Source organism: Pseudomonas sp. RIT-PI-r, from assembly GCF_001297015.1.
Taxonomy (GTDB): Bacteria; Pseudomonadota; Gammaproteobacteria; order Pseudomonadales; family Pseudomonadaceae; genus Aquipseudomonas.
Genome location: NZ_LIGE01000047.1, coordinates 225042 through 340384 on the forward strand (window position 1 = coordinate 225042; position 115343 = coordinate 340384).

The following is a 115343-nucleotide window of genomic DNA, read 5'->3' on the forward strand; positions in this document are numbered from 1 at the left end:
GCTTCGCAGCCATCGCGAGCAGGCTCACTCCTACAATTGGAATGCGTTCCCCTGTAGGAGTGAGCCTGCTCGCGATAAGGCCATAACCCCCACCACCAAACCTGAGGCTTGCCCCGGTCTGACGGGCGCCGACCCCCCGCCACAATCTTGTCCACAGCCTTGGTCGCCGCGACCATCCCAAACGTCGCAGTCACCATCATCACCGCACCAAACCCACCCGCGCAGTCCAGTTTCACGCCATCGCCGACAAAACTCTTCTGCAAACAAATGCTGCCATCCGGTTTCGGATAGCGCAGTTGCTCCGTGGAAAACACGCACGGCACGCTGTAATGGCGGGTCACGGTGCGCGAAAAACCGTAATCGCGGCGCAATGTAGAGCGCACTTTCGAGGCCAGCGGGTCATTGAACGTGCGGTTGAGATCGCACACCTGAATCAGCGTCGGATCAATCTGCCCACCGGCGCCGCCGGTGGTGATGATCTGGATCTTGCGGCGCTTGCACCAGGCGATCAGCGCAGCCTTGGCGTTGACCGCGTCAATGCAGTCAATCACGCAGTCGATGTTCGCCGTGATGTATTCAGCCATGGTCTCGCGGGTGACGAAATCCGCCACCGCGTGCACGGTGCAATCCGGGTTGATCCCGCGCAGACGCTCGGCCATGACCTCGACCTTGGGTTTGCCGACGGTGCTGTCCAGCGCGTGCAACTGACGGTTGGCGTTGCTGACGCAGACGTCATCGAGGTCGAACAGCGAAATCTCGCCGACGCCACAACGGGCCATGGCTTCCGCCGCCCAGGAACCAACGCCACCGACGCCGACAATCGCCACATGGGCCGCGCGCAGGCGTTCCAAGCCTTCAATGCCATACAAACGGGCGATGCCTGCAAACCGCGGATCTTCTGTACTCATGACCATTACCCCAAAAACCGGCGCGCATTATAGGGCTACGCGGCGACAAGTTCTAAACATCAGCTACAAGTGTAAGAACTTAAGTCAAAGTCGGCTGCCCAATGTCGGGCATTTCCCTGTCTGATGTACGACTTGCGAACTGCCGGTGTAGGATGCGCGCCCCTCGGGCGTCTAGCCGACCGATCCTTCGTTCCACAGCCTTTGGAACCCGAAATAGCTATGTCATCGCGTAAATTTGGACTCAACCTGGTGGTGGTTCTGGCAATCGCTGCCCTGTTCACCGGTTTCTGGGCGCTGATCAATCGCCCGGTTTCCGCGCCGAACTGGCCGGAGCAGATCTCCGGTTTCTCCTATTCGCCGTTCCAGCAAGGACAATATCCGCAGAAGGATCAGTATCCGTCTGACGAAGAAATGCGCCGCGACCTGGAGATCATGAGCAAGCTGACGGACAACATCCGCATCTACTCGGTCGACGGTTCGCTGCAAGACATCCCGAAACTGGCTGAAGAGTTCGGCCTGCGCGTAACGCTGGGGATCTGGATCAGCCCCGATCAGGAACGCAACGAACGGGAAATCACCCGCGCCATCGAACTGGCTAACACTTCGCGCAGCGTGGTTCGCGTGGTGGTCGGTAACGAAGCGATCTTCCGCAAGGAAATCACCGCGCAAGAGCTGAGCGTGCTGCTAGATCGCGTGCGCGCGGCGGTGAAAGTGCCGGTGACCACCTCCGAGCAATGGCACGTCTGGGAAGAACACCCGGAGCTGGCCAAGCACGTTGACCTGATCGCCGCGCACGTTCTGCCGTACTGGGAATTCATTCCGGTCGACAAGGCTGGCCAGTTCGTTTTTGACCGCGCCCGCGACCTGAAAAAGCGGTTCCCGAAAAAACCGCGGCTGCTCTCCGAGGTCGGCTGGCCGAGCAACGGGCGCATGCGCGGTGGCGCCGATGCGTCGCCGGCGGATCAGGCGATCTATCTGCGCACCCTGGTCAACAAGCTCAACCGTCAGGGCTTCAACTACTTCGTGATCGAAGCGTTTGACCAGCCGTGGAAAGCCAGCGACGAAGGTTCGGTCGGCGCGTACTGGGGCGTGTTCAACGCCGCCCGCCAGCAGAAATTCAACTTCGAAGGCCCGGTGGTTGCGATTCCGCAATGGCGCGTGCTGGCCATCGGTTCGGTGGTATTGGCGCTGTTGTCGCTGACCTTGCTGATGATCGACGGCTCGGCCCTGCGCCAGCGTGGGCGGATCTTCCTGACCTTTATCGCGTTCCTTTGCGGCTCGGTGCTGGTGTGGATCGGTTACGACTACAGCCTGCAATACAGCACGTGGTTCAGTCTGACCGTCGGGTTCCTCTTGGCGCTCGGCGCGCTCGGGGTGTTTATCGTGTTGCTGACCGAAGCGCATGAACTGGCCGAAGCGGTGTGGATTCACAAGCGCCGGCGCGAATTCCTGCCGGTCGAGGGCGACTCCAGCTATCGCCCGAAAGTGTCGATTCATGTGCCTTGCTACAACGAGCCGCCGGAGATGGTCAAACAGACCCTCGACGCCCTCGCCGCGCTGGATTATCCGGACTACGAAGTCTTGATCATCGACAACAACACCAAGGACCCGGCGGTGTGGGAACCGGTGCGCGACTACTGCGAAACCCTCGGCCCGCGCTTCAAGTTCTTCCACGTCTCGCCCCTGGCCGGTTTCAAGGGCGGCGCGCTGAACTACCTGATTCCACACACCGCCAAAGACGCCGAAGTGATCGCCGTGATCGACTCCGATTACTGCGTGCACCCGAACTGGCTCAAGCACATGGTGCCGCACTTCGCCGACCCGAAAATCGCGGTGGTGCAGTCGCCGCAGGATTATCGCGACCAGAACGAGAGCACCTTCAAGAAGCTCTGCTACGCCGAATACAAAGGCTTCTTCCACATCGGCATGGTCACTCGTAACGACCGTGACGCGATCATCCAGCACGGCACCATGACCATGACCCGTCGCTCGGTGCTGGAAGAATTGGGCTGGGCTGACTGGTGCATCTGTGAAGACGCCGAACTCGGTTTGCGCGTGTTCGAAAAAGGCCTGTCGGCGGCGTATTACCACGACAGCTACGGCAAGGGTCTGATGCCGGATACCTTTATCGACTTCAAGAAGCAGCGTTTCCGCTGGGCCTACGGCGCGATCCAGATCATCAAACGTCACACCGGCAGCCTGCTGCGCGGCAAGGACACCGAGCTGACGCGCGGCCAGCGTTACCACTTCCTCGCGGGCTGGTTGCCGTGGGTCGCGGACGGCATGAACATCTTCTTCACCGTCGGCGCGCTGTTATGGTCGGCGGCGATGATTATCGTGCCGCAACGGGTCGATCCGCCGCTGCTGATTTTCGCAATCCCACCGCTGGCGCTGTTCGTGTTCAAGGTCGGCAAGATCATCTTCCTCTACCGTCGCGCCGTTGGCGTGAACCTGAAAGATGCCTTCTGCGCGGCACTGGCCGGACTGGCGTTGTCGCACACCATCGCCAAAGCGGTGCTGTACGGCTTCTTCACCACCAGCATTCCGTTCTTCCGCACGCCGAAAAACGCCGACAACCATGGTTTCTGGGTGGCGATTTCCGAAGCGCGGGAAGAGTTGTTCATCATGCTGCTGTTGTGGGGCGCGGCGCTGGGGATCTACCTGGTCAACGGCATGCCGAGCAACGACATGCGTTTCTGGGTAGTGATGTTGCTGGTGCAGTCGCTGCCGTATCTGGCGGCGCTGATCATGGCGTTCCTGTCGTCGTTGCCGAAACCGGCCGCCGCGCCTGAGCCGGCGCCGGTCGTCTAAATCCTCATCGATGCACTAAACGGCGGCCAATGGTCGCCGTTTTGCTTTAAGATAACCGCCATTTTGCGGGGCTTGGCGGCGTTCGGCTCATTGGCCGAACCCAATTCCTGTAGGAGTGAGCCTGCTCGCGATAGCGGTGTAACAATCAATAGTTACGTTGACTGACACACCGCTATCGCGAGCAGGCTCACTCCTACAGTTAGTCCGCGCCCACATTCATGATCTTCGGAGTTTTCCATGACGGCCCACGCCGACCTTTCGCCGACCCTCCAACTCGCCATCGACCTGATCCGCCGTCCGTCCGTGACGCCGGTCGACGCCGATTGCCAGAAGCAGATGATGCAGCGCCTGGGCGATGCCGGTTTCAATCTCGAGCCGATGCGCATCGAAGATGTGGATAACTTCTGGGCGACCCACGGCACCAACGACGGCCCGGTGCTGTGCTTCGCCGGCCACACCGACGTGGTGCCGACCGGCCCGGTCACCGCGTGGCAGATCGACCCGTTCAACGCCGTGATCGATGAACACGGCATGCTCTGCGGCCGTGGCGCGGCAGACATGAAAGGCAGCCTGGCGTCGATGACCGTTGCCGCCGAGCGCTTTGTCGCCGACTATCCGAACCACAAAGGCAAGGTCGCGTTCCTGATTACCAGCGACGAAGAAGGCCCGGCGCACCACGGCACCAAAGCCGTAGTCGAGCGTCTGGCCGCGCGCAACGAGCGTCTGGACTGGTGCATCGTCGGCGAACCGTCGAGCACCACGCTGGTTGGCGACGTGGTCAAAAACGGTCGTCGCGGCTCGCTGGGCGCCAAGCTCACCGTCAAAGGTATTCAGGGTCACGTCGCTTACCCGCATCTGGCGAAGAACCCGATCCACCTCGCCGCTCCGGCGCTGGCCGAACTGGCCGCCGAGCATTGGGATCACGGCAACGATTTCTTTCCGCCGACCAGTTTCCAGATTTCCAACGTCAACTCCGGCACCGGCGCGACCAACGTGATTCCCGGCGATCTGGTGGCGGTGTTCAACTTCCGTTTCTCCACCGAATCGACCGTTGAAGGCCTGCAGAAACGTGTTGCCGATATTCTCGACAAACACGATCTGGACTGGCACATCGACTGGGCCCTGTCCGGCCTGCCGTTCCTCACCGAACCGGGCGCACTGCTCGACGCGGTGTCGGCGAGCATCAAGGACATCACCGGTCGCGAGACCAAAGCCTCCACCAGCGGCGGCACGTCCGATGGTCGTTTCATCGCGACCATGGGCACACAGGTGGTTGAACTGGGCCCGGTCAACGCGACCATCCACCAGGTCAACGAGCGTGTATTGGCAGCGGATCTCGACGTGTTGACCGAGATCTACTACCAGACCCTGATCAAGTTGCTCGCCTGATGCTTGCTTGCCCCATTTGCAGTGAACCGCTTAATGCGGTGGACAACGGCGTGGTCTGCCCCGCCGGCCACCGCTTCGACCGTGCGCGCCAGGGTTACCTGAACCTGCTGCCGGTGCAGCACAAGAACAGCCGCGACCCAGGCGATAATCAGGCCATGGTCGAGGCGCGTCGCGACTTCTTGAACGCCGGGCATTACGCGCCGGTGGCCAAGCGACTGGCCGAACTGGCGGCGAGCTACGCGCCGGATCGCTGGGTCGACATCGGTTGTGGCGAGGGTTATTACACCGCGCAGATCGCCGAGGCCCTGCCGAACGCTGATGGCTACGCGCTGGATATCTCCCGCGAAGCGGTCAAACGCGCCTGCAAACGCAACCCGGCGATTAGCTGGTTGATCGCCAGCATGGCCCGTGTGCCGTTGGCGTCGGGCAGTTGCCAGTTTCTCGCCAGCGTTTTCAGTCCTTTGGATTGGGAAGAGGCCAAGCGCTTGCTCAGTGTCGGCGGCGGTCTGATGAAAGTCGGCCCGACCAGCGGCCATCTGATGGAACTGCGCGAACGCCTGTATGACGAAGTGCGCGAGTACACCGACGACAAGCATCTGGCCCTGGTGCCGCAAGGCATGGCACTGGCGCACAGTGAAACCCTGGAATTCAAACTGACGCTGGACAAGCCCGAGGATCGCGCCAACCTGTTGGCGATGACGCCCCACGGCTGGCGCGCCAGTGCCGAGCGTCGCGCGGCGGTGATCGAACAGGCCGAGCCGTTCGAGACCACCGTGTCGATGCGCTACGATTATTTCGTTCTTCAATAAACTTTTGGTCTCGGGCAAATGCCCGGGGCCGGCTAAATCCGCGAATGGATTTTTCAGACCCGCAGTGAGGACATCCATGCGCCAACCGGATATCGAGATTTACCTGAAAGACGCCGACGTCGACCACAAGGCCATTTCGGCCTGGCTGGGCGCCGCATTAGGCCCGTGCAGCGACTGGGTACAGAAAGGCCAGACTTACAAGTGCAAGGCCGGCAACGTGCCGGTGACCTGGCTGCCGAAAGCTGTGGGCAAGTGGAACAGCCTGTACCTGGAAAGCGACCAGACGCCATGGGACGACGACATCGCCTGCGCCCGCGCCGCATTTGCTGCGCTGAACGTCGAAGTGCGCTGCGCGCCGGGGACGTGGGTCGAGGAAGAAGGTGAAGAGACGGCGGATCGCTGGATGCGCATCAGCGCAGACGGTGAAGAAGAAATCACCTGGAAAACCGCTTAAAAGCAAAAGATCGTCCGAAGGCTGCGATCTTTGATCGTTCCCACGCTCCGCGTGGGAATGCAGTCCGGGACGCTCTGCGTCCCAAAGCGAACGCGGAGCGTCCGTTGAGGCATTCCCACGCAGAGCGTGGGAACGATCATTACAGGCCTACAACATCCTCCGCCTGCAAACCCTTCTCGCCAGTAATCACCGCGTACTCGACCTGCTGACCTTCAGCCAGCGACCGATGCCCTTCGCCGCGAATCGCGCGGTAGTGCACGAACACGTCCACCCCGTCTTCGCGCTGGATAAAGCCGTAGCCTTTGGCGTCGTTGAACCACTTCACGTTGCCGGTTTCACGTGTTGCCATCTGTTCATACTCCTTTTTTATTATTGAACGGGCTTTTCGCAGGAAAGCCTTAGAGGAACGTCAGCCTGCGTCCGACGTCCATAAAAGGGCCCCGGCGACAGACCGCCGAGTATATGACAGGTGCGAAAAGTCTCAACAGGAGATTACTTCGCCGCTTTTTTGCCGATTTTCGAGTAATCCGGCACACTATCGCCCACCCGAGCAACCGCTCGGTTTTATCCACTCATGCAGAAGCCGTATGACCCGTTCCCCGTTCCGCCGTCTTGTGTTTGGCACCCTGCGCCGACTGTTGTACCTCTGGGTTCGCTCGGAGACGATCAACCAGTCGTCGTTCACCCTCAACCTCGACCGCAGTCGTCCGGTGTTCTACGTCCTGCAAAACCCTTCGCTGACCGATCTGGCGGTGCTCGACACCGAGTGCACCAAGGCCGGCCTGCCGCGTCCGGTGCTGCCGGTGTCGGTGGGGCCGCTGATTGAACCGGCGGCGTTTTTCTACCTGACACCGGATCCGGACTGGCTCGGCCGTCAGGACAAACGCGGTGCGCCGCCGACCTTGACCCGACTGGTCAGCGCCCTCACGCAGAACGCTGCTGAAGATGCGCAAATTATCCCGGTCAGCGTGTTCTGGGGTCAGTCACCGGACAGCGAAAACAGTCCGTGGAAACTGCTGTTTGCTGACAGCTGGGCCGTTACCGGGCGCCTGCGTCGGCTGCTGAGCATCATCGTCCTCGGGCGCAAAACCCGCGTGCAGTTCTCCGCGCCGATTCACCTGCGCGAACTGATCGAGCACAACAAGGGCCACGAACGCACCGTGCGCATGGCCCAGCGGATCCTGCGCGTGCATTTCCGCAATCTGAAAGCAGCGGTCATCGGCCCGGACATTTCCCACCGTCGCAACCTGGTCAAAGGCCTGCTCAACCAGCCGCTGGTCAAGCAAGCGATCCTCGACGAAGCCGAGCGCGAAAACATCTCCGCGGAAAAAGCCAAGGCCCAGGCCCTGCGCTACGGCAACGAGATCGCCTCGGACTACACCTACACCGCGATCCGCTTCCTCGAAGTGGTGCTGAGCTGGTTCTGGAACAAGATCTACGACGGTATCAAGGTCAACCACATCGAAGGTGTGCAGAAAGTCGCTCAGGGTCACGAAGTGATCTACGTGCCGTGCCACCGCAGCCACATCGACTACCTGCTGCTCTCGTATTTGCTGTTCCGCAACGGCCTGACCCCGCCGCACATCGCCGCCGGGATCAACCTGAACATGCCGGTGATCGGCAGCCTGCTCCGTCGCGGCGGTGCGTTCTTCATGCGCCGCACATTCAAGGGCAATCCGCTGTACACCTCGGTGTTCAACGAGTACCTGCACACGCTGTTCACCAAAGGTTTCCCGGTCGAGTACTTCGTAGAAGGCGGCCGCTCACGCACCGGACGCATGCTGCAACCGAAAACCGGCATGCTCGCGATTACGATGCGCAGCTTCCTGCGTTCGTCGCGGATGCCGATCGTGTTTGTGCCGGTGTACATCGGCTATGAACGCGTACTGGAAGGTCGCACCTACCTCGGCGAACTGCGCGGGGCGAGCAAGAAGAAAGAGTCGATCTTCGACATTTTCAAAGTCATCGGCGCGCTCAAGCAGCGTTTCGGTCAGGTCGCCGTCAACTTCGGTGAGCCGATCAAACTGGCGGAATTCCTCGACGCCGAACAACCGGACTGGCGCCAGCAGGATCTCGGCCCGCAGTACAAACCGGCGTGGCTCAACGAAACCACCAATCGCCTCGGTGAGAAAGTCGCGCAGCATTTGAACGAAGCGGCGGCGATCAACCCGGTCAACCTGGTGGCGCTGGCACTGCTGTCGACCACGCGTCTGGCGCTGGATGATCGGGCGATGGCCCGGGTGCTCGATCTGTATCTGGCGCTACTGCGCAAGGTTCCGTACTCGCCACACACTACGCTGCCGGAAGGCGACGGCCGCGCGTTGATCGAGCATGTGAAGGACATGGATCTGCTCGCCGAGCAAAACGATGCGCTGGGCAAGATTCTCTATCTGGACGAGCAGAACGCCGTCCTGATGACTTACTACCGCAACAACGTGTTGCACATCTTCGCCCTGCCGGCGCTGTTAGCGAGTTTCTTCCAGAGTGCGTCGCGCATGAGCCGCGAACAGATCCTGCGTTACACCCGCGCGCTGTATCCGTACTTGCAGTCGGAGCTGTTCATTCGCTGGACGCTGGACGAACTGGACGGTGTGGTCGATCAATGGCTGGAAGCGTTCGTCGAGCAAGGCCTGCTGCGTTTCGAGAAGGATGTGTACCTGCGTCCGGCACCCAGTTCGCGGCATTTCGTCCTGCTGACACTGCTGTCGAAGAGCATCGCGCAGACCTTGCAGCGCTTCTACATGACCGTGTCCTTGCTGCTCAACAGCGGCCAGAACAGCATCAGCGCCGAAGAGCTGGAAGACCTCTGCACGGTCATGGCCCAGCGCCTGTCGATCCTCCATGGCCTCAACGCCCCGGAGTTCTTCGACAAGAGCCTGTTCCGCCACTTCATCCAGACCCTGCTCGACCTCGACGTGCTGCGTCGCGACGAGGCCGGCAAACTGAGTTATCACGAGCTGCTCGGCGAACTCGCCGAAGGTGCGGCCAAACGTGTGTTACCGGCGGAGATTCGTTTGTCGATCCGTCAGGTGGCTCTGCATCGCAGTGAAGATGCTGCAGAAACAGCGGTAACTGCCGAAGGCTGAAACGTGCCGATAACTAACGGAGAGCCCGCCGGGTTCTCCCGTTAGTTGATTCGTGAATAAATAGGCTCACTTTAAAAATCGCGATAAGGATATCGAGATGAGCCCGCTGCACGAACAAACTCCCATCGTCACCGTCGACTTCCGTTTGCCCCCAAACTTCCGCGCTCCTGTGGGCGGTGAGAATGAAACGGTGGTCAGCGTCAAAGTGGTTAACTCCACTTCTCCGATCAACATCAAAGACTGGCGGCACTCTTCAGTCTTCGATGTCGACTGGAAATTTTCTTTCCCGCATCACTACAGCGATGTCGGCGTGAAGTATCAGATCAACGTTCAGATGTTCCATGAGCAACAGCCTTTGCTCGTGGCGCTGGACTACTTCGTTGTCGTCAACAAAGCTCCGCACCGGCAGACGCTGCACTTGAGCCCGATCGGCTTTCTGTATGTAGAAGTTCAGGAGCCCAGTGTCGTTGCTGAACATGAAGCCGTGACGATAAGCCTGCACGATGTGGATCGTCCCGACACACAACTTGCGCGGGTCACTCACGATGAACGAGCCGCCACTTCGTTTTATCTGCAATACGATCCGGCGAGTGTTATCCCTGGCAAACGCTATGCACTAAGCGGCACTGAAAATCGCTACCACCAATCCATTCTGGTCACGCCGTGGCATGTCGAACTTGCGCCGGTTTCGCCCTCGTTGAGTTCGCGGCTATCGCAGTGGCTCTCGCAGTGGCTGGAGAAACCATTACGTTTGTTCACTGACGTTGATGGCAAAATCCGCTAGATTTCTCTTCGGCGCCGGGATTCTTCCGGCGCAAAAGTATTAGAGGTTCCGATGAAAAAACTCACCCTTCTCGCCGCCGCCACGCTGTTGAGCGCCTGCCAATCGACCACCCCCGCCGGCAAGGCCAGCCTCGATGGCGAAGTGTTCTACCTGCAACGCATCGCCCTGCCACCGAGCGCGACCCTGAGCGTGAGCCTGCAAGACGTTTCCCTCGCCGACGCCCCGGCGGTCGTGCTCGACGAGCAGAAAGGCCCGATCAAAGGCCAGGTGCCACTGCCGTTCCATTTGAGCTACGATCCGGCGCAGGTCAAACCCGGCCACCGTTATTCGGTCAGCGCGCGTATCGAAGTCAACGGTGAGCTGATGTTCATCACTACCGAAAACCACCCCGTGCAACTCGACGGCAACGACCCGCAGCCGCTGAAAATCCGCGTCGACGCGATTCGTTGATTCATTGTCCGCCACCACTTTCTGCAACAAGGAAGCCGCCATGCTCCGCCCTACCCTTCGCTTCGCCGGCCTGTGCGCCGGCCTGATGATCAGCGCCAACGCTCTGGCCCTGTCACTCAGCGACCTGTCCCAACAAGACGCCACCGGCGGCCTCAAGGATGCCCTGACCCAAGGCGCGCAAATCGCCGTCAAACAACTGGGCACCCCGGGCGGCTTCAGCAACAACCCCGACGTGAAAATCGAACTGCCGGGCAAACTCGGCAAAGCCGCGAGCAAGATGAAAGCCTTCGGCATGGGCGCCCAGGTTGAAGAACTCGAAACCGCGATGAACAAAGCGGCAGAAAGTGCAGTGACCCAAGCCCAGCCAATCCTCGTCGACGCCGTGAAAAAAATGAGCGTCGCCGACGCCAAAGGCATCCTCAGCGGCGGTACGGATTCGGCCACGCAATACCTCGACAAATCCAGCCGCGAACAGATCCGCGCCAAGTTCCTGCCGATCGTCAAACAGGCGACCGACAAAGTCGGCGTGGCGCAGAAGTACAACTCATTTGCTGGTCAGGCCGCTGCGTTTGGCGTTGTTGATGCGAAAAGCGCGAATGTCGAAAACTACGTGACCGAACAAGCGCTGAATGGCTTGTTCGAAATGATCGGCAAACAAGAAGAAACCATCCGCAAGAACCCGGCCGCTGCGGCGACGAGTCTGGCGAAGAAAGTCTTCGGCACGTTGTAACGTCCCGTGTAGGGGCTGCCGCAGGCTGCGATCTTTTGATCTTGTCTTTGCTGTCGAGCGTTGAAGATCAAAAGATCGCAGCCTTCGTCACCTCCTCCACCAAACCCGCGGCGTAGCCGCACCACTCAACAATGAGCGCAAGCTCGAGTAAAGCTTTTGATCTTGCCATGCCGGCCCCATCGGTAGGCTGAGTGGAGGGGTTGATCCGGGGGTGGGAGCGCAGCGACCGTTTGGCGCAGCCAAACACATCGAGAGGAGGTGCAGCGAAGCAAACCGTAGGCGATGCCCCCCCGGATCAATCCCGGAACGAAGGAACCCCGAGCCCCAGCGAGCGGGCCGAACGCCGGGGCCCAGCCTTTTGCTTACTTTTCGGCGCCTGGAAAAGTGAGTCGCCGTAAGGGCGAAACCGCCAGCCGCCCCACCCGCAGAAACGGATATTCACCCAAAACCCCAAGAACATGGTCGGCCCGAAGGCCGCCACGTCAAACGCAGATCAAACCTCCCGGCGAACCCGGAACCAAGCCGCATACAACGCCGGCAAAAACAACAACGTCAGCGCAGTCGCAACAATCAACCCACCCATGATCGCCACCGCCATCGGCCCAAAAAACACACTGCGCGACAACGGAATCATCGCCAGCACCGCCGCCAGCGCCGTCAACACAATCGGCCTGAAGCGTCGAACCGTAGCCTCGATAATCGCCTGCCAAGGCTTAAGCCCGGAAGCAATATCCTGCTCGATCTGATCCACCAGAATCACCGAATTGCGCATGATCATCCCCGACAACGCAATCGTCCCCAACATCGCCACAAAGCCGAACGGCTGACGAAACACCATCAAAAACAGTACCACCCCGATCAACCCCAACGGCGCCGTCAAAAACACCATCGCCGTGCGTGAAAAACTGCGCAACTGCACCATCAGCAACGTCAGCACCACGACAATGAACATCGGCACCCCGGCATTCACCGACTTCTGCCCCCGCTCGGAATCCTCCACCGTGCCACCGACATCCAACAGATAACCATCGGGCAACTCGGCGCGAATCGAATCCAGCGTCGGCATGATCTGCTTCACCAGCGTCGCCGGCTGCTCCTTGCCATAAATATCGGCACGTACGGTCACGTTCGGCAAGCGATTGCGATGCCAGATAATCCCTTCCTCAAAGCCATATTCCAGCGTGGCAATCTGCGACAGCGCCACACTGCGGCCGTTGTCCGTCGGCACCGCCAGACTCGGCAGCAACGACAATTCAGTGCGTTCATGAACCGTGCCGCGCAGCAGAATCTCGATCAATTCGTTGTCTTCGCGATACTGGCTGACACTCGAACCGGTCAACGAACTCTGCAGAAATTTCGCCAGATTCGCCGTGCTCACACCCAACGCCCGGGCACGATCCTGATCGATGTTCAGGTACACCACCTTGCTCGGCTCTTCCCAATCCAGATGCACATTGACCACATGCGGATTCTCGCGAACCTTGGCCGCGACTTTACGCGCCAGCGCACGAACTTCTTCGATGTGCTCCCCCGTCACGCGAAACTGCACCGGATAGCCAACCGGCGGGCCGTTTTCCAGGCGCGTGACCCGCGAACGCAGCGCCGGAAATTGCTCGTTAAGCGTCTCGATCAACCAAGTGCGCAGCGCCTCACGCTCTTCGATGGTCTTCGCCAACACCACAAACTGCGCGAAGCTCGCCGCCGGCAGTTGCTGATCCAGCGGCAGATAGAAACGCGGTGATCCGGTGCCGACGTAAGCCACGTAATTGTCGATGCCAGCGTGATCTTTGAGCATCGCCTCCAGCCGTTTGACTTCACCGGCGGTATTGGCCAGTGAAGCGCCTTCGGCCAGTTTCAGATCGACCATCAACTCCAGTCGATTTGAGGCCGGGAAGAATTGCTGCGGGACGAAGCGGAACAACATCACCGAGGCAATAAACAGCCCGACTGTCAGCACGATCACGGTCTTGCGATGCGCGACGCACCACTCCACCAAGCGCCGAACGCGCTGATAAAACGGCGTGCCATACGGATCCGGCTGACCGTCACCCGTGCCATGTTTGGCCGCATGAATTTTCGCCAGATCCGGCAGGAGTTTTTCCCCCAGATACGGCACAAACACCACCGCCGCGACCCATGACGCGAGCAACGCGATGGTCACCACCTGGAAGATCGAGCGTGTGTACTCGCCAGTACCGGACTGCGCCATGGCAATCGGCAAAAAGCCGGCGGCGGTGATCAATGTGCCGGTGAGCATCGGGAACGCGGTGCTGGTCCAGGCATAACTCGCCGCACGGATGCGGTCGAAGCCCTGCTCCATTTTGATCGCCATCATTTCCACGGCAATGATCGCGTCGTCCACCAGCAAACCCAGCGCCAGCACCAACGCGCCAAGGGAGATTTTGTGCAGGCCGATGCCCAGGTAATACATGCAGGCGAAGGTCATCGCCAGCACCAACGGAATGGTCAGCGCCACCACCATGCCGGTGCGCACGCCGAGGGAGAAGAAGCTCACCAGCAAGACAATCGCCAGCGCTTCGACCAGTACCTGAACAAACTCGCCAACCCCGGTTTTCACCGCTGCCGGTTGATCGGAAACCTTGCGCAATTGCATACCGGCCGGAAGGTTTTTCTGGATGCGCGAGAACTCGCCTTCCAGTGCCTTACCCAGCACCAGAATGTCGCCGCCATCCTTCATCGCCACCGCCAGCCCAATCGCGTCTTCGCCCATGAAGCGCATGCGCGGCGCCGGAGGATCGTTGAAACCGCGACGCACATCGGCGACATCGGAGATCCGAAACGTACGATCACCGACGCGGATCGGGAAGTTTTTTATCTCGTCGACCGTCTGAAAATTCCCCGAGACCCGTAGCTGCAAGCGCTCACTGCCGGTTTCGAAGAACCCGGCGGTCGACACCGCGTTCTGCTCTTGCAGCGCCTGTTGCACCGCCGCCAGCGGCAAGCCGAGGGTCGCCAGTTTGACGTTGGACAGTTCGACCCAGATCTTCTCGTCCTGCAAACCGAGCAAGTCGACCTTGCCGACATCCTTGACCCGTTGCAGCTGGATCTGGATGCGATCGGCGTAATCCTTGAGCACCGCGTAATCGAAACCGTCGCCGGTCAGCGCATAGATATTGCCGAACGTGGTGCCGAATTCATCGTTGAAAAACGGCCCCTGAATGTCCGGCGGCAAGGTCTGGCGAATATCACTGACCTTCTTGCGCACCTGGTACCAGAGGTCGGGGATTTGCTTGGAGTGCATCGAGTCGCGGGCAATGAACGTGACTTGCGATTCACCGGGGCGCGAGAACGACACGATGCGCTCGTCCTCGCCGGTTTCCATCAGTTTCTTTTCGATGCGTTCGGTGACCTGACGCGAGACTTCCTGCGCGGTCGCTCCCGGCCAGCGGGTCTGGATGACCATGGCTTTGAAAGTAAACGGCGGGTCTTCGCTCTGGCCGAGTTTGGTGTAGGACAACGCACCGACGATGGCCAGCAAAAGCATCAGGAACAGTACGATCTGGCGATTACGCAGCGCCCATTCGGAAAGGTTGAAGCGCATCGGGGCTTACTCCTTGTCCGCCAGATTGACCACACGGTTGGAGCGATCCACCGGACGCACCTGCTGCCCTTCGAGCAACACATGCACGCCCGCGGCTACCACCCAGTCACTGGCGTTCAAACCTTCGAGCACCGGCACGCTTTTCTCACCGAACGGGCCGATGCGCACCGGGGTTTTCTTCAGGGTGTTGTTGCCGTTGACGACCCAGACGTAGGTTGCACCGTTTTCCGCGGTGAGTGCCGAGAGCGGCACCGACAGGGAAACGCTGTCAGCCGATTGCACAAACACACGAGCGCTCTGGCCCAGTTCGGCCGGGACTTTGCCGCCGGTGAAGGAAATACGCGCCGCAAAGGTGCGTGAGCGTGGATCGGCAGCGGGCGACAATTCGCGGATCTTCCCGGCGAAGCGCTGGTTTTGCTGGGTCCACAATTCGACTGTCACCGGCTGACCGACCTTGAAGCGGCCGAAGCTCTGCTCCGGCAGGCTGATCAGCACTTCGCGCTCGCCATCGGTGGCGAGGGTAAACACGGTTTGCCCGGCGGCGACGACCTGTCCAACCTCGACCGAGCGCTTGGCCACCACGCCATCCTGCGGCGCACGCAGCACCGCGTAACTGGCCTGATTGGTCGAAACGTTGAATTCAGCTTTGATTTGTTTGAGACGGGCTTCACCGGAGCGGTAAAGGTTTTCGGCATTGTCGTAGGCCGAGCGGCTGACCATCTGCCGATCCATCAGGGTCTTGTAGCGATCACGCTCGGTACGCACCAGATTGAGATTGGCTTCGGCGGCAGCGACCTGGGCGCGGGTGGCTTCCAGTTGCAGGCGCACATCCTGCGGGTCGAGTTCGGCGAGCGGTTGATCGGCCTTTACACGCTGACCTTCATCGACCAGTCGTCGGCTGACTTTGCCGCCAATGCGGAAAGCCAGATCGGGTTCGTAACGGGCACGCACTTCGCCCGGATAACTTTCCATCGCCTGCGCCGAAGGCTCTGGCTGCACCACCATGGCCGGTCGCACGGTGACTTGCGTCGCCTCTTCCTGACCACACGCTGACAAAAGGAACGCCAGACTTACTGGCAACGCGAGGGACAACGCATGGCGGAACATGGTGACGGACCTTTCGCTAATGGTGCTTGGAATAATTATACTGGCGGGTATGTTATTAATAGCAAACTCACCAGTCCAGTATTAAAAGCGAAGAATGTCGAACAATCTTTCAGCTCCAAACGGTCCGGGCCGCCCCAAGGATCTGGCCAAGCGCCAGGCGATCCTCGAGGCGGCGAAAATTCTGTTTCTGAGTCATGGCTATGCCAACACCAGCATGGACGCGGTCGCCAGCGAAGCCGGCGTGTCGAAGCTGACGGTCTACAGCCATTTCAACGACAAGGAGACGCTGTTCTCCGCCGCCGTGGTGGCCAAATGCGAGGAGCAGTTACCGCCGCTGTTCTTCGAATTGCCCGAAGGCATTGCCGTGGAAAATGTGTTGCTGAACATTGCCCGAGGCTTTCATCAACTGATCAACAGCGATGAGTCGGTGAATCTGCACCGTTTGATCATGGCGTTGGGGGTTCAGGATCCGAAACTGTCGCTGATCTTCTTCGAGGCGGGGCCGCAGCGCATGGTGCAGGGCATGGAGCGGTTGCTGACGCAGATCCATGACAGCGGCGTGCTGAGCATCGACCTGCCGCGCAATGCAGCCGAGCATTTCTTTTGCCTGATCAAGGGCGCGGGGAATTTTCGGCTGTTGTATGGGTGTGGGGAGCCGTTGACTGAAGAGGCAGCGGAAAGCCATGTGCAGGAAGTTGTAGCGTTGTTTATGCGCGCCTATCGGCCTTGATTTCTGCGGTGTCGGCACTGACGCCATCGCTGGCAAGCCAGCTCCCACAAGGATTTGGGTGTGATCACAAATCGTGTACACACCACCAAACCCTGTGGGAGCTGGCTTGCCAGCGATGAGCGCGACTCGGTATCAAACCTTGAGCGCTTTCTTCGGGTAGATATCGTATCGACTGGATTTGCCATCCAGCGCATGACTCGGCTTCGGCCCCGCAATACACGGTGCCTTGCGCGGTCGCTTGACCACCACCCGGTGCGTCGCCAGCGCCAACGCGGCTTCGAGCAGCGCCGGCGCATCCGGATCATCACCCACTAACGGCCGGAACAGGCGCATTTCCTTCTTCACCAGCGCAGTCTTCTCCCGGTGCGGAAACATCGGGTCGAGGTAGATCACCTGCGGCGGTTCACCCTCCCAGTTCTGCATGACCTCAATGGAATTGCCCTTGAGCAATTTCATCCGCGCCACGATCGGCGCGACATCGAAATCTTCCGCGCCGCGCGCCAGACCATCTTCCAGCAAGGCGCCAATCAGCGGCTGGCGCTCGATCAGGCTCATCTCGCAACCCAGGCTCGCCAGCACAAACGCACCCTTGCCCGGCCCCGCCGTGGCATCCAGCACGCGTGGGCGCACGCCTTGGGCAATGCCGACAGCCTTGGCGATCATCTGCCCGCTGCCGCCACCGTACAAACGCCGATGCGCCGCGCCGCCTTCAACGAAGTCAACGCGCACCGGCCCAGGTGCATCCGGGCCGAGCTGTTGCAGCTGCAAACCCTGCTCGCCGACCTGCAAGGCAAACTCGCCGTCCGCGACTTGCAGCGGCAAGCCGAGACGCTCGGCCCACTGTTCGGCTTGCGCTTCAAACGTCGGGCCGAGGGCCTGAACATGGATGCGGCAGGCCGCGGGTTGCTCAATCATGGAAAACACGCTCAAAAATTCAAGGAGCGGCAAAAACCGCCGATAACTCATTCAACGCGCATTTTGCCAGAGCTGAGCGTCAACCGAAAAAAATGTCAGGCATTCTTCCCACATCGATTGGCTACATCTCGCCCCATGGCGACTTTAGCCGTCAAAACACTCAAGCACTGAGCGGCGTCAGTCACCTGTGGCAGGATTTCTTCGCCCAGGCGCGGGCTGAACAGTCGAGTGAAGTGGCGCCAGCCTGCGGCCCATTTCCCCCGGTTGACCTGAACAGCCCGGAAGAACCGACCGTCGGCAGCGAGCGGCACGCGCATATCGTCAGCCAGCGCGAATGCGATGTGGTCGAGACCGAAGTACGCCCGCCAGAGCCGCTGTCCCTGCCGATCGCCGAATTCGAAATGGAACTGCTGGACAAGCCGTTCCCGGCGTTTGCGCCTGAAGAACTCAAAGCTCAGCAAGAGCAACAGGATTTCGACAGCAGCTGGGTTCGTCCTGTCGTGATCAACAATGGTCACCCGCCCCCAGAGCCCGGCCCTGCGCCGCAGAAGAACCCCCTGTCCCTGCCGATGGCCGTTTTCGATCTGGATCTGCTGAAAAAGCTTTCCCCGCCGTTCCCTGCGGAAGAAATCGTCGAGCAACAGAAAGCTCTGGACTTCGATAACGGCTGGGCTCGTCCGATCGTTCTGCAGAACCTGCGCCTCGCCGCTTAACCTTCAGCGACACACGCTCCAGCGTCCGACATCGACATGAAAGTGATTGCGATGGGCGGCGTTGTAATCCGGACTCAAGACCACACTGAACGCATCGCAGGCGCCGTCACGCACCTTGCGCAAAAACTGCGCGTCCTGATTTTGCTTCGGCCAGTCCTTGAGTACGCTGATGCTGCGCCCGTCGGCCAGACGAAACCCGGCAATATCCAGCGCATCGGCGCTGGCGTGGCGGCTTAGCGCCCCGCTTTCGCGGTTGTAGACGTTGCGACAAGCGAAGCTGCCAAGATGATCGACACGCGCGACCTTCTGCCCGTAAACAGATTGTGCGGCGGGTTGCAGGGTGTGGTGTTCGAACATCGCGTAGGCCACCGCCAACGGACAACTGGCGAGGAAACTGCTGCTCAGCGCCACCTCACCGCCCTGCACGCGCAAGGCGCCGATCAGCGGGCACTTGGCACCCGGGCTGGCGGATTGTTGCGTAACGCGAAGGTCAGAGCTGCTCAATGCCTGGGCGCAGAGTTCAGGGTCACTGCGCAAGCGCATCAGCTTGTAGCCGGTCAGCCAGTTGGGCGCGGCTTTGACGTCCAGTGGCGCCCAAGGATTCCATTGCGACGGGACCTCGAGCCAACCGCGCCAGACACTGACCGCAGCGCCGCCAATCATCAGCAGCACCAGCCAGAAAATCCATCGCCCCATGCTCAGCCTTTGAAAAACTGATTGGCCTTGGCGTACGGCATCGACTGCGAGGTAAAGCCGAACGTGCCGGAGTGCTGGATTTCTTCAGCGGCGCGGAAGAATTCACCGAACGCCGCCAGCGCCAGTGCCGATCCGGTGCTGATGCGGCGCACGCCCATTTCTGCCAGCTCCTGCACGGTCAGCTTCAAGCCGCCGGACATCAACACATTCACCGGTTTCGGCGCAACCGCACGCACCACCGCCAACACTTCTTCGGCGCTGCGCAAACCCGGCGCGTACAGCACATCGGCGCCAGCCTCGGCGAAAGCCTGCAAGCGGCGGATGGTGTCGTTGATATCGGGATTGCCGTGCAGATAGTTTTCCGCGCGTGCCGTCAGGATGAAGGGGAATGGCAACGTGCGCACGGCGGCGACGGCGGCTTCGATGCGCGCCACGGCATGTTCGAAGCAATAGATCGGCGCATCCGGGCGTCCCGTCGCGTCTTCGATCGAACCACCAACCGCGCCCGCTTCGGCGGCACGCAACAAGCTTTTCGCGGACTCGGTCGGGTCATCAGAAAAGCCGTTTTCCAGATCCACAGCCACCGGCAAATCGGTCGCAGCGACAATCGCGCGGACATTGTCCAGAGTCTCATCCAGACTCAACGCACCATCGGCCTTGCCCTGGGAAAACGCATAACCGGCGCTGGTCGTCGCCAAGGCCTGATAGCCGAGGCTGGCGAGCATCTTCGCCGAGCCCGCATCCCAGGGATTGGGGATGACGAAAATCTCCGGACGCTCATGCAGCGCTTTGAAGGCGTGGGCTCTAACGGTTTGCGCGTCCATCGGCAGGCTCCGGGGCAGGAAAAAAAACCGCCTCAGAGCAGGCCAAGTTGCTCGGCGGCGGGTTCTCTGTATAGCTCAGGCAGCGCAGGCAAGCCAGGCAAACGTTGCATCAATTTTGCGTGAAAACGTTGCGCCAGCTTGGCCGCCAACAGGTTGTCGGCGGTGTGCAGGAAGATGTAAGGCGTGCGCCCCTCCTCGATCCACTCGGCGATTTTCGCCACCCATGGCACGAGGAAAGTGTCGTTGGCTTCAAGCTCGGGATGGCCGATGAAGCGCACTTGCGGCCATTGCGTGAACGCCGCCGGACGCGTCGGCACTCGGGGCTTTTTCGATTGCGCGTGGATCACCGAAGACTCGGTCGACAGGCAGCTGAACAATGCCCGCGGGTCGAGGCAAATTCGCTCGACACCACGATCCAGCAACAGCCGATTGAGCAAGCGTTCGCTCTCCCCTTTGGCGAAGAGCTGTTCATGCCGTACTTCCACCGCCAGTGGGCAATCCAGCGCATCGATGAACGCAGCCAGTTCGGGCAGCCGATGCGGCGTGAAACTTTTCGACAACTGCAGCCACAGCGGCGAAACACGCTGACCGAGTGGCTTGAGTAATTGCAGAAAGGTTTCGGCGGCGGTCAGTTGATCGCGCAGGTCGCCACTGTGGCTGATGTCGCCGGGGAATTTGGCGGTGAAACGAAAGTGTTCGGGCATGACCTCAGCCCAACGCTGCACGGTAGCGGGCGACGGGCTGGCGTAGAAAGTCGTGTTGCCTTCGACAGCGTTGAATACTTGCGCATAAAGACCGAGGAAGTCAGAGGTCTTGGCGTCTACCGGGTACAGATACTCGCGCCAGGCGTTTTCGCTCCAGGACGGACAACCGAGGTAGTAAGGCAGATCCATCAGATGTACAGATCAAGGCCCAGCACGTCCGCATCCCAATCGACAAAACCGGCGGTACTCAGGTAGCTGGCGAGGGCCATGGCTACGCTCTTTTTCATCGCACGGTGGTAGATCATGTCTTGCTGACGGGCAGGCAGATTGGCGAGGCGTTGTGCGGAGGCTTTGGCAGCACGGGCGGCCATTTGCTCTTCAGTCGGGAATTCCAGCTCGCCATCGATATCGTCGACGGATTCATCCAGCGCCGCATTGCCTTTGCGAGGCTTGCGCTTGATGGGGTAAGACTGAGAGGAAAGGCCGTCTATACGCATAATTTCATGCTCGGTATCGATGATGGCAATTTAGCGGCACCTGACCGACTTAGCAAATCGCCGAGTGATAACTAGAACACATAAAGCGCAAAAGGTTTAAAACCGGAGGGTGGAAACTGACGATTGGTGTTTTGAAAATCAAAAGATCGCAGCCTGCGGCAGCTCCGACATGTGTACCTGTGTAGGAGCTGCCGCAGGCTGCGATCTTTTAAAGGCTCAGCGAGCTTTGGGGGTGGCGACTTTGTCGCGCAGGTAAACCGGTTGCGCATCATCCGCCGGGATCGATTCGCCGCGTTCCCAGGCGAAGCGCGCCAGGGTCAACAGGTCTTCGGCGTGCGGCAGCATGCCGGCGTCGGAGCCGGTCAGTTGGACGGCGATGCGCTCGGCATAACCCCAACCGGTGCCGGCACCGAACCACTCGCCACTGGCATCCGCTGGCAACGCCGCCGCTTCCGGCGGCAACACCGCTTCGGCACCCACAAGACGCATCTCCCCTGCGGTCTCGCGATAGCAGCCCCAATACACTTCATCCATCCGTGCATCGATGGCCGCCGCGACCTGGCTCACGCCATGCTCACGCAACGCCCGCTGCGCCAGCACCGCCAGGTTGGACACCGGCAACACCGGGCGCTCCAGCGCAAACGCCAGCCCCTGCACCACACCAATGGCAATCCGCACGCCGGTAAACGCGCCAGGCCCGCGACCGAAGGCAATCGCGTCGACCGCTTGCAACGTCGTGCCAGCGTCGGCCAGCAATTGCTGGATCATCGGCAGCAGCTTCTGCGCGTGCAGGCGCGGGATCACCTCGTAATGGCTCGTGACCTTGCCGTCATGCAGCAAGGCAACGGAGCAAGCTTCAGTCGCGGTGTCCAGGGCCAGCAAGGTGCTCATCGATGTTTCCAAAACAGGGGTGGGAAAAAGTGCGTCAGTATAAACAACTACGGCCCGCAAGCGGGCCGTGGATGATGCAGCCGATCAGACTTTTCAGCTCAGCGCGGCCAGCACCTTGGCGGTGATCGCATCAACCGAACCAACGCCCGGAATGTGGCTGTACTTCGGCTTGCCAGCGTTCTTGGCGGACAGGCTCTGGTAGAACTCCACCAGCGGCTTGGTCTGCGAGTGGTAGACCGACAGGCGATGACGCACGGTTTCTTCTGTGTCGTCCTTGCGCTGTACCAGCTCTTCGCCGGTGATGTCGTCTTTGCCGGCGATTTTCGGCGGGTTGTAGACGATGTGGTAAACGCGGCCGCTGGCTTCGTGAACACGACGGCCGGCGATGCGTTGAACGATTTCTTCGTCTTCAACAGCGATCTCAACCACTGCATCCAGCTCAACGCCGGCAGTGACCAGTGCTTCAGCCTGCGGAATGGTGCGCGGGAAGCCGTCGAACAGGAAGCCGTTGGCGCAGTCTGGCTGAGCGATACGGTCCTGAACCAGTGCGATGATCAGGTCATCCGACACCAGGCCGCCGGCATCCATGATGCTCTTGGCTTGCACGCCCAGCGGAGTACCGGCCTTGACCGCTGCACGCAGCATGTCGCCAGTGGAAATTTGTGGAATGCCGAATTTTTCGGTGATGAACTTTGCCTGAGTACCTTTACCGGCCCCGGGAGCTCCCAGCAGAATGACGCGCATTAGATGTGCTCCTCAATTTTTTTATAAAAAGCTTTTACAAAACAAAGGATTCGCCTCTTGGGACGAATCCTGAAAATACGGGTCGTGGCCGCAGAAACGGCCAAAGGCTGATCAAGATACACAGCAGGCTGCGCCCACACAAGACGCCAAAAGTCGGAGAAACCGACGGCCCCCGCGACCTTGCGACGCGGTAACCCAAGTCGCAACCCCATCATTAACTGTCGCCTGACGGCACTTTCGCCTGTCAGGCCAAGCGGCAACCGATGCATGTTGCCGGTGCCGCGCGCCACGCCAAAAACCTTAGCCGGTATTGCGCAAACCGGCGGCAATCCCCGCCACAGACACCAGCAACGCCTGTTCCACCGGGCTGCCCTGCTCGACATCCTGTTGCCGCGAACGGGCCAGCAACTCGGCCTGCAATAGATGTAGCGGGTCGAGGTAAGTGTTGCGCAGACGGATGAATTCGAGGGTGTCCGGGCTATGCGCCAGCAGCTGCGACTGACCGGTCAGGCCGAGCACTACCGCGCACGCCTGCGACAATAGGTCGCGTAACTGCGCGCCCAACGGCAGCAGATCCGGCTCGACCAGACGCTGATCGTAGGACAACGCAATGTCGGCGTCGGCCTTGGCCAGCACCATTTCGAGCATATCAATACGGGTGCGGAAGACCGGCCACTGCTCGCGCATCTGCCCGAGCAACTCGCCTTCGCCGCGCTCCAGCGCCTTGCTCAACGCAGATTCCCAACCGAGCCACGCTGGCAACATCAAGCGCGTTTGTGTCCAGCCGAAGATCCACGGGATCGCCCGCAGGCTTTCGATGCCACCGGCACGGCGTTTGGCCGGACGACTGCCGAGCGGTAAACGTCCCAGTTCCTGCTCCGGTGTGGACTGGCGGAAATACTCGACGAACTGCGGATTTTCCCGCACCACCTGACGGTAAGCACTGACACCGTCAGCCGCCAATTCGTCCATCAAATGGCGCCATTCAGGGGTCGGTGGCGGTGGTGGCAGCAGCGTTGCTTCAAGCACCGCCGCCAGATACAGATTGAGGTTTTGCTCGGCGATGTCCGGCAGGCCGAATTTGAATCGAATCATTTCCCCCTGCTCGGTGGTGCGGAAACGCCCCGCCACCGATCCCGGCGGCTGCGACAGAATCGCCGCATGCGCCGGGCCACCGCCCCGTCCGACGGTGCCGCCGCGACCGTGGAACAACAGCAATTCAACTTGCTGTTCGCGACAGATCTCCACCAGGCGTTCCTGCGCACGGTATTGCGCCCAGGCCGCCGCCGTGGTGCCGGCGTCCTTGGCCGAGTCGGAGTAGCCGATCATCACTTCCTGCGGGCCTTGCAGCCGTGCGCGGTAGCCCGGCAGCAGCAACAGCCGCTCCATCACCGGCCCGGCATTGTCGAGGTCGGCGAGGGTTTCGAACAGCGGCACCACACGCATCGGCCGCAACACGCCGGACTCTTTGAGCAGCAGTTGCACGGCGAGCACATCGGAAGCGGCGCCAGCCATGGAGATCACGTAGGAACCGAGCGATGCACCCGGTGCGGCGGCGATTTCCTTGCAGGTGTCGAGCACTTCTGCAGTGTCGGCTGATGGCTTGAAATGCGCTGGCAGCAAAGGCCGACGATTGCTCAGTTCGCGGGTCAGGAAAGTGATGCGCTGTTCTTCATCCCAATCTTCATAGCGACCGAGACCGAGGTAATCGGTGATTTCGGTCATCGCCGAGCTGTGTCGCGACGAATCCTGGCGTACATCGAGACGCACGAGGAACAAGCCGAAGGTCACCGCCCGACGCAGGCAATCGAGCAGCGGGCCGTCGGCGATCACGCCCATGCCGCATTCGTGCAGCGAGTTGAAGCACAGCTCCAGCGGATCGAGCAGATCGCGGTTGTTGTGCAGCACATCAGCCGGCGCAGGCGTTGGAGCGGTCAGCGCAGCATGTGCCCAGTTGCGCGTCGCACGCAGGCGTTCACGCAGTTGTTTGAGCACCGCGCGATACGGTTCGGCGCTGTCGCCAGCCTTGGCTTTCAACGCATCGCTGGCTTGCTGCATCGACAACTCGGCAGCCAAATGATCGACATCACGCAGGTACAAATCGGCGGCCATCCAGCGCGCCAGCAGCAACACTTCGCGGGTTACCGCAGCGGTGACGTTGGGGTTGCCGTCACGGTCGCCGCCCATCCACGACGCGAAGCGAATCGGCGCCGCCTCCAACGGCAAGCGCAGGCCGGTCGCTTCATGCAAAGCCTTGTCGGCCTTGCGCATATGGTTGGGGATCGCTTGCCACAGCGAATGTTCGATCACCGCGAAACCCCACTTGGCTTCATCGACCGGCGTCGGGCGCGTGCGGCGGATTTCTTCGGTGTGCCAGGCTTCGGCGATCAGCCGCTGCAGGGTGTTCTGGATCTGTTCGCGTTCGGCTGTGGTCAGGTCGCGATGATCTTGCGCGGCGAGTTGCCCGGCGATGGCGTCGTACTTCTGGATCAGCGTGCGCCGCGCTACTTCGGTGGGGTGCGCGGTCAGCACCAGCTCGATTTCCAGCCGTGACAGTTGACGTGCCAGCGACTCGGCGCTGTGACCTTCGTTGCGCAAACGCGCAAGCAATTCCGGCAACACGCGGGATTCGAACGGCGCCGGCTGCGACTCTTCGCGCCGATGGATCAACTGATACTGCTCGGCGATATTCGCCAGGTTGAGAAACTGGTTGAACGCCCGCGCCACGGGGAGCAATTCGTCCTCGCTCAATTGATTGAGGCTGGCGCTCAGTTCAGCGTCCATCGAGCCACGCCGGTCGGCCTTGGCGCCCTTGCGAATCTGCTCGATCTTGTCGAGAAACGCCTCGCCGTACTGATCTCGAATGGTGTTGCCCAACAGCTCTCCGAGCAGGTGAACGTCTTCGCGCAAGCGTGCATCAATATCGGTCATCAGCAATTCCCCAGCAGTAATCCGGACGGCTTAGAAACGAGTGCATGACCTAGAGAGTGCCGCTCTACGACGCTTCTTACAAGCATCCGACCAAGGGACTTTAAACCTTGTGGGTGAAAGCTAGTATCAACAGTAAGCCGTACAACGGCTTGCCGCCGGCGCTGCCGGACACTCACCCAGGCCTGCCAAGAGCAGGCGCGAAATGAGGTCATCATGAAAATTCGTGAACTCGCCCAGCATTGGGAAGAAAACGCCAAGGGTCGCCTGACCGACACTGGCTACACGATTCATCTGGACGTTGAAGCCGCTGCGCGTCTGGCAGCGATTGCCGAGATGTACCCCAAACGGCATGCCGAAGAGCTGCTCGGCGAATTGATCGGCGCAGCCCTTGAAGAGTTTGAAGCGAGCCTGCCGTATGTGAAGGGTTCGACGGTGGTGGCGACCGATGAGGAAGGTGATCCGTTGTATGAGGATGTCGGGCCTACGCCTCGTTTTCTGGCGTTGTCGCGCCGGCACTTGCATGACCTCTCGGCTGTTGAAGGCAAGCCAAAACACTGACACAACACACATCAAACTGTAGGAGTGAGCCTGCTCGCGATGGTGGTTTTTCATTCAACATTTTTGTTGTCTGATACGACGCCATCGCGAGCAGGCTCACTCCTACAGGGATTGTATTTCTGCCTTAAAATCGCCGTATTTTCGGTATTAGAAATCCCCGCGCGTACCGCTCCATCCCGCCAAAGTTCCCGCTTTAGAGCCCTGTCCATTCGGTCAAAAAATATTTTGGCGATAGGCCATCTTTTCTGAACTTTTGAAAAACGCCTCCGGTCGGAAGCTGTAACCACGCCTGGAACGAGCGTTTCAAATAACGCACTTGGATACGACATTTTCGGCTCCTCGACCAGGATGGATTCAGATGTTTTCAGGAGATGCCCAATGGAGTTGAAGACCATGAAAAACCAAACCTCGTTTACCCACCTGCGCGGTCTGAAACTGGCGGCTCTGGCCATCGGCACCAGCTTCGTACTGGCCGGTTGCGCCGGTAACCCACCGACCGAGCAATACGCCGTGACTCAATCGGCAGTGAACAGCGCGGTCAGCGCCGGCGGTACCGAATTCGCTGCCGTTGAGATGAAGCAGGCGCAGGACAAACTGAAACAAGCCGAAATCGCCATGCATGACAAGAAGTATGACGAAGCGCGCACTCTGTCCGAGCAAGCCGAGTGGGACGCTCGCGTAGCCGAACGCAAGGCTCAGGCCGCAAAAGCCGAACAGGCTGTGAAGGATTCCCAGAAAGGTGTTCAGGAACTGCGTCAGGAAAGTCAGCGCACCGTGCAGTAAGCGCGCATCCCGATGGCAACGCTGAAACTTTATCGATAGAAAGGACGAAAAATTATGCGTAAGCAACTGATGATTCCAGCTCTTCTGGCCGCAAGTGTCGCTCTGGCTGCCTGCTCGACTCCACCTAACCCGAATCTGGAACAGGCACGCACCAACTACGCCGGCCTGCAAGCCAACCCGCAAGCGAGCAAAGTCGCGGCGCTGGAAACCAAAGACGCCAGTGATTACCTCGACAAGGCCGACAAGGCTTATCTGGACAAGCAAGACGCAGCCAAGGTCGACCAACTGGCCTACCTGACCAACCAGCGCGTGGAAGTGGCCAAGCAGACCATCGCCCTGCGCACCGCTGAAAACAATCTGAAGAACGCTGCAGCCCAACGTGCCCAGGCGCGTCTGGATGCGCGTGATCAGCAGATCAAACAGCTGCAGGACAGCCTGAACGCCAAGCAGACCGATCGCGGTACGCTGGTGACCTTCGGCGACGTGCTGTTCGCCACCGACCGTGCCGACCTGAAATCCAGCGGTCTGGTCAACATCAACAAACTGGCGCAGTTCCTTCAGGAAAACCCGGATCGCAAAGTGATCGTCGAGGGTTACACCGACAGCACCGGTACTGCGAGCCACAACCAGACTCTGTCTGAACGTCGCGCCAATTCCGTACGTACCGCTCTGGTGAAAATGGGCGTTGATCCCGCGCGCATCGTCGCTCAGGGTTATGGCAAGGAATACCCGGTTGCCGAGAACGGCAGCGTCTCCGGCCGTGCGATGAACCGTCGTGTGGAAGTGACCATTTCCAACGACAACCAGCCGGTTGTGCCACGTTCGGCGGTCAGCTCGAACTAAGCGCCCTGCTGTAACGCAAAAGCCCCGCCTGACTGAGTCACGCGGGGCTTTTTTAGATCAAAAGATCGCAGCCTTCGGCAGCTCCTACATTGGAATGAGTTTCCTGTAGGAGCTGCCGAAGGCTGCGATCTTTTGCTTTTAAGGCTGGAGTTTTTGCGGGGTCTCTTCACCCATGCAGCGCACGGCTTTCTTCTGCGCGTTGATCAGTACACCGGTCAAGCCTTTCTGCTCGGTATCGAACAACACCAGCACGCCATCGATGCACTGCGCCACTTGCGGCGCCGGGTCGAGCGAGACTTTGTAGTCTTCGCCCGGCACGGTCTTGAGCATGGTGAAGTCGTTGAGCAGCAACGCATCCTCGGGTTTGGCGAAATGCAGGTAACCGTAGTACCACAACGCCCCGACGGTGCCGAGGATGCTGCAGATACCGGTGATGATCAGCGGGATGGCGTTACGTTCTTCACTCATTGCGGACTCTCATCTTCAGAATTCGGGGGTGTCGGGTAATTGGGGATTTCGCCGAGGCGGCGCAGGCCGTTGAAATGCTCGGGATCGTCCAGATAGCGCAGCATCACCTGGCGCCACACCGGATCACCGAAGGTCTGCACATGGCCGCCACGGGTCAGTTGCAGCACCCGCGGGGGCGGCGCAGCTTGATACAGGCGGATGCCGTTGGAAAGCGGCACCAGCGGATCGTCAATGCTGTGAAAGATCAGCTTCGGCACGCCGTTGAGCTGCGGCATCGAATGGATTGCGCTGTCACTGTCCGGCACCAGCCACGACAGTGGCACCTGGAACGGCCAGGTCAGCCACGAGGTGCTGAGCGCGTATTGGCCGACGCTGCGATAGCTGGCGGGTACACCATCGAGCACCAAGGCCTTGAGCTGTTTCTGCCGCTCTGGATGCTGCACCAGCCAATGCACGGCCATCGAACCGCCGAGGCTCTGACCGAGCAGAATCAGCGGCTTGCCTTTGACATCCGGCGCCTTGTCGAGCCAAGCGAACGCGGCGTCGATGTCCTGATAGATCGCCGGCAAACTCGGCTTGCCCTCGGACAGGCCATAACCGCGATAGTCCACCAACAGCACCTGATAGCCGTTTTTTGGCAACCACCAACTGCCGCCGAGATGCATCGGCAGATTGCCGCCGTTACCGTGCAGGTGCAGCACGGTGCCTTTGACCTCGACGCCGGGTTTGGCCGGCAGCCACCAGGCGTTGAGCTTGAGGCCATCCGCCGTGACCAGCGTAACGGTGCGGTATTCGAGCCTGGCTTTTTCCGGGGTGAACATCTGCCCCGGTTCGGGGTAGAACAACAAAGAGCTGCAACCGCTGAGGGTCAGAAGCAGGCAGATGATGCCGAGGATTCTCATCCGGTGAAACCTCGCAAAAATTCAGGTTCAGATCGTTCCCACGCTCTGCGTGGGAATGCATCCCGTGACGCTCTGCGTCACAGTGGACGCGGAGCGTCCATGGCGGCATTCCCACGCGGAGCGTGGGAACGATCGGTCTGTAGTGGGCTAGAGGATGTTGGAGTAATCCGCTTCGATCCGGTCCAGGCTCAAATGATTGAGGAAATTGGAGAAACACATCCACGCCGACAACGCATTCATGTCGCGGAACTGCTCCGGCAGATACTTAGGCGGCACCACCAACCCTTCATCCACCAATTGACGCAACGTACGCATGTCTTCCAGCGTGGTCTTGCCGCAGAACAACAGCGGGATCTGCTCAAGCTTGCCCTTACGCACGGCCAACTGAATGTAGTTGTAAACCATGATAAAGCCCTTGAGGTAGGACAAGTCTTTGGTGAATGGCAGACCGTTCGGTGTCGATCCACGGAAAACACGACTGGCGTTGCCGTAGCTTTCCGCCATTTCGAAGCCCTGCTCGCGGAAGAATTCGAATATCTGCAGGAAGTCGGCGCCCTCCTCGACCATATGAATGGCGCGGGTGCGGTTGGTCAGTTTGCGCAGACGGCTTGGGTAGGAAGCAAAGGTGATGATCTCCATCAGGATCGCCAGGCCTTCCTGGGTCACCGTCGAAGATGGCGGGCCTTTGGACAGGAAGGTGCAGATTGGCTGGTTCAGACCATTGAGCGTGGTGCCGACGTGCACCAGGCCTTCGTGAACTTCCAGCGCGCGCACGTCGCGATCGTTGAACATCGCGTCGGTGCGGATCTTGATGTAATCCGCGCCCGCCGCCGCGTCAGCGACGATGCCGTCGGACTCGAACACGCGAATGGTTTCTTCAGCTTCACCGAACACCTTGTTCAGACGGGTCTGCAGCAGATGCACCGCGTCTTTGGCGGTGAGGACTTTTGGCTCATCCTTCAGATCGCCACGGCCATCGATGTTGTTCAAATAGTCGGACATCATCAGGCCGAGGTCAGCCAGGGTCGGGTCGCCGGCGTGGAAGGCATCGGAGGCGGCGCCGTACAGCTCCTGCGAGATCAGGCCGAAATCCTCGGTGCCGCGCGCTTCGAGCATGCGCACCACCATGCGGTATTCCTTGCACATGCGCCGCATGATCTGCCCGACCGGGTTGAACTGGCCGAGCTGGCGGGTGATGTCACGCTCGATGTTCTGGAATTCCAGTTTGACCTTGCTTGAATCGAAACTCAGTGGCCGATTGAGGTAGTAGTCGCGATCCACCGCCGGCATTTCCTTGCCTTTGGCCTTGAGGAAGCCCTTGCGGATGTTCTCGTCCCACTTGACCGCGTCGAGCACACGGATCGGTGTCTGCGCCAGCACAATGCGGTCGGACAACATGCGTATCGTCTGCTGGTAATCGTCCACCCGAAACTCCTGTAGAAAACCTGACGTAATGAATTATTGGGCGCGGGTCTGGCGCTGGTAGCGCACGGCTTCAACGAAGACATCGGAATTGGCCGGATCGTCGAGGTAAGCAAAGACCTTGTCGAGACTGCTGTCGACTTGCACACCGTCGCCATCGTCGGTCTGGAAGGCCTGACCGTCGAGGTTTTTTTGTTTGATCGCCTGGTTGATCTGCTCAAGGTCGAGGTTATAGACCACCAGTTCGTGTTTATCGGTGAGTTCGAAACCGGCGATGGTGTAGTGGCCGCCGTACTGCGCCGGGACTTTCGCCGACAGGTACCAGCGGCTGCCGTGGCGCGAGACGGTGAACGGATAGGCTTCGCGTTCACGGGGCTTGGCCTTGAAGTACGTGACGGCCTGATAGCGATCGTTGCCCAGGCGCGTCAGCTCAAGGTTCATCGGCTCGCCCCAGGCATTGGTGCTCGACCATTTGCCGAGCAAGCCCTTGGGCGCCGGGTCAGTAGTGGCCAGCGGTTCCTTGAAGGTCACCAGACAGCCGCTGAGCAGCAGGAACGACAAGGCGATCAGCACGCCACGCCAGGCTTTCATTCAATACTCCCTGTGAACATTCGCCGCCCTCATGGTGATCGATCGTTCCCACGCTCTGCGTGGGAATGCATCCACTGACGCTCTGCGTCATGTCGGCAAGGGACGCGGAGCGTCCCGGGCGGCATTCCCACGCAGAGCGTGAGGAACGATCAGCGCAGTTCAGACCGATGCGAGCACCAGGTGCATGTAGCGCGTCAGAATGCCGAGCATGTCCTCTTCGGCCAAAGGCTCGGTGTCGTTGAGCAGGCCCTGATATTCCATCCGTCCGATAATCGCCGTCAACACCTTGGCATCCTGCTGCGGTTCACGCGAACCCAAGACCTGGAACAACTGGCAGGTGCCCTGCAGCAGAATCTGTTGATGGGAACGCACCAGAATTGCCAGGCGCGGGTTGAGCAGCGCTTCCTGACGGAAGGCCTGCTCGGCCATCAAATGCTCGCGACGGTTAACCAATTGTCGATGCACGTAGTCGGCCATCAACCGCGCAATGTCATCGGCCAGTTGCGAACGCGATTCGGGGCTGCCGTCACCACTGACGACCATGTCACGCAGCAGACCTTCATTGTTGACCCACAACTTGGCCATGTACGCCGCACTGCGTTCAACGTATTGGGCGAAGGTATCGGTGAGCAGGTCATCGATGTCCTTGAAGTAGTAGGTCGTCGCCGACAACGGCACACCAGCCTCGGCGGCCACTGCGCGATGGCGCACGGCACGCACGCCGTCGCGCACGACAATCCTCATCGCCGCGTCGAGAATGTCCTGTCGACGCTGCTCACTGCCCTGTCGGCTGGCCTTGCGACCCTGGTACTGAACACTTTCAGCGACCGCAGTGGCGATACCCGCTGCACCTTCTTGAGCTATTGCACCCATCACGACAGAACTTCCTCTGCTATTGCGAAATTAACCAATTGATACATTTGTACCAGACAGGCAATAAAAAGCCGCCTGTTTTAGGCGGCTTTTTAACTGAAACGTTTACGCTTGCGGTCGCATGTGCGGGAACAGGATCACATCGCGGATCGACGGCGAGTTGGTCAGCAACATCACCAGACGGTCGATGCCGATGCCTTCACCGGCCGTTGGCGGCATGCCGTACTCCAGCGCGCGAACGAAGTCGGCGTCGTAGTGCATGGCTTCGTCGTCGCCGGCGTCCTTGTCGGCCACCTGCGCCATGAAGCGCTCGGCCTGGTCTTCCGCGTCGTTCAACTCGGAGTAGGCGTTGGCGATTTCACGGCCACCGATGAACAGCTCGAAACGATCAGTGACGTTCGGGTTGTCGTCGTTACGACGGGCCAGCGGCGACACTTCGAACGGGTACTGAGTGATGAAGTGCGGCTGCTCCAGCTTGTGCTCGACCAGTTCTTCGAAAATCATCACCTGCAGCTTGCCCAGACCTTCGAAGCCCAGCACCTTGGCACCGGCCTTCTTGGCGATAGCGCGGGCCTTGTCGATGTCGTTCAGATCATCGGCAGTCAGCTCAGGGTTGTACTTGAGGATCGAGTCGAACACCGACAGACGCACGAACGGCTCGCCGAAGTGGAACACCTTGTCGCCGTACGGCACGTCGGTGCTGCCCAGGACCAACTGCGCCAGTTCACGGAACAGTTCTTCGGTCAGGTCCATGTTGTCTTCGTAGTCGGCGTACGCCTGGTAGAACTCCAACATGGTGAATTCTGGGTTGTGACGCGTCGAAACGCCTTCGTTACGGAAGTTGCGGTTGATCTCGAAGACCTTTTCAAAGCCACCGACCACCAGACGCTTGAGGTACAGCTCCGGGGCGATACGCAGGAACATTTCCATGTCCAGCGCGTTGTGGTGGGTTTCGAACGGCTTGGCTGCGGCGCCGCCCGGAATGGTCTGCAGCATCGGCGTTTCGACTTCGAGGAAGTCACGCTTCATCAGGAAGCTGCGGATGTGCGCGATCACTTGCGAACGCACGCGGAAAGTCTGGCGCACTTCGTCGTTGACGATCAGGTCAACGTAACGCTGGCGGTAGCGTTGCTCAGTGTCGGTCAGGCCGTGGTGCTTGTCCGGCAGCGGACGCAGCGACTTGGTCAGCAGGCGCACGCTGGTCATTTCAACGTACAGGTCGCCCTTGCCGGAACGCGCCAGGGTACCTTCGGCAGCAATGATGTCGCCCATGTCCCAGGTTTTCACCGCGGCCAGAGTGTCTTCCGACAGGGTTTTACGGTTGACGTAGACCTGGATGCGACCGGTCATGTCCTGGATCACCATGAACGAGCCACGGTTGAGCATGATGCGACCGGCAACCTTGACCGGGATTGCAGCCTCTGCCAGCTCTTCCTTGGTCTTGTCCGCGTATTTCTTCTGCAGATCTTCGCAGTAGTTTTCGCGGCGGAAGTCGTTCGGGAAGGCGTTGCCCTTGGCGCGCTCGGCAGCCAGCTTTTCCTTGCGCAGGGCGATCAGGGAGTTTTCTTCCTGTTGCAGGGCTTGCGGGTCGAGTTGTTGGTCGCTCATGTCTTTAGATATTCCATCAGGTTCGTTGCCCCCGGACCTTGCGGCCCGGGGATCGCCAGCAGGGCTGGCTCCTACAGGGATCGGCTTGGATCTGCCGATGCTGTATCGCGTCTTTTTACAGCCCGGATTTCAGGCTGGCATACAGGTATTCGTCGATGTCGCCGTCGAGTACCTTGTCGCAGTCGCTGCGTTCGATGTTGGTGCGCAGATCCTTGATCCGCGACGCATCGAGCACGTACGAGCGAATCTGGTGACCCCAGCCGATGTCCGACTTGGTGTCTTCCAGCGCTTGCGACGCGGCGTTGCGTTTCTGCATTTCCTGCTCGTACAACTTGGCCCGCAGCATTTTCATGGCGGTGTCCTTGTTGGCGTGCTGGGAACGTTCGTTCTGGCAGCTGACCACGGTGTTGGTCGGTACGTGGGTGATACGTACGGCCGAGTCGGTGGTGTTTACGTGCTGACCACCGGCACCGGAGGAACGATAGGTGTCGATCCGCAGGTCTGCCGGGTTGATTTCGATTTCGACCTTGTCGTCGATCTCTGGCGAGACGAACACCGCGGAGAACGAGGTGTGGCGACGGTTGCCGGAGTCGAACGGGCTCTTGCGCACCAGACGGTGCACGCCGATTTCGGTACGTAGCCAGCCAAAGGCGTATTCGCCCTTGATGTGCACGGTCGCACCTTTGATACCGGCGACTTCACCGGCGGACAGTTCCATGATGGTCGCGTCGAAACCGCGTTTATCCGCCCAGCGCAGGTACATGCGCAGGAGGATGTTGGCCCAGTCCTGGGCTTCGGTGCCGCCGGAACCGGCCTGGATGTCCAGGTAGGCGTTGTTCGGGTCCATTTCATGGCTGAACATGCGGCGGAATTCCAGCTTGGCCAGATTTTCCTCGAGACGGGCCAGCTCGGCTACGACATCGCCCACTGCGCCTTCGTCGTTTTCTTCGACGGCCATGTCCAGCAGGTCGCGGCAATCGGCCAGACCGGCGTTCAGTTCGTCGAGGGTATCGACGATCTGTGCCAGCGCGGCGCGCTCGCGACCCAGTTCCTGGGCGTATTCAGGTTTGTTCCAGACGCTCGGATCTTCAAGCTCGCGATTGACTTCAGTCAGACGCTCATGCTTTTGATCGTAGTCAAAGATACCCCCGAATAGTTTCGGAGCGCTCGGACAGGTCCTTGATGGTGTTCAGGATCGGGTTGATTTCCATGACGGGCAGCACTCGTTGGCGAACTTTTGAAAGCCGGCGAGTATAACGTAATCAGGCTGTGACGGCAGCCCGTCTGGCGGGTGTTGAGGCGATTCGCTTGACACATTTCACCTGTAGGAGCTGCCGAAGGCTGCGATCTTTTGACTTTGATTTTAGAAACAGATCAAAAGATCGCAGCCTGCGGCAGCTCCTACAGGGAATTGCGGCGGTTATTCGATGCCGACCTGGTTACGACCGTTGTTTTTGGCCAGGTACAGGCCACGATCTGCCGCCGAAATCAGCAGGCGGCAATCGTTGCCCGCCTGCGGCACCATGGTCGCCAGGCCAATGCTGATGGTCAGGCTCGCGCCATCCGCCGGGGTGTTGTGCGGAATCTTCAGCGAGGCCACGGTCTGCCGTAGCTTCTCGGCCACCAGCCGCGCGCCGCCTGGCGAGGTATTCGGCAACACCAGCGCAAACTCTTCGCCGCCATAACGGGCCGGCAAGTCCGACGGTCGCGCACTGGCGTCACGAATCGCCGTGGCGACCTTGCGCAGCGCTTCGTCGCCCTCGACGTGACCGAAGCTGTCGTTGTAGGACTTGAAGTAATCGACGTCGATCATCAGCAGCGACAACTGGCTCTGATCGCGCAGCGAACGGCGCCATTCCAGTTCCAGATACTCGTCAAAGTGACGGCGATTGGACAAACCGGTCAGGCCATCGGAGTTCATCAGCCGTTGCAGCACCAGATTGGTGTCGAGCAACTGCTGCTGACTGACGCGCAGTGCACGGTAGGCGGCATCGCGCTGCAGCAGGGTCATGTAGGAACGCGAGTGATAGCGGATGCGCGCCACCAGTTCGATGGTGTCCGGCAGTTTCACCAGATAATCGTTGGCCCCGGCCGAAAACGCCGCGCTCTTGATCAGCGGATCTTCCTTGGTCGACAACACGATGATCGGAATGTCTTTGGTCGCCGGGTGATTACGGTATTCGCGCACCAGGCTGAGGCCATCGAGACCGGGCATGACCAGATCCTGAAGAATCACCGTCGGCTTGATCCGCACCGCTTGCGCGATGGCCTGATGCGGGTCGGAGCAGAAGTGGAAGTCGATGTTCTCTTCGTTCGACAGCCCACGGCGCACGGCTTCGCCGATCATCGCCTGATCGTCCACCAACAACACCATGGCGGCGTTTTCGTCGGTTTTAATGTCGTCGATCTGTAAGTCATTCATGGGCGGTCACCTGAGTACTGCGCGGGCCAGGATTGCGGATAAATCGGTTCATTTGGGGAAAATCTCCAGCAATCGTGGCGCTATCTTTTCCAGTGGACGAATTTCTACGGCGGCATCAATGGCTGCAGCGGCCTTGGGCATGCCGTACACCGCACTGCTTTGCTGATCCTGCGCGATGGTCAGGTACCCCTGTTGGCGCATGAGCTTAAGCCCTTGCGCCCCGTCGCGTCCCATCCCGGTCAATAAAACCCCGACCGCATCACCGTTCCAGTAACTGGCGACACTTTCGAAAAACACGTCGATGGAGGGCCGGTAGATCTCATTGACCGGCTCGGCGGTGTAAGCCAGCGTGCCGTTCTTGAGTAGACGAATATGATGGTTAGTGCCGGCCAGCAGCACCGCGCCGGCTTGCGGCGGTTCGCCTTCGCGGGCCAGACGTACATCCAGGCCGCTGGCACTGGCCAGCCATTCGGCCATGCCGGCGGCAAAGACCTGATCGACGTGCTGCACCAGCACAATCGCTGCCGAGAAGTCCCGGGGCAGGCCTTTGAGCAACACTTCCAGCGCTGCCGGGCCGCCCGCCGATGAACCGATCGCCACCAGTCGCTGGCGCGATCCCGAGCTGCGCGGAGGTGTCGGTGCCGGGCGCGAGCGCGGCGCCTTGTCGCCGATCAGCCAGCCAATATTGAGGATCTTGCGCAGCAACGGCGCCGCCGCTTCACGTGCATCACCGGCGCCGAGTGCCGGGGTATCGACCACGTCCAGCGCGCCGTGGCCCATGGCCTCGAAGACGCGATGGACATTCTGCTGGCGGTCGACCGTGACGATGACGATGGCGCACGGTGTCTCGGCCATGATCCGCCGGGTGGCTTCAACGCCGTCCATCACCGGCATGATCAAATCCATCAGGATCAGATCCGGGGTTTTTTCGGCGCACAACTGCACCGCCTCGGCGCCGTTGCGGGCGACCCAGACCATCTGATGCGCCGGCTCGAAGGCCAGTGCCCGGCGCAGCGCCTCCACCGCCATTGGCATGTCGTTGACGATTGCGATCTTCATGCCCGCGCTCCTCCGATGAGCTCGACCACTGCGTCGAGCAGGGCGTCGTCATGAAAACTGGCTTTGGCTAAATAATAGTCCGCCCCGGCGTCCAGGCCACGGCGACGATCCTCTTCACGATCCTTGTACGACACGACCATCACCGGCAGCGATTGCAGGCGGTTGTCGCGGCGCAACAGCGTGACCAGCTCGATGCCGTCCATGCGCGGCATATCGATGTCGGTGATGAGCAAATCGAAGTCCTCCGAACGCAGTGCGTTCCAACCGTCCATGCCATCCACCGCCACCGCGACGTCGTAGCCGCGATTGAGCAGCAGCTTGCGTTGCAGTTCGCGTACGGTCAGTGAATCGTCGACCACCAGCACCCGCTTGCGCGCGGCCTCGGCGGCCTGATTGCCGTGGCGGGCGATGCGTTCCAGGCGTCCGGTATTGAGCAGCTTGTCGACCGAGCGCAGCATGTCCTCGACATCGACGATCAGCACCACCGAGCCATCATCGAGCAAGGCGCCGGCGGAGATGTCCTGCACTTTGCCCAGACGCTCGTCGAGTGGCAAGACCACCAGCGTGCGCTCGCCAATGAAGCGCTCGACCGCAACACCGTAAATGGCATCGCGCTCACGAATCACCACGACTTTAAGGGTTTCGCCGCTGTTCTGACTGGCCGGGCGGTTGAGCAACTGGCTGGCCGCAACCAGCCCGACGTGTTGGCCTTCGTGCCAGAAATGCTGCCGGCCTTCGACCTGCACGATGTCTTCAGGGGCCAGATCACACATGCGTTCGATATGTGCCAGCGGGAAGGCATACGCCTCTTCGCCGACTTCCACCACCAGACTGCGCACCACCGACAAGGTCAGCGGTACTTCGAGATGGAAGCGACTGCCCTCGCCCGCTGCCTGTTCCAGCACCACGGCACCGCGCAACTGGCGAACCATGTGTTGAACGGCATCAAGGCCGACTCCCCGACCGGAAACTTCGGTGACCGTGTCGCGCAGGCTGAAACCGGGCAGGAACAGGAAGGTCAGCAGTTCTTCCTCGCTCAACTGCGCCGCGGTTTCGGCTGGGGACAACTGGCGTTCGACGATGCTGCGGCGGACCTTTTCCAGGTCGACACCGTTGCCGTCATCGCTTAACTCCAGCACCAGCAGACCGGCCTGGTGCGAGGCGCGCAGGCGGATCAGGCCCTCTTCGGGTTTACCTTTGAGCAGGCGTTGCTCCGGGGTTTCGATGCCGTGATCGACCGCGTTGCGCAGCAAATGGGTGAGCGGCGCTTCGAGTTTCTCCAGTACATCGCGGTCGACCTGCGTCTTTTCCCCTTCGATTTCCAGACGCACCTGCTTGCCCAGGCTACGGCCCAAATCACGAACCATGCGCACCTGACCGGTGAGCACGTCAGCGAACGGGCGCATGCGGCAAGCCAGCGCAGTGTCGTAGAGTACTTGGGCGCGCTGACTGGCCTGCCAGGCGAATTCGTCCAGCTCGGCGTTTTTCTCGCTGAGCAGTTGCTGGGATTCGGCGAGCAGGCGCCGTGCATCTTCCAGCGCTTCCTGCGCCTCAAGGCTCAGCGCGTGTTCCTTGAGGTGTACGTTGAGGTTTTCCAGCGCGCGCAGACCGTTGTTCTGCATGCGCTTGAGGCGTTGCATGGTGGCCAGATGCGGCTTGAGGCGCTGGGTTTCCACCAGCGATTTGCTCGACAGATCGAGCAGGCTGTTCAGGCGCTCGGCGGTCACGCGCAAGACGCGTTCGCCACCTTCGGTGGTGCGTTTGTTTTTGCGTGGCGCCGATTCGGAGGATTCAACCGGCGCGTCCATGATCGGAGCTGGCGCGGGTTCAAAGAGCGGCGGCGCTTGAAGTTGCAACTCGGCCATCGGCGGTGCAATCCGCGTTGCCGGCGGCGTCGACGGATCGAGCAAACTCGCCATCAACGCCACGTATGCGTCGATATCACTCGGCTGCGGCGCATTCGCCGGGGTGGCGATGCGCATCAGCAAATCCGTGCCCTGCAACAACGCATCAATGTGTTCCGGACGCAGCAACAAGCGCCCTTCCTGCGCACTGACCAGGCAATCTTCCATGACATGGGCGACGCTGACGCCGCTGTCGATGCCGACAATCCGCGCCGCGCCCTTGAGCGAGTGCGCCGCACGCATGCACGATTCGAGTTGATCGGCCTGGGTCGGATTACGCTCCAGCGCCAGCAGCCCGGCGCTGAGCACTTGGGTCTGCGCTTCGGCTTCGAGGCTGAACAACTCCAGCAAGGAGGCGTCGCGCATTTGCTCGGGGGTCATGTCAGGCTCCGGGTCACGGCGGACAGCAACTGTTCTTCATCCAGCCAACGCAGGCTGCGACCGCGAAACTGCAAAACGCCACGGGTGAATTTGGCACTGGCTTGCTCACCGGATTGCGAGGCGGCATCAAGGATGCGCTCGTCGATGGCATGTATGCCGTCGACTTCATCCACCGGCACCACCACCGGCCCGCCATGGGCGGCGATGATCAGCATGCGCGGCATGATTCGCCCACTGCTGGCCGGTGCAGCGCTGCCGTCCAGATCAAGCAATTCAACCAGCGACAGGCACGCCACCAGCGCGCCGCGCACATTGGCCACGCCGAGCAAGGCCCGCGAGCGCTGATGCGGCAAGGAATGAATGGCCTGCAGCGGCGCGACTTCGACCAGGCTGCGCGTGGCCAGCCCCAGCCATTCTTCACCGAGGCGAAACATCAGCAGCGAACGGGTTTTCACATCCGTTTCGACGGCGCTGGCCACCGGGTCGCGCTCGTCCTGCTGCAAGGCATATCGGTCAAGCAGGCGCGTGGCGGCGGCGGAATACACTGAGCAATTGCGGCAATGAATGTGCTCTTCCAGCAGCGGACAGGACTTGTCGCCATGGATGCCGATGCGGTTCCAGCAATCGTCGATCGCCCGGGCGTCTTCGTGGGTGACGTTCAAGGTGTCGGACGGGATCATCGTTTACGCTCACTGTCGGCGGTGCGGCCGCTGCGGGCGGCGCGCTCCTGCAATCGTCTGGCACCGACGCTGTCGCCCTGAGCCTGCAGCAATGCGGCCAGGTGCATCAACGCTTCGGGATGTTGCGGTTCTAGATACAGCGCCTTGCGGTAGAAACCTTGGGCTTCCAGCGTCAGGCCAGCGACATCGCTGAGCAGGCCGAGCCAGTAAAACACTTGGGCCACCGGCTCGTGGCTGCGCAGATACTGTTCACAGGCAGCCCGGGCTTCGGCGCTTTTGCCTTCGTTGGCCAGCGCGGCGATGTTCGCCAGCAATGTTGCCGCGTCCGGGTTGGCACTGTTGCGGGTGATCGGCAGTGGCGTTACGGCGCTGAACGGCCGATTGCGCACCGGAAGCGGCGACGGGCTGCGTGGCGCTGGACTGATCGGCAACGTGACAGGTTTTGGCGTCGGCAGCGGCTCGGGATGCGGATCGCTATGACGACTGAACGCAAAAGACTGCGGGATGCCGATCGAACGCATGCCCAAGCGTCCAAGCAGACTGCCCTCGGCCGGGCCGATAAACAGCACGCCGTCGACATGCGTCAGGCGTTTGAGCACTTCGAACACTTGCTTCTGCGTGGGCTGATCGAAATAGATCAGCAGGTTGCGGCAGAACACGAAATCGAATGCCGGTTCGCTGGCCAGCAACGCCGGATCGAGCACATTGCCGACTTGCAGCCGCCCTGCTCGCGGACATTTTCATTGACCCGATGGCCGTCCCGCCCGGCGCTGAAATGCCGTTCGCGATAGACCAGATCCTGGCCGCGAAACGAATTCTTGCCGTACAGCGCCCGCCGCGCCTTTTCCACCGACAGCGGACTGACGTCCATGCCATCGACCTTGAACTGATGCGGCTTGAGCCCGGCATCGAGCAAAGCCATGGCAATCGAATAGGGTTCTTCGCCGGTGGAACACGGCAGGCTGAGAATGCGCAAGGCGCGCATGTTATTCAGCTCGTTGAGGCGATTGCGCGCCAGTTTGCCCAGGGTGGCGAACGATTCCGGGTAACGGAAAAACCAGGTTTCCGGGACGATCACTGCTTCGATCAGCGCTTGCTGTTCATCCCGCGAGCCTTGCAGCAACTGCCAATACTCATCGGCATGCGCGGCTTGCGAGAGCGTGGTGCGCTGGCGTACGGCGCGCTCGATGATCGCCGGGCCTACCGAGGTCACATCGAGGCCAATGCGTTCCTTGAGGAAGTCGAAAAAGCGCTGATCGTTGCTCATGGCTGCGCCTCAAGCTGCGCCGGGTCCAGCGGTGGATTGGGGAACAACAGAGTACGCACGGACTCATCAAGCAAGTCATTGACCCGCACCCATTGCACCAGCCCCTGCGCATCTTCGCGCACCGGGCCAAGGTACGGCGCCTCACGGTTATCGAGACCGTAAGGCTGAAATTCCTGCGGATGGCAGCGCAAGGTATCGGTGGCCTGTTCGAGGATCAGCCCGAGCCATTGCGCCGCTTGCGTGGCGTCCGGGCGGTAGTTCACCAGCACCAGACGCGTGCTGGTGCGCGCCTCGGCCGATTGGCCGAACGTCAGCGCGCTGAGGTCGATCACTGGCACCACCGCGCCGCGATAAGCGAACACTCCGGCGACCCATTGGGGCGCGCGGGCAATCGCTTTCAACGGCAGGCGCGGCAGCACTTCCGCTACTTCGGTGGCGCGCAAGGCGTAACGCTCGCTGCCGATGCAAAACAGCAAGAACAACGCCGGCTTCGCCACGGGCGCGGCACCGCGTTTGGCGATGATGTCGCTCATCAGACTTTGAATCGCGAAACGCCGCTGCGCAGCCCGACGGCCACCTGGCTCAGTTCGTCGATGGCGAAACTGGCCTGACGCAGCGACTCGACGGTCTGGCTGCTGGCATCGCCCAACTGCACCAGCGCATGGTTGATCTGCTCGGCGCCAGTGGCCTGGGCCTGCATGCCTTCATTGACCATCAACACCCGCGGCGCCAGCGCCTGCACCTGATGGATGATCTGCGACAGCTGCTCGCCGACCTGCTGTACTTCGGACATGCCGCGGCGCACTTCTTCGGAGAATTTGTCCATGCCCATCACGCCGGCCGACACCGCCGACTGAATCTCGCGGACCATTTGTTCGATGTCATAAGTGGCGACAGCGGTCTGATCCGCCAGACGTCGCACTTCGGTGGCGACCACGGCAAAACCGCGACCGTACTCACCGGCCTTCTCCGCTTCGATCGCGGCGTTGAGCGAGAGCAGGTTGGTCTGGTCGGCGACTTTGACGATGGTCACCACCACTTGGTTAATGTTGCCGGCCTTCTCATTGAGAATGGCCAGTTTGGCGTTGACCAGATCGGCGGCGCCCATCACCGAGTGCATGGTGTCTTCCATCCGCGCCAAGCCTTGCTGGCCCGAGCCGGCGAGCACCGAAGCCTGATCGGCGGCGGTCGATACTTCGGTCATGGTGCGCACCAGATCGCGCGAGGTGGCGGCGATCTCGCGGGAGGTCGCGCCGATCTCAGTGGTGGTCGCGGCGGTTTCGGTGGCGGTAGCTTGTTGCTGTTTGGAGGTAGCAGCGATTTCGGTGACCGACGTGGTCACTTGCACCGACGAACGCTGGGCCTGGGACACCAGCGAGGTCAGCTCGGTCATCATGTCGTTGAAGCCGGTTTCGACAGCGCCGAACTCGTCCTTGCGGTCGAGGTTCAGGCGCGAACTGAGGTCGCCGGTACGCATGGTTTCGAGGATCTTCACGATGCGGTTCATCGGCGCCATGATCGCGCGCATCAACAGCAAACCGCAGAGACCGGCAGCCAATACCGCAACCAGCAGGGAAATGAACATACTGACTTTAGCGGCGGCCACGGCATCGTCGATATTGGCCATGGCCTGATCGGCGACTTTCTTGTTTTCGCCGATGATGTCGTTGAGTTTCGTGCGACCGCTGTACCACGCCGGCGTGAGCTTCTCGTGGAACAGTTTCACCGCATCGGCTTCCAGATTGCGCTTGTGCAAATCGAGCACCGCATCTTGAATCTGCATGTAGTTATCGTGGTACTTCACGAAGGCGGCGAATTCGCTACGGTCCTCGTCGGTCGCCATGGTCTTGCGGTAATTCTCCATCTGCTCCTGCAGACGGCTCTCAAAGGACTTGTACTCGGCAGCGTCTTCGCTGCTGATGCCCTGACCTTCCTTGAGGCCGAGCAATTCCTGAGTCTGCAGATAGCTGTCGACCCAGGCACCACGAATCATCGAGCTGTAATAGACACCGGGAATCGCATCGTCGCGGACACTGTTTTCACTGGCTTCGATCTTCAACAGTCGCGAGTACGACAGCACCACCATCAGCAACATGATGGCGATAATCACCGCAAAACTCGCCAAAATTCGTTGGCGCAACGTCCAGTTCTTCACAGTGATTCCTCGTGCCTAGGTCGAAATGCGGGGAGTATAGCCGAGGGCGGTGTTTCATTTATAAGACGCTTTATCAGGGTTCAACCCTATACAAGTACCGGAGTAGACGCTCTGAAACTTTTTGCTACAGGAAAAGCGCAAATGGCTTGAATAGTCACTGGAAAGTTCAGCAACGTTTTGTCAGGTTACAGGCGCTCTCAAGGGGTTAACCAAAGCGACAGGACCGTCGCCTGGTTAACGGAATGGCACGCTTGATGAGCTTCGCCGGCTTCCCGGGATTGGGGCTGGCCAACTCAAGGAAAGAGGTGACCGCATGAGCCCGTTAGTCATTGCAATCTTCGAAAAGCAGCCGGATCCCAAGATAGTTATCGGTAAATTCAAAAACTGCCTGGCAGACTACAAGTCCGCAGTCAAAAAATTGCCAGCATTGGAGGTTGAGCAAAAATTCAAAGTCGGTGACGAACTTCATCTTTCGACGCCACTAGACATCAAAGAACAGCCGAAGCACTTCGCCACCTGCCCCAAGAGCGGCAAACTCACCTTGATCCACAGCTTCGAGTCCGCGCGATTCGTGCCGATTGGCAACACACCTGTGCTACTGGAACCGGTAGACGCGAACAACAACATCATCGGTAAATCGACTCTCACCAACATCGGGCCGAGTGGTATTGAAGAAGTGCCGAATCTTCTGCCCGCCCAACGCTACCGGATTACGTTTTTCCCCTCCACCGGCAAAGATGACATTGAGCGTCTGTTCCAGTCCTACGATGTCGTCATCAATGACGTGAGCCTCTGGCTGGAGAGCGAATGGAAAGAATTCAGATTTCTCTGGCAAGAGCACACCAACGCATCCTTGCCCGGGCGCGCGGCCAAACTGTTGCTGGCTGAGATTGGCGGGGTTTGGGGCGTCGGCATGAGCATCTGGGGAGATCTCGAGGATCTCTTCGATCTGGTAAGCGATCCGCTCAAACACTATGAGAAGCTGAAGAAATTTTTCACCGACGACAGCATCAAGCGCATATATGACGCTGCGACCGAAGCGCGCCGAATAGCAATGCTGATTGCCTGCGACGAGCCGCTGCTGTGGATTTACATTTCTGCTGCCTGGGCCTGGGCGTCCATGCTGCCTCCCCAGACCCGCACGGAAGTGCTGGCCAGATTGAAAACGGAAATACTCTACGTCGTCCTCAGCGTCATATTCACCGCAGGTCTTGGCATCGCATTACGAGCCAGTGCAAAGGCCGTGACCGTTACGTTGAAAGCAGACAAAGCGCTCAAGTTGATTGAAAAACTGACCGCGAACCTGGTGGCCATTAGTCGCAAGCACTTCAAAACCCATGCGCAGGCGTACACGCCGGTAGCTTTGAGTGGGACAACGGTCGCCAGTACGGGCACCAAGGCAACAAGCAACATTACTCCCCACGTGCCGGCACAACTAGCCTCCCCCATGAAACCGCCCGCCCCCGCCGCAGGGGGAGAAGTCATACCCGATTCGCAGATTCACGCACGGCGTAAAACCCGCAGCGACACGCGCGTGGAACAACAGGAAAAGATTGATAACGCACCTGAGCAATCCAGAAACGCGGCGGATCAGCCTACACAGCGCGTTGAAAAAACCTGCGCCAAAGATGACCCTGTCTCGATGGTCACCGGCGAAGAATTGCTCACCCTGACTGACGGCGAACTCGCCGGCTCGCTACCCCTGGAGTGGACCCGCCTCTACCGTACCAGCGCGGTTGAAATCGACAGTCGTCTGGGCCATGGCTGGAGCCATTCGCTTTCACACCGACTGGATATCGAAGATGAAGGCGTCGTCTGGACTGACCATGAAAACCGTCAAACCCGCTTCCCCATGCCGACTGAACAACGGCCGGCGATCAGCAATAGTCTGGCGCAAGCGGCCATTTTTCTGGGGGATGTGCCGGGCGAACTCATTCTGACCCAGGCCGGGCCGAAAACACGCTTCTACCATTTCCGCGCAGGGCGACTGACAGCCCTCAGCGATGCCTACGAAAATCGCCTGCATCTCAGCTATGACTTTGTCGGTCGCATTCAACGCATCGACAATGGCGCGGGCAGCTGCCTGCTGCTGCGTTATGACGATCGTCACATCGTGGCGGTCGACCGACAGCAACTACGTGTCGAGTACAACGATCGCGGTGAGCGTCAGGAACCTTGGCTAACCCTCCAGACGCTGGTCACCTACAGCTACAACGACCACAGTCAGCTAGTCTGCGCGACCAATGCGGCAGGTGAGGCCGAACATTATCGATACAACGAACGACACGTCATTGTGGAACGGCAATTAGCCGGCGGAGCCCGTTTCTTCTGGGAGTGGGAGCGTGAAGGAAAACTGTCTCGCTGCGTTCGCCACTGGGCCAACTATTCGCAGTTGGAAGCGCGGTACGAATGGGATGACAAAGGCTCCGTCACCGCATACAACTCGGACGGCAGCACCCAGGTTTACCTGCATGACAAAAACGCGCGCTTGCTCAGCGAGACGGCTCCGGACGGCGGCGAAACACAGAACGCCTATGACGATCAAGGTCGTCTGGTCGCCATAAAAGATCCAATGGGCGCGATCACCGAGTATCAGTACAACAACGCGGGGCGCTTGATGGCGGTGTTCCCGCCGGAAGGAGAGCCGACCTGTTACAACTACTTCAACGGCCAGCTCACTTACGTGCGCAGAGGCAAGGCTCGCTGGAAATACGAGCGCAACCGTCAGGGTGATATCACCCGGCAAATCGATCCCGACGACAACGAAACCCACTACAGCTACAACCCACAGGGTCGATTGCTGGAAATTCGTCATCCCGATGGCAGCCACCATCAGTTGGGCTGGAACAATCTCGGCCAGTTGCTGGAAGAACGCCTGCCGGACGGAGGTCAACGCAAATATCGCTACGATGCGCTCGGCCGGCAAATAACCCGACAGGACGAATTTGGCGCGATCACCCATTACCAATGGGACGCTGTCGATCGCCTGACCCAGATCACTCTGCCGGGCGGCGCCACCCGGGCTTTCAGTTACAACCCTTACGGTCGCGTCACCGCTGAACGGGATGAACTTGGGCGGATCACCCGTTACGAATACGCTGATAACCTGCATCTCGTCAGCCGCCGGATCAATCCTGACGGCAGCCAGCTGCGTTATCGCTACGACAACGCAGGTCTGCTGCTCACCGAAATCGAAAACGAGCACGGCGAGCACTACCACCTCGATTACTTCGCCAATGGCTTGATTCAGCAGGAAACCGGTTTCGATGGCCGTCGGACCGCGTATGAATACGATCTCAATGGCCAACTGCTGAAGAAAACCGAATTCGGAGACAACGGCAGCGACCTGGTCACCGAGTATCAGCGCGACGCCGCCGGACGACTGTTGGTAAAAATCTTGCCCGACGGCGATGAAATCCACTACGGCTACGATGCCCTCGGGCGCTTGGTAAATGTCGATGACGGAAACTGGCCGCTCGCCTACGAATACGACGAGCAGGATCGTCTGATCACTGAGCACCAAGGCTGGGGCACTACGCGTTATGAATACGACAGCGTCGGCCAACTGAGCCATTGCCGTCTCCCGGACGGCAGCAAGCTTGATTACCGCCATCTGCCCGGCGGGCGCCTGAGCAGCATTGACCTCAACGGTTCACGCCTGACAGCTCACCAATTCAGCGCCGGTCGAGAACAGCGACGCCAACAGGGTTTGCTGCTCAGCCAATACCAATACGATGAACAGGGCCGCCTGCAAGCCCATAGCATCAGCCAGCGGGATAAAAACCTGTTTCACCGTCGTTATAACTACGCGGCGAACGGTAACCTCGTGGGCGTCGACGACAGCCGCAAAGGCAACCGCAGCTATCATTACGATCCGCTCGATCGTCTCCTCAGCGTCCGTGGTGCGATGCCGGAAAGCTTCGCCCATGACCCGGCGGGCAATCTCCTCGGCCAGAACGACCTGCCCGTGGCCAACCTCGCCAATGTCAAAGGCAACCGCCTGCTCATGCAAGGCGACCGCCACTACGATTACGACGCTTACGGTAATTTGAGCCGTGAACGTCGCGGTGCTGGCCAGAGGCTGGTCACCGAATACCGTTACGACTGCCAACAACGGTTGATCAGCCTCAGCCTGCCGGACGGCAGAATCGCTAGCTACAAATACGACGCCTTTGGCCGCCGCATCGAAAAAACCGTCGACGGACAAACCACAGAATTTCTCTGGCAAGGCGAACGCCTCATCGCCGAAAGCGCCGATAATCGATACCGCAGCTACATCTATGAGCCCGGCAGCTTCCGCCCACTGGCGATGCTCGATGGTGAAGGCCCACTTAAGGCCACACCGTTTTACTACCAACTCGACCACCTCGGCACGCCACAGGAACTGACTGATTACAGCGGCGAGATCATGTGGTCAGCGAATTACCGCGCTTACGGCAATCTTGCCGCACTGGACGTCGCCAAAATCGACAACCCGCTGCGATTCCAAGGCCAGTATTTCGATGCCGAAACCGGGCTACATTACAACCGACACCGCTACTACAATCCGGGCACTGGGCGGTTTTTGACGCCGGATCCGATCAAACTTGCGGGTGGGTTGAATAGCTACCAGTACGTGCCTAACCCTACAGGGTGGGTGGATCCGCTGGGGTTGAATAATTGTCCTGGTGGCGGAAAATGCACTCCCGGCCAAGGCGCTGAAACTCCAGAGGAGAAAGCTCGTGTCAATCAGGGAGAAATGTCGCCACCTACAGCGGCTTCAATAAACTGGAGAGGATTTTCGGCCGGAAAATTGCAGCCTCATTATCAGAAGCACGTAGTTGACCAGAAGGAGTTCGGAGATATAAGCCAAGCTGAATATCTTAAACAGGCTAAAGAATTTTCCAAGGAATCGGGAGCTTTCAACGAAACGAATGTCGGAAACACTATAATCAAGCATGATCCAGCTACTGGAAGAATATTTATAGGGAATTTGAAATCGCGAGAGATCAGGACATTCTATCGGGAGGACGGGAGAAGCGCGGACCCATTCCAATCCGCTATTGACTTAGCCAAGGGGCTGTAAAATGAACATTATTGACCGAAGCGAAGCAATAGAAAAAATCGCAACAAACACTCTGAATTCGCTTAGTCACGAAGAGCGAGAATCTCAGCTTCTCAACTGGTGGAGTATCGATGAAAGCAATCCTGACTTCTTCTCCCTTTCAGAGACCCTGCAGCAGACAATTCTCGCTAACGATGACTTGCCCTATGACATTCAAGACAGCAAATACAACGAACTCATCCTGCTAGCTCTAAGATCAGCATATAAAGGAGTAACAAACTCATTCCTATCGAGAGAACTAAACTCACTCAATATAGGGAAATATGAAACGCATGGGAAAGTAGAGCTTTTAGAGGCTTGCCCTTGCTGTGGCTATCGCACACTTCCTTCGCTAGCGAACTATGAAGTCTGCGATTTGTGCAGCTGGGAGGATGACGGCACATCAGAGCTTGAAAACTATAGTCCCCCCAATCACATGACCCTGAGAGAAGCGAAGGAGAAGTTTTCAAAAAAAACCGAAGATTTGCCTTTAGACAAGTGGATCAATAGCAAAACGCAGGCTTTATAAATCGTACCCAACCAACTATCAACTCAACTAAGGAGAATAGAATTGATACATGGAATGAATTAGACGGCGGCACGTTTTTTACCAAAAATTTTCAAGCACCACACCCATTGGTGAAATAGCACAAGATTCTATGAAAACAGAAAATAACAGACCGGCGAATACTGGACCTTGATCCCCCCGACTCACCACCATTCAAGCGACACCAGTCGGGATTTAATACTTACCGCACCGGAATCAACTGCAACAGCAGCGTAATCTTCTCCAGGTTTTATTTAAAATTGAATCTATACTCGCAAAAAAACCGCAGCAAATTGCTACGGTTTTTCTCTGAAGTGCGGCCTTAAACAGTAGCCAACCGCACCTGCTTCTCCAACTCCACCTTCAACCCCGGCTCCAGCTTAAGCTGCTTCGCCAGTTCATCCAGATACGCCTTCTCCATAAAGTTCTCCTCATCCACCAGCATCACGCTGGCGATGTACATCTCCGCCGCCATTTCCGGCGTACCCGCAGCGCGGGCGACATCGGTCGGGTCGAGCGGTTTGTTGAGCTCGGCGTGCAGCCAGTGTTGCAGCTCCTGGTCGTTGTCGAGCTTGATGAACTCGCCTTCGATCAATTGCCGCTCGCGATCATCGATGTGGCCGTCGGCCTTGGCGGCAGCGACCAGCGCTTTGAGAATCGCCTGACTGTGTTGCTCGGCTTGTGCCGGTGGCAGGCGATCGAGTGTCTGCGGTTCGCTTTGCGGTGCAGTGCCTTTCTGCGCGTTGTAGTTGCCGTAGGCTTTGTAAGCCAGCACGCCCAGCGCAGCGAGGCCGCCGTAGATCGCGACTTTGCCGCCGACCTTGCGCACTTTCTTGTTACCGAGCAGCAAACCCATCGCGCCAGCCGCCAACGCACCGCCACCTGCACCTGATAGCAGACTGCCGAGGCCACCGGAACCAGAAGCGCCGCCTAGCAAACCGCCCAAGCCGCCCGCAGCCGGTTTGTTCTGCGTTCCGCCAGCCTTGTTCTGCAACAGATCCTGACCGGATCTGAGCAGTTGATCGAGCAATCCACGGGTGTTCATGTTCCGCCTCCAAAACAGGGTTTATCCGGATCTATAAGGCCTCCAGCCTAGTTCGAAAGTGCCCCTGACCGACTTACGAGTGTGCTTCCAGATGTTGCTCAGCTCACACAGGCCCTTCGCGAAAATAGATATACACTCAGGCCAATCTATAAAAACCGCCCACTGGGTAACCTTGTCATGATGACCCTGCGTCAGATTCGTCACTTCATCGCTGTGGCCGAGACAGGCTCGATCTCCGCCGCCGCGCAAACCGCATTCATTTCCCAATCGACCCTGACCCTGGCGATCCAGCAACTGGAAGAAGAAATCGGCGTCAGCCTGTTCAGTCGTCACGCCAAGGGCATGACCCTTACGCATCAGGGTCACCAATTCCTACGCCAGGCGCACCTGATTCTCGCCACCGTGGATAATGCCAAGCGCAGCCTGCAACAGAGCACCGACCAAGTTGCCGGGCAGTTGATCGTCGGCGTGACCAGTCTGGTTGCGGGTTATTACCTGGCGGATTTGCTTACCCGGTTTCAACGTGCCTACCCCAACGTCGAAATCCGCGTGATGGAAGACGAGCGCCCGTACATCGAGCATTTGCTGGTCAGCGGCGAGATTGACGTCGGTGTGCTGATCCTCTCCAACCTCGAAGACCGCCACGCGTTGCAGACTGAAGTGCTGACCCATTCGCCGCACCGATTGTGGCTTCCAGCCCAGCATCCGCTGCTGGAACACGACAGCATCAACCTCGCCGACGTCGCTCGCGAACCACTAATTCAACTCAACGTTGATGAAATGGATCGCAACGCCCAACGCCTGTGGCGCGGCGCTGGCCTGCAACCAAAAATCACTTTGAGAACCGCATCGACGGAGGCTGTGCGAAGTCTGGTCGCAGCCGGTTTGGGTGTCTCGATCCAGCCGGACATGACTTACCGCCCGTGGTCACTTGAGGGCGACATCATCGAAGCACGGCCAATCGCCGACCTCAATCAGACGCTGGACGTAGGATTGGCCTGGCGCCGAGGCACCGCCCGCCCTGCTCTCGTCGACCCTTTCCTCACCGTCGCGCGCGAGCAACCCCACGGCGGGCGCAAGCCATCTATTTAATCGAACGCTGCCTTCAGTATTTAGAATTTGTCGACCTAGGAGCCGCGCACTAGTCTTGCTGCATCTATAAGACGGTCGGCTCCCGATATCAGGGAGCAACAATGGCCACACAAGAAAAGAGATCGCGGAAAATGGCTGGCGCGCAGACCCCGATGTGTACCGCGTTGTTGATCGACGGCGAACTGGTCGCAGGCCAGGGTTTCGTCGAGCCGATCCTCAATCCGGCCACCGGTGAAATCCTTACGCACATCGCCGAGGCCAGCACCGAGCAAGTCGAAGCCGCCATCCTCGCCGCCCACCGTGCCTTCGCCGAGTGGTCACGCACCACGCCGCAGCAACGCTCGAACCTGCTGCTCGACATCGCCAACGCCGTCGAAAAACACGCCGATCACCTCGCCCGCCTCGAGTCGCTGAACTGCGGCAAGCCGTTGCACCTGGCGCGTCAGGACGATCTGACGGCGACCGTCGATGTGTTCCGTTTCTTCGCCGGCGCCGTGCGTTGCCAGACTGGCCAGCTCAGCGGCGAATACCTGCCGGGCTACACCAGCATGGTCCGGCGCGACCCGATTGGCGTGGTCGCTTCGATTGCGCCGTGGAACTACCCGATCATGATGGCCGCGTGGAAAATCGCCCCGGCCCTCGCCGCTGGCAACACGCTGGTGTTCAAACCGTCCGAGCACACTCCGCTGGCGATCCTCGCCCTGGCCCCAGCGCTGGCCGAAATCCTTCCGCGCGGGGTGATCAACAGCATCTGCGGCGGCGGCGAGGGCGTCGGCGGCCATTTGGTCGGCCACGCCAAGGTGCGCATGGTCTCGCTGACCGGCGATATCGTCACCGGCCAGAAAATCCTTCAGGCCGCCGCGAAAACCCTGAAACGCACGCACCTCGAACTCGGCGGCAAAGCCCCGGTGATCGTCTGCAACGACGCTGACATTCAGGCCGTGGTCGAAGGCGTGCGCACCTACGGTTACTACAACGCTGGCCAAGACTGCACCGCCGCCTGCCGGATCTACGCGCAGGCCGGGATCCACGACAAATTGGTCGCAGAGCTTGGCGCCGCCGTCAGCAGCCTGCGCTTCGCCGGCAAACGTGATGCCGACAACGAGATCGGCCCGCTGATCAGCACCCGCCAGCGCGACCGCGTCGCCAGTTTCGTCGAACGCGCCCTCGGTCAGCCGCACATCGAACGCGTAACCGGTGCGGCGGTGCATTCCGGCGCCGGTTTCTACTATCAACCGACGTTGCTCGCCGGTTGCAAACAGAGCGACGAAATCGTCCAGCGCGAAGTGTTCGGCCCGGTGGTCACCGTGACCCGTTTCGACGAGCTCGCGCAGGCCGTCGACTGGGCCAACGACTCCGAATACGGCCTCGCCTCGTCGGTGTGGACACAGAATCTGGACAAGGCCATGCAGGTCGCCGCGCGTCTGCAGTACGGCTGCACGTGGATCAACAGCCATTTCATGCTGGTCAGCGAAATGCCCCACGGTGGCCTGAAACGTTCGGGTTACGGCAAAGACTTATCCAGTGATTCGCTGCAGGACTACAGCGTGGTGCGGCACATCATGGCCCGCCACGGCCAGCATCTCTGACTACGCTAATAACAAGCCGAAAACGGCATGCTTCACCGCGTTCACAACTGCCCCGACCATAATTTAAAGAAGAGGGTTCAACCATGTTCGTGCACAAGACCGCACTGCTCAGTGCAATCACCACGGCCCTGCTGGCCAGCGCAAGCCTTTCAGCTGCCGAGCCGCTGAAGGCTGTCGGTGCTGGCGAAGGTCAGCTGGATATCGTTGCGTGGCCGGGTTACATCGAACGTGGCGAGAGCGACAAGGCTTACGACTGGGTCACCGGTTTCGAAAAAGAAACCGGCTGCAAGGTCAATGTGAAGACCGCTGCAACCTCGGACGAAATGGTCAGCCTGATGGCCAAGGGCGGTTACGACCTGGTCACCGCGTCGGGCGATGCCTCGCTGCGATTGATCGTCGGCAAGCGTGTGCAACCGATCAACACTGCGTTGATCCCGAACTGGAAAACCCTCGACCCACGCCTCAAAGACGCGCCGTGGTACGTGGTCAACAACCAGACTTACGGCACCCCGTACCAGTGGGGCCCGAACGTGTTGATGTACAACAGCAACGTGTTCAAGACCGCGCCGAACAGTTGGAGCGTGGTGTTCGCCGCGCAGGATCTGCCCGATGGCAAGCCGAACAAGGGTCGCGTGCAGGCCTATGACGGCCCGATCTACATCGCCGATGCGGCGCTGTATTTGAAGTCGACCAAGCCTGAACTGGGCATCAAAGACCCTTATCAACTCACCGAAGATCAGTACAAAGCCGTGCTCGATCTGTTGCGCGCGCAGCAGCCGCTGATCCACCGCTACTGGCACGACACCACGGTGCAGATGAGCGACTTCAAAAACGAAGGTGTGGTGGCGTCGAGTGCCTGGCCGTATCAGGTCAACGGTTTGATGAACGAGAAGCAGCCGATTGCTTCGACGATTCCGAAAGAAGGCGCAACGGGTTGGGCTGACACCACCATGTTGCACGCCGAGGCCAAGCACCCGAACTGCGCGTACAAGTGGATGGACTGGTCGTTGAAACCGAAAGTCCAGGGTGATGTGGCGGCGTGGTTTGGTTCGTTGCCGGCTGTTCCTGCGGCGTGCAAGGAGAGTGAGTTGCTTGGCGCTGAGGGTTGCAAGACCAACGGTTTCGACCAGTTCGACAAGATCGCCTTCTGGAAAACCCCGCAGGCTGAAGGTGGCAAGTTTGTGCCGTATAGCCGCTGGACGCAGGACTACATCGCGATCATGGGCGGCCGCTAATCCAGAGCACAACTCGGTCGAGCTCCCTTTCCCCCTCGCCCCCTTGGGGGCGGTCCGACGTTTCGGGAGGGCTGGGGTGAGGGGGTAGCTTTTGCCTTTGCTCTTGATCTCGGGGCAACGGCCAATAAAGCCACCCTCACCCCCCGCCCTCTCCCGGAGGGAGAGGGAGCTAAAAGCAATCCCTGCACCCTGCACACCTCCTGTAGGAGCTGCCGCAGGCTGCGATCTTTTCGACGCCACACACGACTTTTTTGAAAGCCCGCTTTACCGGAGCACCGCACCATGACGCTTGCAGTCCAGTTCACCAACGTTTCCCGGCAGTTCGGCGACGTAAAAGCCGTTGACCGGGTTTCCATCGATATCGAGGACGGCGAGTTCTTTTCCATGCTCGGCCCTTCCGGCTCGGGCAAAACCACCTGCCTGCGCCTGATCGCCGGGTTCGAACAACCGAGCGCCGGCTCGATCCGCATCCACGGCGCCGAAGCGGCGGGTTTGCCGCCGTATCAACGTGACGTCAACACGGTGTTTCAGGATTACGCGCTATTCCCGCACATGAACGTCCTCGACAACGTCGCCTACGGTTTGAAGGTCAAAGGCGTCGGCAAAACCGAACGGCACAAACGCGCCGAAGAAGCCTTGGACATGGTCGCCCTCGGCGGTTACGGCGCGCGCAAACCGGTGCAGTTGTCCGGCGGTCAGCGCCAGCGTGTCGCCCTCGCCCGCGCCCTGGTCAATCGTCCGCGCGTGTTGTTGCTCGATGAGCCTCTGGGCGCGCTCGATTTGAAATTGCGCGAACAGATGCAAAGTGAATTGAAGAAACTGCAACGCCAGCTCGGCATCACCTTCATCTTCGTCACTCACGATCAAACCGAAGCGCTGTCGATGTCCGATCGTGTCGCCGTGTTCAACAAGGGCCGCATCGAACAGGTCGACACGCCGCGCAATCTGTACATGAAACCGACCACTACATTCGTGGCTGAATTCGTCGGCACCTCGAACGTGATTCGCGGCGATCTGGCGCGTGAAATCAGCGGTCATCCGCAGCCATTTTCGATCCGCCCCGAACACGTGCGTTTCGCCGAAGGCCCACTGGCCAGTCACGAAATCGAAGTCAGCGGTCTGCTCCACGACATCCAGTACCAGGGCAGCGCCACGCGCTATGAATTGAAGCTGGAAAACGGCCAGACCCTGAGCATCAGCCACGCCAACAATCAGTGGATCGACAGCAGCGCGCAACACCAGACCGGTCAGCGCCTGAGTGCGCGTTGGGCGCGGGAAGCGATGATTCCGTTGCACGACACCGTGACGAACGGGGTTTGATATGAGCACGCTCGCGATGACTGCATCGCCGCCGTTGCGCAGGTTTTCCAACCTGCTCTACCGCAAGCCGAACCTGTATTTGTCGATGCTGCTGGTGCCGCCGCTACTGTGGTTCGGCGCGATCTATCTTGGCTCGCTGCTGGTGCTGTTGTGGCAGGGTTTCTACACATTTGACGACTTCACCATGGCGGTCACCCCTGACCTGACCCTGGCCAATTTCGCCGCGCTGTTTCAGCCGTCGAACTTCGACATCATCCTGCGCACGCTGAGCATGGCCATCGTTGTGTCGATCGCCAGCGCCATCGTCGCGTTCCCGATCGCCTACTACATGGCGCGCTACACCACCGGCAAAACCAAGGCGTTTTTCTACATCGCGGTGATGATGCCGATGTGGGCCAGTTACATCGTCAAGGCCTATGCGTGGACGTTGCTGTTGGCCAAGGGCGGCGTGGCGCAGTGGTTCGTGCAGCACCTGGGGCTGGAGCCGGTTTTGCAGTTCATTCTGGGCATTCCCGGGGTGGGCGGCAGCACCTTGTCGACCTCGCATCTGGGGCGGTTCATGGTGTTTGTCTACATCTGGCTGCCGTTCATGATTCTGCCGATTCAGGCGTCGCTGGAACGTCTGCCGCCGTCGCTGTTGCAGGCCTCCGCTGACTTGGGTGCGAAGCCGCGGCAGACCTTTATGCAGGTGATTTTGCCGCTGTCGATTCCGGGCATTGCCGCTGGTTCGATCTTCACGTTTTCGCTGACCCTGGGCGACTTCATCGTGCCGCAACTGGTCGGGCCGCCGGGGTACTTCGTCGGCAGCATGGTCTACGCGCAGCAAGGGGCGATCGGCAACATGCCGATGGCGGCGGCGTTCACGCTGGTGCCGATCGTGTTGATCGCGGTTTACCTGTCCATCGTCAAACGACTGGGGGCTTTCGATGCGCTCTGACTCTTCATCACAAGGGCATGCCTCTCCAGGCCTGAAAATCGCAGCGTGGGGCGGGTTGGTGTTTTTGCACTTCCCGATCCTGATCATCTTCCTGTACGCCTTCAACACCGAGGAAGCCGCGTTCAGCTTTCCGCCAAAGGGCTTCACGCTGCACTGGTTCAGCGTGGCGTTTTCCCGGCCGGATGTACTGGAATCGATCAAGCTTTCATTGCAGATCGCAGCCATCGCCACGTTGATTGCGATGGTGCTCGGCACCTTGGCTTCAGCAGCGTTGTACCGCCGCGATTTCTTCGGCAAACAAGGCATTTCGCTGATGCTGATCTTGCCGATTGCGTTGCCGGGGATCATCACCGGGATCGCACTGTTGGCGACGTTCAAGACGCTGGGCATCGAGCCGGGGATGTTCACCATCATCGTCGGCCACGCTACCTTCTGCGTGGTGATCGTCTACAACAACGTCATCGCTCGCCTGCGCCGTACTTCGCACAGTTTGATCGAGGCCTCGATGGATCTCGGTGCCGATGGCTGGCAGACCTTTCGCTACATCATCCTGCCCAACCTTGGCTCGGCGTTGCTGGCCGGCGGCATGTTGGCGTTTGCGCTGTCGTTCGACGAAATCATCGTCACCACGTTCACCGCCGGGCATGAACGGACGTTGCCGTTGTGGCTGCTCAACCAACTGAGCCGGCCACGGGATGTGCCGGTGACCAACGTCGTCGCAATGCTGGTGATGATGGTGACGATGCTGCCGATCCTTGGCGCGTATTACCTGACGCGCGGTGGCGAGAGCGTCGCTGGCAGCGGCGGTAAATAAATATCTAACAAACACCAAAAATCCCCTGTGGGAGCGAGCCTGCTCGCGAAGAGGCCGTCACATCCAACATCGATATCGACTGATACACCGCTTTCGCGAGCAGGCTCGCTCCCACAGGGTTCTCGATTCGGCCAGAACAATAAAAGTGTTAGTGAGGACAAACCCATGCAAACCAAACTCTTGATCAACGGCCAACTGGTCAACGGCGAAGGCCCGGCGCAACCGGTGCTCAATCCTTCGCTTGGCGAAGTGCTGGTAGAAATCAACGAAGCCAGCGAAGCCCAGGTTGACGCTGCCGTACGCGCCGCCGATAACGCCTTCGCCGACTGGTCGCAAACCGCGCCGAAAGACCGTTCGCTGCTGTTGCTCAAACTTGCCGACGCCATCGAAGCCCACGGCGAAGAGCTGGCCAAACTCGAATCCGATAACTGCGGCAAACCCTACAACGCCGCGCTCAACGACGAGATTCCGGCGATTGCCGACGTGTTCCGTTTCTTCGCCGGCGCCAGCCGTTGCATGAGCGGTTCGGCCGCTGGCGAATACCTGCCCGGCCACACCTCGATGATCCGCCGCGACCCGGTCGGCGTGATCGCCTCCATCGCGCCGTGGAATTACCCGCTGATGATGGTCGCCTGGAAAATTGCCCCGGCGCTGGCCGCCGGTAATACCGTGGTGCTCAAGCCGTCGGAACAAACCCCGCTAACCGCGTTGCGTCTGGCCGAACTGGCGTCGGAAATCTTCCCGGCCGGTGTACTCAATCTGGTGTTTGGTCGTGGGCCTACCGTTGGTAGTCCGTTGGTCACCCACCCGAAAGTGCGCATGGTCTCGCTGACCGGATCCATCGCTACGGGCGCCAATATCATTTCCAGCACCGCCGACAGCGTCAAACGCATGCACATGGAACTGGGCGGTAAAGCGCCGGTAATCATCTTCGATGACGCCGATATCGATGCGGCGGTGGAAGGCATTCGCACGTTTGGTTTCTACAACGCCGGGCAGGATTGCACGGCGGCGTGCCGGATCTATGCCCAGCAAGGCATCTACGACAAGTTCGTCGAGAAGCTCGGCGCGGCGGTCGGCAGTATCAAGTACGGCTTGCAGGATGATCCGTCGACTGAACTGGGGCCGTTGATCACGGCGCAACATCGCGACCGCGTTGCCGGGTTTGTCGAGCGTGCTGTGGCGCAGCCGCACATTCGTTTGATCACTGGCGGCAAGGCTGTTGAAGGCAATGGTTTCTTCTTCGAGCCGACCGTGTTGGCCGATGCGCAGCAGGACGACGAAATCGTTCGCCGGGAAGTGTTTGGGCCGGTGGTTTCCGTGACCAAATTCACCGATGAAGCGCAGGCGCTGGAATGGGCCAACGATTCGGACTACGGCCTCGCGTCCTCGGTGTGGACAGCGGATGTAGGACGCGCGCACCGCATGTCAGCGCGTTTGCAGTACGGCTGCACGTGGGTGAACACGCACTTCATGCTCGTCAGCGAAATGCCCCATGGCGGTCAGAAATTGTCCGGTTACGGGAAGGACATGTCCATGTATGGGCTGGAGGACTACACCACGGTTCGGCATGTGATGTTCAAGCATTAACAGCGAAAAGATCGCAGCCTGCGGCAGCTCCTACATGACGGACGCCGCTCTTCTGTAGGAGCTGCCGCAGGCTGCGATCTTTTCCGCGACACACGGACGATGTCGGCGATTCACCACCAGGCTTCACCGAAACCAAAACAACAACTACCGACCCGGGCGGCGCCACAAAGCCCCGCCACGGCCTCGGCCATCCGAAATCTGCCGATTTCCCGGAGCAAAACACACATGAGTTCCTCACCCGATCTCGCCACAGCCGTTGCCGACAGCGATGCCGAACAACTGCGCAAACTGGGCTACACCTCGAACTTCAACCGCAGCATGAGCCTGTGGGAAAACTTCGCCTTGGGCTTCACTTATCTGTCACCGGTCGTAGGGGTTTATACCCTCTTCGGCCTGTGCCTCGCCGCTGGTGGCCCACCGATGTTCTGGGCTTACTTGCTGGTCGGTTGCGGCCAATTACTGGTGTGCCTGATCTTCGGCGAAGTGGTTTCGCAGTTCCCGATTTCCGGCGGCGTTTACCCTTGGGCACGTCGATTGGTCGGTAAGAAATGGGCATGGATGGTCGGCTGGATCTACTCCATCGCCCTTTGCGTGACCATCGCTGCCGTTGCGGTCGGTGCGGGCCCGTACCTGGCCGCCATGCTCGGCTTTGAGCCAAGCAACAACACCAACATCGTCATCGCGCTGGTGCTGACCCTGTTCGCCACACTGGTCAACCTCAGCGGCACCAAAGTGCTGGCGCGAATCGCCATGTTCGGCTTCCTCTGCGAACTGGTTGGCGCAGTGATCGTCGGCGTTTACTTGCTGGTGTTCGAACGTCACCAACCACTCAGCGTGTTGTTCAACACCTTCGACATCAGCGTCGACGGCTCTTACCTGCCGGCGTTCCTCACCGCATCGCTGGCGGGGATGTTCCTCTACTACGGCTTCGAGGCCTGCGGCGATGTCGCCGAAGAAACCCCGAACCCCAGCGCAAAAATCCCGGTGGCCATGCGCATGACCATTTACATCGGCGGCATCGCGGCGATGTTCGCCTGCCTGGCGCTGATTCTTGCCGTGCCGGATATGCAAGCGGTGATCAACGGCACCGACAAAGACCCGGTCACTACCATCCTCAACAATGCCTTCGGCCCGGTCGGTTCGAAACTGGTGATGGGCGTGGTAATGATTTCCTTCATCTCCTGCGTCATCAGCCTGCAAGCAGCGGCGAGCCGTCTGCTGTACTCCTACGCTCGCGATGAAATGGTCATCGGCAGCCGACTGCTGAAAAAGATTTCTCCTACCACCCAAGTACCGGTTGCCGCGCTGTTCGTGTCCGGCGTCCTGCCGGCCCTGATCATCGCCCTCGGCTTCTTCCTGCAAGACGCCGTGGCCACCATCGTCAGCTTCGCCGCCATCGGCATCTATCTCGCCTTCCAGATGATCGTCCTGGCCGCGCTGTACGCCCGCAGCAAAGGCTGGAAACCGAGCGGCAAATTCACCCTCGGCGCATGGGGCTGGCCGGTGAACATCGGCGCGCTGGTGTACGGCGTTGGCGCAATCATCAACATGGCCTGGCCACGCACGCCCGATGCGGCGTGGTATGTGAACTATGCGATGGTGTTGAGCACGGCGATCGTGATTGGCTTGGGCTTGATTTATATGTGGATTGGCAAGCCGTATGACCATGGCAAGGCGCCGGCTGGGGATGCTTGGAAGGTGAGTCGCTAAAAGCGTTTGATCCCGGCACCGACAAGGTGCCGGGGTTCCGGTAAGCCATGAAACCTCATCAAAAAGAAAGCTCCGCCTGATCGTGCTTCAACAGGGAAATACGGTCGAACAGTTTGATTTTTTCATTGGCTTTTTGCTTGGCGTGATCGGACATGAATGCAATCAATTCTTCGAGCTGACTGACGTCTCCGACCACCTTGAATTCCTTTTCCTTGTTGACGAAAACAAGCGACTTCTTCTTTCTCGACAACAGTTCAATGACGTTACTGAGCGTACCGGTGCTCTTTGCGTCCCAGATCATCATACCGTAGTCAGCCGCTTCGGCCATGACGACGTCTTTTTCGGTGAAGAAGGCTCTCGACCCTTTGGAATGTTTGGAGTCGACTGTTCTGGCGGGCCACTGTCCAAGATTATTCCTCGGAGCAGAACCGCTGCAGAACACCGTGGTGTTGGATCGTTCGAGACTCAGCAGGTACTCCTGAATGGAGGTATCGGCGCCCGCTGCGTCCCCAACCACCACCTCGAACTCAGACGCCACGATGTTATTGATACGCTCTTTAACCTTCGGATCAAGGTTCTTGATGTTGACAGAGCCGGCAATAAATACAGTGGTCATTGAGTTCACATCATCTGCGGCACTTCTCGAGATTCATATGAATAAAGGAAAAAATGCCGGTCAGGGATGAGCTCACCGTCATCAGTGCAAAATCAGGCATTTCCTACAGATATGACCTTCCTGAAAAAGCCCCATTTCCTACGCTGTGCGTCGACAGAGTAGACTTGTCGCCGCAAGCGCCTGACCGATAGGCTTTATCCCGTCGCTGCTAATTCAGCGACCCGGGGTCGAAGCCGGAAACTGTCAACGCGGTGCTTGCATGCCCTCCATTGAACTGTGGCTGTCACAGCTTCAGTTTTGCTTTATGGCGGGCCGTGTGGCGCGGGCCTTCTGGCTTTTCCGTGTTTGACTGGAAGTATCCCGACTTCGAACGCCACACGGTTCGCCACCCAACTTGTCGAAGAGTTGATGGCGACTTTCCTACTCAAATCGGAAGTCACTAAATGTCTGCGCAAATCCAAAATTCATCGTCGACCCACTTCACCCCCACCATCTTCACCCGCCACAACCGCTTCCTCCACGCCTTCATGCAAGACCACGAAGCCTGGTTCTGTGTCCAGGATCTCGGTCGCCTGATGGGCTATCCGCTTAACGAACGCCTCACCCTGAAACTCGATCCCGACCAGCGTCGCCATGTCCTCCTGCGTCGGGACGGCGAAATCATCGATTGCGCGATGGTCAGCGAGTCCGGCCTGTTCGCCCTGCTCGTCCATCACTTCGTCCCGGAAAACCGGCACCTGCGCCAATGGCTGAGCCATGAAGTCATCCCGATGCTGCGCGAAACCCATTCAAGCCCAATGGACAACCATCCGAGCCTGAGTTCGATGCATTGGGCAGGCGTCACCGTGCCGCTGCTGCACTGGCAACAGCAGGCGTGGGTCAAATGGCGGGATGTGCCGGAGTTGATGCATGGACAGCGACCGTATCCGGTATCGGGAACGTGAAGCTGATTCCATAAAAAAGGGGCGGACTTCTCAGTCCGCCCCTTTTGATCTTCTCTTAAAACCGCGAAACACTCCGCATCGCATCCACCAGATACCGCATCGCGATCCGGTCACTTTCCGAAAGCTCGCGATAACGCTCCACCAGCTTCAGCTCCTCCGAGTTCAGCCGACGCCTTCTGCGCCCACTGCCCAAGCAAGGAAAGATGCCCAACATGTCGGTAATGCCTTGGATTTTTGCCATGGACGATGTCCTTCTCTAATACTGCAAAGAACTGCTTAAACACCACATCGCCCTGCCCCTTACAGCAGCGCCTTGTGCCCTGCCGGCTAAATGGGTCGCGCCGGCCATGCCCCTTAGAATAGAAATTAATTCGGCGCTGAAAAGGGGTTTTTAGAGTAATTAGTCAAGAAAAGCAGATATGCCGTGTAAATCAGAAAGTCCTGTCAGATTTTTAACCGACATGTCTTGTTTCATTGACACCCTGTCGCACTGAATCAACGAATTTTGCATTGCGAGCGAACGGTTTAAGCTAGCGGGCATCTGTTTATAGTCCGTTGCGTTTGGCCGAAGGCTTGTCCGAACCGTTATTTCTGATCCAGCACGTGCCAGGAACGGCGCGGGATTGCACACGACAGGTTGTATTTATGCACCGCAGGAATTTGCTCAAAGCGTCCATGGCCATTGCGGCTTACACCGGTCTTTCGGCCACCGGCCTGCTGGCTACCCGTGCGTGGGCCGCCAGTGGCGGCGCTGCGGATGGCGAAGCGCAGGCCTTCGATTTCGAAGCGCTCAAGCGCCAGGCCAAGCAGCTCGCTGGCAGCGCCTATCAGGACACTAAACAGGTGCTCCCACCGACGTTGGCGACGATGACGCCGCAGAACTTCAATGCGATCCGCTACGACGGCGAGCATTCGTTGTGGAAGGAGAACAAGGGCCAGCTCGACGTACAGTTCTTCCACGTCGGCATGGGTTTCCGCCAGCCGGTGCGCATGTACAGCGTCGACCCGAAGACCCGCACCGCGCGCGAGGTGCATTTCCGCCCGACCCTGTTCAATTACGAGAACACCTCGGTCGACACCCAGCAGCTCAAGGGCGATTTGGGTTTCGCCGGTTTCAAGCTGTTCAAGGCGCCGGAACTGGATCGCCATGACGTGGTGTCTTTCCTCGGCGCCAGTTACTTCCGTGCGGTGGATGCGACTGGCCAATATGGCCTCTCCGCGCGCGGTCTGGCGATCGACACTTACGCCAAGAAGCGCGAAGAGTTTCCTGACTTCACCAAATTCTGGTTCGAGACCCCGGATCAGAACGCCACGCGTTTTGTGGTCTACGCCCTGCTCGACTCGCCGAGCGCGACCGGCGCGTACCGCTTCGACATCGATTGCCAGGCCGAGCGCGTGGTGATGGAGATCGACGCACACATCAATGCGCGCACCACCATCGAGCAACTGGGCATCTCGCCGATGACCAGCATGTTCAGCTGCGGCAACCACGAACGCCGCATGTGCGACACCATTCACCCGCAAATCCACGACTCGGACCGTCTGGCCATGTGGCGTGGCAACGGTGAGTGGATCTGCCGTCCGCTGAACAACCCGGCGACCCTGCAGTTCAACGCGTTTGCCGATACCAATCCGAAGGGCTTCGGTCTGGTGCAGACCGACCATGAGTTCGCCAACTATCAGGACACCGTCGACTGGTACAGCAAGCGCCCGAGCCTGTGGGTAGAACCGACCACCGCGTGGGGCGAAGGCTCCATCGATCTGCTGGAAATTCCTACCACCGGCGAGACGCTCGACAACATCGTCGCGTTCTGGACCCCGAAGAAACCGGTGGCTGCCGGTGATTCGCTGAATTATGGCTACAAGCTCTACTGGAGCGCTCTGCCGCCGGTGAGCACGCCGTTGGCGCGGGTGCAGGCGACTCGTTCTGGCATGGGCGGTTTTGTTGAGGGTTGGGCACCGGGTGAGCATTACCCGCCGGTGTGGGCGCGTCGTTTTGCCGTGGACTTCACCGGTGGTGGTCTGGATCGACTGCCGCAGGGCACCGGTATTGAGCCGGTAGTGACGTGTTCGAACGGCAAGGTGCAGGATTTCAGCGTGCTGGTGCTGGATGACATCAAGGGTTACCGGATTCTGTTTGACTGGTACCCGACCAGTGACAGCGTTGAGCCGGTGGAGCTGCGGTTGTTTATTCGCACCAACGATCGCACGTTGAGCGAGACCTGGTTGTACCAGTACTTCCCGCCAGCGCCGGATAAGCGCAAATACCCTTGAGGGTTTGAGGCGCCTGGACGGGCCTCATCGCGAGCAGGCTCGCTCCTACAGTTGATCTCTGTCGAACACGTATTTTGTGAACGACAAATAATCCTGTAGGAGTGAGCCTGCTCGCGATAGCGTCCGCCCAGTCAGCACAAAAAAACCAGAAAAAAGCCCCGGCCATCACTGACCGGGGCTTTTTGCTTTATCGCTATTCATTCAATCCCGTAAATCAGACTCATGAATCGGCTGATCCCGATGCGTCGCACGCTGATACTGCGCCGGCCACACCGCTTTGCGTCCACCCAGATCATCGTCGGCATGCAGCGGCCAGTACGGATCACGCAGCAGCTCGCGGGCGAGGAAGATAATGTCGGCCTGACAGGTGCGCAGAATGTGCTCAGCCTGCGCCGGCTCGGTAATCATTCCCACAGTGCCGGTGGCGATGCCTGACTCTTTGCGTACGCGCTCGGCGAAACGCGTCTGATAACCCGGCCCCACCGGAATCTCAGCGTTGGCTGCGGTTCCGCCCGAAGAGACGTCGATCAGATCGGCGCCAAGGGTGTGCAGGCGTCGCGCCAGCTCGACGGTTTCATCCGGGTTCCAGCCATCCTCAACCCAATCGGTAGCCGATACGCGAACAAATAACGGCAACTCCTCAGGCCAAACCGCCCGCACCGCCTCCGTCACTTGCAGCACCAGACGAATACGATTTTCAAACGAACCTCCGTACTGATCGCGGCGCTGATTGCTCAGCGGCGAGAGAAACTGATGCAGCAGATAACCATGCGCCGCATGCACCTCAACCACACTGAAACCGGCCTTCAACGCGCGTTTCGCGGCATCGACAAAGGCCTGAATGACGTCGGCAATCTGCCCTTCATCGAGTTGTTTCGGTTGCGTGTGTTGTGGGTCAAAGGCAATCGGCGAAGGCCCGACCGGTGTCCAGCCGCCGTCATCGGGTTTGACGCTGCCATGCTTGCCGATCCACGGCCGATGGGTGCTGGCCTTGCGCCCGGCGTGGGCCAGTTGAATCCCGGCGACCGCGCCTTGGGACGTGATGAAGCGGGTGATGCGTTGCAGCGGTTCGATCTGTTCGTCGTTCCACAGGCCAAGGTCTTCGGCGGTGATCCGCCCGTCGGCGGTGACCGCCGTGGCTTCAGTAAATACCAGACCGGCGCCGCCCACCGCGCGGCTGCCGAGGTGCACCAGGTGCCAGTCGTTGGCCAGGCCGTCGACGCTGGAGTACTGGCACATCGGTGATACAGCGATGCGGTTGGGCAAGGTCAGTTGGCGCAGGGTGAAGGGTTCAAGCAGCAGACTCATGGGGCACCTCTCAAATCAGTGGGCAGGCTCCAGGGTTCTGTTTGAATAGTCGACGAGTGACAGGAAAAAGGTGCAGCACCCGCCCCCGCGGGCAAAAAATTCGACAAGACGTCACAAGGCCAATCAAGCAGTGCTTAGAGCCTAGTCGACAACGGGGGATCGGGGGGAATTCAAGAAAAGATCGCAGCCTGCGGCAGCTCCTACATTGGAATGCGGTTTCCTGTAGGAGCTGCCGCAGGCTGCGATCTTTTGATCTTCAACGCGGTTCGATATGAGCAATCATCAACTGAACGGTCTCATTACCCCGAAACTCGTTAACGTCGAGCTTATAGGCGAGCTCAACCCACTTGATCGTCGGATTCGGCCAGATATCCCGGTCAATCCCAAACGCAATGCCATCCAGTTTCACCGAACCACACTCGCTCTTCAGCACCACTTTCAAATGCCGCTCGCCGACGACGCGCTGTTCAACCAACTGAAACACGCCGTGAAACAGCGGCTCCGGGAAGTGCTGTCCCCAAGGCCCAGCGTGGCGCAGGGCGCGGGCCAGTTCGAGGTGAAATTCTTCTACCGCCAGTGTGCCGTCCGACAGCATGCGCCCGGTCAGGTCTTCCTCGCGAAGTTGCCTACGCACTTCAGCGTCGAATGCCTCGGCGAACAGCGGAAAATTCTCCTGCGGCAAGGTCAGACCGGCCGCCATCGCGTGGCCACCGTACTTGGCGATCAGGGTCGGATGCTGCGCCGCGACCACGCTCAAGGCATCGCGAATATGGAAGCCCTGAACAGAGCGGCCCGAGCCTTTGAGCAAACCATCACCGGCATCGGCGAAGGCAATGGTCGGACGGAAGTAACGCTCTTTCATCCGCGACGCGAGAATCCCGATCACGCCTTGGTGCCACTCCGGATCGAACAGGCACAAGCCAAACGGCATCGATTCGACCGGCAAATCCTTGAGCTGCGCCAGCGCTTCACGCTGCATGCCCTGCTCGATGGATTTGCGATCCTGGTTCATGCCGTCCAGTTGCGCGGCCATTTCCCGGGCCTTGTTGGCGTCGGCGGTGAGCAGGCATTCGATGCCCAGGCTCATGTCGTCCAGACGCCCGGCGGCGTTCAGGCGTGGACCGACGATAAACCCCAGATCGGTGGAGGTAATGCGCGCGGCGTCACGCTTGGCCACTTCAAGGATCGCTTTGATCCCCGGCCGTGCGCGACCGGCGCGAATGCGTTCAAGACCTTGATGCACCAGAATGCGGTTGTTGGCGTCCAGCGGCACCACGTCGGCAACGCTGCCCAGCGCCACCAGATCCAGCAGCTCGCCGATGTTCGGCTGCGGCTTGTTTTCGTACCAGCCGAGGCTGCGCAACCGCGCGCGCAATGCCATCAACACGTAGAAAATCACCCCGACGCCGGCCAGCGCCTTGCTCGGAAATTCGCAACCGGGCTGGTTCGGGTTGACCAGCGCATCGGCCTGCGGCAGTTCATCGCCCGGCAAGTGGTGGTCAGTGATCAGCACTTTGAGGCCATGGCGCTTGGCGGCGGCCACACCTTCGACGCTGGAGACACCGTTGTCGACGGTGACCAGCAAATGCGGCTCACGAGTCAAAGCGACTTCAACGATTTCCGGGGTCAGGCCGTAGCCATATTCAAAGCGGTTCGGCACCAGATAATCGACGTGCGCGGCACCGAGCAAACGCAAGCCAAGCATGCCGACCGTGCTGGCCGTCGCACCGTCCGCGTCGAAGTCGCCGACGATAAGAATGCGCTGGCGCTGCTCCAGCGCCGTCACCAGCAAGTCCACCGCCGCATCAATGCCCTTGAGCTGCTGAAACGGGATCAACCGCGCCAGGCTCTTGTCCAGCTCTGCCTCTGACTGCACGCCCCGTGCCGCGTACAAGCGGGTCAGCAGCGGAGGAATATCACCCAGAAAGGGCAGCGTGGCAGGCAGTTGACGAGGTTCGATGCGCATGGGGTGACGGAGACTTCTCTCTAATACGTGGGATTATGCAGTTGAAGGCGCGGGATCAGCCGCGCTCACCTTGTAGCCATTGCAACTGGACTTCGTGCTGACCACGGTCGTCGGTGACGAAGATCGTCCCTTCGCTGATCATCACGTCCCACTTGATGACGCGGGGCATGTCCTTGGCCAGCGTCTCCAGCACTTCCTGCGGGACGGCGGCGATGTTGACGTTTTTCAGGTTCTTGATCGCCGGGATCACCTTGGTTTCCCAGACGCGCAGACTGCCATAGGCCAGCAGGCTGGTGCGCTCGGTGCGACGCGAGCACCAGGTCAGACGGTCGGCGTCTGGCTGGCCGACTTCGATCCAGTGCAGAACACGGTCGTCCAGGCTCTTTTCCCACAGTGCAGGTTCATCCACGTCTGACAGACCGCGACCAAACGACAACTGCTCGTTGTACCAGAGGGCGTAGGCCAGCAGGCGCACGGTCATGCGCTCTTCGGTTTCCGAAGGGTGACGGGCGATGGTCTGCTTGACGCTCTCGTAGACACTGCGGTCGAGATCGGTGAGGTTCAGTTCAAACTTGTAGGTAGTGGACGGCTGGGCCATGAACGGGCTTCTTGATACGAGGAAAGTCGGCAAGTCTAACCGATGCGGTAGGCAATCATCGAATTGATGGCGATCAAGCTGCGGCGTCTGACCGCCGGCTATGTTAAAACGCTGTATCCGCACAGCCTTGTCCTACAGGATTCAGTATGCCGTTCGCCAACAAACCGCTCTCGGGTGTGAAAGTCATTGAATTGGGTACGTTGATTGCCGGGCCGTTTGCCTCGCGTATTTGCGGCGAGTTCGGCGCCGAAGTGGTCAAGATCGAATCGCCGGACGGCGGTGATCCCCTGCGCAAGTGGCGTAAATTGTACGAAGGCACGTCCCTGTGGTGGTTCGTCCAGGCGCGCAACAAGAAGTCGCTGACCCTGAACCTAAAACACCCCGACGGTTTGGCGATCCTGAAAAAACTGCTCAGTGAAGCGGACATCCTCATCGAAAACTTCCGTCCAGGTGTCCTGGAAAAACTTGGCCTGAGCTGGGAAACCCTGCACGCCTTGAACCCGAAACTGGTGATGGTGCGCCTGTCCGGTTTCGGTCAGACCGGACCGATGAAGGATCAACCGGGCTTCGGCGCGGTCGGCGAATCCATGGGCGGCTTGCGTTACATCACCGGTTTCGAAGACCGCCCGCCAGTGCGCACCGGGATTTCCATTGGCGATTCGATTGCCGCGCTGTGGGGCGTAATTGGTGCATTGATGGCGCTGCGTCATCGCGAGGTCAACGGCGGCCTCGGCCAGGTAGTTGATGTGGCGTTGTACGAAGCAATTTTCGCGATGATGGAAAGCATGGTGCCGGAGTTCGATGTGTTCGGCTTTATCCGCGAGCGCACCGGCAACATCATGCCCGGCATCACACCCTCCTCCATCCACACCAGCGCCGACGGCAAGCATGTGCAGATCGGCGCCAATGGCGATGCGATCTTCAAGCGTTTCATGCTGATCATCGGCCGTGATGATCTGGCTAACGATCCGGCATTGGCCAGCAACGACGGTCGCGATAATCGCCGCGATGAGCTGTATGGCGTCATTGATCGCTGGGTCAACTCGCAGCCGTTGCAAACCGTGCTCGACCTGCTCAATCAGGCCGGTGTGCCGGCCAGCCGGATCTTCAGTGCCGAAGACATGTTCAACGATCCGCAGTATCTGGCCAGGGAAATGTTCCTGCATGCCAAGCTGCCGGACGGCAAGGACTTCAAGATGCCCGGCATTGTGCCGAAACTCTCTGAGACACCGGGCTCTTCCGAATGGGTCGGACCGCAGCTGGGTGAACACAATGCGCAGGTACTTCACGATCTTGGTTATGACGAGACACAGATCGCCCGACTGCGTGAAGACGGAGCCATTTAAGCTGAAGCGCCAGCCATCATCACCCAACAACCGCGCCCGTCACTGGTGGACATGGCGGCTGTTCAGTCTGTTATTTCTGCTGGCCCTGTCCGCCGGAGCTCAAGCAAAACCGACGCTGATCTGGTTGCTGCGTGATCTGCCGCCACTGACCATTTTCGAAGGCCCTAAAAAGGGCCAAGGCGTGATCGATCAACTGATGCCGATGCTGATTGCCGGCATGCCGCAGTACGAACACAAAGTGATGCGGGTCAATCGTGCCCGCGGCCTGCAAATGCTTCATGAGAACCCCTTCGCCTGCGACCCCGCGCTGCTGTGGAGCAAAGAGCGCGCGCAGTGGGTGGCGTATTCGATCCCGGCGATTCGCGCGGTGGCCAATGGCTTGGTGGTGCGCCAACAGGATCGCGCGGTGCTTGAACCGTATCTGGCCGATGGTGAAGTGGATCTGTCGGCGTTGCTGGCCGCGACTGACCGCAAAGTCGGCGTCGTTGCCGAGCGCAGCTACGGAGAATTCATCGACACCCGGTTGCATCAGGCACCCAGCGGTGCCCTGACGGCGCACTATGGCAACGATGCGCTGAGCAATCTGCTGTCGATGCAGCGACTGGGCCGGTTGCAGGTGGTGCTGGGTTATTGGCCAGAGATTCGCTATCAGGCCAAACAGGCGCAGATCAATGAAGATGAGCTCGAGTTCTATCCAATTGCGGGCAACGGCAAATATCTTTCAGGCTACGTCGCCTGTTCCGACACCACACAGGGACGTCAGGCCATCACCGAGATCAACCATCTGCTGCGCACCCTGCCCCACGAACGCTTGAATGAGCTCTACGCCGCGTGGCTGGACCCCGACAGACGCGAGGATTACCTGGAGCAGGCCCACCTGTTTTTCGAACATCAGGCCGCGCAATAAGCAAACGCCAGACAAAAGAAACCCCGAGAAGTGGGGAGACGACTCGGGGTTAAACGTGGCCTACATAAAGACCCGTAGCAGCAAGCGACAAGCACCGGAGCACAATGCTTGATCCTGCTGTTATGGGGTCTGACTGACAGGGACGCCGGAAGGTTCCCACAAAAAATATTTCATCTTCACAGCACCGGACGCTTGTCCAGGGCTGCATTGCGCAAAGCCGCAATGACACAGGGTTCCAGCCGCCCTTCGGCGATCAGGATGTCGCGGTGCAAGCCGTCGACCACATCGGTCAACTGACGTTTGTCGCTCAACTGCGCCTGATTGAATTCGCGCTCTACGACGATGGCGCCGCTGCTGTTCTTCAAGCTCACCAGGCATTCGCCACGGGTGCCGCCAGGTGACAGGGAAACCTGATACGGGCTCAGAGCCTCACCGAGCAATAGACTGATACTTTCCATCTCGATCTCCACTCAATCGTCCGAAAACATTGTGTCTGGGGCGTGTCCACAGTAAATGACCACCGGCCCGAGAAGAAAGTTCTGAATAGCCGACTCGTCCCTGAGTTGTCACTGGCCTGTCAGAGCATGCACGGAGAAGATGACAGAAACATAACTGCCTGCTCACGCGCGTGCCGGATGCCTTACCGTCATCAGGTAACTGTCGAGCATTGCTCTCATCAGTACAGCCGAAACCGGCGTGTGAAGCCGCCCCAACAGCTGTAGCTCATGCTCTTGCAGCAGCGCTTCGAGATCGCTGTGCAATCCCGGCGGCGCCCGCCCCAACAGAATGACGGCGCGCGCCTCCTGACGCTCCGCCAGTTGCCGGATGAGCGCGATTCCTTCACCACCACTGAGCAGTGGATCGCAGATCGCAATGTCGATCATGGCACGGTGCGCCAGCGAGCGTCGTGCCGAAGCCAGCGACGAAGAGGTCAGGACATCGTAGATTCCGACTGCATTGAACATCTGGTGCAGCGCCATCAGTTGATAAGGATCGGGTTCGAGAATCAGGACTTTGAGCGAGCGCATGGCGACCTCTGTGACGGCAATCGCGGGCTCTCCCGCAGTAGCCGTTCACTCTAGGCGAGCCTTCTACAGCCTCCCATCGGAAAAGGCGGCGCGTGACATAGGAATTTTCCTTACTTCAATCAAGACATCAGCTTTCCGACGCCGCGTCGCCCGGAGTGATATCTGTCCAGCCGCCAAGCAAACCGCGTAATTGGCCATCGGCACTGTAAAAAGGCACCGTCCATTGGTAAATCTCCCGGTGGCCGCTTCTGAGTTGCAGGTGGCGTTTGCTGAAGCGCGTTCTGCGCGATCTCAGTTGCTCCATGAACTCTTCATGGAGCAAACCAGCGGTGCTTTCCGGGACGGCATCGACATCGATCAATCGTTGCCCCTGAACCTGATCGAAGCGGATCGACAACGCCTCTTCATAGCTTTTGTTGCACAAAATCAGGCGTCCCTCCAGATCGCGGACGAACACCGGATCGGGCATCGCATCGAGTAGTACCCGCTGGAACACCAATTGATCGCCCAGATGTTTTTCCGCATCGTGGCGCTGCTTGATCTCCGCTGTCAGGCGGCGATTCCAGAGCAGCGATAACGCACCGAAAATGCAGCCGGCAGACAGTCCCCAGAAAATCAGTTCAGTCAGGCTCCGGCGTTGCTTGGACGTCCGCTCCGCGCCGATGCCACCCAGCCATTTCTGGCGAATGGCGCGCAACTCGGCGGCCGGAAAAGCTTCCAGCGCCTTGTTCAGGATACTCAGCAGTTCGGGCTGGCCTTTGCGCACTGCCAGGTGATCGGCTTCCCACTTGCCCTCCAGCAACTCACCGACATGCAGCAGTCCCGAAGGAAACAGTTGCGCGCCGATTTCGTTTTCGATGGTGACGTAGGCCTCGCCACTTTCAACCAGTGCCCGGGCTTCAGCGTAGGTTTTTACCGAACGTATTTCGATTGAGGGGTAATCGCGGCGAATTGTACTTTCCAGCGCGTGTCGTGCTGGCAACACCAATACTCGCTTGGCCAATTGTTCGAGCGATTGTACGGCCGGCTCGCCCGCGCGCCCGACGAATACCCAGCCAGCGCCGCCAAACGCATGACTGAAATCCAGTGTCATCCTGCGCTCATCGTTGTCTGCCAGCGTTGTACTCATGTCGGCGGTACCGTTTTCAAGGTGCTCAAGCATCCGGTCGGTGGAGAACGACTCTCGAAAAACGAACTGCAAACCGGTCATGGCGCTGATGCGCTTGAGCAAATCGCTATTCAAACCGTTCCAGTGGCCGTGCTCATCCTGGAACAGGTACAACGGGTATTGCACCGATGCGACGATGACGGTCGGGTTTTCGCGAACCCATTGACGTTCGTGCTCATTAAGCTCCACAGGCCGGACGCTTGGGGCCTGTTCTTCATTCAGCACCAGGTGGGCCGCTACGCCAATGCGCCAGCAGCTCAACAGGCCCATAAGAAGAATCCCGTTCAGGGTATGTATCCATCCTCTCTCAAACAGCATTGCCACTTCCTTCGTGATCGACTCACCCGTCCTTACATGGGCGAAAACCCGAGCAGTGTGGCAGCAGAAACAAAAAAGCCCGTCAGGAGACGGGCTTCAAAATGTGACAGCTTTTCCAGGCTTAAAGCGGCTTGCCGCGGTTGCCATGCTGGCTGACAAAGGCTTGCACGGCTTTCAGCTCGTTTGGCAAAACGGTGCAACGCTCGTTTCGCTCAAACAAATCAGAAAGATGTGCAGGTAGCTCGAGAGCTTTTCCTACACCGGCTTTTTCCACGGCATCGGGGAATTTAACCGGATGAGCGGTGCCCAGGATCACCATCGGGATATCCAGGCTGCGGCGGCACTCGCGCGCCGCCTTGACGCCGATGGCGGTGTGCGGGTCCAGCACTTCGCCAGTCTGCTCGTAGACTTCGGCGATGGTTTCGCAGGTTTGTGCGTCATCCACGGCCAGCGAGTCGAACAGTTTGCGCGCTTCGGTCCAGCGCTCTTGCTCGACGCTGAAACCGCCGCCCTGCTTGAACGAATCCATCAGACCGGCGATCGCTGCACCGTTGCGACCGTGCAGGTCGAACAGCAGGCGTTCGAAGTTCGACGAGACCATGATGTCCATCGACGGCGACAGGGTGGCGTGCAAGGTGTCCTTGACGTACTGATTGCCGCTCATGAAGCGGTGCAGGATGTCGTTGCGGTTGGTGGCGACGATCAACTGGTTGATCGGCAAGCCCATGTTGCGCGCCAGGTAACCGGCGAAGATGTCGCCGAAGTTACCGGTTGGCACCGAGAACGACACCGAACGCGCCGGGCCGCCCAACTGCAGGGCTGCGTGGAAGTAGTAAACGATCTGGGCCATGATCCGCGCCCAATTGATCGAGTTCACCGCGACCAGACGCGTGCCTTTGAGGAAGCTCTGATCGGCGAAGCTCGCCTTGACCATTTCCTGGCAGTCATCGAAGTTGCCTTCGATGGCGATGTTGTGGATGTTCTCGCCGAAGATCGTGGTCATCTGGCGACGCTGCACTTCGGACACACGGTTGTGCGGGTGCAGAATGAAGATGTCGACGTTTTCGCAGTGCTTGCAGCCTTCGATGGCGGCCGAGCCGGTGTCACCGGAGGTGGCGCCGACGATGACCACGCGCTCGCCGCGCTTTTCCAGCACGTAGTCGAGCAGACGACCGAGCAGTTGCAGGGCGAAGTCCTTGAACGCCAGGGTCGGACCGTGGAACAGCTCCAGCACCCATTCGTTGCCGTTCAGCTGACGCAGCGGCGCGACGGCGCTGTGGGCGAACACGCCGTAGGTTTCTTCGAGAATCTTTTTGAAATCGGCATCGGGAATGCTGCCGGTAACGAACGGGCGCATCACGCGGAAGGCCAGTTCGTGATAGGGCAGGCCGGCCCAGGAAGCGATTTCTTCCTGGGTGAAACGTGGCAGGTTTTCCGGGACGTACAGACCGCCGTCGGTCGCCAGACCAGCCAGCAGGACGTCTTCGAAATTCAGGGCCGGTGCCTGGCCGCGGGTACTGATGTAACGCATGACTGACTCCAATGGAGAGTGTTCACGGCACTGGCCCCGTTCACGGGGCCGGTGCAGGACAACGACTTAGTTCAGGTGCTCGACGCGGATCCGTACAACCGGACCATTGACGCCGGCCAGCGCTTCGAGGGCGGCGATGGCATCGTTGATGCGCTGCTCGACCACACGGTGGGTCAGCAGGATCATCGGCACCAGACCGTCGTGTTCCTCGACTTCCTTCTGCATGATCGACTCAATGTTGATGCCGCGCTCCGAGAGGATGCTCGCTACCTGAGCGAGTACGCCCGGATGGTCCTTGGCCTGAATACGCAGGTAGTACGCACTTTCGCAGGCTTCGATCGGCAGGATCGGATGGGCCGACAGCGAGTCCGGCTGGAAAGCCAGGTGCGGCACGCGGTTTTCCGGGTCGGAAGTCATGGCGCGAACCACGTCGACCAGGTCGGCGATCACCGACGAAGCGGTTGGCTCCATGCCGGCGCCAGCGCCGTAGAACAGCGTCGAACCGGCGGCGTCACCGTTGACCATCACCGCGTTCATCACGCCGTTGACGTTGGCGATCAGGCGATCGGCCGGGATCAGCGTCGGGTGGACGCGCAACTCGATGCCGGCGTCTGTGCTGCGCGCCACACCGAGGTGCTTGATGCGATAACCCAGCGCTTCGGCGTAGTTGACGTCAGCGGTGGTCAGCTTGGTGATGCCTTCGGTGTAAGCCTTGTCGAATTGCAGCGGAATGCCGAACGCGATGGAAGCCAGAATCGTCAGCTTGTGCGCCGCATCGATGCCTTCGACGTCGAAGGTTGGATCAGCCTCGGCATAACCCAGCGCTTGCGCTTCGACCAGCACGTCTTCGAACGTACGGCCCTTCTCGCGCATTTCGGTGAGGATGAAGTTGCCGGTGCCGTTGATGATCCCGGCCACCCAGTTGATGCGGTTGGCGGAAAGGCCTTCGCGGATCGCCTTGATCACCGGAATGCCACCGGCCACCGCTGCTTCGAACGCCACGATCACGCCTTTCTCGCGTGCCTTGGCGAAAATTTCATTACCGTGAACGGCAATCAGAGCCTTGTTCGCGGTGACCACATGCTTGCCATTCTCGATGGCCTTGAGTACCAGCTCGCGGGCAACGGTGTAGCCGCCCATCAGCTCTATGACGATGTCGATCTCAGGGTTCGTGGCCACTTCGAAGACATCGTTGGTAATCGCAATACCGGTCGTCTGGAACTGAGGCTTTGGCGTGCGCGTGGCAATTTGTGCCACTTCAATCCCACGCCCGGCACGACGAGCAATTTCCTCGGCGTTGCGCTGAAGTACGTTGAAGGTACCGCCACCGACGGTCCCTAACCCACAGATGCCTACTTTGACCGGATTCACTGTGAACTCCCCATAAAACGGCCGACTCAGGGTCGGCCGGAAAACAACCGCGTGCTCGCGGCTCTCTATTAATGGCCCGGCGATCTCGCTGCCGGACCATGATCGTCACGGTTGACCGTGACGATGCGAATTACTTGGCGCCCAGCGCCAGTTTGGCGACTTGTGGCGCAGGCTGGTAGCCCGGAATGACTTGTCCGTCGGCCAAAACGATGGCCGGTGTACCGTTCACGCCAATCGACTGACCGAGGGCGAACTGTTTGGAAACCGGATTCTCGCACTTGGCGGCCTTGATTTCCTTGCCATCGACCATTTTGTCCATGGCCGCTTTCTTGTCTTTCGAGCACCACACGGCTTGCAGTTGCTCGTCACCCGGTGAGCCCAGGCCCTGGCGCGGGAACGCGACGTAGCGCACTTCGATGCCGCGCTTGTTCAGCTCCGGCACTTCGGCGTGCAGCTTGTGGCAGTACGGGCAGGTGGTGTCGGTGAACACGGTGATGTGCGATTTGGTTTCGCCCACGGCCGGGTAGACCACGGTTTCGGCAACCGGAATGTCGTTGATCAGCTTGGAGATGCCCAGGCGCTCGGTCTTTTCGGTCAGGTTGACCGGTTTACCGTCCTTGAGCTGGAACAGATAGCCCTGCACCACGTATTGGCCGTCGGCGCTGGCGTACAGCACGCGGCTGCCCTTGAGCTTGACTTCGTACATGCCCGGCAACGGGCTGGCGGAAATGCTCTCGACCGGGACTTCGAGCTGGAGGTTTTCCAGGCTTTTACGAATGGCTTTGTCGGCCGCGTCATCGGCGACGGCAAAGGTGCTGACCAACGCAATGGCTGCGGCGGCGAAAATCTGGGTCAGACGCATGAGAACTCCTGAAGGCGGACAAATGAAACGGTCAGAACGCCCGTGCCGGAACACCGGGTCATAACCGTCCATCGTGCAAACCGGCAAAGCCTAACACATAAGGTCACGGTGGCCGAATGCGCCTGTCGCCACACTTTCAGGACTGCACAGATCCTTGTGGGAGCGAGCCTGCTCGCGAAAGCGGTGTGTCAGCTAAATGAACGCTGACTGACACTCCCTCTTCGCGAGCAGGCTCGCTCCCACAGGAATTTTTATTCAGCCGCGCGGGTGGTGTTTGGCGTGCAGATCCTGCAATCGAGCGCGGGCGACGTGGGTGTAGATCTGCGTGGTCGACAGGTCGCTGTGCCCGAGCAACATCTGCACCACGCGCAAATCCGCGCCATGGTTGAGCAAATGCGTGGCAAACGCATGACGCAAGGTGTGCGGTGACAGCGACTTGCCGATCCCGGCAACCTTGGCCTGATGCTTGATGCGGTGCCAGAAGGTCTGGCGGGTCATCTGCTCGCCGCGCTGACTGGGGAACAGCACATCGCTAGGCCGGCCACCGAGCAGTTCGCCGCGCCCGTCGCGCATATAACGCTCGACCCAGACGATTGCCTCCTCGCCCATTGGCACCAAGCGCTCCTTGCTGCCCTTGCCCATCACCCGCAACACACCCTGACGCAGGTTGACCTGTTCCAGTGTCAGGCTGACCAGTTCGGTCACGCGCAGGCCACAGGCATACAGCACTTCAAGCATGGCGCGGTCACGCTGGCCGATCGCCTCGCTCAGATCCGGTGCTTTAAGCAGGGCTTCGACGTCCGCTTCCGACAGGGACTTAGGCAACGGCCTACCGAGTTGCGGCATGTCGACGCGTAACGTCGGGTCAACGCCGATCATCTTTTCCCGCAGCAGATAGCGATAAAAGCCACGCACACCGGAGAGAAATCTCGCCGTGGAACGCGGTTTGTAGTTCTGCTCCAGACGCCACGCCAAGTGATCGAGGATCAGCTCGCGGCCGGCATTGATCAGTTCCAGGTTCTTCTCCTGCAACCAGCCGTTGAACAGCGCCAGATCGCTGCGATAGGCGCCACGGGTGTTATCGGACAAGCCCTTTTCCAGCCATAACGCGTCGAGGAATTGGTCAATGAGGGGATGATCGATGGCAGGCATGGGCGCTCAAGTCACACAGTCTCAAGGACTGTGAGCAAATGTAGAGTGAACTGTAGGAATGGGCGCTAGTCTTTCATAGCCCGCAATTTCAAGGAACAGGGAGCATCAATGAACGAGCAGCAAATTCTATTGGCATTTGGCGGGATTGGCGCTGCGGCGCTGGGTTGCCAATGGCTGGCCTGGCGCCTGAAGCTGCCGGCGATTCTGTTTCTGTTGCTGACGGGGATCCTGGTCGGCCCGGTATTGGGCTGGCTTGATCCGCAGGAAATGTTTGGCCCACTGCTGATGCCGCTGGTGTCGCTGGCGGTGGCGCTGATTCTGTTCGAGGGCAGCCTGACCCTGCACCTCTCCGAATGGCGCGAGATCGGCAGCGTTGTCCATCGTTTAGTGACCATCGGGGCGATCTCGACCTGGGTAGTCATCGCCGTCGCGACGCACTTTTTGCTCGGCTTCGACTGGATGCTGGCCATTCTCTTTGGCAGCCTGACGCTGGTCACCGGCCCGACCGTGATCGTGCCGATGTTGCGGGTGGTGCGGCCGAAAGCCTCGATCGCCAACATTCTGCGCTGGGAAGGCATCGTCATCGACCCGATCGGCGCCCTCCTCGCCGTGGTGGTGTACAGCTTCATCATCGCCAGCGCTGAAGGTCATGGCCTCAAGCAGAGCCTGTTCACCTTTGGTGGCGTGATTCTGTGCGGCGCGGTGTTCGGCATTGTCGGTGGCTGGCTGCTCGGCACAGTGATCCGTCGGCAGTGGTTGCCGGAGTATCTGCATAACCTCGCCTCGCTGGCGGCGGTGTTGGGGATTTTCATTGCCTCCAACGAGGTGATGCACGAGTCCGGTTTGCTGGCGGTAACGTTGATGGGCATGTGGCTGGCGAACATGAAGGGCGTGGATGTGCGGCACATCCTGCACTTCAAGGAAAACCTCAGCGTGCTGCTGATTTCCGGGCTGTTCATCTTGTTGGCGGCGCGCCTGGATTTGTACGCCTTGATCGGCCTTGGGCCGCTGGTGTTGATTCTGTTGCTGGTAATCCAGTTGATTGCCCGGCCGCTGAACGTGTTGCTCAGCACAGCTGGTTCGAGCCTGAGTTGGCGTGAGCGTGCGTTACTGTGCTGGATCGCTCCACGCGGGATCGTCGCGGCGGCGGTGTCGGCGATTTTTGCAATTCGTCTGCATGAGGCCGGACACGAGGGCGCATTGCTGCTGGTGCCGCTGACCTTTGCGGTGATCATCGGCACCGTTGTGCTGCAAAGTGCGACTGCGCGACCGCTGGCACGCCTGTTGAAGGTTGCAGAGCCAGCGCCAAGTGGATTCCTGATCGTCGGCGCAAACGGGCCAGCGCGGGAGCTGGGCAAATCGCTGCAGCAACTGGGCAGCCGCGTGCTGTTGACCGATTCGAGTTGGGAAAATATTCGTGCGGCACGCATGGAAGGCTTGCCGACATATTTCGGCAACCCGGCCTCGCAACATGCCGATGCGCATCTGGATCTGGTCGGGCTGGGGCATTTGCTGGCGCTGTCGCCGTCGGGCGAACTGAACACCTTGGCAGCGATGCGCTTTCGTCATGACTTTGGGCATCAGCGCCTGTTTGGTCTGGCCAGTGGTCATGAGAGTAGGCGTAGCGACAAGCATCGTGCGAGCCTGGAGCATCGTGGCAATCAATTGGGCAGCGAGGCGTTTACCTACGCGAAACTGGCCAGCCAGATGGGTCAGGGTGCCGAGTTGTACAGCACAACGTTGACTGATGGTTTTGGCTGGGAGGATTACCAGGCGCTGCATGGTAATCGTGCGACCTTGCTGTTTATGCGTGATGACAGCGGCTGGGTGCATGTGGTGACGCCGGAGACGGCGTTGAAGCCTGGGGCGGGGTGGACGTTGTTGGCGTTGATTCAGCCTGAGGCCAGCGGCGCCTCTTGAATCGAATCGCGAGCAGGCTCACTCCTACAGGGAACGCATTCCAACTGTAGGAGTGAGCCTGCTCGCGATGGCTTCGACTCGGTTTCAGATCAGGCAGCAAAACCCGGCAGCACCGGCACCGGCCGCTTCTCATCATCAATCGCGACAAAGCTGAACTGCCCATGAATCGCTTTCTCGCGGCCATCGCAGCTCATGCTTTCGACGAACACTTCCACCTCGACCTTGAGGCTGGTGTTGCCGACTTTGATCACCTTTCCGACCAGCTCAACGATGGATCCGGCCGGGATCGCATGGTTGAAGTCGATACGGTCGGTGGACACGGTCACCAGCGGCAATCGGCAGAAACGCGTGGCGGTAATGAACGACACTTCGTCCATCCATGCCAGCGCGGTGCCACCGAACAGGGTGTTGTGGTGGTTGGTGGTCAGCGGGAAGACAGCCTTGGTTACGCGGGTCACCGAGAGTTCGGTGCGGCGTTCGATTTCTTGGTCGCGGGTGGTCATGAATAGACTCGATATCTGGCTTCCGAATACAAGCAAGATCAAAAGATCGCAGCCTTCGGCAGCTCCTACAAGATGGGGGCAGTTTATTACGGGCAACAAAAAAGCAGCCCGTAGGCTGCTTTTTTCTGCATCGGAAGCTGGACTTAAGCCAGTTTTTCCTTGATGCGAGCTGCTTTACCCGACAGGTCGCGCAGGTAGTACAGCTTGGCTTTACGTACGTCACCGCGACGTTTGACAGCCATGCTGTCGATCTGCGGGGAGTAGGTCTGGAAAGTACGTTCTACGCCAACACCGTTGGAGATTTTACGAACGGTGAACGCACTGTTCACGCCGCGGTTACGCTTGGCGATTACAACGCCTTCGAACGCTTGCAGACGGGAACGATCGCCTTCCTTCACTTTCACCTGAACGACAATAGTGTCGCCTGGGGCGAAGGTAGGGATTTCTTTGGTCATCTGCTCTGCTTCGAGTGCAAGGATGATTTTGTTGGTCATGCTGTGCTCCTAAGGTAAATCGTTCGATCTACCATCGATACGTTGTTAACTATCGTCCCGCTCGCGGATGTATTCCTCGAGCAGCTTCTTCTCTTCTCCAGAAAGCGAGCGGCTTTCCAGAAGATCGGCGCGTCGTTCAAAGGTCCTACCAAGGGACTGCTGTAAACGCCAACGCCGGATATGCGCGTGGTTGCCACTCAGCAACACGTCGGGTACACGCTGATCCGCATACACCTCAGGTCGGGTGTAGTGCGGGCAATCCAGCAGACCATCCGTAAAGGAATCTTCCTCGGCGGAGTCCGCATGCCCTAAAGCTCCAGGCAGCAGTCGTGTAACCGCATCGATCAGGACCATGGCCGGCAGCTCGCCGCCAGACAGTACATAGTCGCCAATCGACCACTCTTCATCGACATGAGCTTCAATAAAACGCTCGTCAATGCCTTCATAGCGGCCGGCAATCAGGATCAATGCATCCGATTGTGCCAACTCGCGTACCGCCGACTGATTCAGTTGACGGCCTTGGGGGGACAGGTAAATCACCTTCGCCGCCTCCCCGGCTGCTGCCTTGGCCTGAGCCAGAGCATCTTCCAGGGGCTTGATCTTCATCACCATGCCCGGACCACCGCCAAACGGGCGATCGTCCACAGTGTGATGCCGATCCGTCGTGTAATCTCGCGGATTCCAACAGGTCAGCTGCAAGAGCCCCTGTTTGACCGCACGACTGGTGATGCCGTAGTCGCCGATGGCGGAAAACATCTCGGGAAACAAACTGATCACTTCTACGCGCAAGTTAGCCACGCTTAGAAGTCCGCGTCCCAATCCACCTTCATCTCGCCCGCTGCCAGGTCGATGGCCAACACGCATTGCTCCGTATAGGGCAACAGGCGTTCGCGATCATCCAGGCTGCCAGCGCAAGGCTTGACGACCATTACATCATTGGCGCCGGTTTCCAGAAGATGATCGATTTTCCCGAGCAATTGCCCAAGGGTGTCGATGACCTTCAGACCTTCCAGCTGGTACCAGTAGTACTCACCGTCGGTCAATTCAGCGAACAGATTGCGCGGCACGCAGATCTCATAACCGGCCAGAAGACGAGCTTCTTCACGATCATCAAGACCCTTGAGCTTTGCGACCAGGAACTTGTCGCTCCCGCGTCCACTGACCAGCTCGACCTGTTTGACATTGCCTTCGCGCTTGAGCGTCCAGGTTTTGTACTGCAACAGGTTTTCAGTCGGATCAGTAAAGGAATAAACCTTCACTTCGCCGCGAACGCCATGAACAGAATAAATTTTGCCAATAACGATCAAATCATCGGCAACAGCAGGCGTCGCGTTCATATTGCTCAGGCCGCAGCCTTTGCAGATTCCTTCAGCAACTGAGCAACACGCTCAGAAGGCTGTGCACCAACGCTCAGCCAGTAGGCTACGCGCTCTTGGTTCACGGACAGACGGATTTCCTGACCACGGGCAACAGGGTTGAAGAAACCAACCTGTTCTTTGTGGGAGCCGTCACGCGGGTTACGCGAGTCGGTTACGGTCAGGTGGTAAAACGGGCGCTTTTTGGAGCCGCCAAGGGCAAGACGGATTGTTAGCATGTGAACATCGTTCCTGTAGTCGGTGCTGCAAATCTAAATGCACAGCGGGCATGGGTGCCCGAAAGGCCGCATATTCTAAGGAATATCCGGACTTTTGCAAATGACTTTTTCCGGCGCCTATGGCATGCCGTGCAGATCTGCATATAGAGCCGTCGATGAAAACGGCCAGTCAGCTCCCGCCGAGTGCGGGTTTGCTGTTGATCCTGCGTCCTTGCAGGGTCTGCGCCGGTGCGACGACCGGCGCGGATTCTTTACATTTTCGGCATGCCGCCGCCGGGCAACATACCGCCCATGCCGCGCATCATTTTCGCCATTCCGCCTTTGGCGGTGAATTTCTTCATCATCTTCTGCATCTGCTTGTGCTGCTTGATCAAGCGACCGATGTCCTGCACCTGAGTGCCGGAGCCCATGGCGATCCGGCGTTTGCGCGAACCGCTGATCAGCTCAGGGTCGCGGCGCTCGGCCGGGGTCATGGAATTGATGATGGCTTCCATCTGCTTGAACTGTTTCTCTGCGGCGTTCTGGGCATTGCCCATTTGCGACAGGTTGACGCCACCGATGCTCGGCAGTTTGTCCATGAGGCCACCGAGGCCGCCCATGTTCTTCATCTGTTGCAGCTGATCGCGGAAGTCTTCGAGGTCGAAGCCCTTGCCCTTCTTCAGCTTCTTGGCCAGTTTGTCGGCCTTGTCCTTGTCGAGGGTCGCTTCGGCCTGTTCGATCAGGCTGAGCACGTCGCCCATGCCGAGAATGCGCGAGGCGATACGCTCAGGGTGGAACGGGTCGAGCGCTTCGCTCTTCTCGCCCATACCGATGAACTTGATCGGCTTGCCGGTGATGGCGCGTACCGACAATGCGGCACCGCCACGGGCGTCGCCGTCGACCTTGGTCAGGATCACACCGGTCAGCGGCAGAGCATCACCGAAGGCCTTGGCCGTGTTGGCGGCGTCCTGACCGGTCATGGCGTCGACCACGAACAGGGTTTCGACCGGGTTGATCGCGGCGTGCAGCGCCTTGATCTCGCCCATCATCTCTTCGTCGATGTGCAGACGACCGGCGGTGTCGACGATGACCACGTCGATGAATTTCAGTTTTGCTTCTTTAATAGCCGCGGTGGCGATGTCGACCGGCTTCTGGCTCAGGTCGGACGGGAAGAACGTCACGCCGATGTCATTGGCCAGGGTTTCCAGCTGTTTAATCGCCGCTGGACGGTAAACGTCCGCCGACACGACCATGACCGACTTCTTCTTGCGCTCTTTAAGGAAGCGCGCCAGTTTGCCGGCGGTGGTGGTTTTACCCGCACCTTGCAGACCGGCCATCAGAATGACGGCAGGTGGCACGGCACTCAGGTTCAAGTCTTCGTTGGCCGCGCCCATCAGGCTTTCGAGTTCAGCCTGGACGATCTTCACGAACGCCTGGCCTGGCGTCAGGCTGCGCGACACCTCGGTGCCGACAGCGCGCTCCTTGACCGAATTGACGAAGTCCTTGACCACCGGCAGGGCGACGTCGGCTTCGAGCAACGCCATGCGCACTTCACGCAGGGTGTCTTTGATGTTGTCCTCGGTCAGCTTCGCCTTGCCGGTGACATGGCGCAGCGTCTGCGAGAGACGGTCGGTTAAGTTTTCAAACATTGCGCGATCCTTTCAGGCCCTGTGTAGACCGGGATAATGGCGGCCCAGACCGGAATCAACATGTGCTCGGCGAGCCTGCGGCGTGGGCAGGTCGCGGATTATAGCGAAGACTGCGGCTGGCGGACACCTCGCTGTCAGCTTCCTGAGTCTTTCGTGCGATGGCGGTTCTATGCCAAACTCAGCCCCTTTCGGGCTTGCCTAACAGGATTTATGCTCCCCTTGTCACCCAGTTTATTGACCACCCTCGCCGCCGCCCTTCTATATGCCGCTGCGACCCTTTATCAGAGCACCCGCCTGGCCACCGGCGCCAAGGCGAACAAGCGCCTGCTGGTCAGCCTCGGCGCGCTCGCCGTGGTGGCCCACGCCGCCAGTCTGCTCACTCACTTGTTGACGCCGATCGGTCTGGGCCTGGACTTCTTCAGCGCCTCGAGCCTGATCGCGGCGGCGGTGATTGCCCTGACCCTGATCGCCTGTTCACGAATCCCGGTGGAAAACCTGCTGGTGCTGCTGTTCCCGCTCGGCGCGGTCACGGTGTTGCTGGCGCAGTTCGCGCCCACCGGCACGGTGCAGATCATCGACGAAGAGCCGGGCATCCTCGCGCACATTCTGTTGTCGATCCTCGCCTACGGCATGTTCACCATCGCGGTGTTCCAGGCCTTGCTGCTATTGGTGCAAGACCACCAACTCAAGCACAAGCACCCGTCCGGGCTGATCAAGAATTTCCCGCCGCTGCAAACCATGGAAAGCCTGCTGTTCGGTTTTCTCTGGGCCGGCTGGACGCTGCTGTCGCTGTCGCTGATTTCCGGCTGGCTGTTCGTCGAGAACCTGTTCGCCCAGCACCTGGTGCACAAGACCCTGCTGGCCTGCCTGGCCTGGATCGTATTCAGCGTGCTGCTGTGGGGCCGTAATCGTCTCGGCTGGCGCGGTCACAAGGCGATTCGCTGGACTCTCGCCGGTTTCTGTCTGCTGATGTTGGCGTATTTCGGCAGCAAACTGGTTCGCGAATACATCCTGCACATCTGACGGGCGGCATAAATGGACGGTTTGCCCCTAGGGCCGATGCTCGCGGTATTTGTCCTGCTGATTTTATGGTCAGGGCTGTTTACCGCCGTCGAAATCGCGCAGCAACACCTGCTTGCGCAACGCACGGCCTCACGCGCCAGCGATAAACCGTTGGCGAAGCTGGGCTTCCCGCTCGACAGCCTGATCCTCTGCAACACCCTGTGCCGTGCGCTTGCTGTGGTGATCGCGACGCTGCTGGCGATTTTCCTCTGTGAAGAAAACGGCCCGTGGGCGGCGTGCCTGGTGGGCGGCGCAATCCTGCTGGTGTTCGCCGATTACTTCCCGCGCACCGTCGCCCGGCGCTATCCCGACGCGGTGCTGGCGTTCGGCAACTCTTTGCTGACAGTGCCGCTGAAGATTGTTTATCCGTTCGCCTGGCTGTTCAGCCGTGCCAGCGGTTTGCTGATCCGCCCGTTCGCGCGAAAAACCCAAGTAGTGCAGCACAGCGAGGACGATGCGCCTTCCGATCGTCACGATGATGTCGAACACCCCGTTCACGCGCACCCGGTTTCAGGGATCCACGCGCTGGACAACATCACCGTCAACGACATTCTGGTGCCGCGCAGTGATGTCGACGGCATCAACCTCGACGATTCGATCGAAGAGATCATTGAACAACTGCGCCATAACAAGCGCACGCGCCTGCCGGTGTTTCACAGCGACATCAATCAGGTTGAAGCGGTGCTCAATACCCGGCAGATCCGTCATCTGCTGAACAATGCCGATTTGACTCGTGAAACCCTGCTGGCGGCAAGTTACGAGCCGTACTTCGTACCGGAAAGCACACCGTTGCAACTGCAGCTGCTGAACTTCCACAAGCAACAGCGACGGCTGGGCATGGTAGTCGACGAGTACGGCGAAGTGCTTGGTATCGTCACACTGGAAGATATTCTCGAAGAGATCGTTGGCGAATTTGAAAGTGAGCACAGCCTCGATAACCCGCATATTCATACGCAGCCCGATGGACGAATGGTGATTGATGGCACCGCTTCGATCCGTGAATTGAACAAGTGCCTGGGCTGGCATTTGCCGAGCGACGGGCCGAAAACGCTGAACGGGTTGGTGACTGAAGCACTGGAGACGATTCCCGAGAGTGCGGTTTGCTTGAAGATCGGCCGTTATCGCCTGGAGATTCTCGAGACCGAGGAGAACCGGGTGAGCAAGGTGTTGATCTGGCATACCTCTTCTGTGCCTGCTCTGATGCCTGCCCGATAGACGACTTTTTGCTCTTGTTCAATCGTTAGCCCCCTTCCTATAATCGAGGCGCTTACCCAAGCGCCGCCGAGCCTCGTGCTTACCCCGCACACAACAGGTTTCGGCCATTTCCGCTGCACTCCGGCGACTGTTCCTACCTGAAACAGCGACCGCGCCTCATCCCACATCCCTGGGTGTTCGACCATAATAATTCGCTCCAACGGAGCTCATGACTGTCAGGGATCACCGCATGACGACCAGTACCGCTTACAGCGACACCGCGCCTGCCCAACCGACCAACTCCGCCACCCGCGTGGCGACGGCGAGTTTTATCGGCACCGCGATCGAGTTCTACGATTTCTATGTTTACGCCACGGCGGCCGCGCTGGTGATCGGGCCGGTGTTCTTTCCGCAGACGTCCGGCACCGCGCAGATGCTCTCGGCGTTTCTTACTTTCGGTATCGCCTTCCTTGCCCGACCGCTGGGCTCGGCGCTGTTCGGCCACTTCGGTGACCGTATCGGGCGCAAGTCGACGCTGGTGGCATCCTTGCTGTTGATGGGCGTATGTACAACGCTGATTGGCGTGCTGCCGGGTTACGCCACCATCGGCGCGTGGGCACCGATTCTATTGTGCGTGCTGCGTTTTGGTCAGGGCCTGGGATTGGGCGGCGAATGGGGCGGTGCCGCCCTGCTCGCGACGGAAAACGCGCCAAAGGGCAAACGCGCGTGGTTCGGCATGTTCCCGCAGCTCGGCCCGTCCATTGGTTTTCTCGCGGCCAACGGCTTGTTTCTGACCCTGGCCATGACCCTCGATGACGAGCAATTTCGCAGTTGGGGCTGGCGCATTCCGTTCCTGCTCAGCGCAGCGCTGGTGATGGTCGGTTTGTATGTGCGTTTGAAGCTGCATGAAACCCCGGTATTCGCCAATGCCGTCGCTCGGCAGGAACGGGTGAAGGTGCCGCTGGTCGAGCTGTTCAGCCAGTACTGGGCGCCAACCTTGTTGGGCGCAGCGGCGATGGTGGTGTGTTATGCGCTGTTCTATATCTCGACGGTATTCTCCCTCAGCTATGGAGTTTCCACGCTCGGCTACAGTCGCGAAACATTCCTTGGGCTGCTGTGTTTTGCCGTGCTGTTCATGGCTGCCGCCACACCACTGTCCGCTTGGGCCAGCGACCGTTATGGACGCAAACCGGTGCTGATCATCGGTGGCGTGCTGGCGATACTTTCCGGGTTTCTGATGGAGCCGCTGCTGACTCAGGGTTCGACCTGGGGCGTAGCGCTGTTTCTGTGCATTGAGCTGTTCTTGATGGGCGTGACGTTCGCGCCGATGGGGGCGCTGTTGCCAGAGCTGTTCCCGACCCACGTGCGTTATACCGGCGCTTCGGCGGCGTATAACCTGGGCGGCATTGTCGGGGCCTCGGCGGCGCCGTTCTTTGCGCAGAAACTGGTGGCAATGGGGGGTTTGAGTTATGTCGGCGGGTATGTGTCGGGGGCGGCGGTGCTGAGTTTGATTGCGGTGCTGTGCCTGAAGGAAACGCGTGGCAACGATCTGAATCGGGTTGCCTGATAGGCCGCCATCGCGAGCAGGCTCACTCCTACAGGGGAACGCATTCCAACTGTAGGAGTGAGCCTGCTCGCGATGGGCGCGACTCGGTTTAGAGTTCTATGACAACAGCCTGAGCAGCACGGGTCGCCTTGGCACGCGCAGCCTCGATCGACTCATCCCGCGCCAGCGCCACGCCCATACGGCGCTGGCCATTCACTTCCGGTTTACCAAACAGACGCAACGCCGTATCGGGCTCGCTCAACGCAGCACCCAGATTGGCGAATGCGGTCTGGGTCGACTGCCCTTCCACCAGAATCACCGCAGAAGCCGAAGGCCCGAACTGACGGATCAACGGCACTGGCAGGCCCAGAATCGCGCGAGCGTGCAGAGCGAACTGCGACAGATCCTGCGAAATCAATGTAACCAGACCAGTGTCATGCGGACGCGGCGAGACTTCGCTGAACCACACCTGATCACCCTTGATGAACAGCTCAACGCCGAACAGACCACGGCCTCCCAGCGCTTCGGTTACCGCTTTGGCTACCCGCTCGGATTCGGCCAGTGCAACCGGGCTCATGGCCTGTGGCTGCCAGGATTCCTGATAGTCGCCCTTCTCCTGACGGTGACCGACCGGCGCACAGAACGTGGTGCCGCCGATGTGGCGCACGGTCAGCAGGGTAATTTCGTAATCGAAATCGATGAAACCTTCGATGATCACCCGACCTTTACCGGCGCGACCGCCTTCTTGCGCATAATCCCAGGCTTTCTGCACGTCATCGGCGCTGCGCAGCAAGCTCTGGCCTTTGCCCGACGAACTCATCACCGGTTTGACGACGCATGGGAAGCCCAGGTCTTCAACGGCTTTGCTGTAGTCCTCGAAGGTGTCGGCAAAGTGGTACGGCGAGGTCGGCAGATCCAGCTCTTCAGCGGCCAGACGACGAATGCCTTCACGGTTCATGGTCAATTGCGCCGCGCGCGCGGTCGGGATCACGGTGAAGCCTTCGGCTTCCAGTTCGACCAGCGTGGCGGTGGCGATGGCTTCGATTTCCGGCACGATGAAGTGCGGTTTTTCGGCTTCGATCACTGCGCGCAGGGCAGCGCCGTCGAGCATGTTGATCACGTGGCTGCGATGCGCAACTTGCATGGCCGGCGCGTTGGCGTAGCGGTCAACGGCGATCACTTCAACGCCCAGGCGTTGCAGCTCGATCACCACTTCCTTGCCCAACTCACCACAGCCACACAGCAATACGCGGGTCGCGGTCGGCGACAATGGAGTTCCGATACGGGTCATCTCAGGTCCTCAAAGAAGCGGATCATCGAGGAAAGCAACGCCAGACGCGCTTTCCATGGGGAGAAAGCGCGGCATTTTACATGAACCAGAGGCTTTGGCTTCAGCCGGCGACGGCCTGTTTGCGCTCACGCCAGGCCATGATCAGCCAAACGGCGGTGACACCCGCGAATTTCGACAGCAGCGCAGTGATGATCACCGGCGGCGTCAGCAGGTCGATCATGCCGAAGAAGATAAAGGTATCGAGGGGAATACTCAGCGCCGAACTGATCCACAAGCGGTCGCGCAACGGCCGTTTGGTGACGCTGAACACCAGCCAGTCGATGATTTCCGACACCGCGAATGCCGTGGCACTGGCCAGCGCGATGGACGGATCGGAGGTGACGTAAGACAACACCAACGCCGCCAGCATCGCCACCAGCGCACCGTGACCGAAGCGGGTTTGCACCATGTCGCGCAGTATGAACACCAGGCCACCCCAGGCCGACCAGATGATGTCCAGGTGTGGCGCGGTGGAAAAGGCGAAGTTGATCAGCACGACGCTGCTGATGTAAGCGATGAGGAAAATCATGGAGGCGACCTGGCAGATTGGCGCACAGATTACTGGACCCGCAGATCAAGAGCCACCCCCTCACCCCAGCCCTCTCCCCCATGGGGGGCGAGGGGGAAAGGGAGCAGAACTTCGTTGAATCGACTCCCGAGTTCGACTCGATAACCCAGGTCGGTGCGACCCGAGCAATCAACGCGGTCGCTCCCTCTCCCTTCAGGCGAGGGGGAAAGGGAGCCTATTGGGGGCCTTTCAAATCTTGAGTCCGACTCGACATGTCAGGTCGGCGTATAGCGTAAGACACCTCGGTCAGTCCCCTCTCCCAATGGGCGGTCCGACGTTTCGGGAGGGTTAGGGTGAGGGCAATCTCTAGCCGTTCACGATTTTGAAGGGATCATCCACACCAGCCCACTCGCCTTCGCCCGCTCATGACACAACCCCAGCACCACGCGGCGCTCGTCGTTGCTCATGCGGCCCCAGCGGGTAATCTCTTCCACCGTACGCTGGCAGCCGGTGCAAATATCCTGCTCATCCAGCGCACAAATATTCACGCACGGCGAGGCGACAGGTCTTTCGACAGTCGTCATTGTTCTTGCTCAACCAGATCGCGCGCGTAACGCTGCGAGTTATGCACATAGTGGGCGGCGCTGGCCTCAAGCATCTTCTTCTGCGCCTCGGTCAGCTCGCGCACAACCTTGCCCGGCGAACCCATGACCAGCGAACCATCGGGAATTTCCTTGCCTTCGCCGATCAGCGAGTTGGCGCCGATGATGCAGTTCTTGCCGATCTTCGCGCCGTTGAGAATCACCGCGTTAATGCCGATCAGGCTGTAATCGCCGACGGTACAGCCATGCAGCATCGCATTGTGGCCGATGGTCACGCCGGTGCCGATGGTCAGCGGATAGCCCATGTCGGTGTGCATCACGGTGCCGTCCTGGACGTTGCTGTTCTTGCCGATCAGGATCAGTTCATTGTCGCCACGCAACACGGCGTTGAACCAGACGTTGGCGCCTTCTTCCAGTTTGACCTTGCCCACCAGCACGGCATTGGGGGCGACCCAGCTCTGTGGATGGGTCTCGACACGGGCGTCGCCCAGGCGGTATTTCATCTTGTTTTCCTCAGGGCTCACGGTGAATGGCCGTTCGAACGACGGCTTCAGGTGTTGATAAAACTTTTCGGCGGTTGGTGCAGGCTGATTTTCGCGTCATAGAGCAGGTTGATCAACTCGACGATCATGATCGCCGTCAGGCCCCAGATTTTGTATTCGCCAAAGCGGTAGCTCGGCACGTACCAACTGTGTCCCTGATAGTCGATGCGATGGGTATGCTCGCGAGGGTCTTTACGGAAGAATTCCAGCGGCACGCTGAAGACAGCGGCAATCTCGGCATCATTGGCGCGATATTCGACAAAATCGGGGATCACACCGACATAAGGCGTGACCTTGATGCCGTGCAGAGAGATCAGCGGGCTGAGCGGGCCGATGACTTCGACCAACCCGGGCGGCAAACCGATTTCCTCTTCGGCTTCACGCAGGGCGGTGAAGATCAGATCCGGGTCTTCCGGATCGCGGCGCCCACCAGGGAAAGCGACTTCGCCGCCGTGGGTCGAGAGGCCGCTGGCGCGCAGGGTCAGCACCAGTTCCGGCTCGTCACTGCGGGTGATCGGCACCAGAACGGCGGCCTCGGGGAAACGTGTGTCGGTTTCCAGCGTGCGCGGTGTGTGGTTGCTTACCCGATGCAGTAGCTCGTCCAGCATGAGTGTTCTCGATCTGTGCCTTACCCTGCATCATGCACCAATCATTGCGAGTGCCCAAGCCCCGGAAACCTGTCGTGTCGCGAAACGACAACTTGCCGACCGGCACCGCTGCACGCCAAGATAGGCGCAGCATTCAGGAAGCCCAGCATGAATTTTTGCAGCCACTGCGGTAAACCGGTCACCCAGCGCATTCCCGAAGGCGATTCGCGGCTGCGATTTGTTTGTGACAGCTGTCAGACCATTCACTATCAGAACCCCAATATCGTCGCCGGCTGCGTGCCGACCTGGGGCACGAAGGTGCTGCTCTGCCGTCGCGCCATCGAGCCGCGCCTCGGTTACTGGACGTTGCCTGCCGGTTTCATGGAGAACGGCGAGACCATCGAACAAGCCGCCGTGCGTGAAACGGCTGAAGAAGCCTGCGCCCGGGTGCGTAACCTGAGCATCTATACGCTGATCGACGTGCCGCACATCAGTCAGGTGCATGTGTTCTTCCGCGCCGAACTGGTGGATCTCGACTTTGCTGCGGGCCCCGAGAGCCTAGAAGTGCAACTATTCGACGAAGCCGACATTCCTTGGGACGAGCTGGCTTTCCGCACGGTGGGGCGTACCCTAGAATGCTTCTTCGCTGATCGGCGTGTTGAGGAGTATCCGGTTCGTTCGGAGTCGATTCCGCCGTTGGTGCAGCCGGTCATTGTTGGTTAGAAATCAAAAGATCGCAGCCTGCGGCAGCTCCTACATAAATCCTGTTTGCTTCACTCCCTGGGGAATCGTTTCAATGCGCTGGTTGCTTGTCCTGTTCTGCCTGTCGTTCGTTAGCGTCTCCCAAGCGTCCTTCGTGACCACCGTGACGCCGGCGAATACCCCGCTTATCGAGAAAGTTCTGGTGCTCAAATCGGCGCATCAATTGCAGTTGATCGCCGACGGCAAGCCGCTGAAGACCTATCGCATCTCCCTGGGCAAGGGCGCGAAAAAAGGTCCGAAACTGATTGAAGGCGACAAGCGCACGCCGGAAGGTTTTTATTGGATCGACTGGCGCAAGACCAGCGACAAATTCAACCTGTCGATGCACATTTCCTACCCGAACATCAGCGACTCGGCCCGCGCCCGGCGTGAAGGCGTCGAGCCTGGCGGCATGATCATGATCCACGGCACGCCGGATTCGGAAGAAACCCCGGAAGACCTGTTCCACACCCTCGACTGGACCGATGGCTGCGTCGCCATGCGCAATGTGGATATGCGCGAAGTGTGGAGCCTGGTGCCGGACGGCACGATGGTCGAAATCCGCCCGTAACCAGCGACCGCTGGTCACCCGCAAAAAATAAATCAAAAGATCGCAGCCTGCGGCAGCTCCTACAGAGGTGATACCACTTCCCACTGTAGGAGCTGCCGCAGGCTGCGATCTTTTGCTTTTTACAGCCCACCTTTAATACCACTTCAAACCAGACCCTTCATAACCCGCCATTTCATTGGGCAAACCGCCGATTGCCTGCGTTGACATGGTATTCAAGTGGTATTAATTTTCGTCCCACAAGCGAGCCACAACAATCCTATACTCGCGTCGGAAATGACCTACATGAACGACTTCCAGGCCCTACGCCCAGACGACTCCCAGCCGACGCCGCTGTACTTGCAACTGGCACGCAATCTGGAAGCAGCGATTCATGCAGGACAGTGGAAAGCCGAACAGGCGATGCCCTCGGAACGCAATCTCAGCGAGTTGCTCGGCATCTCCCGGGTCACCGCACGCAAGGCGCTGGAAGTCCTCCTCGATCAAGGCCTGATCCGCCGCCTGCAAGGTTCCGGCACCTTCATCACGCCACGCCTCGAACAACCGCTGTCGCGCCTCTCGGGTTTCAGCGAGATGCTGCGCTTGAAGGGTTTCGTGCCCAGCTCGCAATGGCTGGAGCGCGAAATCACCCTGCCGACCCACGAAGAACTGATCCGTCTCAGCCTGTCGCCGAACGACAAGGTCGCGCGCATGAAGCGTCTGCGCAAAGCCGATGACACGGTCATGGCCATCGAGATGAGCACCCTGCCCGCCTCGATCATGCCCAAGCCGCAATTGGTCGGCGATTCACTCTACGAATACCTCGACGGCATAGGCAAACCGATCGTCCGTGCCTTGCAGCACATCCAGGCGATCAATGCCTCGGACGAGTTCGCCGCGCTGGTCGGCATCGCCCCCGGCACCGCGATGCTGCTGATGACTCGGGTCGGCTACCTGGAAGACAACACGCCGATTGAAGTCACCGACACCTATTGCCGCAACGACTACTACGACTTTGTTGCAGAGCTTCGCCGCTGATCAGCAGCCGAGCCAAACGAGAGAACCAAAATGTCCGAAGACAACATCCTCACCGCCAGCGGCTGGATTCGCGGCCGGCTGATCCACGAACACGGCAAAGTCGTGTCGATCGAAGGAATGCCTTGCGATCCGGCAACCAATGATCTGCCGTATCTGCTGCCGGGCTTCATCGATCTGCACGTGCATGGCGGTGGCGGCAAAGACATCATGGAAGGCGCCAGCGCTTTCGAAACCATTACCAAAACCCACGTGCGTTTTGGCACAACGTCGCTGCTGGCCACCACCATGACCGCACCGAGTGCCGAGATTTCCAGCGTCCTGAAGGAAGTAGGAGAATTCTGCGAACAGCGTCCGAAAGGTGCCGCGCGCGTCCTCGGCGTACACCTCGAAGGCCCGTACATCAATCCGGGAAAACTCGGCGCGCAACCGAACTTCGCCCACACCGCGTTGATGGCCGAAGTCGAAGAGTATCTGGCACTGGCGCCAATCCGCGTGATCACCATCGCCCCGGAAATCGCCGGTCACGACGGATTGATCCGCGAACTCAGCAGCCGTGGCGTGCGCATGCAGATCGGCCACACCCTCGGCAGCTACGAGGAAGGCGTCGCCGCAATGGAGGCTGGCGCGACCAGTTTCACTCACCTCTACAACGCCATGAGCCCGCTGCATCACCGCGAGCCGGGCATCGTTGGCGCGGCATTGGCCCACGCCAAATTCGCCGAACTGATTCCGGATTTGCTCCACGTCCATCCGGGAGCAATCCGCGTGGCCCTGCGCTCGATCCCGTGCCTGTATTGCGTAACCGACTCGACCGCCGCCGCCGGCATGCCCGACGGTGAATACAAGCTCGGCAGCCACACCGTGACCAAATGCCTGGGCGGCGTGCGCCTGCCCGACGGCACCCTGGCCGGCAGCACCCTGACCATGGATCAGGCCCTGCGCAATCTGGTGAAGATCGGTTTGCCGATCGCTGAGGCCTCGCAGCGCCTGTCGCAATTTCCCGCCGACTACCTCGGCATCAACGAACGCGGGCGCCTTGCACCAGGTGCCTGGGCCGACTGCGTGCGGCTCGATCGCTCACTCACACTGACCGCCGTCATGGTCGAAGGAGAAGACATTGACTTCAAAAATGCTTGAGGAGGCGCTGTCCTCGTTCGAGGCCGTGCAAGCCCAACTGCAACAGCTCGACCCGCAAATGATCGAGATCGCCGGACGCCTGCGTCGTCAGCCGCCGCAAGTGGCGATGACTGTCGCACGCGGCAGCTCCGACCACGCGGCTAGCTACTTCGCCTACCTGACCATGCAACAACTGGGTGTGCCGGTGGCGTCGTTGCCGATGTCAGTGGTGACCATGCAGCAAGCGCCGTTAAAGGTCAGCGGTCAGGTCGCGTTCGCGTTTTCGCAATCGGGGCAGAGCCCGGATCTGGTCAACAGCCTGCGTCTGTTGCGCAAGCGTGGCGCGCTGAGCGTATCGATGGTCAACGCTGCCGATTCGCCACTGGAAGCGGCGTGTGAATTCAGCGTGCCGCTGCTCGCCGGGACTGAAAGCAGCGTCGCCGCGACCAAGAGTTTTATCGCCACCCTCAGCGCCAGCGCTCGTTTGATCGCGCACTGGAAAGAGGACAGCGAATTGCTCGAGGCTGGCAACGCTTTGCCGGAAGGTCTGCGCGAAGCGGCAAAACAGGACTGGAGCGTGGCCATCGAAGCGCTGCGTGATTGCGAGCGATTGATGGTGATCGGTCGTGGTGCCGGTTTCGCCATTGCTCAAGAGGCCGCGCTGAAATTCAAGGAAACCTCGGCGATTCAGGCCGAAGCGTTCAGCAGCGCCGAAGTGCGTCACGGCCCGATGGCATTGATCGACGAACACTATCCATTGTTGGTGTTCGCTCCGCGCGGCGCCGAGCAGGCGGGCCTGTTGAGCCTCGCGGCAGAAATGCGTCAACGCGGCGCCCGTGTGTTGCTGGCCGCGCCGGACGATGTGAGCGAACGCGATTTGACCTTGAGCCGTGCCGAACACCCAGCGCTCGATCCGATTCTGGCGATCCAGAGTTTCTACGTGATGGCCGCAGGGCTGGCCGTGGCCCGTGGCATGGACCCGGATCAGCCGCGCCACCTGAGCAAAGTAACCCGCACGCACTGACACCCGCTGATCAATGCATAACCCTATCGGCGGACGCGAAAACCGCCGATTGATGCACAACCCTGTCGGCGGACGCAAAACCGCTGATTGATGCACAACCCTATCGGCGGACGCAAAACCGCTGATTGATGCACAACCCCTGTAGGAGCTGCCGAAGGCTGCGATCTTTTGATTTTGATTCACAGAAAACAAGATCAAAAGATCGCAGCCTTCGGCAGCTCCTACAAGGGCCAGCGAAATTACTGATGAGACCGAGCCATGCACAACAACAATAAAGAGCTGACCCTCAGCGCCCCGCTCAGCGGCCCGGTGCTCACGCTCGCCAAAGTCCCGGACGCGGTGTTCGCCAGCGGCGCTATGGGTGACGGCATCGCCATCGACCCGATCAACGACACGCTGTACTCGCCGTGCGCCGGGGTGATCATCCACGTCGCCCGCACCGGCCACGCACTCACCGTGCGTGCCGACAACGGCGCGGAAATCCTCCTGCATCTGGGCCTCGACACCGTGGAGTTGAACGGCGAAGGTTTCTCGATGCTGGTCATGGAAGGTGGTCGCGTGACTCAGGGCCAGCCGTTGTTGCGCTATGACCTGGACAAAGTCGGCCAGCAATGCAAAAGCCTCGTCAGCCTGTTGATCCTGACCAACAGCCAGGATTTTCAGGTACGCCCGATCACGCTGAAAGCGGTGAAAGTCGGCGATCCGCTGCTGCACATTGTGGCGCGCAACGGTTCGGCAGCGAGCGCCGAAGTCGTCGGTGGGCCAGAGGTTCATGGTCAAGTGTTGGTGGCCCATCGCGGCGGCTTGCATGCGCGCCCTGCGGCGCTGATTCGGCAGACCGCGCAAGGTTTCAAAAGCCAGTCGCAGCTGCACTTCGCCGGCAAATCGGCGCCGTGCAACAGCCTGATCGGTTTGATGGGGCTGGCGGTTGGCGAGCAGGATGAAGTGCAGGTCAGCTGTCAGGGGCCGGATGCTGAAGCGGCGCTGCAAGCGTTGCTCACGGCGTTGGCCACGGCATTGCCGGATGATCATCGCGCGGCGGCACCGGTCAGTGTTGCCCCTCTTAAACGCCCGGCCGAGGCTGGCGTGTTGCACGGGGTTTGCGCTGCGCCGGGATTCGTCGGTGGGCCGCTGTTTCGCTTGAACGCGATCAGTTTGCCGGTGGACGCGGGCAATCACGATCCGCTGCAGCAACAGCAGGTTCTCGACGCGGCGCTGACTCAGGTGCGCAGCGAAATCGACGGCACCCTCGCCCAAGCGAAAAAACACAAGAACGCCGAAGAAGAAGCAATCTTCGCCGCACACTTGGCGTTGCTGGAAGACCCGGCACTGCTCGACGCTGCACAGCAATCCATCGAACAAGGCACTGCGGCGACTCACGCCTGGAGCCAGTCGATCGATGTGCAGTGCGAAGTGCTGCAGCGCACCGGCAGCGCGCTGCTGGCTGAGCGCGCCAACGATCTTCGCGATCTCAAACAACGCGTGCTGCGTGCGTTGCTCGGTGAGGCATGGAATTACGATGTGCCGGCCGGTGCTATCGTCGCTGCGCATGAACTGACGCCATCGGATCTGCTGCAACTTAGCGCCCAAGGTGTCGCCGGTTTGTGTATGGCCGAAGGTGGCGCGACTTCGCACGTGGCGATTCTCGCTCGCGGCAAAGGTCTGCCGTGCATGGTGGCGTTGGGTTCGGCATTGCTTGATCAGCCGCAAGGTCAATCGGTGGTGCTCGATGCCGATGGCGGTCGTCTGGAACTGACGCCAAACGCTGAGCGCTTGGCTGAAGTTCAACAGGCGCAAATTGATCGCCAGCAACGTCGCGATGCTCAACAGGCAAAAGCTCATCTGCCGGCCGAAACCCGTAATGGCGTGCACATCGAAGTCGTCGCCAACGTCGCCTCCAGCGGTGAAGCGGCAGATGCCTTTGCCAACGGCGCCGATGGTGTCGGTCTGCTGCGCACAGAGTTTCTCTTCGTCGATCGCCAGACCGCGCCGGATGTCGAAGAACAGCGCTGCGCCTATCAAGCCGTGATCGATGCGATGGGCGACAAGTCGGTGATCATCCGCACCATCGACGTCGGCGGCGACAAGCAACTCGATTACCTGCCGCTGCCGATCGAAGCCAACCCGGTGCTCGGTCTGCGCGGCATTCGTCTGGCTCAGGCCCGCCCGGAAATCCTCGATCAGCAACTGCGCGCGCTGCTGCAAGTCAGCCCGCTGCGTCGCTGCCGAATCCTGCTGCCGATGGTCACCGAAGTGGATGAGCTGCTGCACATACGCCAACGCGTCGACGCCTTGTGCCTGGAACTCGGCGTGAGCCAACGCCCGGAAATCGGCGTAATGATCGAAGTCCCCGCCGCCGCGCTGCAAGCCGAACAACTCGCTGAACACGCCGACTTCCTCTCCATCGGCACCAACGATTTGTCGCAATACACCCTGGCCATGGATCGCGATCACGCCGGTCTGGCCGCCCGCGTCGACGCCCTGCACCCGGCGCTGCTGCGCCTGATCGCCATGACCTGCGAAGGCGCGGCGGTGCACAAGCGTTGGGTTGGCGTCTGCGGCGCCCTCGCCTCCGATCCGCTGGCCACGCCGGTGCTGATTGGTCTGGGCGTTACCGAATTGTCGGTCAGCCCGGTGCAGATCGGTGAAATCAAGGATCGCGTGCGCCAGGTGCACGAAGCCGAATGCCAGCGCCTCAGTCGCGACCTGCTCAAGTTGAGCAGCGCCGCCGCCGTGCGCCACGCCTGTCATCAACATTGGCCACTGCGCTAACAAAAACAACAAGGACAAACGCCATGTACCAACTCTTCGTCGAAGGCCTGCAACGCCTCGGCCGCGCGCTGATGCTGCCGATCGCGATCCTGCCGATTGCCGGCCTGCTCCTGCGTCTGGGTGACACTGACCTGCTGAACATCGCGATCATTCACGATGCCGGCCAAGTGATCTTCGCCAACCTGGCGATGATCTTCGCCATCGGCATCGCCGTCGGTTTCGCCAAGGACAACAACGGCACCGCCGGCCTCGCCGGGGTGATCGGTTACCTGGTGATGATCTCCACGCTCAAGGTGCTCGATGCGAGCATCAACATGGGCATGCTCGCCGGCATCGTCGCCGGCCTGATGGCTGGCGCGCTGTACAACCGCTTCAAAGACATCAAGCTGCCGGAGTATCTGGCGTTCTTCGGTGGGCGACGGTTTGTGCCGATCGTCACCGGGTTCGCAGCGGTCGGTCTGGGCGTGGTGTTCGGCTACATCTGGCCGCCGATCCAGCACGGCATCAACAGCTTCGGCGCCTTGATGATGGAAAGCGGCAGCATCGGCGCGTTCGTGTTCGGCGTGTTCAACCGCCTGCTGATCGTCACCGGCCTGCACCACATCCTCAACAACATGGCGTGGTTTGTGTTTGGCAACTTCACCGACCCGACTACCGGCGCATTGGTGACGGGCGACCTGTCGCGCTACTTCGCCGGTGATCCGAAGGGCGGCCAGTTCATGACTGGCATGTTCCCGATGATGATCTTCGGCCTGCCGGCGGCGTGCCTGGCGATGTACCGCAATGCGCTGCCGGAACGCCGCAAGGTGATGGGCGGGATCTTTCTTTCAATGGCGCTGACCTCGTTTTTGACCGGGGTGACTGAACCGATTGAATTCGCCTTTATGTTCCTGGCACCGCTGCTGTATCTGCTGCATGCGCTGCTGACCGGGTTGTCGATGGCGATTACCAATGCCTTGAACATCCACTTGGGCTTCACCTTCTCCGGCGGCTTTATCGACATGATTCTCGGCTGGGGCAAGTCCACCAATGGTTGGCTGGTGTTCCCGGTTGGGTTGGCTTACGCGGTGATCTACTACTTCGTCTTTGACTTCTGCATTCGTCGCTTCAATCTGAAAACGCCGGGGCGTGAGGATGTTGCCGTTAGTGAAAAAGCCGTACTGACTGAGAACGAACGGGCCAGTGCTTACATCAAGGCGTTGGGCGGCGCTGAAAATCTGCTGACGGTTGGCGCCTGCACCACGCGGTTGCGGCTGGAGATGGTTGATCGCAACAAGGCTTCGGATGCTGATCTGAAAGCGCTGGGGGCGATGGCGGTTGTGCGACCGGGTAAAGGTGGCAGTTTGCAGGTGGTTGTCGGGCCGATGGCGGACAGCATTGCGGATGAGATTCGTCTGGCGATGCCGGCGTTGGGGCGTGCTGTTTTGGTTGAAACCGCTGTTGTTGATGAGCCGAAAGTTATGGCCGTTGCCGGTTCCGAGGCGCAGCAATGGCTGAATGCATTGGGCGGCAACGACAATGTGCTGCAACTGGATTGCATTGCGATGACACGGATTCGCCTGCAATTGGCGGATGGCAAGGCGTTGTCCGAGGCGCAGTTGAAGGATCTGGGTTGTCAGGGTGTCAGCCAGTTGGATGGCGGGGTCTGGCATTTGCTGGTGGGGGATAAGGCGGCGAGTTTGAGTGGGGCGTTGGAAAGCCTGGTCAACCGAAGCGAGGTTAGTGTGAAGGTTTAATCGACACAAAAAACCCGGCTTAGGCCGGGTTTTTCATCGCCAACAAATTCGGCTCAGGATGAATGCTGTTCCGCTTGGTAATGGCGGGTCTGAAATGGCATCAACGTTTGAACCTTCAATCCAAGACTTTCTGCTAACCCCCAAGAAACGGCCAATTCATCTTTGCGATTGCGTAATGAAACCTTTGTTTGAGGCGCGACATCCTGCTTCGGTGTCGAGTGCGCGAAAAGCTCCAGCGCATGAAGCGTTTCCAATACGCGGGTATCCGAGACACACGAAAAACGCGTAAATCGCTCCAACAGGTAGGCGGCGCGGCGACGTTCAATGTCATCGCTATGATGTTTCAGAAAGGCCTTCACCTCGCTTTCAACATTTGAATCCGAGTACCAGACTTCTTTCGCAGCATTCACCAGTGCAACGTCGTCGGCCTGATTCAGAGGGCTTCTGACGAGAGTGTCTAACGCGGATGAGAGGACGTGAGCGTCATTCAGCTTCGTCATCTGCTTTCTCCAGATAGTCTTGCAATATGTTGCTCAATACCGAGGTCGATTGCGCTTTATTGCCAACATATACATCAATTGCCTGCAATGCCAGACGCCGGAGCTCGCTGGTCAGTATGAACCCGCACCTCAGAAGCGCATTGATGTCTGCGATATCGTGATCTGTAGCCCTGCCCAGCTTTGTAATGGCTATGTCGACGGGCGCAGCAATATGAATGTGTAGAGGAGACTCCAGCGAAAACTCTGACATGGGAATACTTCGCGACCAATAATCCTCATGAATCGGGCCAAAGCTAGTGTTGTATTGCAGGTCGTAGTTCAGCTCCATCTTTCGAGCAGAAAGCTCATCGAAAAAGGGCTCCGGCACCGTCGCCAGCAGCGTACGCAGGTCGAATCCTGCCGGAATGCATGCCTCATAGATTTCCGCATCGACATCCAAAGATATGCGGTGATGGGTGTAGAGGTGAACTGCACACCCTCCAAACACAATGATCTTGACCGCTCCAGTTGCTGCATTCTCTTCAATCAATTCCGCCTCGACGGACTTGAACATCGAAACCAGCGCCCGCCCCAGCGAGGTGCTTGTGTTGATGCGGGGTGTGACGACGGGGAGTAGCTCCATTTTCAACCTCAGAGTCATGTCGATGGCTTCAGCGAAAGGAGCAACATCCCGTTAGCGGTCTATTGCCGAGCTCGCTGTTTGCCGGAGACAACCCAAGTTAGAGAGGCTACTTCCGAGAGACGACCTGAAAAACCGGTAGGAAAAATCCGCTATTTGATGAGGTACAGGAAGTATTCGGACAACTGCGAAAACGCTTTCGCGAGCAAGCCCGCTCCCACAGTGCATGCATTTCAAATGTGGGAGCAAACCTGCTGGCGATGAACGATGACGCGGTCGTCAGGTTTGTGGATCGACTCGATCCAGTGCGCGGTTTACGGCGAGCTCGGCGAGCATGATGATTTGCTGGATGGCCAGTGCCGTGCTGCGTTGCAAGCCGCCTAGCTCGGTTGCGAAGTTGCTGGCCATGGCGTTTGCTGAGGCCAACGATTCACAAGCGTGGGCGAGCAGGCTTTCGGTGTCGACGCTGGGGTGGACGAGGAACATGGTGCTCGGTTGTCGGGGTTTGGCGGGTTCAGGGCTGAGGTAGAAATCGAGGGCGCGTTTGATGGCTTCGCGGTTTTTGGCGAGGTCTTCGGCGTGGATGGCGGCTTCGAGTGGGGTGGTGGTTTCGGGGGGTGGATCTGGTATTAGCTTGTCCAAAATTCAACTCCTGCTATTGCAAGTGAGGATGCCATCGTTCGCCGGATCTCACGCGGCGAAGAGGTGGCAGCTATGTGCAGGGTGAGATCCACCGGAGCAGGCAACCGGCCAGACCGAAGTCTGCCCGCACACAGCCGCCATAACACAGGCAGCAGATTGAGCTGGCGCCAATTATCGTAGTGTTGGCGCTAGTTGCAAGCTTTCCGGGGATCTCACGCCCGGTCGCTGAATTGGCAGCGACAGGCAAAGACTAGAGAGCGGGCGTCCGACGGACAACCTGAAAACCTTGTGGGAAGACTCTGTTATTTCTACACATATCTAAACAGACCAAAGCAAACCCTCACCCTAGCCCTCTCCCAGAGGGAGAGGGGACTGACCGAAGTGTTTGGTGGATCTACGCCGACGTGAAATACCGAGTCGAATTCAGATCCTGAAACAGATCAAAAGCCCCTCACTCCCCCTCTCCCAGAGGGAGAGGGGACTGACCGAAGTGTTTGGTGGATCTACGCTGACGTGAAATACCGAGTCGAATTCAGATCCTGAAAAGCCCACAAATCGGCACCCTCTCCCCCGGGAGAGGGCTGGGCGGGCGGCGTTCCGATGAGGGGCAGCTCCAACACAAATCAAAAGTCGAACCCCGTGCTCCTCACCACTCAATAGGCCGAGTGTCAGCTCGCCTGCTCTTGATCTTGATCCACAGGCCCCGTCGGCAGGCTGAGTGGAGGGATTTATCCGGGGGTGGGAGCGCAGCGACCGTTTGGCGCAGCCAAATGCATCGAGAGGAGGTGCAGCGAAGCAAACCGGAGGCGATGCGCCCGGATGAATTCCGGAGCGAAGGAACCCCGAGCTTTAGCGAGTGGGCCGAACGTTGGGGCAAGCCTTTTTGGTTACTTTTGACTGGGCCGGCATTCCGGGCGTTTGTCAAAAGTGACCCGCCGTAAGGGCGGAACCGTCAGCGGCAGCACTCGAAGAAACGGATATTCACTCAGTCAGCCAGAGCATGGTCGCCTGTCAGGGCGCCATCGCGAGCAGACTCACTCCTACAGAAAAGCAAATCGGGGGCAACAAAAAACCCGCAGACAATCACTCATCTGCGGGTTTCCTGTTTCAGCAGCAAAAAAGATCAGAAATCTTCCAGCCGCCACACCTCATAAGCCGGCGTCTCGTAGGGATGACTAAGCTTCAAAGCCGCCACAACAGCAACAATCAACTCATCCGCCACCACCAGCTCAACCTTCCATTCCTCAACCCGCTCAACCTGCCCCGCCTCACCAATGAACGGCTGACTGCCGTCCAAAGGTCGAAACTGGCCCAGACCGAGCACCTGCCAGGCACAGTGGTCATAGTCACCGATCCGCCCACCACCGGCAGCGAACACAGCCCCTTTGACCACCTCGACATGACTGTCAGGAACAAAAAACGCCAGCTTGTACACAGGCCTTAATTAACCCAGACCCGCGCATTACGGAACATACGCATCCAAGGTGCATCTTCGTTCCAGTCTTCCGAACGCCACGAGTTCTGCACGGCACGGAACACACGCTCCGGGTGCGGCATCATGATCGTCACACGGCCATCACGGCTGGTGAGACCGGTAATCCCGCGCGGCGAACCGTTCGGGTTGGCCGGATACGACTCAGTGACCTTGCCATGGTTGTCGACGAAACGCATCGCCACGCAACCCGACAGATCGGCTTCCAGCAGCGCATCTTCGCTGGAGAACTCGGCGTGACCTTCACCGTGAGCAATGGCGATCGGCATACGCGAACCGGCCATGCCCTGCAGGAAGATCGAGTTTGATTCCTGGATCTGCACCATCGCCACACGCGCTTCGAACTGCTCGGAGCGGTTACGCACGAAGTGCGGCCAGAACTCGCTGCCCGGGATCAGCTCGTGCAGGTTGGACATCATCTGGCAACCGTTGCACACGCCGAGGGTGAAGCTGTCGTTACGTTCGAAGAAACCCTGGAACGCATCGCGGGCGCGGCTGTTGAACAGTGCCGACTTGGCCCAGCCTTCACCGGCGCCGAGCACGTCGCCGTAGGAGAAACCACCGCACGCCACCAGACCTTTGAACTCGTTCAGGTCGACACGGCCAGCGAGAATGTCGCTCATGTGCACGTCGATCGCGTTGAAACCGGCGCGGTCGAACGCGGCAGCCATTTCCACCTGACCGTTGACGCCCTGCTCACGCAGCACGGCAACCTGAGGGCGGATGCCTTTCTTGATGTAAGGCGCGGCGATGTCCTGATTGACGTCGTAGCTGAGCTTGACGCTCAGGCCCGGGTTGTCTTCTTCCAGCAGCACGTCGAATTCTTGCTCGGCGCAGTCGGCGTTGTCACGCAGACGCTGGATCTGGTAGCTGGTTTCAGCCCAGGTGCGTTGCAGCAGACGACGCTGGCCTTCGAACACGGTGTCACCGTTGAAGGTGATGTTGATCTGGCCATTGTTGATCGGCTGACCGATAACCGACACGCAGTCGCCCAGACCGGCCGCGCTGAATTGCGCGAGGATGTCTGGCGTGGCGTCCTGACGAACCTGGATCACCGCACCCAGTTCTTCGTTGAACAGGATCGCAGCGATTTCTGCCGAGGACTCGGCAACGCTGTCGAGGTTCAGGCTCAGACCGCAGTGACCGGCGAAGGCCATTTCCACCACGGAGGTCAGCAGACCACCGTCGGAGCGGTCGTGGTAAGCCAGCAGGTGACCGTCGGCGTTGAGGCCCTGGATCACGGCGAAGAAGGCTTTCAGGTCTTCGGCGTCATCGACGTCCGGCGCGTGTTTGCCGAGCTTGCCGTGTGTCTGAGCAAGGATCGAAGCGCCCATACGGTTCTGACCGCGACCGAGGTCGATCAGGATCAGGTCGGTGGTGCCCTTGTCCATGCGCAGTTCCGGGGTCAGGGTCTGACGGATGTCAGCCACTGGCGCGAAACCGGTCACGATCAGCGACATCGGCGAGGTCACGGTTTTTTCTTCGCCGTTGTCGTTCCAGCGAGTGGCCATGGACATCGAGTCCTTGCCCACCGGAATGGTGATGCCCAGCTCAGGGCACAGCTCCATACCGACCGCTTTCACGGTGTCGTACAGACGCGCATCTTCGCCCGGGTGGCCGGCAGCGGACATCCAGTTCGCCGACAGTTTGATGTCGGAGATTTTGTTGATGCGCGAAGCAGCGATGTTGGTCAGGGTTTCGCCGATGGCCATGCGGCCCGAGGCCGGAGCGTCCAGCAATGCCAGCGGAGTGCGCTCGCCCATCGCCATCGCTTCACCGGTGTAGACGTCGAAGCTGGTCGCGGTGACGGCAACGTCGGCCACCGGAACCTGCCACGGGCCGACCATTTGGTCACGGGCCACGAGGCCGGTGATGGTGCGGTCGCCGATGGTGATCAGGAAGCTCTTGCTCGCCACGGCCGGGTGATGCAGAACGCGTTCGATGGACTCGCTGATGTCGAGGTTCGACGGATCGAAGTCATCGCCCAGCTCAGCTTCGCGAACCACCGAACGGTGCATGCGCGGGGCTTTGCCCAGCAACACTTCCAGTGGCATGTCCACCGGGTTGTTGCCGAAGTGGCTGTCGGTCACGGTCAGTTGCGGCTCGGCAGTCGCCTCGCCCACTACGGCAAACGGGCAGCGCTCACGTTCGCAGATCGCCTGGAAGCGTTCGAAGTCTTCAGGGCCGACCGCGAGAACGTAACGTTCCTGGGATTCGTTGGACCAGATTTCGTGCGGGGCCATGCCCGGCTCGTCGTTGGGAATGTTGCGCAGTTCGAAACGGCCACCGCGGTCGCCGTCGTTGACCAGTTCCGGGAAGGCGTTGGACAGACCGCCCGCGCCGACGTCGTGGATGAAGCTGATCGGGTTCTTGTCACCCAGTTGCCAGCAACGGTCGATGACTTCCTGGCAGCGACGCTCCATCTCAGGGTTTTCACGCTGTACGGAAGCGAAGTCGAGATCCGCCGAGCTGGTGCCGGTGGCCATCGAGGAAGCGGCGCCGCCGCCCAGACCGATCAACATCGCCGGACCGCCGAGGACGATCAGCTTGGAGCCAACGACGATCTCGCCTTTCTTGACGTGTTCTTCGCGGATGTTGCCCATGCCGCCAGCGAGCATGATCGGCTTGTGGTAACCACGAACCTCGTCACCGTGCGGGGTGGTGATCGATTGTTCGAAGGTACGGAAGTAGCCAGTCAGGGCCGGACGGCCGAATTCGTTGTTGAACGCGGCGCCGCCGAGCGGGCCTTCGATCATGATGTCCAGCGCGGTGACGATGCGCTCAGGCTTGCCGTACGGCACTTCCCACGGCTGTTCGAAGCCGGGGATCTGCAGGTTCGACACGGTGAAACCGGTCAGGCCAGCCTTTGGCTTGGCGCCACGACCGGTTGCACCTTCGTCACGGATCTCGCCGCCGGAACCGGTCGATGCGCCCGGGAACGGGGCAATCGCGGTCGGGTGGTTGTGGGTTTCAACCTTCATCAGGATGTGCACCGGCTCCTGCACCGCGCCGTACTGGCGGGTTTCAGGGTTCGGGAAGAAACGGCCGGCAACGTTGCCGACGATCACCGAGGCGTTGTCCTTATAAGCCGACAGAACGCCTTCGCTGTGCATCACGTAGGTGTTCTTGATCATGCCGAACAGGCTTTTTTCCTGGTTCTCACCATCAATATCCCAACTGGCGTTGAAGATCTTGTGGCGGCAGTGCTCGGAGTTGGCCTGGGCGAACATCATCAGTTCGATGTCGTGCGGGTTGCGCTTCAAGCCGTTGAAGGCGTCGACCAGATAGTCGATCTCGTCTTCGGCCAGAGCCAGGCCCAGCTCGGTGTTGGCTTTTTCCAGCGCGGCGCGACCACCACCGAGGATGTCGATTGCGGTCAGCGGCTTCGGCTCGGCGTGGCTGAACAGACCGGCGGCCTGTTCGAGGTTGGCCAGCACGATCTGGGTCATGCGGTCATGCAGCACGTCGGCAATCTGCTGGGCTTGGGCTTCGCTGAACTGACCGGCCACGTAGAAGGCGATACCGCGCTCCAGACGCTGGATCTTGCTCAGGCCGCAGTTGCGGGCGATATCGCTGGCCTTGCTCGACCATGGCGAGATGGTGCCGAAACGCGGCAACACCAGAAACAGACGGCCGGTCGGCTCTTGAACCGGGACACTTGGACCGTACTTCAGAAGGCGCGCTAGCACCTGCTGTTCGTCGCCGGTCAGGACGCCGGTGACTTCGGCGAAGTGAGCGAATTCAGCATACAGGCCACTGACAGCTGGAACCTTCTGGCTCAGTTGCTCAAGGAGTTTGCTGTGGCGAAAGGCAGAAAGGGCAGGAGCGCCGCGCAGGATCAACATCTTCGGGACAGCCTCGGGAAGGGGTGTGCTTTGAGGCCGTGCATTCTAGCCTAAACCGCCCTCAACATCACCCGAAACGCTACGCACGGTTGCACTCGGACCTCAATCTGTGTTTCTGCCTTGAAAGTCAGGTAAATCGACCCTGTAGCAACGGCTTATTTTTACTGTAACAAAATGCCCTGAAGGCCCGTTTTTGCGGGGTTTCGTCAGGTTTTGTGATGTCTAGCAGACAAGCCCCGTGCTGTCGATATATGGCGCCCGTGGCCGTTTGCGTATACTGCGCAGATGTTTTTCCCAACGGCTTTGCGTCCGCGGTACGCCAAATGGCTGATCGCAACCGGACTCTTCCTGATGCTCGGTGGCTGTGTTGATAAACCCAACACTCTCGAGCGCATAAAGGAGGATGGTGTGCTGCGGGTGATTACCCGTAACAGCCCCGCCACCTACTTTCAGGATCGCAGCGGTGAAACCGGCTTCGAATACGAGCTGGTGAAACGCTTCGCCGACGATTTGGGTGTGGAACTGAAAATCGAGACCGCTGACAACCTCGACGACCTGTTCAATCAGATCGGCAAACCGAACGGCCCGGTGCTGGCCGCCGCCGGTCTGGTCAGCAGCGAACAGCGCAAGAAACAGGTGCGCTTCTCGCACTCCTACCTCGAAGTCACCCCGCAGATCATCTACCGCAACGGCCAGTCGCGGCCAACCGATCCCGGCGATCTGGTCGGCAAGAAGATCATGGTGCTCAAAGGGAGCACCCACGCTGAACAACTGGCCGAGCTGAAACAGAAATATCCTGGCATTGAGTACGAAGAGTCCGATGCGGTTGAAGTCGTTGACCTGCTGCGCATGGTCGATGAAGGTCAGATTGACCTGACCCTGGTCGATTCCAACGAAGTGGCGATGAATCAGGTGTACTTCACCAACATCCGCGTGGCTTTCGACCTCGGCGATGCACGCAGCCAGAGCTGGGCGGTGGGCCCGGGCGAAGACAACAGCCTGCTCAACGAGATCAATGCCTACCTCGACAAGGTGCAAAAAAACGGCACCCTGCAACGCCTGAAGGATCGCTATTACGGCCACGTCGACGTCCTCGGCTACATGGGCGCCACCACCTTCGCCCAACATTTGCAGCAGCGCCTGCCGAAATACGAACAGCACTTCAAGAATTACGCGAAGAAAGAGAAAGTCGACTGGCGCCTTCTAGCGGCGATCGGTTATCAGGAATCGCTGTGGCAACCGACCGTCACCTCGAAAACCGGCGTGCGCGGTTTGATGATGCTGACCCAGAACACCGCTCAGGCGATGGGCGTGTCCAACCGTCTCGATCCGAAGCAAAGCATCATGGGCGGCGCCAAGTACCTGGCTTATATGAAGGATCAGCTCGACGATTCGATCAAGGAACCGGATCGCACCTGGTTTGCCCTGGCAGCCTATAACGTCGGCAGTGGTCACCTGGATGACGCGCGCAAACTGACGGCCAAGGAAGGTTTGAACCCGGACAAATGGCTGGACGTGAAGAAGATTCTGCCGCGTCTGTCGCAGAAGCAGTGGTACAGCAAGACGCGTTATGGCTACGCCCGTGGCGGCGAACCGGTGCATTTTGTGGCGAACATTCGTCGTTACTACGACATTCTGACCTGGGTGACGCAGCCGCAGCTTGAGGGCGATCAGGTGGCCGAAGGTAACCTGCATGTGCCTGCGATCGACAAGTCAAAACCCGCTCAAGAACCTGCCCCGCTTTAAAGCAAAAGATCGCAGCCTTCGGCAGCTCCTACAGGGATACACATTCCAATGTAGGAGCTGCCGAAGGCTGCGATCTCTTGATCTTAACCCTTGAGAGCAGCCGCCAGAATCAGCGCCTTCATCTCGGAAACAGCAGACTTGAATCCCACAAACAACGCATGCGCCACCAGCGCATGGCCTATGTTCAGTTCGTTGATGCCTTTGATCGCCGCTACGGCTTCAACGTTGTGATAGTGCAAGCCGTGACCCGCGTTAACGATCAGGCCTTGGGCCAGACCAAACGCCACACCGTCCGCCACACGCTTTAGCTCCTCAGCCACTTCAGTGGGGGTTTCGGCATCAGCATAACGCCCGGTGTGCAGTTCGATCGCCGGTGCGCCAACGCGCTTCGACGCTGCAATCTGCCGCTCATCAGCATCGATGAACAGCGACACTTCGCTGCCAATCTTCGACAGACGCTCAACCGCAGCCTTGATCCGCTCTTCCTGCCCCGCTACATCCAGACCACCCTCGGTCGTCAGTTCCTGACGGGTTTCCGGCACCAGGCAGATGTGCGCCGGACGGATGCGCTCGGCGAACGCCATCATTTCTTCGGTGACACCCATTTCGAAGTTCATGCGGGTCTGCAGCACGTCCTTGAGCAACAGAACATCGCGCTCCTGAATGTGTCGGCGGTCTTCACGCAGGTGCACAGTGATGCCATCGGCACCCGCCTCTTCCGCATCCAGCGCCGCCTTGACCGGGTCCGGATAACGCGTGCCACGGGCCTGACGCAGGGTGGCGACGTGGTCGATGTTCACGCCAAGAAGAATGCGATTGCTGGTGGTCACGGGTGCGCTCCTGAATTGAGAGATTCGGCGCACAGCATATCAGGGCTTGCGAAACAGCTCGCGGCTTACCAGCGGGCGACCGCCCAAATGAACGGCCAGTGCCTGACGCATCAGACGCTTGGCGGCGGACAGCGCGCCGGGGGCGGTCCAGTCGGCTTCGGCCATCGCCAGTAATTCAACGCCGTTAAACAGGCCCGGTTGCAACAGGAAGACCCGCTCCAGCCCCGCGTCCACTTGCAGACGATAGAGACCGTCCGCCGCGACGGGTTCACCGTGAACGTCAGTGTTCAGTGAAAAGCCGTAACCGAGGTCATCCAGCAGCCGCCACTCGAAGGAACGCAGCAGCGGCTCCAGCGGACGGCCTTCAGCCAATGCCAGCAAGGTCGCGGCGTAGTGATCGAAAACACCCGGATGCGGGTCTTCGGCGGGCAACAAGCGGATCAGTAACTCATTGAGGTAGAGACCGCTGAACAGCGCCTCGCCATTGAGCCACGCGGATGTGCCGGAGCTTTCCATGCGTCCGACATTCTTTAGCTCACCCTTGCCGCGAAACTCCACTTCCAGCGACACGAAAGGCCGCGCCAACGTCCCGGCCTTGCCCCGCGCACTGCGCAACACCGCCCGCAAGCGACCTTGCGGCGTGAGGAAGTCCACGAGCGCACTGGTTTCGCGGTAGGCGCGGGAGTGCAGGACGTAGGCGGGTTGGGCGGGAGGTGGGGTTTGCGACATGAACGTTGTTTCCCGATCAGGGATTGCAAAAAAGATCGCAGCCTTCGGCAGCTCCTACAGGTGTACGCCATGTAGGAGCTGCCGAAGGCTGCGATCTTTTGATCTTCGAATCGCTTACAGGTCGCCGTAACCCAGCGAACGCAGCGCACGCTCGTCGTCGGACCAGCCGCCCTTCACCTTCACCCACAGGTTGAGCATGATCTTGGAGTCGAACAGCAGCTCCATGTCCTTGCGCGCTTCGGTGCCGATGCGTTTGATGCGCTCGCCCTTGTCGCCAATGATGATCTTCTTCTGGCCGTCACGCTCAACGAGGATCAAGGCGTGGATGTGCAGGGTCTTGCCCTGCTGCTTGAACTCTTCGATTTCGACGGTGATCTGGTACGGCAGCTCGGCGCCCATCTGGCGCATGATTTTCTCACGCACCAGTTCGGCGGCGAGGAAACGGCTGCTGCGGTCGGTGATCTGGTCTTCCGGGAAGAAGTGATCGTTTTCCGGCAGGTGATCGGCAATGACCTTTTCCAGCGCGTCGAGGTTGTGCCCGTGCTGCGCGGAAATAGGAATGATCTGCGCGTTCGGCAGTTGTTCCTGCAACCAGGACAGATGCGGCATCAGCTCGGCTTTGTCTTCGATACGGTCAGTCTTGTTCAGCGCGACGATCAGCGGGCCGGTCACGTACTGCACGCGCTCGAGAACCATCTGGTCTTCGTCGGTCCACTTGGTGCGGTCAACCACGAAAATCACCACATCGACGTCTTTCAACGCCGCCGAAGCGGTTTTGTTCATGTAACGATTCAGAGCCTTTTCGCCACCCTTGTGCATGCCGGGGGTGTCGACGTAGATCGCTTGCACGTCACCTTCGGTTTTGATCCCGAGCATGTTGTGGCGAGTGGTCTGCGGCTTGCGCGAAGTGATCGCGAGCTTCTGGCCGAGGATGTGGTTCAGCAGCGTCGACTTACCGACGTTGGGACGGCCGACGATGGCAACATAGCCACAGCGAGTTGCATTTGTATCAGTCATTGCCATTCTCCACGCCCAGGGCAATCAGTGCTGCAGCGGCCGCTACCTGTTCGGCAATACGACGGCTCACACCCTGACCTCGGCTTTTTTCATTCAGTAAGACAACTTCGCACTCGACGAAGAAGGTTCGGCAGTGCGGCTCGCCCTGGATATCCACCACTTCGTAGCGTGGCAGATCGCACCCGCGCGATTGCAGGTGTTCCTGCAGACGGGTTTTCGGATCCTTGTTGGTATCGACCAGCGTCAGGCCTTCGAACTCGCCAGCCAGCCAGGCCAGAACGCGCTCGCGAGCCATGTCCATGCCGGCGTCCAGATAGATTGCACCGATCAAGGCTTCGAGGGCATCGGCCAGAATCGATTCGCGACGGAAACCACCGCTCTTCAATTCACCGGAACCCAAGCGCAGGTAATCGCCAAGGTCAAAACCGCGCGCCAGGACTGCCAGCGTCTCACCTTTCACCAGACGTGCGCGCAAACGCGACAACTGGCCTTCGCGGGCCAGCGGGAAGCGATCGAACAACGCCTCGCCGGCAACGAAGTTGAGGATGGCATCACCGAGGAATTCCAGGCGTTCGTTGTTGCGCCCGGCAAAGCTGCGGTGCGTGAGGGCCAGCAGCATCAGCTCCTGATCCTTGAAGGTGTATCCGAGCTGACGCTCGAGACGGCTTAAAGAAACGCTCACGGTTTACCCACGCTGAGTTCGTGGCTGGATTCCACCGCCATCGCCGGAATACGGCGCAGGCCTGGGACAATTAACGCTGTGTTCAAAAATTACATCCTGAATATCGTGGCTTCATGCCCCGGAGCCGATTGTGGTGGCTCCAGAAATGCAGTCGGCGCTGTGGTCAACAGCGCCGTGTGTGATTACTTGATCAGGCCAACCCGCGAGAAATTCGGCAGGTGACTGAGTTTCGGCTCCGGCCAGCTCATCCAGACCGCGAAGGCCTTGCCGACGATATTCTGGTCGGGAACCATGCCAAGCAGATCCTTGGGAATGTTCGGATCATCCCAGTAGCGACTGTCGTTCGAGTTGTCGCGGTTGTCGCCCATCATGAAGTAGTGCCCGGCCGGCACGGTCCATGTGTGATCCGGAGGGGTGCGGTAGCGGCTCATTTCCTTGCGGATCAGATGCTCGGCGGCGCCCAGTTTCTCTTTGTACAGCTCGGCGCTGCCCAGCGTGCCCGGCTCGGAGCCGATCATTTGCTCGGCAATCGACTCGCCATTGACGAACAGACGCTTGTCGGCGGTGTAGCGCACCGTGTCGCCCGGCAGGCCGACTACACGTTTGATGTAGTTGACGTTCGGGTCGCTCGGGTAGCGAAACACCATGACATCGCCGCGTTGCGGATCACCGACCTCGATGATTTTCTTGTCGATCACCGGCAGGCGGATCCCGTAAGAAAACTTGTTCACCAGAATGAAGTCGCCGACATCCAGGGTCGGTTTCATCGAGCCGGACGGAATCTGGAACGGTTCCACAAGGAACGAACGCAGCACCAGCACGATGAACAACACCGGAAAGAACGACTTGCCGTATTCAACCAGCAGCGGCTCTTTGTTCAGTTTTTCAACGACCACCCCATCAGGCTGGCTGACGCTGCCTTGATAAGAGGCAATGGCAGCACGCCGACGCGGTGCCAGGATCAACAGATCAAGCAACGCCAACAGGCCGCAGACGAACACGGCGATGACCAGCAACAGCGGGAAATTTAGTGACATAGGACCTAACTATCCAACCTGAGCACGGCAAGGAAGGCTTCTTGTGGAATTTCCACGTTGCCGACCTGCTTCATGCGTTTCTTACCGGCCTTTTGCTTCTCGAGCAGTTTCTTCTTACGGCTGACGTCACCACCGTAGCATTTGGCCAATACGTTCTTTCTGAGTGCCTTGACGGTTGTCCGGGCGACGATCTGACCGCCAATGGCGGCCTGAATCGCCACATCAAACATCTGACGCGGAATCAGTTCTTTCATCTTCTCGGTCAACTGGCGACCTTTGTAGTGCGAGTTGTCACGGTGCACGATCAACGCGAGGGCATCGACCTTGTCGCCGTTGATCAGCACATCCAGTTTCACCAGATTAGCCGATTGGTAACGATCGAAATGGTAATCCAGCGAAGCATAGCCGCGGCTGGTGGATTTGAGACGGTCGAAGAAGTCCAGGACCACTTCGTTCATCGGCAGGTCGTAAGTGACTTGCACCTGATTGCCGAGGAACAGCATGTCGACTTGAACGCCACGCTTCTCGATGCACAGGGTGATGACGTTGCCCAGGTGTTCCTGCGGCACCAGAATATTGGCGCGCACGATCGGCTCGCGCATGTCTTCGATCGACGACACATCCGGGAGTTTGGATGGGTTGTCGACGTAAATCGTTTCACCGGTTTTCAGTACCAGCTCGAAGATTACGGTTGGCGCGGTGGTGATCAGGTCCAGGTCGTATTCGCGCTCGAGACGCTCCTGAATGATCTCCATGTGCAGCATGCCAAGGAAGCCGCAACGGAAGCCGAAGCCCAGTGCGTCGGAGCTTTCCGGGGTGTACTGCAGCGACGAGTCGTTGAGGGTCAGCTTCTGCAGTGCTTCGCGGAAATCTTCGAAGTCGTCGGAGCTGACCGGGAACAGACCGGCGTAAACCTGTGGCTGGATGCGTTTGAAGCCGGGCAGCACTTCAACGTCCGGGGTCGAGCTCAGGGTCAGGGTGTCACCGACCGGTGCACCGTGAATGTCCTTGATGCTGGCGATGATGAAGCCCACTTCGCCGGCCTTCAGGTCAGACGTGGCAGTGTGTTTCGGGTTGAACACACCAACGCTGTCGACCAGATGGATCTTGCCGGTGGACTTGACGAGGATCTTGTCGCCCTTCTTCACGCGGCCATGACGCACGCGCACCAGGGAGACAACGCCCAGGTAGTTGTCGAACCAGGAGTCGATGATCAACGCTTGCAGCGGATCTTCGATGTTGCCGGTCGGCGCAGGAATGGTGTGCACCAGACGTTCGAGCACCTCGTCGACACCCAGGCCGGTTTTGGCGCTGCAGGTGACGGCGTCGGTGGCGTCGATGCCGATGATCTTCTCGATCTCGTCCTTGACGCGATCAGGATCGGCCTGCGGCAGGTCGATCTTGTTCAGTACCGGCATGACCTCAAGGCCCTGCTCGATCGCGGTGTAGCAGTTGGCCACGGACTGGGCTTCAACACCTTGACCGGCATCGACCACCAGCAACGCACCTTCACACGCGGCCAGGGAACGGCTGACTTCGTAGGTGAAGTCGACGTGGCCCGGGGTGTCAATGAAGTTCAGCTGGTACTTGATGCCGTCTTTGGCCGTGTAATAAAGGGTGACGCTGTGGGCCTTGATGGTGATCCCGCGTTCACGCTCCAGATCCATGGAATCCAGTACCTGGGCTTCCATTTCACGCTCGGCCAGGCCGCCGCACAT

Annotated in this window: 100 protein-coding genes and 2 pseudogenes (1 of these 102 only partly in view); 39 read left to right on the forward strand and 63 right to left on the reverse strand. The window is 59.5% G+C overall.

What is annotated here, in order from left to right:
- Nucleotides 1-113 precede the first annotated feature (113 nt).
- A pseudogene (tcdA, locus tag AK821_RS28400) lies at nucleotides 114-914 on the reverse strand (tRNA cyclic N6-threonylcarbamoyladenosine(37) synthase TcdA); the annotation flags it as partial.
- A gap of 213 nt (nucleotides 915-1127) precedes the next feature.
- On the opposite strand from tcdA, the gene AK821_RS28405 reads away from it, so the two are divergent.
- The 4 genes from AK821_RS28405 (at nucleotide 1128) to AK821_RS28420 (ending at nucleotide 6371) form a co-directional block, all read left to right on the forward strand.
- Nucleotides 1128-3719, forward strand: a complete 2592-nt coding sequence (locus AK821_RS28405) for a glycosyltransferase (protein ID WP_064393201.1) — start codon at nucleotides 1128-1130, stop codon at nucleotides 3717-3719.
- Nucleotides 3720-3956: 237 nt separating this feature from the next.
- Nucleotides 3957-5108 carry a succinyl-diaminopimelate desuccinylase gene (dapE, locus tag AK821_RS28410; protein WP_064393202.1) on the forward strand — a complete coding sequence of 384 codons (1152 nt, stop codon included), beginning with the start codon at nucleotides 3957-3959 and terminating at the stop codon, nucleotides 5106-5108.
- Nucleotides 5108-5917 carry a putative RNA methyltransferase gene (locus AK821_RS28415; RefSeq protein ID WP_064393203.1) on the forward strand — a complete coding sequence of 270 codons (810 nt, stop codon included), beginning with the start codon at nucleotides 5108-5110 and terminating at the stop codon, nucleotides 5915-5917. Before dapE ends, AK821_RS28415 begins: the two co-directional genes overlap by 1 nt.
- A gap of 76 nt (nucleotides 5918-5993) precedes the next feature.
- On the forward strand, nucleotides 5994-6371 hold the full coding sequence (locus AK821_RS28420; protein WP_007908869.1) for a hypothetical protein: 378 nt from the start codon (nucleotides 5994-5996) through the stop codon (nucleotides 6369-6371).
- 139 nt (nucleotides 6372-6510) lie between these two features.
- Here AK821_RS28420 and AK821_RS28425 read toward each other — a convergent pair whose 3' ends face one another.
- On the reverse strand, nucleotides 6511-6720 hold the full coding sequence (locus tag AK821_RS28425; RefSeq protein WP_053117589.1) for a cold-shock protein: 210 nt from the start codon (nucleotides 6718-6720) through the stop codon (nucleotides 6511-6513).
- Nucleotides 6721-6958: 238 nt separating this feature from the next.
- On the opposite strand from AK821_RS28425, the gene plsB reads away from it, so the two are divergent.
- The 4 genes from plsB (at nucleotide 6959) to AK821_RS28445 (ending at nucleotide 11421) form a co-directional block, all read left to right on the forward strand.
- On the forward strand, nucleotides 6959-9457 hold the full coding sequence (gene plsB, locus AK821_RS28430; protein ID WP_064393204.1) for a glycerol-3-phosphate 1-O-acyltransferase PlsB: 2499 nt from the start codon (nucleotides 6959-6961) through the stop codon (nucleotides 9455-9457).
- Nucleotides 9458-9554: 97 nt separating this feature from the next.
- Complete coding sequence (locus AK821_RS28435) at nucleotides 9555-10241, forward strand: hypothetical protein (protein WP_064393205.1); 687 nt, start codon at nucleotides 9555-9557, stop codon at nucleotides 10239-10241.
- A 51-nt stretch (nucleotides 10242-10292) separates the two neighbouring features.
- Nucleotides 10293-10691 (forward strand): YbaY family lipoprotein, encoded by a 399-nt coding sequence (locus tag AK821_RS28440; protein WP_064393206.1) that lies wholly within the window; start codon nucleotides 10293-10295, stop codon nucleotides 10689-10691.
- Nucleotides 10692-10731: 40 nt separating this feature from the next.
- Nucleotides 10732-11421, forward strand: a complete 690-nt coding sequence (locus AK821_RS28445) for a DUF4197 domain-containing protein (RefSeq protein ID WP_064393207.1) — start codon at nucleotides 10732-10734, stop codon at nucleotides 11419-11421.
- A gap of 493 nt (nucleotides 11422-11914) precedes the next feature.
- Here AK821_RS28445 and AK821_RS28450 read toward each other — a convergent pair whose 3' ends face one another.
- Nucleotides 11915-14983 carry an efflux RND transporter permease subunit gene (locus AK821_RS28450; RefSeq protein ID WP_064393208.1) on the reverse strand — a complete coding sequence of 1023 codons (3069 nt, stop codon included), beginning with the start codon at nucleotides 14981-14983 and terminating at the stop codon, nucleotides 11915-11917.
- A gap of 6 nt (nucleotides 14984-14989) precedes the next feature.
- Nucleotides 14990-16090, reverse strand: coding sequence for an efflux RND transporter periplasmic adaptor subunit (locus AK821_RS28455; protein WP_064393209.1), 1101 nt, complete (start codon nucleotides 16088-16090; stop codon nucleotides 14990-14992).
- A gap of 94 nt (nucleotides 16091-16184) precedes the next feature.
- On the opposite strand from AK821_RS28455, the gene AK821_RS28460 reads away from it, so the two are divergent.
- Complete coding sequence (locus tag AK821_RS28460) at nucleotides 16185-16820, forward strand: TetR/AcrR family transcriptional regulator (RefSeq protein WP_064393210.1); 636 nt, start codon at nucleotides 16185-16187, stop codon at nucleotides 16818-16820.
- 132 nt (nucleotides 16821-16952) lie between these two features.
- Here AK821_RS28460 and AK821_RS28465 read toward each other — a convergent pair whose 3' ends face one another.
- On the reverse strand, nucleotides 16953-17735 hold the full coding sequence (locus tag AK821_RS28465; RefSeq protein WP_064393326.1) for a class I SAM-dependent methyltransferase: 783 nt from the start codon (nucleotides 17733-17735) through the stop codon (nucleotides 16953-16955).
- 92 nt (nucleotides 17736-17827) lie between these two features.
- On the opposite strand from AK821_RS28465, the gene AK821_RS28470 reads away from it, so the two are divergent.
- Nucleotides 17828-18448, forward strand: a complete 621-nt coding sequence (locus tag AK821_RS28470; RefSeq protein ID WP_064393211.1) for a hypothetical protein — start codon at nucleotides 17828-17830, stop codon at nucleotides 18446-18448.
- 3 nt (nucleotides 18449-18451) lie between these two features.
- Here AK821_RS28470 and AK821_RS28475 read toward each other — a convergent pair whose 3' ends face one another.
- The 8 genes from AK821_RS28475 to ppc all read right to left on the reverse strand — a co-directional run bounded on the left by AK821_RS28475 (nucleotide 18452) and on the right by ppc (nucleotide 25735).
- Complete coding sequence (locus AK821_RS28475; RefSeq protein ID WP_064393212.1) at nucleotides 18452-19144, reverse strand: extensin-like domain-containing protein; 693 nt, start codon at nucleotides 19142-19144, stop codon at nucleotides 18452-18454.
- 2 nt (nucleotides 19145-19146) lie between these two features.
- Nucleotides 19147-19968, reverse strand: a complete 822-nt coding sequence (locus tag AK821_RS28480; RefSeq protein ID WP_064393213.1) for an isocitrate lyase/PEP mutase family protein — start codon at nucleotides 19966-19968, stop codon at nucleotides 19147-19149.
- A 32-nt stretch (nucleotides 19969-20000) separates the two neighbouring features.
- Complete coding sequence (locus AK821_RS28485; RefSeq protein ID WP_064393214.1) at nucleotides 20001-20861, reverse strand: DUF72 domain-containing protein; 861 nt, start codon at nucleotides 20859-20861, stop codon at nucleotides 20001-20003.
- Nucleotides 20861-21169: a hypothetical protein gene (locus AK821_RS28490; protein ID WP_064393215.1), complete on the reverse strand. Its 309-nt coding sequence runs from the start codon at nucleotides 21167-21169 to the stop codon at nucleotides 20861-20863. Before AK821_RS28490 ends, AK821_RS28485 begins: the two co-directional genes overlap by 1 nt.
- A 216-nt stretch (nucleotides 21170-21385) precedes the next feature.
- Entirely contained in the window at nucleotides 21386-22060 is a 675-nt protein-coding gene (tsaB, locus tag AK821_RS28495; protein ID WP_064393216.1) for a tRNA (adenosine(37)-N6)-threonylcarbamoyltransferase complex dimerization subunit type 1 TsaB, read from the reverse strand.
- 93 nt (nucleotides 22061-22153) lie between these two features.
- Nucleotides 22154-22804, reverse strand: a complete 651-nt coding sequence (gene adk, locus AK821_RS28500; protein ID WP_008078383.1) for an adenylate kinase — start codon at nucleotides 22802-22804, stop codon at nucleotides 22154-22156.
- A complete protein-coding gene (locus AK821_RS28505; protein WP_146117544.1) occupies nucleotides 22804-23094 on the reverse strand; it encodes a hypothetical protein in 291 nt (96 codons plus the stop codon). Before AK821_RS28505 ends, adk begins: the two co-directional genes overlap by 1 nt.
- A gap of 10 nt (nucleotides 23095-23104) precedes the next feature.
- The gene (ppc, locus tag AK821_RS28510; RefSeq protein WP_064393218.1) at nucleotides 23105-25735 is read right to left on the reverse strand and encodes a phosphoenolpyruvate carboxylase; all 2631 of its coding nucleotides are present in this window, start codon (nucleotides 25733-25735) and stop codon (nucleotides 23105-23107) included.
- A gap of 213 nt (nucleotides 25736-25948) precedes the next feature.
- Here ppc and AK821_RS28515 point away from each other — a divergent pair, with 213 nt between their 5' ends.
- A complete protein-coding gene (locus tag AK821_RS28515) occupies nucleotides 25949-26293 on the forward strand; it encodes a hypothetical protein (protein ID WP_064393219.1) in 345 nt (114 codons plus the stop codon).
- A 50-nt stretch (nucleotides 26294-26343) separates the two neighbouring features.
- Here the strand turns inward: AK821_RS28515 and AK821_RS30845 are convergent, their stop codons facing one another.
- Nucleotides 26344-26688: a hypothetical protein gene (locus AK821_RS30845; protein ID WP_162531855.1), complete on the reverse strand. Its 345-nt coding sequence runs from the start codon at nucleotides 26686-26688 to the stop codon at nucleotides 26344-26346.
- Between AK821_RS30845 and AK821_RS28520 the strand changes: the two genes are divergently transcribed.
- Nucleotides 26672-27076 (forward strand): DUF4398 domain-containing protein, encoded by a 405-nt coding sequence (locus tag AK821_RS28520; protein WP_034154861.1) that lies wholly within the window; start codon nucleotides 26672-26674, stop codon nucleotides 27074-27076. The genes AK821_RS30845 and AK821_RS28520 overlap by 17 nt on opposite strands.
- Nucleotides 27077-27130: 54 nt before the next feature.
- Complete coding sequence (locus AK821_RS28525; protein WP_064393220.1) at nucleotides 27131-27919, forward strand: OmpA family protein; 789 nt, start codon at nucleotides 27131-27133, stop codon at nucleotides 27917-27919.
- 138 nt (nucleotides 27920-28057) lie between these two features.
- Here the strand turns inward: AK821_RS28525 and AK821_RS28530 are convergent, their stop codons facing one another.
- The 14 genes and pseudogenes from AK821_RS28530 to AK821_RS28600 form a co-directional block, all read right to left on the reverse strand.
- Nucleotides 28058-28387: a hypothetical protein gene (locus AK821_RS28530; RefSeq protein ID WP_064393221.1), complete on the reverse strand. Its 330-nt coding sequence runs from the start codon at nucleotides 28385-28387 to the stop codon at nucleotides 28058-28060.
- Nucleotides 28384-29289, reverse strand: coding sequence for an alpha/beta hydrolase (locus AK821_RS28535; protein WP_064393222.1), 906 nt, complete (start codon nucleotides 29287-29289; stop codon nucleotides 28384-28386). Before AK821_RS28535 ends, AK821_RS28530 begins: the two co-directional genes overlap by 4 nt.
- 147 nt (nucleotides 29290-29436) lie before the next feature.
- Complete coding sequence (locus AK821_RS28540; protein ID WP_177330993.1) at nucleotides 29437-30687, reverse strand: flavohemoglobin expression-modulating QEGLA motif protein; 1251 nt, start codon at nucleotides 30685-30687, stop codon at nucleotides 29437-29439.
- Nucleotides 30688-30747: 60 nt separating this feature from the next.
- On the reverse strand, nucleotides 30748-31302 hold the full coding sequence (locus AK821_RS28545) for a hypothetical protein (RefSeq protein ID WP_064393224.1): 555 nt from the start codon (nucleotides 31300-31302) through the stop codon (nucleotides 30748-30750).
- Nucleotides 31303-31461: 159 nt separating this feature from the next.
- Entirely contained in the window at nucleotides 31462-32175 is a 714-nt protein-coding gene (locus tag AK821_RS28550; RefSeq protein ID WP_064393225.1) for a TetR/AcrR family transcriptional regulator, read from the reverse strand.
- A 105-nt stretch (nucleotides 32176-32280) separates the two neighbouring features.
- Nucleotides 32281-33783 carry a lysine--tRNA ligase gene (lysS, locus tag AK821_RS28555; protein ID WP_064120555.1) on the reverse strand — a complete coding sequence of 501 codons (1503 nt, stop codon included), beginning with the start codon at nucleotides 33781-33783 and terminating at the stop codon, nucleotides 32281-32283.
- Nucleotides 33784-33898: 115 nt separating this feature from the next.
- Nucleotides 33899-34994, reverse strand: a protein-coding gene (gene prfB, locus AK821_RS30735; protein ID WP_105707287.1) for a peptide chain release factor 2 whose coding sequence is annotated in 2 segments (ribosomal slippage) — nucleotides 33899-34921 and nucleotides 34923-34994 — 1095 coding nt in all. Because the reading frame shifts where the segments join, the coding sequence is not laid out codon by codon here.
- 209 nt (nucleotides 34995-35203) lie between these two features.
- A complete protein-coding gene (locus tag AK821_RS28570; RefSeq protein WP_064393226.1) occupies nucleotides 35204-36205 on the reverse strand; it encodes a response regulator in 1002 nt (333 codons plus the stop codon).
- A 48-nt stretch (nucleotides 36206-36253) separates the two neighbouring features.
- Nucleotides 36254-37264 (reverse strand): chemotaxis response regulator protein-glutamate methylesterase, encoded by a 1011-nt coding sequence (locus AK821_RS28575; RefSeq protein ID WP_064393227.1) that lies wholly within the window; start codon nucleotides 37262-37264, stop codon nucleotides 36254-36256.
- A complete protein-coding gene (locus AK821_RS28580; protein ID WP_064393228.1) occupies nucleotides 37261-39549 on the reverse strand; it encodes a hybrid sensor histidine kinase/response regulator in 2289 nt (762 codons plus the stop codon). Before AK821_RS28580 ends, AK821_RS28575 begins: the two co-directional genes overlap by 4 nt.
- Complete coding sequence (locus tag AK821_RS28585; RefSeq protein WP_064393229.1) at nucleotides 39546-40229, reverse strand: chemotaxis protein CheW; 684 nt, start codon at nucleotides 40227-40229, stop codon at nucleotides 39546-39548. The genes AK821_RS28580 and AK821_RS28585 overlap by 4 nt, the downstream gene beginning before the upstream one ends.
- Nucleotides 40226-41496 (reverse strand): annotated as a pseudogene (locus tag AK821_RS28590) (CheR family methyltransferase). The gene AK821_RS28585 and the pseudogene AK821_RS28590 overlap by 4 nt, the downstream one beginning before the upstream one ends.
- Nucleotides 41493-42029, reverse strand: coding sequence for a chemotaxis protein CheW (locus AK821_RS28595; protein WP_064393230.1), 537 nt, complete (start codon nucleotides 42027-42029; stop codon nucleotides 41493-41495). Before AK821_RS28595 ends, AK821_RS28590 begins: the two are co-directional and overlap by 4 nt.
- Nucleotides 42029-43651, reverse strand: coding sequence for a methyl-accepting chemotaxis protein (locus AK821_RS28600; protein ID WP_064393231.1), 1623 nt, complete (start codon nucleotides 43649-43651; stop codon nucleotides 42029-42031). The genes AK821_RS28595 and AK821_RS28600 overlap by 1 nt, the downstream gene beginning before the upstream one ends.
- A gap of 313 nt (nucleotides 43652-43964) precedes the next feature.
- On the opposite strand from AK821_RS28600, the gene AK821_RS28605 reads away from it, so the two are divergent.
- Both AK821_RS28605 and AK821_RS28610 read left to right on the forward strand, forming a co-directional pair.
- A complete protein-coding gene (locus AK821_RS28605; protein WP_082355503.1) occupies nucleotides 43965-48716 on the forward strand; it encodes an RHS repeat-associated core domain-containing protein in 4752 nt (1583 codons plus the stop codon).
- Nucleotide 48717: 1 nt separating this feature from the next.
- Nucleotides 48718-49263 (forward strand): CPCC family cysteine-rich protein, encoded by a 546-nt coding sequence (locus tag AK821_RS28610; RefSeq protein WP_064393232.1) that lies wholly within the window; start codon nucleotides 48718-48720, stop codon nucleotides 49261-49263.
- 340 nt (nucleotides 49264-49603) lie between these two features.
- Here AK821_RS28610 and AK821_RS28615 read toward each other — a convergent pair whose 3' ends face one another.
- Nucleotides 49604-50326, reverse strand: a complete 723-nt coding sequence (locus AK821_RS28615; RefSeq protein WP_064393233.1) for a tellurite resistance TerB family protein — start codon at nucleotides 50324-50326, stop codon at nucleotides 49604-49606.
- A gap of 177 nt (nucleotides 50327-50503) precedes the next feature.
- Here AK821_RS28615 and AK821_RS28620 point away from each other — a divergent pair, with 177 nt between their 5' ends.
- The 8 genes from AK821_RS28620 (at nucleotide 50504) to AK821_RS28655 (ending at nucleotide 60613) form a co-directional block, all read left to right on the forward strand.
- Nucleotides 50504-51418 (forward strand): LysR family transcriptional regulator, encoded by a 915-nt coding sequence (locus tag AK821_RS28620; RefSeq protein ID WP_007967749.1) that lies wholly within the window; start codon nucleotides 50504-50506, stop codon nucleotides 51416-51418.
- A 131-nt stretch (nucleotides 51419-51549) separates the two neighbouring features.
- A complete protein-coding gene (locus AK821_RS28625; protein ID WP_064393234.1) occupies nucleotides 51550-53007 on the forward strand; it encodes a gamma-aminobutyraldehyde dehydrogenase in 1458 nt (485 codons plus the stop codon).
- Between the two features lie 83 nt (nucleotides 53008-53090).
- Nucleotides 53091-54242: a putative ABC transporter substrate-binding protein YdcS gene (gene ydcS / locus AK821_RS28630; protein WP_064393235.1), complete on the forward strand. Its 1152-nt coding sequence runs from the start codon at nucleotides 53091-53093 to the stop codon at nucleotides 54240-54242.
- 282 nt (nucleotides 54243-54524) lie between these two features.
- Nucleotides 54525-55562, forward strand: a complete 1038-nt coding sequence (locus AK821_RS28635; protein WP_064393236.1) for an ABC transporter ATP-binding protein — start codon at nucleotides 54525-54527, stop codon at nucleotides 55560-55562.
- 16 nt (nucleotides 55563-55578) lie between these two features.
- Nucleotides 55579-56499: an ABC transporter permease gene (locus AK821_RS28640; protein WP_007908947.1), complete on the forward strand. Its 921-nt coding sequence runs from the start codon at nucleotides 55579-55581 to the stop codon at nucleotides 56497-56499.
- Nucleotides 56489-57313, forward strand: a complete 825-nt coding sequence (locus AK821_RS28645; RefSeq protein WP_064393237.1) for an ABC transporter permease — start codon at nucleotides 56489-56491, stop codon at nucleotides 57311-57313. Before AK821_RS28640 ends, AK821_RS28645 begins: the two co-directional genes overlap by 11 nt.
- A 165-nt stretch (nucleotides 57314-57478) precedes the next feature.
- Nucleotides 57479-58903, forward strand: a complete 1425-nt coding sequence (locus AK821_RS28650) for a gamma-aminobutyraldehyde dehydrogenase (RefSeq protein ID WP_064393238.1) — start codon at nucleotides 57479-57481, stop codon at nucleotides 58901-58903.
- Nucleotides 58904-59128: 225 nt separating this feature from the next.
- Entirely contained in the window at nucleotides 59129-60613 is a 1485-nt protein-coding gene (locus tag AK821_RS28655) for an APC family permease (protein WP_064393239.1), read from the forward strand.
- 58 nt (nucleotides 60614-60671) lie between these two features.
- Here the strand turns inward: AK821_RS28655 and AK821_RS28660 are convergent, their stop codons facing one another.
- Complete coding sequence (locus tag AK821_RS28660) at nucleotides 60672-61229, reverse strand: hypothetical protein (protein WP_064393240.1); 558 nt, start codon at nucleotides 61227-61229, stop codon at nucleotides 60672-60674.
- A gap of 443 nt (nucleotides 61230-61672) precedes the next feature.
- Between AK821_RS28660 and AK821_RS28665 the strand changes: the two genes are divergently transcribed.
- The gene (locus AK821_RS28665) at nucleotides 61673-62173 is read left to right on the forward strand and encodes a BRO-N domain-containing protein (protein ID WP_064393241.1); all 501 of its coding nucleotides are present in this window, start codon (nucleotides 61673-61675) and stop codon (nucleotides 62171-62173) included.
- Nucleotides 62174-62228: 55 nt separating this feature from the next.
- Here the strand turns inward: AK821_RS28665 and AK821_RS28670 are convergent, their stop codons facing one another.
- A complete protein-coding gene (locus tag AK821_RS28670; RefSeq protein ID WP_053117475.1) occupies nucleotides 62229-62414 on the reverse strand; it encodes a hypothetical protein in 186 nt (61 codons plus the stop codon).
- Nucleotides 62415-62818: 404 nt separating this feature from the next.
- Here AK821_RS28670 and AK821_RS28675 point away from each other — a divergent pair, with 404 nt between their 5' ends.
- Nucleotides 62819-64447 carry a glucan biosynthesis protein D gene (locus AK821_RS28675; RefSeq protein WP_064393242.1) on the forward strand — a complete coding sequence of 543 codons (1629 nt, stop codon included), beginning with the start codon at nucleotides 62819-62821 and terminating at the stop codon, nucleotides 64445-64447.
- 201 nt (nucleotides 64448-64648) lie between these two features.
- Here AK821_RS28675 and AK821_RS28680 read toward each other — a convergent pair whose 3' ends face one another.
- The 3 genes from AK821_RS28680 to AK821_RS28690 form a co-directional block, all read right to left on the reverse strand.
- The gene (locus tag AK821_RS28680; RefSeq protein WP_064393243.1) at nucleotides 64649-65755 is read right to left on the reverse strand and encodes an NADH:flavin oxidoreductase/NADH oxidase; all 1107 of its coding nucleotides are present in this window, start codon (nucleotides 65753-65755) and stop codon (nucleotides 64649-64651) included.
- A gap of 256 nt (nucleotides 65756-66011) precedes the next feature.
- The gene (gene recJ, locus AK821_RS28685) at nucleotides 66012-67721 is read right to left on the reverse strand and encodes a single-stranded-DNA-specific exonuclease RecJ (RefSeq protein ID WP_064393244.1); all 1710 of its coding nucleotides are present in this window, start codon (nucleotides 67719-67721) and stop codon (nucleotides 66012-66014) included.
- Between the two features lie 55 nt (nucleotides 67722-67776).
- A complete protein-coding gene (locus tag AK821_RS28690; protein WP_007908961.1) occupies nucleotides 67777-68319 on the reverse strand; it encodes a YaeQ family protein in 543 nt (180 codons plus the stop codon).
- Nucleotides 68320-68465: 146 nt separating this feature from the next.
- Here AK821_RS28690 and AK821_RS28695 point away from each other — a divergent pair, with 146 nt between their 5' ends.
- Nucleotides 68466-69665: a CaiB/BaiF CoA transferase family protein gene (locus tag AK821_RS28695; protein WP_064393245.1), complete on the forward strand. Its 1200-nt coding sequence runs from the start codon at nucleotides 68466-68468 to the stop codon at nucleotides 69663-69665.
- On the forward strand, nucleotides 69619-70572 hold the full coding sequence (locus tag AK821_RS28700; RefSeq protein WP_163024162.1) for a TIGR02285 family protein: 954 nt from the start codon (nucleotides 69619-69621) through the stop codon (nucleotides 70570-70572). Before AK821_RS28695 ends, AK821_RS28700 begins: the two co-directional genes overlap by 47 nt.
- Nucleotides 70573-70748: 176 nt before the next feature.
- Here the strand turns inward: AK821_RS28700 and AK821_RS28705 are convergent, their stop codons facing one another.
- The 7 genes from AK821_RS28705 to xerD all read right to left on the reverse strand — a co-directional run bounded on the left by AK821_RS28705 (nucleotide 70749) and on the right by xerD (nucleotide 78002).
- Complete coding sequence (locus AK821_RS28705) at nucleotides 70749-71030, reverse strand: DUF3509 domain-containing protein (protein WP_064393247.1); 282 nt, start codon at nucleotides 71028-71030, stop codon at nucleotides 70749-70751.
- A gap of 162 nt (nucleotides 71031-71192) precedes the next feature.
- On the reverse strand, nucleotides 71193-71600 hold the full coding sequence (locus AK821_RS28710; RefSeq protein WP_064393248.1) for a response regulator: 408 nt from the start codon (nucleotides 71598-71600) through the stop codon (nucleotides 71193-71195).
- A gap of 127 nt (nucleotides 71601-71727) precedes the next feature.
- Complete coding sequence (locus AK821_RS28715; protein WP_064393249.1) at nucleotides 71728-73086, reverse strand: transporter substrate-binding domain-containing protein; 1359 nt, start codon at nucleotides 73084-73086, stop codon at nucleotides 71728-71730.
- Between the two features lie 121 nt (nucleotides 73087-73207).
- Nucleotides 73208-74617 carry a threonine synthase gene (gene thrC, locus AK821_RS28720; RefSeq protein WP_064393250.1) on the reverse strand — a complete coding sequence of 470 codons (1410 nt, stop codon included), beginning with the start codon at nucleotides 74615-74617 and terminating at the stop codon, nucleotides 73208-73210.
- Nucleotides 74618-74683: 66 nt separating this feature from the next.
- Entirely contained in the window at nucleotides 74684-75988 is a 1305-nt protein-coding gene (locus tag AK821_RS28725) for a homoserine dehydrogenase (RefSeq protein WP_064393251.1), read from the reverse strand.
- Nucleotides 75989-76118: 130 nt separating this feature from the next.
- Nucleotides 76119-76850, reverse strand: a complete 732-nt coding sequence (gene dsbC, locus AK821_RS28730; protein ID WP_064393252.1) for a bifunctional protein-disulfide isomerase/oxidoreductase DsbC — start codon at nucleotides 76848-76850, stop codon at nucleotides 76119-76121.
- A gap of 255 nt (nucleotides 76851-77105) precedes the next feature.
- Nucleotides 77106-78002: a site-specific tyrosine recombinase XerD gene (gene xerD / locus AK821_RS28735; protein ID WP_064393253.1), complete on the reverse strand. Its 897-nt coding sequence runs from the start codon at nucleotides 78000-78002 to the stop codon at nucleotides 77106-77108.
- 108 nt (nucleotides 78003-78110) lie between these two features.
- Between xerD and AK821_RS28740 the strand changes: the two genes are divergently transcribed.
- On the forward strand, nucleotides 78111-79922 hold the full coding sequence (locus AK821_RS28740) for a cation:proton antiporter (RefSeq protein WP_064393254.1): 1812 nt from the start codon (nucleotides 78111-78113) through the stop codon (nucleotides 79920-79922).
- A gap of 89 nt (nucleotides 79923-80011) precedes the next feature.
- Here AK821_RS28740 and AK821_RS28745 read toward each other — a convergent pair whose 3' ends face one another.
- From AK821_RS28745 to ffh, 6 genes are all read right to left on the reverse strand, one after another.
- Complete coding sequence (locus AK821_RS28745; protein WP_064393255.1) at nucleotides 80012-80425, reverse strand: acyl-CoA thioesterase; 414 nt, start codon at nucleotides 80423-80425, stop codon at nucleotides 80012-80014.
- A 143-nt stretch (nucleotides 80426-80568) separates the two neighbouring features.
- Complete coding sequence (gene rplS, locus AK821_RS28750) at nucleotides 80569-80919, reverse strand: 50S ribosomal protein L19 (RefSeq protein ID WP_003175895.1); 351 nt, start codon at nucleotides 80917-80919, stop codon at nucleotides 80569-80571.
- 45 nt (nucleotides 80920-80964) lie between these two features.
- Complete coding sequence (gene trmD, locus AK821_RS28755) at nucleotides 80965-81717, reverse strand: tRNA (guanosine(37)-N1)-methyltransferase TrmD (protein WP_038357743.1); 753 nt, start codon at nucleotides 81715-81717, stop codon at nucleotides 80965-80967.
- Nucleotides 81718-81719: 2 nt separating this feature from the next.
- Nucleotides 81720-82256 carry a ribosome maturation factor RimM gene (gene rimM / locus AK821_RS28760; protein WP_064393256.1) on the reverse strand — a complete coding sequence of 179 codons (537 nt, stop codon included), beginning with the start codon at nucleotides 82254-82256 and terminating at the stop codon, nucleotides 81720-81722.
- Nucleotides 82257-82261: 5 nt separating this feature from the next.
- The gene (rpsP, locus tag AK821_RS28765) at nucleotides 82262-82513 is read right to left on the reverse strand and encodes a 30S ribosomal protein S16 (RefSeq protein WP_003185073.1); all 252 of its coding nucleotides are present in this window, start codon (nucleotides 82511-82513) and stop codon (nucleotides 82262-82264) included.
- 251 nt (nucleotides 82514-82764) lie between these two features.
- Nucleotides 82765-84141 carry a signal recognition particle protein gene (gene ffh / locus AK821_RS28770; protein WP_008081630.1) on the reverse strand — a complete coding sequence of 459 codons (1377 nt, stop codon included), beginning with the start codon at nucleotides 84139-84141 and terminating at the stop codon, nucleotides 82765-82767.
- Nucleotides 84142-84351: 210 nt separating this feature from the next.
- Here ffh and AK821_RS28775 point away from each other — a divergent pair, with 210 nt between their 5' ends.
- From AK821_RS28775 to AK821_RS28785, 3 genes are all read left to right on the forward strand, one after another.
- Nucleotides 84352-85164 (forward strand): cytochrome C assembly family protein, encoded by an 813-nt coding sequence (locus AK821_RS28775; protein WP_038357737.1) that lies wholly within the window; start codon nucleotides 84352-84354, stop codon nucleotides 85162-85164.
- Between the two features lie 12 nt (nucleotides 85165-85176).
- Entirely contained in the window at nucleotides 85177-86418 is a 1242-nt protein-coding gene (locus AK821_RS28780) for a transporter associated domain-containing protein (protein WP_064393257.1), read from the forward strand.
- Nucleotides 86419-86647: 229 nt separating this feature from the next.
- Nucleotides 86648-87964 carry an MFS transporter gene (locus AK821_RS28785; protein WP_064393258.1) on the forward strand — a complete coding sequence of 439 codons (1317 nt, stop codon included), beginning with the start codon at nucleotides 86648-86650 and terminating at the stop codon, nucleotides 87962-87964.
- An 88-nt stretch (nucleotides 87965-88052) separates the two neighbouring features.
- Here AK821_RS28785 and purT read toward each other — a convergent pair whose 3' ends face one another.
- The 5 genes from purT to AK821_RS28815 all read right to left on the reverse strand — a co-directional run bounded on the left by purT (nucleotide 88053) and on the right by AK821_RS28815 (nucleotide 91533).
- A complete protein-coding gene (gene purT / locus AK821_RS28790) occupies nucleotides 88053-89234 on the reverse strand; it encodes a formate-dependent phosphoribosylglycinamide formyltransferase (protein WP_064393259.1) in 1182 nt (393 codons plus the stop codon).
- A 100-nt stretch (nucleotides 89235-89334) separates the two neighbouring features.
- Nucleotides 89335-89802: a VUT family protein gene (locus AK821_RS28795; RefSeq protein WP_064393260.1), complete on the reverse strand. Its 468-nt coding sequence runs from the start codon at nucleotides 89800-89802 to the stop codon at nucleotides 89335-89337.
- Nucleotides 89803-90155: 353 nt separating this feature from the next.
- Entirely contained in the window at nucleotides 90156-90365 is a 210-nt protein-coding gene (locus AK821_RS28805) for a DUF1289 domain-containing protein (RefSeq protein WP_064393262.1), read from the reverse strand.
- Nucleotides 90362-90886 carry a gamma carbonic anhydrase family protein gene (locus AK821_RS28810; RefSeq protein WP_064393263.1) on the reverse strand — a complete coding sequence of 175 codons (525 nt, stop codon included), beginning with the start codon at nucleotides 90884-90886 and terminating at the stop codon, nucleotides 90362-90364. The genes AK821_RS28805 and AK821_RS28810 overlap by 4 nt, the downstream gene beginning before the upstream one ends.
- A gap of 47 nt (nucleotides 90887-90933) precedes the next feature.
- Nucleotides 90934-91533, reverse strand: a complete 600-nt coding sequence (locus tag AK821_RS28815) for a CoA pyrophosphatase (RefSeq protein ID WP_064393264.1) — start codon at nucleotides 91531-91533, stop codon at nucleotides 90934-90936.
- A gap of 147 nt (nucleotides 91534-91680) precedes the next feature.
- Between AK821_RS28815 and AK821_RS28820 the strand changes: the two genes are divergently transcribed.
- The 7 genes from AK821_RS28820 (at nucleotide 91681) to nagE (ending at nucleotide 100486) form a co-directional block, all read left to right on the forward strand.
- Complete coding sequence (locus AK821_RS28820; RefSeq protein ID WP_064393265.1) at nucleotides 91681-92235, forward strand: NUDIX hydrolase; 555 nt, start codon at nucleotides 91681-91683, stop codon at nucleotides 92233-92235.
- Between the two features lie 73 nt (nucleotides 92236-92308).
- Nucleotides 92309-92824 (forward strand): L,D-transpeptidase family protein, encoded by a 516-nt coding sequence (locus AK821_RS28825; protein WP_064393266.1) that lies wholly within the window; start codon nucleotides 92309-92311, stop codon nucleotides 92822-92824.
- A 282-nt stretch (nucleotides 92825-93106) separates the two neighbouring features.
- Entirely contained in the window at nucleotides 93107-93838 is a 732-nt protein-coding gene (locus tag AK821_RS28830; RefSeq protein WP_064393267.1) for a GntR family transcriptional regulator, read from the forward strand.
- 30 nt (nucleotides 93839-93868) lie between these two features.
- On the forward strand, nucleotides 93869-94975 hold the full coding sequence (gene nagA, locus AK821_RS28835) for an N-acetylglucosamine-6-phosphate deacetylase (protein ID WP_064393268.1): 1107 nt from the start codon (nucleotides 93869-93871) through the stop codon (nucleotides 94973-94975).
- Nucleotides 94956-95978 (forward strand): SIS domain-containing protein, encoded by a 1023-nt coding sequence (locus tag AK821_RS28840; RefSeq protein WP_105705633.1) that lies wholly within the window; start codon nucleotides 94956-94958, stop codon nucleotides 95976-95978. The genes nagA and AK821_RS28840 overlap by 20 nt, the downstream gene beginning before the upstream one ends.
- A 258-nt stretch (nucleotides 95979-96236) precedes the next feature.
- The gene (gene ptsP, locus AK821_RS28845; protein ID WP_064393270.1) at nucleotides 96237-98750 is read left to right on the forward strand and encodes a phosphoenolpyruvate--protein phosphotransferase; all 2514 of its coding nucleotides are present in this window, start codon (nucleotides 96237-96239) and stop codon (nucleotides 98748-98750) included.
- 23 nt (nucleotides 98751-98773) lie between these two features.
- Nucleotides 98774-100486 carry an N-acetylglucosamine-specific PTS transporter subunit IIBC gene (gene nagE, locus AK821_RS28850; protein ID WP_064393271.1) on the forward strand — a complete coding sequence of 571 codons (1713 nt, stop codon included), beginning with the start codon at nucleotides 98774-98776 and terminating at the stop codon, nucleotides 100484-100486.
- Between the two features lie 53 nt (nucleotides 100487-100539).
- On the opposite strand, the gene AK821_RS28855 is transcribed toward nagE, so the two are convergent.
- The 5 genes from AK821_RS28855 to purL all read right to left on the reverse strand — a co-directional run bounded on the left by AK821_RS28855 (nucleotide 100540) and on the right by purL (nucleotide 107584).
- Nucleotides 100540-100986 (reverse strand): hypothetical protein, encoded by a 447-nt coding sequence (locus AK821_RS28855; protein WP_064393272.1) that lies wholly within the window; start codon nucleotides 100984-100986, stop codon nucleotides 100540-100542.
- Nucleotides 100970-101626, reverse strand: a complete 657-nt coding sequence (locus AK821_RS28860; protein WP_236708346.1) for a DUF6036 family nucleotidyltransferase — start codon at nucleotides 101624-101626, stop codon at nucleotides 100970-100972. Before AK821_RS28860 ends, AK821_RS28855 begins: the two co-directional genes overlap by 17 nt.
- Before the next feature lie 258 nt (nucleotides 101627-101884).
- Nucleotides 101885-102247 carry a DUF6124 family protein gene (locus tag AK821_RS28865; RefSeq protein ID WP_064393273.1) on the reverse strand — a complete coding sequence of 121 codons (363 nt, stop codon included), beginning with the start codon at nucleotides 102245-102247 and terminating at the stop codon, nucleotides 101885-101887.
- Between the two features lie 1123 nt (nucleotides 102248-103370).
- On the reverse strand, nucleotides 103371-103682 hold the full coding sequence (locus AK821_RS28870; RefSeq protein ID WP_042607740.1) for a Nif3-like dinuclear metal center hexameric protein: 312 nt from the start codon (nucleotides 103680-103682) through the stop codon (nucleotides 103371-103373).
- Nucleotides 103683-103687: 5 nt separating this feature from the next.
- Entirely contained in the window at nucleotides 103688-107584 is a 3897-nt protein-coding gene (gene purL / locus AK821_RS28875; RefSeq protein WP_064393274.1) for a phosphoribosylformylglycinamidine synthase, read from the reverse strand.
- Between the two features lie 285 nt (nucleotides 107585-107869).
- Here purL and mltF point away from each other — a divergent pair, with 285 nt between their 5' ends.
- Nucleotides 107870-109330, forward strand: a complete 1461-nt coding sequence (gene mltF / locus AK821_RS28880; RefSeq protein ID WP_082355505.1) for a membrane-bound lytic murein transglycosylase MltF — start codon at nucleotides 107870-107872, stop codon at nucleotides 109328-109330.
- Between the two features lie 83 nt (nucleotides 109331-109413).
- Here mltF and pdxJ read toward each other — a convergent pair whose 3' ends face one another.
- The 6 genes from pdxJ to lepA form a co-directional block, all read right to left on the reverse strand.
- Entirely contained in the window at nucleotides 109414-110160 is a 747-nt protein-coding gene (pdxJ, locus tag AK821_RS28885; protein WP_047292711.1) for a pyridoxine 5'-phosphate synthase, read from the reverse strand.
- A 39-nt stretch (nucleotides 110161-110199) separates the two neighbouring features.
- Nucleotides 110200-110889 carry a DNA repair protein RecO gene (gene recO / locus AK821_RS28890; RefSeq protein ID WP_064393275.1) on the reverse strand — a complete coding sequence of 230 codons (690 nt, stop codon included), beginning with the start codon at nucleotides 110887-110889 and terminating at the stop codon, nucleotides 110200-110202.
- A gap of 114 nt (nucleotides 110890-111003) precedes the next feature.
- Nucleotides 111004-111906 carry a GTPase Era gene (gene era, locus AK821_RS28895; RefSeq protein ID WP_007909024.1) on the reverse strand — a complete coding sequence of 301 codons (903 nt, stop codon included), beginning with the start codon at nucleotides 111904-111906 and terminating at the stop codon, nucleotides 111004-111006.
- A complete protein-coding gene (gene rnc / locus AK821_RS28900; protein ID WP_016986099.1) occupies nucleotides 111899-112588 on the reverse strand; it encodes a ribonuclease III in 690 nt (229 codons plus the stop codon). Before rnc ends, era begins: the two co-directional genes overlap by 8 nt.
- 182 nt (nucleotides 112589-112770) lie before the next feature.
- Nucleotides 112771-113625 carry a signal peptidase I gene (gene lepB, locus AK821_RS28905; RefSeq protein WP_064393276.1) on the reverse strand — a complete coding sequence of 285 codons (855 nt, stop codon included), beginning with the start codon at nucleotides 113623-113625 and terminating at the stop codon, nucleotides 112771-112773.
- 5 nt (nucleotides 113626-113630) lie between these two features.
- Nucleotides 113631-115343, reverse strand: partial view of a translation elongation factor 4 gene (lepA, locus tag AK821_RS28910; RefSeq protein WP_038357686.1) — the 3' portion only. The gene runs 87 nt beyond the window's last position; 1713 of the gene's 1800 nt are visible here — the last part of the coding sequence; its start codon lies off the right edge, out of view; its stop codon occupies nucleotides 113631-113633.

Bases quoted from the DNA above. Each gene is read 5' to 3' on its own strand.
- AK821_RS28405 (WP_064393201.1), top strand. From the start codon at position 1,128: ATGTCATCGCGTAAATTTGGACTCAACCTGGTGGTGGTTCTGGCAATC.
- AK821_RS28435 (WP_064393205.1), top strand. From the start codon at position 9,555: ATGAGCCCGCTGCACGAACAAACTCCCATCGTCACCGTCGACTTCCGT.
- era (WP_007909024.1), bottom strand. From the start codon at position 111,906: ATGACTGATACAAATGCAACTCGCTGTGGCTATGTTGCCATCGTCGGC.
- rpsP (WP_003185073.1), bottom strand. From the start codon at position 82,513: ATGCTAACAATCCGTCTTGCCCTTGGCGGCTCCAAAAAGCGCCCGTTT.
- AK821_RS28620 (WP_007967749.1), top strand. From the start codon at position 50,504: ATGATGACCCTGCGTCAGATTCGTCACTTCATCGCTGTGGCCGAGACA.
- ffh (WP_008081630.1), bottom strand. From the start codon at position 84,141: ATGTTTGAAAACTTAACCGACCGTCTCTCGCAGACGCTGCGCCATGTC.
- purT (WP_064393259.1), bottom strand. From the start codon at position 89,234: ATGACCCGTATCGGAACTCCATTGTCGCCGACCGCGACCCGCGTATTG.
- AK821_RS28625 (WP_064393234.1), top strand. From the start codon at position 51,550: ATGGCTGGCGCGCAGACCCCGATGTGTACCGCGTTGTTGATCGACGGC.
- rplS (WP_003175895.1), bottom strand. From the start codon at position 80,919: ATGACCAACAAAATCATCCTTGCACTCGAAGCAGAGCAGATGACCAAA.
- lepB (WP_064393276.1), bottom strand. From the start codon at position 113,625: ATGTCACTAAATTTCCCGCTGTTGCTGGTCATCGCCGTGTTCGTCTGC.
- AK821_RS28655 (WP_064393239.1), top strand. From the start codon at position 59,129: ATGAGTTCCTCACCCGATCTCGCCACAGCCGTTGCCGACAGCGATGCC.
- AK821_RS28545 (WP_064393224.1), bottom strand. From the start codon at position 31,302: ATGAAAGCCTGGCGTGGCGTGCTGATCGCCTTGTCGTTCCTGCTGCTC.
- AK821_RS28815 (WP_064393264.1), bottom strand. From the start codon at position 91,533: ATGCTGGACGAGCTACTGCATCGGGTAAGCAACCACACACCGCGCACG.
- AK821_RS28660 (WP_064393240.1), bottom strand. From the start codon at position 61,229: ATGACCACTGTATTTATTGCCGGCTCTGTCAACATCAAGAACCTTGAT.
- AK821_RS28785 (WP_064393258.1), top strand. From the start codon at position 86,648: ATGACGACCAGTACCGCTTACAGCGACACCGCGCCTGCCCAACCGACC.
- AK821_RS28855 (WP_064393272.1), bottom strand. From the start codon at position 100,986: ATGACGAAGCTGAATGACGCTCACGTCCTCTCATCCGCGTTAGACACT.
- AK821_RS28820 (WP_064393265.1), top strand. From the start codon at position 91,681: ATGAATTTTTGCAGCCACTGCGGTAAACCGGTCACCCAGCGCATTCCC.
- AK821_RS28810 (WP_064393263.1), bottom strand. From the start codon at position 90,886: ATGAAATACCGCCTGGGCGACGCCCGTGTCGAGACCCATCCACAGAGC.
- AK821_RS28525 (WP_064393220.1), top strand. From the start codon at position 27,131: ATGCGTAAGCAACTGATGATTCCAGCTCTTCTGGCCGCAAGTGTCGCT.
- AK821_RS28520 (WP_034154861.1), top strand. From the start codon at position 26,672: ATGGAGTTGAAGACCATGAAAAACCAAACCTCGTTTACCCACCTGCGC.
- AK821_RS28690 (WP_007908961.1), bottom strand. From the start codon at position 68,319: ATGGCCCAGCCGTCCACTACCTACAAGTTTGAACTGAACCTCACCGAT.
- AK821_RS28420 (WP_007908869.1), top strand. From the start codon at position 5,994: ATGCGCCAACCGGATATCGAGATTTACCTGAAAGACGCCGACGTCGAC.
- AK821_RS28530 (WP_064393221.1), bottom strand. From the start codon at position 28,387: ATGAGTGAAGAACGTAACGCCATCCCGCTGATCATCACCGGTATCTGC.
- AK821_RS28675 (WP_064393242.1), top strand. From the start codon at position 62,819: ATGCACCGCAGGAATTTGCTCAAAGCGTCCATGGCCATTGCGGCTTAC.
- AK821_RS28460 (WP_064393210.1), top strand. From the start codon at position 16,185: ATGTCGAACAATCTTTCAGCTCCAAACGGTCCGGGCCGCCCCAAGGAT.
- ppc (WP_064393218.1), bottom strand. From the start codon at position 25,735: ATGACCGATATTGATGCACGCTTGCGCGAAGACGTTCACCTGCTCGGA.
- AK821_RS28610 (WP_064393232.1), top strand. From the start codon at position 48,718: ATGAACATTATTGACCGAAGCGAAGCAATAGAAAAAATCGCAACAAAC.
- dsbC (WP_064393252.1), bottom strand. From the start codon at position 76,850: ATGCGTCTGACCCAGATTTTCGCCGCCGCAGCCATTGCGTTGGTCAGC.
- nagE (WP_064393271.1), top strand. From the start codon at position 98,774: ATGTACCAACTCTTCGTCGAAGGCCTGCAACGCCTCGGCCGCGCGCTG.
- AK821_RS28480 (WP_064393213.1), bottom strand. From the start codon at position 19,968: ATGGACGCGCAAACCGTTAGAGCCCACGCCTTCAAAGCGCTGCATGAG.
- AK821_RS28830 (WP_064393267.1), top strand. From the start codon at position 93,107: ATGAACGACTTCCAGGCCCTACGCCCAGACGACTCCCAGCCGACGCCG.
- thrC (WP_064393250.1), bottom strand. From the start codon at position 74,617: ATGCGTTACATCAGTACCCGCGGCCAGGCACCGGCCCTGAATTTCGAA.
- AK821_RS28825 (WP_064393266.1), top strand. From the start codon at position 92,309: ATGCGCTGGTTGCTTGTCCTGTTCTGCCTGTCGTTCGTTAGCGTCTCC.
- rimM (WP_064393256.1), bottom strand. From the start codon at position 82,256: ATGAACGCGACGCCTGCTGTTGCCGATGATTTGATCGTTATTGGCAAA.
- AK821_RS28640 (WP_007908947.1), top strand. From the start codon at position 55,579: ATGACTGCATCGCCGCCGTTGCGCAGGTTTTCCAACCTGCTCTACCGC.
- nagA (WP_064393268.1), top strand. From the start codon at position 93,869: ATGTCCGAAGACAACATCCTCACCGCCAGCGGCTGGATTCGCGGCCGG.
- AK821_RS28445 (WP_064393207.1), top strand. From the start codon at position 10,732: ATGCTCCGCCCTACCCTTCGCTTCGCCGGCCTGTGCGCCGGCCTGATG.
- ptsP (WP_064393270.1), top strand. From the start codon at position 96,237: ATGCACAACAACAATAAAGAGCTGACCCTCAGCGCCCCGCTCAGCGGC.
- xerD (WP_064393253.1), bottom strand. From the start codon at position 78,002: ATGCCTGCCATCGATCATCCCCTCATTGACCAATTCCTCGACGCGTTA.
- AK821_RS28775 (WP_038357737.1), top strand. From the start codon at position 84,352: ATGCTCCCCTTGTCACCCAGTTTATTGACCACCCTCGCCGCCGCCCTT.
- AK821_RS28635 (WP_064393236.1), top strand. From the start codon at position 54,525: ATGACGCTTGCAGTCCAGTTCACCAACGTTTCCCGGCAGTTCGGCGAC.
- dapE (WP_064393202.1), top strand. From the start codon at position 3,957: ATGACGGCCCACGCCGACCTTTCGCCGACCCTCCAACTCGCCATCGAC.
- AK821_RS28710 (WP_064393248.1), bottom strand. From the start codon at position 71,600: ATGCGCTCGCTCAAAGTCCTGATTCTCGAACCCGATCCTTATCAACTG.
- AK821_RS28440 (WP_064393206.1), top strand. From the start codon at position 10,293: ATGAAAAAACTCACCCTTCTCGCCGCCGCCACGCTGTTGAGCGCCTGC.
- AK821_RS28595 (WP_064393230.1), bottom strand. From the start codon at position 42,029: ATGAGCGACATCATCGCCAAACGCGGTGCCGCGCCCGTGGCGAAGCCG.
- AK821_RS28570 (WP_064393226.1), bottom strand. From the start codon at position 36,205: ATGAATGACTTACAGATCGACGACATTAAAACCGACGAAAACGCCGCC.
- AK821_RS28490 (WP_064393215.1), bottom strand. From the start codon at position 21,169: ATGCGTATAGACGGCCTTTCCTCTCAGTCTTACCCCATCAAGCGCAAG.
- AK821_RS28705 (WP_064393247.1), bottom strand. From the start codon at position 71,030: ATGGAAAGTATCAGTCTATTGCTCGGTGAGGCTCTGAGCCCGTATCAG.
- recO (WP_064393275.1), bottom strand. From the start codon at position 110,889: ATGTCGCAAACCCCACCTCCCGCCCAACCCGCCTACGTCCTGCACTCC.
- AK821_RS28680 (WP_064393243.1), bottom strand. From the start codon at position 65,755: ATGAGTCTGCTGCTTGAACCCTTCACCCTGCGCCAACTGACCTTGCCC.
- plsB (WP_064393204.1), top strand. From the start codon at position 6,959: ATGACCCGTTCCCCGTTCCGCCGTCTTGTGTTTGGCACCCTGCGCCGA.
- AK821_RS28515 (WP_064393219.1), top strand. From the start codon at position 25,949: ATGAAAATTCGTGAACTCGCCCAGCATTGGGAAGAAAACGCCAAGGGT.
- AK821_RS28575 (WP_064393227.1), bottom strand. From the start codon at position 37,264: ATGAAGATCGCAATCGTCAACGACATGCCAATGGCGGTGGAGGCGCTG.
- tsaB (WP_064393216.1), bottom strand. From the start codon at position 22,060: ATGAGCACCTTGCTGGCCCTGGACACCGCGACTGAAGCTTGCTCCGTT.
- purL (WP_064393274.1), bottom strand. From the start codon at position 107,584: ATGTTGATCCTGCGCGGCGCTCCTGCCCTTTCTGCCTTTCGCCACAGC.
- AK821_RS28450 (WP_064393208.1), bottom strand. From the start codon at position 14,983: ATGCGCTTCAACCTTTCCGAATGGGCGCTGCGTAATCGCCAGATCGTA.
- AK821_RS28580 (WP_064393228.1), bottom strand. From the start codon at position 39,549: ATGACCCCCGAGCAAATGCGCGACGCCTCCTTGCTGGAGTTGTTCAGC.
- AK821_RS28605 (WP_082355503.1), top strand. From the start codon at position 43,965: ATGAGCCCGTTAGTCATTGCAATCTTCGAAAAGCAGCCGGATCCCAAG.
- AK821_RS30845 (WP_162531855.1), bottom strand. From the start codon at position 26,688: ATGGTCTTCAACTCCATTGGGCATCTCCTGAAAACATCTGAATCCATC.
- AK821_RS28715 (WP_064393249.1), bottom strand. From the start codon at position 73,086: ATGCTGTTTGAGAGAGGATGGATACATACCCTGAACGGGATTCTTCTT.
- AK821_RS28425 (WP_053117589.1), bottom strand. From the start codon at position 6,720: ATGGCAACACGTGAAACCGGCAACGTGAAGTGGTTCAACGACGCCAAA.
- adk (WP_008078383.1), bottom strand. From the start codon at position 22,804: ATGCGCGTCATTCTGCTGGGAGCTCCCGGGGCCGGTAAAGGTACTCAG.
- AK821_RS28550 (WP_064393225.1), bottom strand. From the start codon at position 32,175: ATGGGTGCAATAGCTCAAGAAGGTGCAGCGGGTATCGCCACTGCGGTC.
- AK821_RS28585 (WP_064393229.1), bottom strand. From the start codon at position 40,229: ATGATCCCGTCCGACACCTTGAACGTCACCCACGAAGACGCCCGGGCG.
- AK821_RS28645 (WP_064393237.1), top strand. From the start codon at position 56,489: ATGCGCTCTGACTCTTCATCACAAGGGCATGCCTCTCCAGGCCTGAAA.
- AK821_RS28540 (WP_177330993.1), bottom strand. From the start codon at position 30,687: ATGTTGTCCGACCGCATTGTGCTGGCGCAGACACCGATCCGTGTGCTC.
- AK821_RS28740 (WP_064393254.1), top strand. From the start codon at position 78,111: ATGAACGAGCAGCAAATTCTATTGGCATTTGGCGGGATTGGCGCTGCG.
- AK821_RS28860 (WP_236708346.1), bottom strand. From the start codon at position 101,626: ATGACTCTGAGGTTGAAAATGGAGCTACTCCCCGTCGTCACACCCCGC.
- AK821_RS28670 (WP_053117475.1), bottom strand. From the start codon at position 62,414: ATGGCAAAAATCCAAGGCATTACCGACATGTTGGGCATCTTTCCTTGC.
- AK821_RS28805 (WP_064393262.1), bottom strand. From the start codon at position 90,365: ATGACGACTGTCGAAAGACCTGTCGCCTCGCCGTGCGTGAATATTTGT.
- AK821_RS28795 (WP_064393260.1), bottom strand. From the start codon at position 89,802: ATGATTTTCCTCATCGCTTACATCAGCAGCGTCGTGCTGATCAACTTC.
- AK821_RS28415 (WP_064393203.1), top strand. From the start codon at position 5,108: ATGCTTGCTTGCCCCATTTGCAGTGAACCGCTTAATGCGGTGGACAAC.
- AK821_RS28780 (WP_064393257.1), top strand. From the start codon at position 85,177: ATGGACGGTTTGCCCCTAGGGCCGATGCTCGCGGTATTTGTCCTGCTG.
- lysS (WP_064120555.1), bottom strand. From the start codon at position 33,783: ATGAGCGACCAACAACTCGACCCGCAAGCCCTGCAACAGGAAGAAAAC.
- AK821_RS28615 (WP_064393233.1), bottom strand. From the start codon at position 50,326: ATGAACACCCGTGGATTGCTCGATCAACTGCTCAGATCCGGTCAGGAT.
- recJ (WP_064393244.1), bottom strand. From the start codon at position 67,721: ATGCGCATCGAACCTCGTCAACTGCCTGCCACGCTGCCCTTTCTGGGT.
- AK821_RS28535 (WP_064393222.1), bottom strand. From the start codon at position 29,289: ATGAGAATCCTCGGCATCATCTGCCTGCTTCTGACCCTCAGCGGTTGC.
- AK821_RS28475 (WP_064393212.1), bottom strand. From the start codon at position 19,144: ATGGGGCGATGGATTTTCTGGCTGGTGCTGCTGATGATTGGCGGCGCT.
- AK821_RS28745 (WP_064393255.1), bottom strand. From the start codon at position 80,425: ATGACCACCCGCGACCAAGAAATCGAACGCCGCACCGAACTCTCGGTG.
- ydcS (WP_064393235.1), top strand. From the start codon at position 53,091: ATGTTCGTGCACAAGACCGCACTGCTCAGTGCAATCACCACGGCCCTG.
- AK821_RS28455 (WP_064393209.1), bottom strand. From the start codon at position 16,090: ATGTTCCGCCATGCGTTGTCCCTCGCGTTGCCAGTAAGTCTGGCGTTC.
- mltF (WP_082355505.1), top strand. From the start codon at position 107,870: ATGTTTTTCCCAACGGCTTTGCGTCCGCGGTACGCCAAATGGCTGATC.
- AK821_RS28465 (WP_064393326.1), bottom strand. From the start codon at position 17,735: ATGATTGAGCAACCCGCGGCCTGCCGCATCCATGTTCAGGCCCTCGGC.
- AK821_RS28695 (WP_064393245.1), top strand. From the start codon at position 68,466: ATGCCGTTCGCCAACAAACCGCTCTCGGGTGTGAAAGTCATTGAATTG.
- AK821_RS28665 (WP_064393241.1), top strand. From the start codon at position 61,673: ATGTCTGCGCAAATCCAAAATTCATCGTCGACCCACTTCACCCCCACC.
- AK821_RS28470 (WP_064393211.1), top strand. From the start codon at position 17,828: ATGTCAGGCATTCTTCCCACATCGATTGGCTACATCTCGCCCCATGGC.
- AK821_RS28650 (WP_064393238.1), top strand. From the start codon at position 57,479: ATGCAAACCAAACTCTTGATCAACGGCCAACTGGTCAACGGCGAAGGC.
- AK821_RS28485 (WP_064393214.1), bottom strand. From the start codon at position 20,861: ATGGATCTGCCTTACTACCTCGGTTGTCCGTCCTGGAGCGAAAACGCC.
- AK821_RS28700 (WP_163024162.1), top strand. From the start codon at position 69,619: ATGACGAGACACAGATCGCCCGACTGCGTGAAGACGGAGCCATTTAAG.